The 104051-nt window shown below is 64.0% G+C and carries 92 protein-coding genes and 2 tRNA genes (1 of these 94 cut by a window edge); 29 read left to right on the top strand and 65 right to left on the bottom strand.

Going from position 1 to position 104051, the window contains the following annotated elements:
• Both B0G57_RS31890 and B0G57_RS23215 read left to right on the top strand, forming a co-directional pair.
• Positions 1–219 (top strand): hypothetical protein (locus B0G57_RS31890; protein WP_146098878.1); only part of this gene is annotated, 219 nt, incomplete at its 5' end.
• A 78-nt stretch (positions 220–297) separates the two neighbouring features.
• Positions 298–687, top strand: coding sequence for a carboxymuconolactone decarboxylase family protein (locus tag B0G57_RS23215; protein ID WP_020566130.1), 390 nt, complete (start codon positions 298–300; stop codon positions 685–687).
• Positions 688–704: 17 nt separating this feature from the next.
• Here B0G57_RS23215 and B0G57_RS23210 read toward each other — a convergent pair whose 3' ends face one another.
• Genes B0G57_RS23210 through B0G57_RS23200 form a run of 3 tightly spaced genes read right to left on the bottom strand, consistent with a single transcriptional unit; the run spans position 705 to position 4536 of the window.
• Positions 705–1640 carry an electron transfer flavoprotein subunit alpha/FixB family protein gene (locus B0G57_RS23210; protein ID WP_018440170.1) on the bottom strand — a complete coding sequence of 312 codons (936 nt, stop codon included), beginning with the start codon at positions 1638–1640 and terminating at the stop codon, positions 705–707.
• A 13-nt stretch (positions 1641–1653) separates the two neighbouring features.
• Positions 1654–2403: an electron transfer flavoprotein subunit beta/FixA family protein gene (locus B0G57_RS23205; protein ID WP_018440171.1), complete on the bottom strand. Its 750-nt coding sequence runs from the start codon at positions 2401–2403 to the stop codon at positions 1654–1656.
• A gap of 51 nt (positions 2404–2454) precedes the next feature.
• On the bottom strand, positions 2455–4536 hold the full coding sequence (locus B0G57_RS23200) for a 3-hydroxyacyl-CoA dehydrogenase NAD-binding domain-containing protein (RefSeq protein ID WP_083925582.1): 2082 nt from the start codon (positions 4534–4536) through the stop codon (positions 2455–2457).
• 662 nt (positions 4537–5198) lie between these two features.
• On the opposite strand from B0G57_RS23200, the gene B0G57_RS23195 reads away from it, so the two are divergent.
• Positions 5199–5435, top strand: a complete 237-nt coding sequence (locus tag B0G57_RS23195; protein WP_020566131.1) for a DUF4148 domain-containing protein — start codon at positions 5199–5201, stop codon at positions 5433–5435.
• A gap of 887 nt (positions 5436–6322) precedes the next feature.
• On the opposite strand, the gene B0G57_RS23190 is transcribed toward B0G57_RS23195, so the two are convergent.
• The 6 genes from B0G57_RS23190 to cysS form a co-directional block, all read right to left on the bottom strand.
• Positions 6323–6416 (bottom strand) — tRNA-Ser (locus B0G57_RS23190).
• Positions 6417–6600: 184 nt separating this feature from the next.
• Entirely contained in the window at positions 6601–7851 is a 1251-nt protein-coding gene (locus B0G57_RS23185) for an aspartate kinase (RefSeq protein ID WP_018440174.1), read from the bottom strand.
• A 364-nt stretch (positions 7852–8215) separates the two neighbouring features.
• Entirely contained in the window at positions 8216–9667 is a 1452-nt protein-coding gene (gene tilS / locus B0G57_RS23180) for a tRNA lysidine(34) synthetase TilS (RefSeq protein WP_018440175.1), read from the bottom strand.
• Between the two features lie 58 nt (positions 9668–9725).
• Positions 9726–10697 carry an acetyl-CoA carboxylase carboxyltransferase subunit alpha gene (locus tag B0G57_RS23175; RefSeq protein WP_018440176.1) on the bottom strand — a complete coding sequence of 324 codons (972 nt, stop codon included), beginning with the start codon at positions 10695–10697 and terminating at the stop codon, positions 9726–9728.
• 95 nt (positions 10698–10792) lie between these two features.
• Positions 10793–11731 carry a DNA-3-methyladenine glycosylase family protein gene (locus B0G57_RS23170; protein ID WP_026229577.1) on the bottom strand — a complete coding sequence of 313 codons (939 nt, stop codon included), beginning with the start codon at positions 11729–11731 and terminating at the stop codon, positions 10793–10795.
• Positions 11732–11768: 37 nt separating this feature from the next.
• Positions 11769–13163: a cysteine--tRNA ligase gene (gene cysS / locus B0G57_RS23165; protein WP_018440178.1), complete on the bottom strand. Its 1395-nt coding sequence runs from the start codon at positions 13161–13163 to the stop codon at positions 11769–11771.
• A 236-nt stretch (positions 13164–13399) separates the two neighbouring features.
• On the opposite strand from cysS, the gene B0G57_RS23160 reads away from it, so the two are divergent.
• The 4 genes from B0G57_RS23160 to B0G57_RS23145 all read left to right on the top strand — a co-directional run bounded on the left by B0G57_RS23160 (position 13400) and on the right by B0G57_RS23145 (position 16135).
• Positions 13400–14101: a tetratricopeptide repeat protein gene (locus tag B0G57_RS23160; RefSeq protein ID WP_018440179.1), complete on the top strand. Its 702-nt coding sequence runs from the start codon at positions 13400–13402 to the stop codon at positions 14099–14101.
• Between the two features lie 36 nt (positions 14102–14137).
• Positions 14138–14719: a peptidylprolyl isomerase gene (locus B0G57_RS23155; RefSeq protein WP_018440180.1), complete on the top strand. Its 582-nt coding sequence runs from the start codon at positions 14138–14140 to the stop codon at positions 14717–14719.
• Between the two features lie 82 nt (positions 14720–14801).
• Positions 14802–15296 carry a peptidylprolyl isomerase gene (locus B0G57_RS23150; protein WP_018440181.1) on the top strand — a complete coding sequence of 165 codons (495 nt, stop codon included), beginning with the start codon at positions 14802–14804 and terminating at the stop codon, positions 15294–15296.
• On the top strand, positions 15293–16135 hold the full coding sequence (locus tag B0G57_RS23145) for a UDP-2,3-diacylglucosamine diphosphatase (RefSeq protein WP_018440182.1): 843 nt from the start codon (positions 15293–15295) through the stop codon (positions 16133–16135). Before B0G57_RS23150 ends, B0G57_RS23145 begins: the two co-directional genes overlap by 4 nt.
• A gap of 97 nt (positions 16136–16232) precedes the next feature.
• Here B0G57_RS23145 and cysE read toward each other — a convergent pair whose 3' ends face one another.
• Complete coding sequence (gene cysE, locus B0G57_RS23140; protein ID WP_026229579.1) at positions 16233–17000, bottom strand: serine O-acetyltransferase; 768 nt, start codon at positions 16998–17000, stop codon at positions 16233–16235.
• A 281-nt stretch (positions 17001–17281) separates the two neighbouring features.
• The gene (locus B0G57_RS23135; RefSeq protein ID WP_018440184.1) at positions 17282–18112 is read right to left on the bottom strand and encodes an RNA methyltransferase; all 831 of its coding nucleotides are present in this window, start codon (positions 18110–18112) and stop codon (positions 17282–17284) included.
• Positions 18113–18492: 380 nt separating this feature from the next.
• Between B0G57_RS23135 and B0G57_RS23130 the strand changes: the two genes are divergently transcribed.
• The 3 genes from B0G57_RS23130 to B0G57_RS23120 all read left to right on the top strand — a co-directional run bounded on the left by B0G57_RS23130 (position 18493) and on the right by B0G57_RS23120 (position 23509).
• Positions 18493–19293 (top strand): inositol monophosphatase family protein, encoded by an 801-nt coding sequence (locus B0G57_RS23130; RefSeq protein WP_018440185.1) that lies wholly within the window; start codon positions 18493–18495, stop codon positions 19291–19293.
• Between the two features lie 270 nt (positions 19294–19563).
• Complete coding sequence (gene mutS / locus B0G57_RS23125; protein ID WP_018440187.1) at positions 19564–22242, top strand: DNA mismatch repair protein MutS; 2679 nt, start codon at positions 19564–19566, stop codon at positions 22240–22242.
• A 7-nt stretch (positions 22243–22249) separates the two neighbouring features.
• Positions 22250–23509, top strand: coding sequence for a hypothetical protein (locus tag B0G57_RS23120; RefSeq protein WP_018440188.1), 1260 nt, complete (start codon positions 22250–22252; stop codon positions 23507–23509).
• Here the strand turns inward: B0G57_RS23120 and B0G57_RS23115 are convergent.
• Positions 23489–24028 carry an FKBP-type peptidyl-prolyl cis-trans isomerase gene (locus B0G57_RS23115; protein WP_018440189.1) on the bottom strand — a complete coding sequence of 180 codons (540 nt, stop codon included), beginning with the start codon at positions 24026–24028 and terminating at the stop codon, positions 23489–23491. The two genes, B0G57_RS23120 and B0G57_RS23115, sit on opposite strands and share 21 nt — an antisense overlap.
• A 32-nt stretch (positions 24029–24060) precedes the next feature.
• On the opposite strand from B0G57_RS23115, the gene B0G57_RS23110 reads away from it, so the two are divergent.
• Positions 24061–25293 carry a cupin domain-containing protein gene (locus tag B0G57_RS23110; protein WP_083925584.1) on the top strand — a complete coding sequence of 411 codons (1233 nt, stop codon included), beginning with the start codon at positions 24061–24063 and terminating at the stop codon, positions 25291–25293.
• A 226-nt stretch (positions 25294–25519) separates the two neighbouring features.
• Positions 25520–25771, top strand: coding sequence for a hypothetical protein (locus B0G57_RS23100; RefSeq protein WP_035468533.1), 252 nt, complete (start codon positions 25520–25522; stop codon positions 25769–25771).
• Between the two features lie 78 nt (positions 25772–25849).
• Here B0G57_RS23100 and B0G57_RS23095 read toward each other — a convergent pair whose 3' ends face one another.
• From B0G57_RS23095 to B0G57_RS23055, 9 genes are all read right to left on the bottom strand, one after another.
• Positions 25850–26632 (bottom strand): MBL fold metallo-hydrolase, encoded by a 783-nt coding sequence (locus B0G57_RS23095; RefSeq protein WP_018440191.1) that lies wholly within the window; start codon positions 26630–26632, stop codon positions 25850–25852.
• A gap of 7 nt (positions 26633–26639) precedes the next feature.
• Positions 26640–27785: an outer membrane protein assembly factor BamC gene (gene bamC, locus B0G57_RS23090; protein WP_026229581.1), complete on the bottom strand. Its 1146-nt coding sequence runs from the start codon at positions 27783–27785 to the stop codon at positions 26640–26642.
• A 128-nt stretch (positions 27786–27913) separates the two neighbouring features.
• Positions 27914–28831 (bottom strand): 4-hydroxy-tetrahydrodipicolinate synthase, encoded by a 918-nt coding sequence (gene dapA / locus B0G57_RS23085; protein WP_018440193.1) that lies wholly within the window; start codon positions 28829–28831, stop codon positions 27914–27916.
• An 81-nt stretch (positions 28832–28912) separates the two neighbouring features.
• Positions 28913–30115: a tryptophan--tRNA ligase gene (locus B0G57_RS23080; RefSeq protein ID WP_018440194.1), complete on the bottom strand. Its 1203-nt coding sequence runs from the start codon at positions 30113–30115 to the stop codon at positions 28913–28915.
• Between the two features lie 4 nt (positions 30116–30119).
• Positions 30120–30788 carry a site-2 protease family protein gene (locus B0G57_RS23075; RefSeq protein WP_018440195.1) on the bottom strand — a complete coding sequence of 223 codons (669 nt, stop codon included), beginning with the start codon at positions 30786–30788 and terminating at the stop codon, positions 30120–30122.
• A gap of 125 nt (positions 30789–30913) precedes the next feature.
• The gene (locus B0G57_RS23070; protein WP_018440196.1) at positions 30914–31546 is read right to left on the bottom strand and encodes an L-threonylcarbamoyladenylate synthase; all 633 of its coding nucleotides are present in this window, start codon (positions 31544–31546) and stop codon (positions 30914–30916) included.
• Positions 31547–31705: 159 nt separating this feature from the next.
• Positions 31706–32536: a 3',5'-nucleoside bisphosphate phosphatase gene (locus tag B0G57_RS23065; RefSeq protein ID WP_018440197.1), complete on the bottom strand. Its 831-nt coding sequence runs from the start codon at positions 32534–32536 to the stop codon at positions 31706–31708.
• Between the two features lie 111 nt (positions 32537–32647).
• The gene (locus B0G57_RS23060; RefSeq protein ID WP_018440198.1) at positions 32648–33532 is read right to left on the bottom strand and encodes an alpha/beta fold hydrolase; all 885 of its coding nucleotides are present in this window, start codon (positions 33530–33532) and stop codon (positions 32648–32650) included.
• Positions 33533–33632: 100 nt separating this feature from the next.
• Positions 33633–34529 carry a ferritin-like domain-containing protein gene (locus B0G57_RS23055; protein WP_018440199.1) on the bottom strand — a complete coding sequence of 299 codons (897 nt, stop codon included), beginning with the start codon at positions 34527–34529 and terminating at the stop codon, positions 33633–33635.
• A 100-nt stretch (positions 34530–34629) separates the two neighbouring features.
• On the opposite strand from B0G57_RS23055, the gene B0G57_RS23050 reads away from it, so the two are divergent.
• The 3 genes from B0G57_RS23050 to B0G57_RS23040 all read left to right on the top strand — a co-directional run bounded on the left by B0G57_RS23050 (position 34630) and on the right by B0G57_RS23040 (position 36604).
• Positions 34630–35154, top strand: coding sequence for a gamma carbonic anhydrase family protein (locus tag B0G57_RS23050; protein ID WP_026229582.1), 525 nt, complete (start codon positions 34630–34632; stop codon positions 35152–35154).
• Positions 35155–35224: 70 nt separating this feature from the next.
• Positions 35225–36181 carry an Hsp33 family molecular chaperone HslO gene (gene hslO / locus B0G57_RS23045; protein ID WP_018440201.1) on the top strand — a complete coding sequence of 319 codons (957 nt, stop codon included), beginning with the start codon at positions 35225–35227 and terminating at the stop codon, positions 36179–36181.
• Positions 36182–36217: 36 nt separating this feature from the next.
• Positions 36218–36604 (top strand): hypothetical protein, encoded by a 387-nt coding sequence (locus B0G57_RS23040; RefSeq protein ID WP_018440202.1) that lies wholly within the window; start codon positions 36218–36220, stop codon positions 36602–36604.
• Positions 36605–36790: 186 nt separating this feature from the next.
• Here B0G57_RS23040 and ftsB read toward each other — a convergent pair whose 3' ends face one another.
• From ftsB to B0G57_RS22995, 9 genes are all read right to left on the bottom strand, one after another.
• Positions 36791–37237 carry a cell division protein FtsB gene (gene ftsB / locus B0G57_RS23035; RefSeq protein WP_018440203.1) on the bottom strand — a complete coding sequence of 149 codons (447 nt, stop codon included), beginning with the start codon at positions 37235–37237 and terminating at the stop codon, positions 36791–36793.
• A gap of 195 nt (positions 37238–37432) precedes the next feature.
• A complete protein-coding gene (eno, locus tag B0G57_RS23030) occupies positions 37433–38716 on the bottom strand; it encodes a phosphopyruvate hydratase (RefSeq protein WP_018440204.1) in 1284 nt (427 codons plus the stop codon).
• Between the two features lie 131 nt (positions 38717–38847).
• Complete coding sequence (gene kdsA, locus B0G57_RS23025; RefSeq protein WP_018440205.1) at positions 38848–39702, bottom strand: 3-deoxy-8-phosphooctulonate synthase; 855 nt, start codon at positions 39700–39702, stop codon at positions 38848–38850.
• Positions 39699–41366 carry a CTP synthase gene (locus tag B0G57_RS23020; RefSeq protein ID WP_018440206.1) on the bottom strand — a complete coding sequence of 556 codons (1668 nt, stop codon included), beginning with the start codon at positions 41364–41366 and terminating at the stop codon, positions 39699–39701. The genes kdsA and B0G57_RS23020 overlap by 4 nt, the downstream gene beginning before the upstream one ends.
• A gap of 158 nt (positions 41367–41524) precedes the next feature.
• Positions 41525–42334, bottom strand: a complete 810-nt coding sequence (locus B0G57_RS23015) for an alpha/beta fold hydrolase (protein ID WP_018440207.1) — start codon at positions 42332–42334, stop codon at positions 41525–41527.
• 62 nt (positions 42335–42396) lie between these two features.
• Complete coding sequence (locus B0G57_RS23010) at positions 42397–44994, bottom strand: DNA internalization-related competence protein ComEC/Rec2 (RefSeq protein ID WP_018440208.1); 2598 nt, start codon at positions 44992–44994, stop codon at positions 42397–42399.
• Positions 44995–45063: 69 nt separating this feature from the next.
• Positions 45064–45852, bottom strand: a complete 789-nt coding sequence (locus tag B0G57_RS23005; RefSeq protein WP_018440209.1) for a TatD family hydrolase — start codon at positions 45850–45852, stop codon at positions 45064–45066.
• 35 nt (positions 45853–45887) lie between these two features.
• Positions 45888–46628: a lipoprotein-releasing ABC transporter ATP-binding protein LolD gene (lolD, locus tag B0G57_RS23000; RefSeq protein WP_020566135.1), complete on the bottom strand. Its 741-nt coding sequence runs from the start codon at positions 46626–46628 to the stop codon at positions 45888–45890.
• A gap of 4 nt (positions 46629–46632) precedes the next feature.
• Positions 46633–47886 (bottom strand): lipoprotein-releasing ABC transporter permease subunit, encoded by a 1254-nt coding sequence (locus tag B0G57_RS22995; protein WP_018440211.1) that lies wholly within the window; start codon positions 47884–47886, stop codon positions 46633–46635.
• A gap of 96 nt (positions 47887–47982) precedes the next feature.
• On the opposite strand from B0G57_RS22995, the gene B0G57_RS22990 reads away from it, so the two are divergent.
• From B0G57_RS22990 to B0G57_RS22970, 5 genes are all read left to right on the top strand, one after another.
• Positions 47983–49065 (top strand): hypothetical protein, encoded by a 1083-nt coding sequence (locus tag B0G57_RS22990; RefSeq protein ID WP_051090002.1) that lies wholly within the window; start codon positions 47983–47985, stop codon positions 49063–49065.
• Between the two features lie 16 nt (positions 49066–49081).
• Positions 49082–50803: a single-stranded-DNA-specific exonuclease RecJ gene (recJ, locus tag B0G57_RS22985; protein ID WP_018440214.1), complete on the top strand. Its 1722-nt coding sequence runs from the start codon at positions 49082–49084 to the stop codon at positions 50801–50803.
• Between the two features lie 100 nt (positions 50804–50903).
• Positions 50904–52008 (top strand): peptide chain release factor 2 gene (prfB, locus tag B0G57_RS22980; protein WP_102607212.1). Its coding sequence is split into 2 segments (ribosomal slippage): positions 50904–50984 and positions 50986–52008, totalling 1104 coding nucleotides; the frame shifts between segments, so codons are not numbered across the junction.
• Positions 52009–52017: 9 nt separating this feature from the next.
• A complete protein-coding gene (gene lysS, locus B0G57_RS22975) occupies positions 52018–53550 on the top strand; it encodes a lysine--tRNA ligase (protein ID WP_018440215.1) in 1533 nt (510 codons plus the stop codon).
• A gap of 371 nt (positions 53551–53921) precedes the next feature.
• On the top strand, positions 53922–54701 hold the full coding sequence (locus tag B0G57_RS22970) for an outer membrane lipoprotein (RefSeq protein WP_018440216.1): 780 nt from the start codon (positions 53922–53924) through the stop codon (positions 54699–54701).
• A 146-nt stretch (positions 54702–54847) separates the two neighbouring features.
• Here B0G57_RS22970 and iscX read toward each other — a convergent pair whose 3' ends face one another.
• From iscX to B0G57_RS22910, 12 genes are all read right to left on the bottom strand, one after another.
• Positions 54848–55045: a Fe-S cluster assembly protein IscX gene (gene iscX / locus B0G57_RS22965; protein ID WP_018440217.1), complete on the bottom strand. Its 198-nt coding sequence runs from the start codon at positions 55043–55045 to the stop codon at positions 54848–54850.
• Between the two features lie 19 nt (positions 55046–55064).
• Positions 55065–55406: an ISC system 2Fe-2S type ferredoxin gene (gene fdx / locus B0G57_RS22960; RefSeq protein WP_018440218.1), complete on the bottom strand. Its 342-nt coding sequence runs from the start codon at positions 55404–55406 to the stop codon at positions 55065–55067.
• Positions 55407–55444: 38 nt separating this feature from the next.
• Positions 55445–57310, bottom strand: a complete 1866-nt coding sequence (gene hscA / locus B0G57_RS22955) for a Fe-S protein assembly chaperone HscA (protein WP_026229586.1) — start codon at positions 57308–57310, stop codon at positions 55445–55447.
• A gap of 78 nt (positions 57311–57388) precedes the next feature.
• Positions 57389–57916, bottom strand: a complete 528-nt coding sequence (hscB, locus tag B0G57_RS22950; protein WP_026229587.1) for a Fe-S protein assembly co-chaperone HscB — start codon at positions 57914–57916, stop codon at positions 57389–57391.
• Between the two features lie 191 nt (positions 57917–58107).
• Positions 58108–58431, bottom strand: coding sequence for an iron-sulfur cluster assembly protein IscA (iscA, locus tag B0G57_RS22945; protein WP_018440221.1), 324 nt, complete (start codon positions 58429–58431; stop codon positions 58108–58110).
• Between the two features lie 7 nt (positions 58432–58438).
• The gene (gene iscU / locus B0G57_RS22940; protein WP_018440222.1) at positions 58439–58876 is read right to left on the bottom strand and encodes a Fe-S cluster assembly scaffold IscU; all 438 of its coding nucleotides are present in this window, start codon (positions 58874–58876) and stop codon (positions 58439–58441) included.
• Positions 58877–58931: 55 nt separating this feature from the next.
• On the bottom strand, positions 58932–60155 hold the full coding sequence (locus B0G57_RS22935; RefSeq protein WP_018440223.1) for an IscS subfamily cysteine desulfurase: 1224 nt from the start codon (positions 60153–60155) through the stop codon (positions 58932–58934).
• Positions 60156–60265: 110 nt separating this feature from the next.
• Complete coding sequence (gene iscR / locus B0G57_RS22930) at positions 60266–60796, bottom strand: Fe-S cluster assembly transcriptional regulator IscR (RefSeq protein ID WP_018440224.1); 531 nt, start codon at positions 60794–60796, stop codon at positions 60266–60268.
• A 93-nt stretch (positions 60797–60889) separates the two neighbouring features.
• Positions 60890–61378 (bottom strand): low molecular weight protein-tyrosine-phosphatase, encoded by a 489-nt coding sequence (locus B0G57_RS22925; protein ID WP_026229588.1) that lies wholly within the window; start codon positions 61376–61378, stop codon positions 60890–60892.
• Between the two features lie 42 nt (positions 61379–61420).
• A complete protein-coding gene (locus B0G57_RS22920; RefSeq protein ID WP_020566136.1) occupies positions 61421–61654 on the bottom strand; it encodes a hypothetical protein in 234 nt (77 codons plus the stop codon).
• Between the two features lie 130 nt (positions 61655–61784).
• Positions 61785–63224: a lactate utilization protein B gene (locus tag B0G57_RS22915; RefSeq protein WP_018440227.1), complete on the bottom strand. Its 1440-nt coding sequence runs from the start codon at positions 63222–63224 to the stop codon at positions 61785–61787.
• Positions 63225–63263: 39 nt separating this feature from the next.
• On the bottom strand, positions 63264–63986 hold the full coding sequence (locus tag B0G57_RS22910) for a (Fe-S)-binding protein (protein ID WP_026229589.1): 723 nt from the start codon (positions 63984–63986) through the stop codon (positions 63264–63266).
• A 159-nt stretch (positions 63987–64145) separates the two neighbouring features.
• On the opposite strand from B0G57_RS22910, the gene B0G57_RS22905 reads away from it, so the two are divergent.
• Entirely contained in the window at positions 64146–64973 is an 828-nt protein-coding gene (locus B0G57_RS22905) for an IclR family transcriptional regulator (protein WP_018440229.1), read from the top strand.
• 88 nt (positions 64974–65061) lie between these two features.
• Here B0G57_RS22905 and pbpG read toward each other — a convergent pair whose 3' ends face one another.
• On the bottom strand, positions 65062–66219 hold the full coding sequence (gene pbpG, locus B0G57_RS22900; RefSeq protein WP_018440230.1) for a D-alanyl-D-alanine endopeptidase: 1158 nt from the start codon (positions 66217–66219) through the stop codon (positions 65062–65064).
• 686 nt (positions 66220–66905) lie between these two features.
• Here pbpG and B0G57_RS22895 point away from each other — a divergent pair.
• The gene (locus B0G57_RS22895) at positions 66906–67481 is read left to right on the top strand and encodes a phasin family protein (protein WP_018440232.1); all 576 of its coding nucleotides are present in this window, start codon (positions 66906–66908) and stop codon (positions 67479–67481) included.
• A 184-nt stretch (positions 67482–67665) separates the two neighbouring features.
• Here B0G57_RS22895 and lpdA read toward each other — a convergent pair whose 3' ends face one another.
• From lpdA to aceE, 3 genes are all read right to left on the bottom strand, one after another.
• On the bottom strand, positions 67666–69450 hold the full coding sequence (gene lpdA / locus B0G57_RS22890; protein WP_018440233.1) for a dihydrolipoyl dehydrogenase: 1785 nt from the start codon (positions 69448–69450) through the stop codon (positions 67666–67668).
• 29 nt (positions 69451–69479) lie between these two features.
• Entirely contained in the window at positions 69480–71153 is a 1674-nt protein-coding gene (gene aceF, locus B0G57_RS22885) for a dihydrolipoyllysine-residue acetyltransferase (RefSeq protein WP_018440234.1), read from the bottom strand.
• Positions 71154–71236: 83 nt separating this feature from the next.
• Positions 71237–73936: a pyruvate dehydrogenase (acetyl-transferring), homodimeric type gene (aceE, locus tag B0G57_RS22880; protein ID WP_018440235.1), complete on the bottom strand. Its 2700-nt coding sequence runs from the start codon at positions 73934–73936 to the stop codon at positions 71237–71239.
• Positions 73937–74230: 294 nt separating this feature from the next.
• On the opposite strand from aceE, the gene fixL reads away from it, so the two are divergent.
• The 4 genes from fixL (at position 74231) to B0G57_RS22860 (ending at position 80681) form a co-directional block, all read left to right on the top strand.
• Positions 74231–76747 carry an oxygen sensor histidine kinase FixL gene (gene fixL, locus B0G57_RS22875; protein WP_018440236.1) on the top strand — a complete coding sequence of 839 codons (2517 nt, stop codon included), beginning with the start codon at positions 74231–74233 and terminating at the stop codon, positions 76745–76747.
• Complete coding sequence (gene fixJ, locus B0G57_RS22870) at positions 76744–77385, top strand: oxygen response regulator transcription factor FixJ (RefSeq protein ID WP_018440237.1); 642 nt, start codon at positions 76744–76746, stop codon at positions 77383–77385. Before fixL ends, fixJ begins: the two co-directional genes overlap by 4 nt.
• Positions 77386–77521: 136 nt before the next feature.
• Positions 77522–78394 carry a bifunctional methylenetetrahydrofolate dehydrogenase/methenyltetrahydrofolate cyclohydrolase FolD gene (gene folD, locus B0G57_RS22865; RefSeq protein ID WP_018440238.1) on the top strand — a complete coding sequence of 291 codons (873 nt, stop codon included), beginning with the start codon at positions 77522–77524 and terminating at the stop codon, positions 78392–78394.
• A gap of 109 nt (positions 78395–78503) precedes the next feature.
• Positions 78504–80681: a M3 family metallopeptidase gene (locus B0G57_RS22860; RefSeq protein ID WP_018440239.1), complete on the top strand. Its 2178-nt coding sequence runs from the start codon at positions 78504–78506 to the stop codon at positions 80679–80681.
• A gap of 78 nt (positions 80682–80759) precedes the next feature.
• Here the strand turns inward: B0G57_RS22860 and B0G57_RS22855 are convergent, their stop codons facing one another.
• From B0G57_RS22855 to xylF, 8 genes are all read right to left on the bottom strand, one after another.
• Positions 80760–82046 (bottom strand): amidohydrolase family protein, encoded by a 1287-nt coding sequence (locus tag B0G57_RS22855; protein WP_026229591.1) that lies wholly within the window; start codon positions 82044–82046, stop codon positions 80760–80762.
• A gap of 64 nt (positions 82047–82110) precedes the next feature.
• Entirely contained in the window at positions 82111–83166 is a 1056-nt protein-coding gene (dinB, locus tag B0G57_RS22850) for a DNA polymerase IV (RefSeq protein ID WP_026229592.1), read from the bottom strand.
• A 255-nt stretch (positions 83167–83421) separates the two neighbouring features.
• Positions 83422–83498, bottom strand: a tRNA-Met gene (locus tag B0G57_RS22845).
• A 157-nt stretch (positions 83499–83655) separates the two neighbouring features.
• Positions 83656–85440: an IlvD/Edd family dehydratase gene (locus B0G57_RS22840; RefSeq protein ID WP_020566137.1), complete on the bottom strand. Its 1785-nt coding sequence runs from the start codon at positions 85438–85440 to the stop codon at positions 83656–83658.
• 117 nt (positions 85441–85557) lie between these two features.
• Positions 85558–86328, bottom strand: coding sequence for an SDR family NAD(P)-dependent oxidoreductase (locus B0G57_RS22835; RefSeq protein WP_018440243.1), 771 nt, complete (start codon positions 86326–86328; stop codon positions 85558–85560).
• Between the two features lie 240 nt (positions 86329–86568).
• A complete protein-coding gene (locus tag B0G57_RS22830; RefSeq protein ID WP_018440244.1) occupies positions 86569–87768 on the bottom strand; it encodes a sugar ABC transporter permease in 1200 nt (399 codons plus the stop codon).
• Entirely contained in the window at positions 87765–89321 is a 1557-nt protein-coding gene (gene xylG, locus B0G57_RS22825) for a D-xylose ABC transporter ATP-binding protein (RefSeq protein ID WP_018440245.1), read from the bottom strand. The genes B0G57_RS22830 and xylG overlap by 4 nt, the downstream gene beginning before the upstream one ends.
• A 107-nt stretch (positions 89322–89428) precedes the next feature.
• Positions 89429–90457, bottom strand: a complete 1029-nt coding sequence (gene xylF / locus B0G57_RS22820; protein WP_018440246.1) for a D-xylose ABC transporter substrate-binding protein — start codon at positions 90455–90457, stop codon at positions 89429–89431.
• Positions 90458–90828: 371 nt separating this feature from the next.
• Here xylF and B0G57_RS22815 point away from each other — a divergent pair, with 371 nt between their 5' ends.
• Entirely contained in the window at positions 90829–92049 is a 1221-nt protein-coding gene (locus B0G57_RS22815) for a XylR family transcriptional regulator (protein ID WP_018440247.1), read from the top strand.
• Positions 92050–92112: 63 nt separating this feature from the next.
• Positions 92113–93195 carry an aldose epimerase family protein gene (locus tag B0G57_RS22810; protein WP_018440248.1) on the top strand — a complete coding sequence of 361 codons (1083 nt, stop codon included), beginning with the start codon at positions 92113–92115 and terminating at the stop codon, positions 93193–93195.
• Positions 93196–93207: 12 nt separating this feature from the next.
• On the opposite strand, the gene B0G57_RS22805 is transcribed toward B0G57_RS22810, so the two are convergent.
• From B0G57_RS22805 to B0G57_RS22765, 9 genes are all read right to left on the bottom strand, one after another.
• A complete protein-coding gene (locus B0G57_RS22805) occupies positions 93208–93933 on the bottom strand; it encodes a ferredoxin--NADP reductase (protein ID WP_026229593.1) in 726 nt (241 codons plus the stop codon).
• A gap of 142 nt (positions 93934–94075) precedes the next feature.
• Positions 94076–94396, bottom strand: a complete 321-nt coding sequence (locus B0G57_RS22800) for a non-heme iron oxygenase ferredoxin subunit (RefSeq protein WP_018440250.1) — start codon at positions 94394–94396, stop codon at positions 94076–94078.
• A 10-nt stretch (positions 94397–94406) separates the two neighbouring features.
• On the bottom strand, positions 94407–94766 hold the full coding sequence (locus B0G57_RS22795) for an SUF system Fe-S cluster assembly protein (RefSeq protein WP_018440251.1): 360 nt from the start codon (positions 94764–94766) through the stop codon (positions 94407–94409).
• 12 nt (positions 94767–94778) lie between these two features.
• Positions 94779–95234: a Fe-S cluster assembly sulfur transfer protein SufU gene (gene sufU / locus B0G57_RS22790; protein ID WP_018440252.1), complete on the bottom strand. Its 456-nt coding sequence runs from the start codon at positions 95232–95234 to the stop codon at positions 94779–94781.
• Complete coding sequence (locus B0G57_RS22785) at positions 95231–96487, bottom strand: cysteine desulfurase (RefSeq protein ID WP_018440253.1); 1257 nt, start codon at positions 96485–96487, stop codon at positions 95231–95233. The genes sufU and B0G57_RS22785 overlap by 4 nt, the downstream gene beginning before the upstream one ends.
• Positions 96484–97809 (bottom strand): Fe-S cluster assembly protein SufD, encoded by a 1326-nt coding sequence (sufD, locus tag B0G57_RS22780; protein WP_018440254.1) that lies wholly within the window; start codon positions 97807–97809, stop codon positions 96484–96486. Before sufD ends, B0G57_RS22785 begins: the two co-directional genes overlap by 4 nt.
• Entirely contained in the window at positions 97806–98558 is a 753-nt protein-coding gene (gene sufC, locus B0G57_RS22775) for a Fe-S cluster assembly ATPase SufC (protein WP_026229594.1), read from the bottom strand. The genes sufD and sufC overlap by 4 nt, the downstream gene beginning before the upstream one ends.
• Positions 98559–98587: 29 nt before the next feature.
• On the bottom strand, positions 98588–100036 hold the full coding sequence (gene sufB / locus B0G57_RS22770) for a Fe-S cluster assembly protein SufB (RefSeq protein ID WP_018440256.1): 1449 nt from the start codon (positions 100034–100036) through the stop codon (positions 98588–98590).
• Positions 100037–100065: 29 nt separating this feature from the next.
• Positions 100066–100608 (bottom strand): SUF system Fe-S cluster assembly regulator, encoded by a 543-nt coding sequence (locus B0G57_RS22765; protein ID WP_018440257.1) that lies wholly within the window; start codon positions 100606–100608, stop codon positions 100066–100068.
• Between the two features lie 291 nt (positions 100609–100899).
• Between B0G57_RS22765 and xth the strand changes: the two genes are divergently transcribed.
• Positions 100900–101676, top strand: a complete 777-nt coding sequence (xth, locus tag B0G57_RS22760; RefSeq protein ID WP_026229595.1) for an exodeoxyribonuclease III — start codon at positions 100900–100902, stop codon at positions 101674–101676.
• Positions 101677–101756: 80 nt separating this feature from the next.
• Here xth and ntrC read toward each other — a convergent pair whose 3' ends face one another.
• A complete protein-coding gene (ntrC, locus tag B0G57_RS22755) occupies positions 101757–103286 on the bottom strand; it encodes a nitrogen regulation protein NR(I) (protein WP_018440259.1) in 1530 nt (509 codons plus the stop codon).
• A 14-nt stretch (positions 103287–103300) separates the two neighbouring features.
• Positions 103301–104051, bottom strand: the 3' portion of a protein-coding gene (gene glnL / locus B0G57_RS22750; RefSeq protein ID WP_018440260.1) for a nitrogen regulation protein NR(II). Its footprint extends 392 nt past the window's final position; 751 of the gene's 1143 nt are visible here — the last part of the coding sequence; its start codon lies beyond the right edge, outside the window; the stop codon is at positions 103301–103303.

The raw sequence follows: 104051 nt of genomic DNA, 5'->3' as shown, positions 1-104051 counted from the left end.
GAACTGCGCAACATGTGGACTCGCACCGATCAGCCCGGCCTGTGGTTCACCGGCGGCGCATTCTCTCAGTGCCGCATCTACTCCAAGTACCTCGCTCTGCAGATCAAGGCTACTGAACTCGGCTTGATGCCCCTCGCGGAAGTCGCCACTTCGGCCGACCTGGAGACGTGCGCGGCCGATGGCGAGCAAGAGGCAATCCAAGCCGCTAGACTTTCTTAGCTACGTGTAGTTCATCACAAGACACCCAGCAACGTCCCCTTGTAATGCAGCAACTTCCCTTGATAGGAACGGTTTCCCATGGACAATGAGCTTTTTGAAAAAGGATTGGCAATGCGCCGCGCAATGTTCGGCGACAAGGCGATCGAGCAGGTTTTTGAGAGTGCCGGCGACTTCGGTCGACCCATGCAAGAAATGGTCACTGGCTTCTGTTGGGGCGCCATCTGGACACGTCCTGGCTTGGATCACCGCAGCCGAAGCATCCTTAACCTGGGGATGCTGGCTGCGGCAAATCGTCCAGAAGAGTTAGCAAACCATGTCCGACTTGCACTGCGCAACGGGCTAACCAGAGATGAAATCCGCGAGTGCTTTCTCCAAGCCGCCATTTATCTCGGCATGCCCGTCGGCCTAGGCTGCTTCAAGATCGCAGCCCAGGTGTTCGGCCAACTCGATCAAGAGAAAGTCGAATAGCATCGGCAGTGGTCGCGTCAGGCAAGAAAAGACGTCAATTCGGGGATGATCGAAAACAGATCGCCGACAAGGCCGTAATCGGCCACGCTGAAGATAGGTGCTTCGGGATCCTTGTTGATCGCGACGATCACCTTCGAATCCTTCATGCCGGCCAAGTGCTGGATGGCACCCGATATGCCGACGGCTACGTAAAGCTGCGGCGCGACGATCTTGCCCGTCTGGCCCACTTGGTAGTCGTTCGGCACATAGCCCGCGTCCACTGCGGCGCGCGAAGCGCCCAACGCCGCGCCGAGCTGGTCGGCCAACGGCTCGAGCAACTTGGTGTAGTTCTCGCCGCTACCCAGGCCCCGGCCGCCCGAAACGATGACGTTCGCGCTCGTCAGCTCTGGACGATCGAGCTTCGTCACTTCGCGGTTCACGAACTGCGAAATGCCACTGTCAGCCGGTGCATCGATCTCCTCCACCGACGCGCTGCCGCCCTCGGCTGCGACCGCATCAAAGCCTGTCGCACGGACGGTAATCACTTTGATCGCGTCGTTCGATTGCACCGTCGCAATCGCGTTGCCAGCGTAGATCGGGCGCTCGAACGTATCAGCGGATTCGACCGCCGTGATGTCGCTGATCTGCGCGACGTCGAGCTTCGCGGCGATGCGCGGCGTGATGTTCTTGCCGTACGCCGTCGCAGGCGCGAGGATGTGCGAATAGTCCTTCGCGATGTTCAGCACCGTCGCCTCGACGTTTTCCGCGAGACCTTCGGCCAGCTGCGGTGCGTCGGCCAGCAGCACCTTCGAAACGCTGGGGATCTTCGCCGCGGCTTCGGCCGCGCCTTGCGCGTTGTGGCCCGCGACCAGCACGTGGATGTCGCCGCCGACCTGCTGTGCGGCAGCAACGGTGTTCAGCGTCGCGCCTTTAATCGACCTGTTGTCGTGTTCGGCAATAACCAGAATCGTCATCTTTCTAGCTCCCCTACAGCACCTTGGCTTCGGTCTTCAGCTTCTCGACCATCGTCTGCACGTCCGGCACCATCACGCCTGCGCCACGCTTCGGCGGCTCGGCTACCTTGAGCGTCTTCAGACGGGGAGCCACGTCCACGCCCAGGTCTTCGGGTTTGATCGTTTCAAGCGGCTTCTTCTTCGCCTTCATGATGTTGGGCAGCGTCACGTAGCGCGGCTCGTTCAGGCGCAAATCGGTCGTGACCACGGCCGGCAGCGTCAACGTCAACGTCTCGGCGCCGCCGTCGACTTCACGTGCCACGGTCGCCTTCCCATCCGCAATCGTCACCTTTGAAGCGAACGTCGCTTGCGGCATGCCCGCAAGCGACGCGAGCATTTGGCCCGTTTGGTTCGAATCGTCGTCGATCGCCTGCTTGCCGAGCATCACGAGCTGCGGCTGTTCTTTGTCGACGACCGCCTTCAGCAACTTGGCCACCGCCAGCGGCTGCAGATCTTCGATCGATTCGATGAGAATCGCGCGGTCCGCGCCGATCGCCAGCGCCGTTCGCAGCGTTTCCTGGCATTGCGTGAACCCAGCCGACACTGCCACCACTTCCGTCGCCACGCCTGCTTCCTTCAAACGCACGGCCTCTTCCACGGCAATCTCGTCGAACGGGTTCATCGACATCTTCACGTTTGCGATGTCGACGCCAGAGTGATCCGACTTCACCCCAACCTTGATGTTTGCATCGACAACACGCTTCACTGCAACGATCACCTTCACTTGTACGTCTCCGATAGCTGAACTACTAGGTCATTTCAGCGGCGATTCAACTCACGCTTGAGCGAAAATTTTCGTTATATCCCCAGCTACGAAATCGGCGCCCGAGGCGGTCTCCAGTCGCGTCATGATTTCCGACAGCTTATCCATGCCGAGCTGTTGCGCCCACCAGAGCGGCCCCCCGAGGTACCGAGGGAATCCGTATCCGTGGACGAGAACAATATCGATGTCACTTGCTCGTCGGGCGGTGCCCTCCTCCAGCACCCTCACAGCTTCATTGACAATCGCAGCCATCGCACGCTCAACTATTTCTTGCTTGCCGAGTTTGCGCGCTTTGATTCCTTTTTTTTCACGTTCGACCGCAATGATCGAATGAACGACTGGATCGGGGACGCCGCGGCGGGATTGCGGCTTATACATGTACCACCCCGCTCCCGTTTTCCGCCCGAACCTAGCAGCTTCGCACAAGGCGTCGGGTATAGTGACGTAACGCTGCGGTTTCGAAGCTGCGTTAAGCCGTTGACGCATCTTCCACGCAATGTCCAATCCCGAAAGGTCAGCGACGGCAAACGGTCCCATAGCAAACCCAAACTCTTCAAGGGCCGCATCGACCTGCTCTGGCAAGGCGCCCTCTTCGATCATGTATTCGCACTGCTTGCGGTAAGCTGCATAAATTCGGTTCCCGATGAAACCTTCAGCGACACGAGCAACGACCGGTACCTTGCCGAGCTTTCTAGCCAAGGTTACGGCCGCATCGACTATCTCTTGGCTGGTATGCTTGGTCTCCACGATTTCAAGCAGCCGCATTGTTTGAGCAGGGCTAAAAAAATGCAACCCAACGGTTCTCGCCGGGCGTCCCGCTCTGTGCGCGAGGGAATTTAGATCCAAGTACGACGTGTTCGACGCTAGGACTGCGTGGTCGGATAAGACCTCATTTAACCGCTGCATGACATCCAGCTTCACGTCGAAGTCTTCGAATACAGCCTCGATAGCTAGATCAACATCGCCGAGACCGGACAGATCTTCGACCAAGCGGACCCGAGAAATCCGATCATGCTTCTCGCCATCAGTGATCGCCTTTCTCAGAACTTGTGTAGCGTAGATATCCTCGAGCTTGCCAAGCGCTGCTTGCAACGCATCGCGGTTTGCATCGTAAAGCGAAACCTCGAAGCCCGCATCAGCAAAGCATCCAGCGATTCCCACACCCATCGTTCCTGCGCCGACAACGCCGATCTTACGGATGTTCGCGCCCACGGAGCGACCGCCGCTTCCCGAACGCAAACATGCCCTCTCCGAAAAAAACAGATGTCGGTACGCCCTCGCTTCAGAGCTTGTACGCAGTGCCTCGAAGACTGAGCGCTCACGGGACAGAGCTTCATCAAACGAGACCACTCCGGCCATGTTCACTGCATCAATCGCTTGCTGGACGTGAGGCAACGCCTTTCTCAGCCGCAGGGCGGTTTCGGTGGCCATTTCCAACTGCTTGTCGGTTGAATCGGGGACTTGCCTATCGCGGACCCGGCACTTCTTGCGTCGCAGGGATGTCAAGCAGGCTTCAGCTGCCTGCGGAAGATCGTCATCTACCATATGGTCGATCAAGCCAAGATGAAGAGCTTCGGCAGCCGAGAGTCGACGCGAGGATGTCACGACTTCGATTGCGGTCGCCTTTCCCGTGATGAAGGCCACACGTTGGGTACCGCCCGCCCCGGGAATCATTCCAAGACTGACCTCGGGTAGGCCCACCAACGCACTGCTCATTGCAACCCGTCCGTCGCAGGCTAAGGCCAACTCAAAACCTCCCCCGAGCGCCGTTCCATGAATAGCCGCAACGACCGGTAACGGCGAGGACTCGATGGCACGATTGACCTCCGGCAAGGAAGGGGCTTCGATCGGCGCATCAAATTCGCGGATGTCGGACCCAGCAATGAATGTGTTCCCCCCACCGATGATTACGACTCCCATCAGCGAAGCGTCGGCCTCGAATAGTTTGAGGCCTTCGAGAACACCTCTTCGTACATCGACTGAGCTCGCGTTCACGGGCGGATTGTCAATGACGAGGTATCCCACATTTCCTCGCTTTTCGATGCGAACAGATTCTGTCCTTTGTTTCGACGCGGCGTTAGTTAAGGTGTCCATTGTCGCTCCATCTTTATCCAGATCACCGACCGTTTACAACATCGATCTGGCGACTCAACATGACGGAGCGCATTATCTGCCTCGAACTATCGACACACCACTTCGCATACGTATTGCTTCTTTGAGTTTTTGGAATGCCTCAGCACGCCGCCCGGATTGCATGTCCGCGCCGAACTTGAAAGGTTCGACGCTACGTGCGACCGTTCAATGACGGGGACACGCGTCGGCCGCCGTTCGGCGGCAGTGCCTCATGCATCCCGTCTCCTTTGCGCGCGGAATGAAGCAGCTAGGCGAGACGTCACCGAATTTCGCCGGGTTGAAATCTGCTCTCACCTTGCCCTCTTCGGGACAGTTCCGACACCCATGCTGGGCGTCGAGCGGGTATTCCTGTCGTTGAACTCGAGATGCCTCGCCAATGCAGGCCGGCACTTTACGAACGAATGATTCCGCATAGTTCTTGATGCGGCCAAGGTCCTGCATCGATGGACTTCAACAGCCTGCTAAAACTGGCCCAGTTGCCCTGCCTCACGCGCTGAATTCAAAGCGTCAGGCCGCTTTTGCGATTGTCATCAACGCGCGAACAGTGAATTCATGTTTTAGGTGTTTACCCTAGATGACATGAGATCTAATATTCGAAGCACAAAGCGAAACTTGGAGGTCGTATGAAGCGAGTCGTTACCAACATTGCCATCGCATCGCTGTTACTAACGGCATCGGCGGCGTCATTTGCTCAGACGAATCAGCATGTAACCCGTGCCGAAGTTCGAGCCGAACTGGAACAAGCACATAAGGCCGGGTATGATCCAAACGACTGGGTTCATTATCCGGAAAACGTACTTGCCCAGCGGGCTAAGCTGCAAGCCGGCGCCAAGAATGATGATTCGCCTACGGCGAAGTAGGCTTACACGTCTTCTTTGCAAAAAGACAGTTTGGATGGCAGCCGCGACGAAAGCTCCCGAAGAAGCACCCCGATGAGCGCACCGAGCCTTCGGGGTGCAATTCATTGCCAGTCCAAGGCCCTGCCAACGCATTCCACATGCATCCGGTAGGGGCGTCCCAGAGTACTTGCGCGCTGCGCCCGCCCTGGGCGGGGGGCGTCGAGCACCAGCCGCCGCATGCCCAGAACAGCGTTAAGCGCGGCGGAATTGAGGTTGCTCTGGCTCAGCATCGCGCCGAGCGGCGTCAAGCGCACGACAGATTACGCGCCGGGACCTGGTTCAGTGAGGTGCGTGCTAAAGACCCACTTCGCAATCTCTAGGTTCGCGGCTTCGAACGCTCTCTTCTCTTGCCTGCGGCAGGTCCCGACCTCTAAGGCTGACCCAGTTTCGCCATGCGCCTAATGCTACGCTCGCAATCAGTGCAGAGAGTTTGATTCTGATCGAGGAGCACCGTGGCGGCACGGAGACTGGATGATGACGAATTCCATGCGCGAGCAAGTCGAGATGCATGTGAATACGTGCCGCTCGCCGTTAACGACGATTCGGCGTCGCAGTTCACGATGTGAGGGGTAGCGGGAAGTTGGACGTTCGGCGCCTGGCCGAACTTAGTGACCGAAATTCCTCGCAGAATCGGCTAGCGACCTGACGCACGGGCAGTTGTTCAGCGGCCGCATCGTGCGTCACGTTGCGGTGATGGCGTAAGGCCCTAACAGACAAAAGCCCCATCCACCGAAATGGACAGGGCTTTTTTGCTTTGCTGCACCACGCTTCGCCACATGGGTAGAAACGTGGGTACTTCATGTTCCGCCTCGATAAGCACTTTAAAATCAAGCACTTAAAGACCAATCTGGCGGAGACGGAGGGATTCGAACCCTCGATCCAGGTTTTGGCCCAGATGCTCCCTTAGCAGGGGAGTGCCTTCGACCTCTCGGCCACGTCTCCCAAAAACTTCGTCGGCGCCGGGAGGCAGCGCGACGAGTCCAAGATGATAACGGGAATGGTTACGCAGGTCAATTCGTGCGATGCAAATTTTCCCCACATCGCATCGCTCTGCAGCGCCTCTTTCGACTCGCCCCCGCCCCATCTTTCATGACGCCGCCGTGACGGCGACATGACAACCGCATACTCAAGCCTGTTCGAGCTCGAACGCCTTATGCAGCGCGCGCACGGCGAGCTCCATGTACTTCTCGTCGATGAGCACCGAAATCTTGATTTCGGAGGTCGAGATCATCTGGATGTTGATCCCCTCTTCCGACAACGTCCGGAACATCTTGCTCGCGATGCCCACATGGGAGCGCATCCCCACACCAACGACCGATACCTTCGACACCTTGGGATCGCCGACGACTTCCTCGGCGCTCACGTGGCCCTTGACCTGGTTGAGCAGAATGTCCATCGCGCGCTGATAGTCGCCGCGGCCGACCGTGAACGTGAAATCGGTCTTGCCTAGCACGCTGGTGTTCTGAATGATCATGTCGACGTCGATGTTCGCGTCGGCGACAGGGCCGAGAATCTGATAAGCGATGCCCGGCTTGTCGGGCACGCCCCTCACCGCGATACGGGCCTCGTCGCGCTGAAACGCGATGCCGGAGATGACTGCTTTTTCCATGGTCTCGTCTTCTTCAAAAGTGATCAGCGTGCCCGAGGTCATTTCCTGTTCGAGCGGGATCATCGGATCGGTCAGGCTCGACAGCACGCGTGTCTTCACGCGGTATTTGCCCGCGAATTCCACCGAGCGGATCTGCAGCACTTTCGAGCCGAGACTCGCCATCTCGAGCATCTCTTCGAACGTCACGCGATCGAGCCGGCGCGCCTCTTCTACGACACGCGGGTCGGTCGTATAAACGCCGTCCACGTCCGTGAAGATCAGACATTCGTCCGCTTCCAGCGCCGCGGCGACGGCCACGGCCGACGTATCGGAACCCCCGCGCCCGAGCGTGGTGATATGGCCCTCCGGATCGACGCCCTGAAAGCCCGTGATGACGACGACCTTACCTTCGTCGAGATCGCGCAAGATGCGCTCGCTTTCGATCTCGCTGATCCGTGCCTTCGTGAATGCGCTATCGGTCTTGATCGGCACTTGCCAACCGGCGTAGCTGACGGCTTCGACGCCCGCTTCCTGCAACGCGATCGATAGCAGGCCGACGCTCACCTGCTCGCCCGTCGATGCAATGACGTCGAGTTCGCGCGGATCGGGCTGGCTCGAGATTTCCTTCGCGAGGGCGAGCAGGCGATTCGTTTCGCCGGACATCGCCGATGGCACGACGACCAACTTATGGCCCGCCTTGTGCCACTTCGCGACACGCTTGGCGACGTTCTTGATGCGCTCCACCGAGCCCATCGAGGTGCCGCCGTATTTATGTACGATGAGTGCCATTGTGTCGTTTTGAACTTGAGGAATAACGGCGCCGACGCGCTAATGGCTCGAAGCTCGGGCATGCCGATCGGCCACGCGGCCTCGTGAGCGCAGGACGACGACGTAACGTGGCGGCGGGGGTAGACGTGAAGCGCACGGTTCGTTCGAATGCGCCACGGCTCAATGCCACATCTGCCGCACAAGCAAAATGCAGCCGACTGCGTCACTGCTGGGAAAAAAAGCGCGCAAACGGCCGCAAATGGGTGCTAAAGCGGGTCGGACAAGCGTTCGAGAGTACTCGATCGACGCTGAAAATACAAGCCGCACGGGCGGTCGGCGACGGGGTGCGACACTGCTCGGAGTCGCGCCACGCCGACGATCGACGCTAGGCGATAAGCATGTCGGCACGCCATTCCAGGCGGCGACGTGGTCCGCTCGCGGCCGCCCTCTCCTCGTCCGCCGCGGGCGCGGCGAACGCGCCGTTGATGCCTAGAAACGGCACGAACAGCAGCCGGTCGCCCAGATAAACGAGCGGCACGTCGCGCTGCCAGGCGGGCACCCCCGATTCCTGGAACAGATTTTTTAGCGTGCGAGCCGGCGCGCCCGGCGCCCGACGCATGCGTTCTCCCCCCATGCGTGGGCGCGCCGTGAGCGGCGAACTCTCGAGCAGCGTTTCCGCCACCGTATCGGCCGGCATCTCGCCGGGCGGCACCGGAACGAAAACGAGCGAGCCGCGCCATTGCGGGAGCCGCCATACTTCCTGGCCGCGCCAAGCGAGCGTCGTCGGCTCCTTGATCACATGCTCCACGGGTTTTTCGGCGGCGGCCCCAGGCGACGAAAGCCGATCGTCGCTCTCCCAATAGACCGAGTCGCGATAGAGGCGCAGGCAGCGCCCCGCGTGCTCGATTCGCAATGCATGCTCGGCGCGCGCCTCGCGCAATTGGCGCAGCATGTCAGTCAGTCGCGCGACGGACGGCACCGGGATCCCAGCCGCACGCATCCATCCGCGCATCGCGTTCATCGCGCGCGCGCCGTCGAGCGCGAGCAGCGCCTCGCGCGACAATGAGCGTCCATCGTCTCGCGCGATCGTGCCCAAATCGATCGCGGCGAGCTCATCGAGCAAGCGCTGAGCGGTCGCCGCATGGGCGGCCGTGCGCGCCAGCGCGTCGCGAAAGCCCGGAAAATGTATCGTCAGCGCCGGTATCACGTCGTGACGCAATGCGTTGCGCGCGTAACGCGTGTCGGCATTCGATTCGTCCTCGATCCAACGCAGGCCGCGCGAGCGTGCATAGCGTTCGAGCTGCGCTCGCAGCAAATGCAGCAACGGACGCACGCGAGGAATGGCGGCCACATTGTCGATGCGATGGGGAGCCATCGCCGCGAGCCCCGCCACGCCGGCGCCGCGCAGCAACTGCAACAGCACGGTTTCGGCCTGATCGTCGGCATGATGCGCCAGCCAGAGTGCGGCCACGCCGTGGCGCGCGCACATGGCGTCGAGTGCTCGATAGCGCGCCTCGCGCGCAACCGCTTCGATGCTCATTCCCATCTCGCGCCGCAAGTCGACGCGCTCGGCATCGAAGCCGGCGCCAAGCGCGCGAGCCGTGGCCTCGCAATGGACAAGCCATCGCTCGGCATTCGGGCTCAACCCGTGATGAATGTGCAAGGCGATGCAGCGGTGCGCTCCCGCCACGCGGACCGCCGCATCGAGCAGCACGCTCGAATCGAGGCCGCCGCTGAACGCGATGGCGATCCGTGCATCGGACGGCATCACGGAAAGCAAACCGCCGAGCGCGTCGAAAATGACGTGCTCGGCGGCGGAGTCGGTAGATGAAATCATGGCTTTCGTCGCTAGCGGAAGGATGCGACGAGACGCACTCGGGCGTGCGCGGCGCGTCTCATGCGCCGGGCATCGATTCCTTGAACTTGCCATAGGACATGAGCCGCTGGTAGCGGCGCTCGCGCAAATCCTGCACGCTCATGCCCTGGAACTGGCGCAGCGTATCCGAAAGCGCGCGGCGCAGCAGCGCAGCCATTCCCTTCACGTCGCGATGCGCGCCGCCGAGCGGCTCGTTGACGATCTTGTCGATGAGGCCGAGCGCCTTCAGGCGATGGGCCGTCAGCCCGAGCGCCTCGGCTGCTTCGGGCGCCTTCGCCGCGCTCTTCCACAGAATGGAGGCGCAGCCTTCGGGCGAAATCACCGAATACGTCGAGAACTGCAGCATCAGCAGGCTGTCGGCCACGGCAATCGCCAGTGCGCCGCCCGAGCCCCCTTCACCGATCACTGTCGCGATGATCGGCGTCTTCAGCTCAGCCATGACATACAGATTGTGGCCGATCGCCTCCGACTGTCCACGCTCCTCGGCGCCGACGCCCGGGTAGGCGCCCGGCGTGTCGACGAACGTAAAAATCGGCAGTCCGAATTTCTCCGCGAGGCGCATCAGCCGCTCGGCCTTGCGATAGCCCTCGGGACGCGGCATGCCGAAATTGCGCGCGGCACGCTCTTTCGTGTCGCGCCCCTTCTGGTGACCGATGATCATGCACGGGTGGCCGTTGAAGCGCGCCATGCCGCCGACGATCGACTGGTCATCGGCGAAAGCCCGATCGCCATGCAACTCGTGAAAGTCGGTGAAGATTTCGTTGACGTAATCGAGCGTGTACGGGCGTTGCGGATGCCGGGCGATCTGCGAAACCTGCCATGGCGTCAGGTTCGCGTACAGATCCTTGGTCAATTGCTGGCTCTTCTTCGAGAGCCGCTCGATTTCTTCCGAGATATCGACAGCCGAGTCGTCCTGCACGAAACGCAGTTCTTCGATTTTTGCCTCGAGTTCGGCAATTGGCTGTTCGAAATCCAGAAACGTCGTTTTCATATGTTCCAATCCTGGGGACTTTCGGCAGCGCGTATTCTAACCGCCGCCACGCGCCGCGGCATCGGTCGAAACTATCAGCCCGCAAACTTAATAGGTCACTGCTCGGGCGCTCCGTCGAGGCTGCGCCACATGTACCAGGTGGCTACCGTACGCCACGGCTCCCAATTCGCCGCCACCTCGCGTGCCTCGCTGCGCGTCACCGGCTCCCCGCTGAAGTAATTGACGCTGATCGCACGAATGAGGCCGAGGTCGTCGAGCGGAAGAACGTCGGGGCGAGACAGGTTGAAGATGAGGAACATTTCCGCCGTCCAGCGGCCGATGCCCCGAATCTGGGTGAGCTCGGCGATGACGGCTTCGTCTTCCATCGACATCCATTTGTCGACGTGCAGCGCGCCCGACACGAAGTGCTGCGCGAGATCGATCAGGTACTCGGACTTGCGCTTGGACAACCCGCAGCCGATGAGCCGCTCCTGCCCTAGCCTGATGAACTGTTGCGGCGCGAGCCTCGGGCACGCCTGCTCGATGCGTTCCCACATGGCCTGCGCCGACGGCACGGAGATCTGTTGACCGACAACCGAACGGGCAAGCGTGACGAATGGGTCGCCACCGTTGATCAAATGGACCGGGCCGAATTTCGGAATGAGGCGCTTGAGGATGCGATCGCGCTTTACGAGGTCGGCGCAGGCGCGATCCCAATAAGTCGGTCGCGCGATCTCCGGCTGCAAGCCGCCGATCTGTACCGGAACAGCGGCCTCGGCACTCGAACCGGCGCGCGTCTTGCGAACGATTTCGCCGTCGCGTGTTCCATCGCGCACGAGCGCCTGGACGCCGCTGCCCGAATCGGGCACCGCCAAACCGTTGCCCTTCGTCTTCGTCGCGCGCGCCGCCGACAGCTTCGGCTTCGGCTCAGCCGCGCCGTTCGGGCTCACCGACGCGCGCGTCTCTTTCGTCACGCGCTTTCTCGCTGCGTTTGTCGTCGCCGCGGCTCGCTGCGGCGCAGCGCGCTTGACTGGCGTCTTTCTGGCCGTTGCCATCATGCCTCCCGGCGGTAGCGCGTTTCGCGACGCACGTTCATACGCGGCGCCACTCCGTGAGCCCGCCCGGTTTGTCTTCGAGCGCAACGCCGGCTTCGAGCAACTCGGCCCGAATCCGGTCTGCCTCGGCATAGTTCTTCGCCCGCTTCGCGGCGGCGCGTTCGGCAATCTTCTGCTCGATCGCCGCCTCGTCGATCACGACCGCGATGTCGCCCGCCCCTTGCTGCAAGAATGCCCGCGGTTCACGGCCGAGCAGCCCGAGCGTCGCCGCCAATGCGCGAAGCTGCCGCGCGAGCAAGCGGTCCTGCGTACGATTCACGACGTTGGCAAGCTCGAACAGCACCGCTACCGCGACGGGCGTATTGAAGTCGTCGTTCATCGCCGCACGAAAACGCGCGGCATGGTCTTCGCTCCAATCGAGCGCGCCGTCGTCGGGGCTCACGTCCTTCAGCGCGGTATAAAGACGCGTGAGCGCCGCGCGCGCATCGTCGAGATGAACGTCGCTGTAGTTGAGCGGCGAACGGTAATGTGCGCGAGCGATGAAAAAGCGAACGACCTCGGGATCGTATTTCGCGATCACCTCACGAATCGTGAAGAAGTTGCCGAGCGACTTCGACATCTTCTCGTTGTCGATCTGCACGAACCCGTTGTGCATCCAGTAGTCGACGAACGTCTCTCCCGTCGCCCCTTCGGTTTGCGCGATCTCGTTTTCGTGGTGCGGAAACTGTAGATCCTGCCCGCCGCCGTGCAGATCGAAATGCTCGCCGAGCAGCACGCAGCTCATCGCTGAGCACTCGATGTGCCAACCGGGCCGTCCCGGTCCGTACTTCGACTCCCAGCTCGCACCCGCCGGCTCGTCGGCCTTCGCGCGCTTCCACAGCACGAAGTCGAGCGGATCTTCCTTCGCCTCGTTGGCGGCGACGCGCTCGCCGGCGCGCAGATCCTCGAGCGACTTGCCCGAAAGCGCGCCATAGCGGGCGAACTTGCGCACGGCATAGTTGACGTCGCCATCCGTCGCCTGATAGGCATAACCGTTCGCCTCGAGCTTCTCGATCATGCCGAGCATCTGCGGAATGTAGGCGGTCGCGCGCGGCTCGATGTCGGGGCGCGCGACGCCGAGCGCATCGGCATCCGCGTGCATCGCCGCGATGAAACGATCGGTCAGCGCCTTGATCGTTTCGCCGTTTTCGACGGCGCGGCGAATGATTTTGTCGTCGATATCGGTAATGTTGCGCACGTATGTCACTTGGTATCCAAGCGCACGCAACCAGCGCTGCACGACATCGAACACGATCAGCATGCGCGCATGGCCGATATGGCAGTAGTCGTATACGGTTATCCCGCAGACGTACATCCGCACTTCGCCTGCACGGCGCGGCTCGAACAATTGCTTTTCACGCGCGAGCGTGTTGTAGATGCGCAGTGATTCCATAGAGACGATGCGTGAGCCCCGAGCATTCCGCACTTGGCGACGTGCGAGGCGCCTCGCGAGAACGCTCGAGCGCCTCCGTTCGCAACGCGCCGGTGCGGGTTCGCACCGTCATGCGCCGCTTCGAGCTGCGATCGAGGCGAAAGACGACCACGACTAGGCGAGGAGTTCGCTCGTTCGAGGAAACGAGCAAACGTTTTGTTAGAATGGGCCGGAGTATAACATCCAGACCTGAGCCTATGAAACCTTACAGCGGCCGCATGCAACGGACAGCGGCCCTCGCCGCGACGGCCGTGCTCGGCTTCGCTCTCGCGGCGTCGCCGAGTGCGCCGGCGCATGCGCAAGCGGCGCAAGTGACGACCGACGACACACCGCAAATCGATGCGTCGATCGCGGCACGGAATTGGAATGCGGCCCTCGCCGATCTCGATGCGCGGATCAAGTCGAACCCGCGTGATGCGCAGGCGAAGTTCAAGCGCGGCACCGTGCTCGCGCACCTCGGCCGCGACGACGATGCGATCGAGCAATTCGTCGAATTGACTCAGGCGTATCCCGAGCTTCCCGAGCCTTACAACAATCTCGCCGCGCTCTATGCGAAGCACGGCCGCTATCAAGAAGCGCGCGCGGCGCTGGAGACGGCCGTGAAGGCGAACCCTTCCTTTGGCCTCGCCTACGAAAACCTCGGCGATCTCTATCTGCGGCTCGCCGCCGCGGCTTACAAGCGCGCGCAAAGCGTCGGCCATACGAGCGTCGCCACGAGCGAGCGTCTTGCCGCCGTCGAGAAGATCGTCGCGCAGCCATCCGCCATCACGACGCGGCCCGCTCAGACGACAGGCGCCTCGGCCGCGCAGCCAGCCGTTCCACCTCCGCCGACGCCTTCGTTCGGCGGCGGCGCGAATGGGGCATTTCCCGCTGCTCCCTACGTCGCCCCTTCGAACTGAGACGGGATTCACTTCTTCCCAACGATGAGGATGTCCATGAAACGCTTCTGGTTGGCGCTCGGCAGCGCCGCTCTGATCGCGAGCACGTCCGCGCTCGCGCAAACGGCCGCGACCGCCGCGCATCCGCAAGTGCTCTTGAAAACCAGCGACGGCGACATTCGCCTCGAGCTTTATCCGGACAAAGCGCCGAAGACGGTCGCCAACTTTCTCGACTACGTGAAGTCAGGTCAGTACAACGGCACGATCTTTCATCGCGTGATTCCCGGCTTCATGATTCAGGGCGGCGGGTACACGCAGGCCTTTCAGGAGAAGCCGACGCGCGCGCCGATCCCGATCGAGAGCCGCAACGGTCTGAAAAATGCAGTGGGTACCATAGCGATGGCGCGCACGAGCGACCCGAACTCGGCAACCGATCAGTTCTTCATCAATACCGTCGACAACGCGGGGCTCGATTATCCGAACCCGGACGGCAACGGTTATGCGGTGTTCGGCAAGGTCGTCTCGGGCATGGACGTCGTGAAGAAGATCGAGGGCACGCCCACTACGACGCGCGGCCCGATGGCCGATGTGCCGCAAAAGCCGATCGTGATCGAATCGGCGAGCGTCGTTTCCCAATAGCGGCCCCTACCCGGCCGGCGCAAGATGCCGGCCTGCTCAATGCCTCTTTTTAACGGCACTTTTCCAGGCAAGGAATTTCATCATGGTCGAACTGCATACGAACTACGGCGTCATCAAGCTCGAACTGAACGCGGACAAAGCACCGAAGACGGTGGAGAACTTTCTAAACTATGTGAGGAAAGGTCACTATGACAACACCGTGTTTCACCGCGTCATCGACGGCTTCATGATTCAGGGCGGCGGCTTCGAGGCCGGCATGAAGCAAAAGCCGACCGACGCCCCGATCGATAACGAAGCCAACAATGGCCTGAAGAACGTCAAGGGCTCGATCGCGATGGCGCGCACGAACGATCCTCATTCGGCCACGGCACAGTTCTTCATCAACGTGAACGACAACGACTTCCTCAACCACTCGGCGCCCACGCCGCAGGGCTGGGGCTATGCCGTGTTCGGGAAGGTCGTCGAAGGGCTCGACGTAGTCGAGAAGATCAAGAAGGTGAAGACGGGCTCGAAGGGCTTTCATCAGGATGTGCCCCTCGCCGATGTCATCATCGAAAAAGCGGTCGTCGTCGATTGAGCACAAGCATCTTCCGGGACGCGGGGATTACGGCGCGCCACGACGCGCCGCCCCGCAGCAACGAAGCGACCGTGCCGCACGAGCACGGCCGCACGCGCGGTCATGCGCCGCGCCCGCTGCTCTTCATCTCGGATTTGCACCTGAGTCCCGCCATTCCGCGCACGGTCGCCGCCTTCGAGCACTTTATGCTCGTCACGGCCGATAGCGCCGATTCCGTCTTCGTGCTCGGAGACCTCTTCGACTACTGGATTGGCGACGATACGCTGAAGGTGGACCCATTCGCCGCTCGCGTCGCGGCCGTCCTGCATACCCTTTCCGAGCGCGGCATCGCGCTTTATGTGATGCACGGCAACCGCGACTTTCTGCTCGGCAAACGGTTCATGCGCGCGGCCGGCGCGATCTGGCTGCCCGACCCATTCGTGATGACGGCATTCGGCTCGCGCATCGTGCTCGCGCATGGCGATGCGCTATGCACCGCCGACCACAAATACCAGACGTTTCGGCGATTCGCGCGCTGGCGCGCGGTTCAATTGCTCTTTCTCGCCTGGCCGCTCAGGTGGCGTCGAGCGCTCGCCGAACGGATGCGCACGACGGGCGACGCCGGCAGGAGCCGGCCGCCTTCCCCGCTTTACGACGTCACGAGCGAAAGCGTCGCCGCGTTGTTCAAGTCGAGCAAAACGACGACGATGATCCACGGGCATACGCATCGGCCCGCACGCCACGATGAACGAGGTGGCACACGCTGGGTGCTGCCCGACTGGGACCTCGATCACGGCACGCGGCGCGGCGGCTATTTGCGCATCGATGCCGAGGGCATCCACGTTCTCCCGCTCGACTGAGATGCGCCGACGGGCATCGACGCCCGATCGGGGATCACCGCTCCGAGTTCCCCCCCTGCTCCGATTGCTCAGCGGAAAGAAGACGCGGCGGCTTTTGTCAATGCTGAGCCACCTTCCCTTCGATCGCCGCCGACAAGCGCCGTAAATCCGACAGCGCGCCGTCGGCGCCATGTAGCGCCTCGAGGCGCTCGCCGAGTCGCTCGAGCGCCGCCACGATTTCATCGACGCGCTGACTCTCTTTGGCGGCGTGATCGATGAGCCCATGCAGCGCAAGTGAAACGGGATCTTCAGCATTCGGCGTGATGCCGTACGCGCAAAACGTCGAGCGATCGCTCTTGCGCTTCGAGTCGGCCGGCATGACGATGCGCGCGGGATTGCCGACCGCCGTGCCACCGGCCGGCACCGGCTTGACGACGACCGCGTTGGAACCGATCTTCGCTTCAGCGCCGACCGTGAAGCCCCCCAGAACCTTAGCCCCGGCGCCCACGACGACGCCGCGCTCCAGTGTCGGATGCCGCTTCGCGCCGCGCGTGAGCAACGTTCCGCCGAGCGTGACGCCCTGATAGATCGTGCAATCGTCGCCGACTTCGGCGGTCTCGCCGATGACAACGCCCATGCCATGATCGATGAAGACGCGGCGCCCGATCCGCGCGCCGGGGTGGATCTCGATGCCGGTCAAAAAACGGCCGAACTGCGAAATTGCTCGAGCGAGCCAGCGCCGTCCGGCGAGCCAGCAGGCGTGCGACATTCGATGAAGCACGATCGCGTGCAGCCCCGGATAACAGGTGAGCACTTCCCACGTGCTGCGCGCGGCGGGATCCCGCTCGCGGATCGAGGCAATGTCTTCGCGAAGTCTCGTGAACATGGTGTCGGCTCGCCTGATGAGCGCCACTGCGGCCCCTCCCGGAGCGGCAGCCTACGCATCGTTATGACTCGGTGTGATTTGCTTATGAGCGTCCGGCCGATTGTAATGGCAACCCGCGCCGGTTGCTTCGCGCGCTTTTTTCGCCCTGTGCTCGACAGGGGCATTCGCGCGGCGTCGATCGCCGGCCATCGGAATCGGCCCGCCGCGCTGAAAGCAGGCAGGACGACCGGAGGGGGCACCATTTGGGGCCCCCGAAGGAAGTCCCTTTAGGGACGAACGGGCTACGGACGGTCGTCGCGGCGGGACTTGAGCAGGATGTGCTTGGCGATGCCGCGCATGATGTTGACTTCCTCGTGCTCGAGCGCCGCGCGCGCGAATAGGCGTCTCAGCCGCGACATCAGCTTCTTCGGATTGGCTGGATCGAGAAAGTCGAGCGCAATGAGCGCGTTTTCCAGATGCACGAACATCCGCTCGATTTCGTCGCTCGACGCACGCTGGGCCAGCGCGTCGCCGGCGCCCGTTGCCGTGCGCTCTCCGAGATAGGCGATGCGCAGCTCGTAAGCCAGCACCTGCACCGCCTGAGCGAGGTTGAGCGAACTATAGGCGGGGTTCGCGGGAATATGCACAAGCGAGCTGCATCGCTCGACGTGCTCGTTGGAAAGACCCGTTCGCTCGTTGCCGAAGACGAACGCAATGTCGCCGCTCGCCGCTTGACGGCACGCCTCGCCTGCCGACTCGCGCGGCGCGAGTTGCGGCGGCCCATACTCGCGCGCCCGGGCCGTCAACGCGACCGACCACCGGACACCGGTCAATGCATCGGCGAGCGTCGGCACGGTGCTCGCCGCGGCCAGCACGTCGTCGGCCCCGCTCGCCATCGCGACGGCTTCCGGGTCCGTTTGCACGTGCGCAACGCGCGGCGCGACGAGCACGAGACGCGAAAACCCCATCGTCTTCAACGCACGGGCGGCGGCGCCGACGTTGCCCGGATGGCTCGGCTCGACGAGCACGAAGACGGTAGACGTGAAGCCGCCGCAAGGCCCGCCGGCTCCGCTGAGTGCGGCCGCTTCGGCGTCGAGCGGCGCGTGAGGGTGATTCGGATTCGATGAATTCAAGATGCTGCGGAACGAGATGCTGCGAGAGTGACGAAGGATGGGTACAGCCGCCTGGTTTGGGCTTGCTCGCGCCAATCGATGAACGGCACGCCCGTATGGTATCGCAACGGCCCGAGGCCGCCCCCGGACGACCGCCCGGATCGGCCCGGCGCGTGCGGGTCCGAAACGCTAAGCTCGCCTCGCTTCCTGGTAAAATCACGCCTTGTTCGCGCGTACGGCAGCGCTTGCCTCTCTGGCCATGTACGCGCATTGCTCTTCTTCAATTCGTCTTCGTCGACGGAATGCGTGCCTCTTCCCCGAGTGGGCCCGCAGTCCGGGCGGTCTGATTTGGCCCATTCCGTGGCGGCACTTGCTGTTGCCGCGGCACAAGGAATCTGCTCATGCATCCCATGCTCAACATCGCTGTCAAGGCGGCTCGCCGCGCCGGACAGATCATCAACCGCGCATCGCTCGACCTCGACTTGATCCAGGTCAGCCAGAAGCAGCACAACGATTTCGTCACCGAGGTCGATAAGGCTGCCGAAGCGGCGATCATCGACACTTTGAAGACGGCCTATCCCGATCACTCGATCCTCGCCGAGGAGTCGGGTCGCTCCGAGAACGAATCCGATTACCAGTGGATCATCGATCCACTCGACGGCACGACGAATTTCATCCACGGCTTTCCCTACTACTGCGTCTCGATCGGGCTCGCGCACAAGGGAATCGTGACGCAGGCCGTGGTCTACGACCCGACCCGCAACGATCTCTACACCGCATCGCGCGGGCGCGGCGCCTACCTGAACGATCGCCGCATCCGCGTCGGCCGGCGCGACCGTCTCGCCGATTCACTGATTGGCACGGGCTTTCCGTTCCGCGAGAACGACCGGCTCGATGCCTATTGCCGCCTCTTTGCCGAAATGACGCGCTCGTGCACGGGCCTGCGTCGTCCGGGCGCCGCCGCGCTCGATCTGGCGAACGTCGCGGCCGGTCGCCTCGACGGCTTCTTCGAGCAAGGCATCAGCGCCTGGGATATGGCCGCGGGCAGCCTGCTCATCACCGAAGCGGGCGGGCTCGTCGGCAACTACACCGGTGATTCGGACTTCCTGCATATCGGCGAGATCGTCGCCGGCAATCCGAAGGTCTACGCGCAGATGGTGCCGATACTCACTCCTTACAGCCGCTTGACGCAAAAAGCTTGATACGCCGAATACGGCAGTGGTGTCCGGGTCGGGCGCACGGTACTCGCTCGACAATTTTCGTCCGTGGCTGGATGAAGATGCCGCGGTCAACGCGGCCGAAAGCGTTCCGTCACGCGCGGCGAAAAATCGATCGAATACTGAGCGCGGGCGCGTGACGGCACGTCGCTGATTTGGGTGAGCGTCCCGGGTCTGCATTAGCCATTGGGACGACTGCACGGATTGCCTGCCGAGGTACACTCTCGCCCTATACTCGCAAGCACCAAGAACACGATGGGCAATCCAACTCCGCAGCAGGCATCCGGCGAAACCGATCAGACGCTCGCGAAGCATACGCCGTATATGCAGCAGTATTTGCGCATCAAGGCTGATCACCCCGGCACGTTGCTCTTTTTCAGGATGGGCGATTTTTACGAGCTCTTCTACGAAGACGCGGAAAAGGCCGCACGTTTGCTCGATCTCACCCTCACGCAACGCGGCGCATCGGCCGGCAATCCGATCAAGATGGCGGGCGTGCCACATCACGCGGTCGAGCAATATCTCGCGAAGCTCGTGAAGTTCGGCGAATCGGTCGCCATCTGCGAACAGATCGGCGATCCGGCCACGTCGAAAGGTCCTGTCGAGCGCAAAGTCGTCCGCGTAGTGACGCCCGGCACACTGACCGACGCGGCACTGCTCGCCGACAAAAGCGACGTCTATCTGCTTTCGATCTGCCCCGCGCATAACAAGCGCGGCGTCGTCAATGCGATCGGCCTCGCCTGGCTCAATCTCGCGAGCGGCGCGTTACGTCTCGCCGAAATCGCACCCGACCAGCTCGGCGCCTCGCTGGAACGCATTCGTCCTGCCGAAATCCTCGTGGCCGACGCTCCCGCGGACTTCCTCCCTGCGGGCCTCAACGGTGCGCTGACACGCGTGCCGTCGTGGCATTTCGACGTCACGTCGGGCAAGCAGCGGCTATGCGATCAGCTCGATGTGGCAAGCCTGGACGGTTTCAGCGCGGAGTCGCTCACGAGCGCATGCGGCGCGGCCGGCGCGCTGCTTCTCTACGCGGCTGCCACGCAGGGCCAGCAGCTTCGCCATGTGCGCAGCCTCAAGGTCGAGTATGAATCGGAGTACATCGGGCTGGATCCGGCAACGCGCCGCAACCTCGAGCTGACGGAAACGTTGCGCGGGGGCGAGTCGCCGACACTCTGTTCACTGCTCGACACCTGCTGCACGACGATGGGCAGCCGCCTCCTGCGCCACTGGTTGCATCACCCGCCGCGCGACAGCGGTCGCGCGCAAGCGCGTCAGCAAGCGATCGGCGCACTGCTCGACGCTTCACCGCAAGCGAGCCTCGATTCGCTGAGGGGGTCATTGCGGCGCGTTGCCGACGTCGAGCGAATTACCGGGCGCCTGGCTCTGCTGTCGGCTCGGCCGCGCGATCTGTCCAGCCTGCGCGATACCTTCGCGGCGCTGCCCTCGCTGCGCGCGCTGGCATCGGACGCCGCCGGCGGCGCCGCGGCGCTCGAACGAATCGCGGCGGCGCTCGAGCCGCCCCCCGAATGCGTCGATCTGCTCGCGCGCGCCATCGCCGAGGAGCCTTCCGCGATGGTACGCGACGGTGGCGTCATCGCACGCGGCTACGACAGCGAGCTCGACGAGCTCCGTGACATTTCCGAAAACTGCGGGCAGTTTCTGATTGATCTCGAAGCACGGGAGCGCGCGCGCACCGGCATCGCCAATTTGCGCGTCGAGTACAACAAGGTGCACGGCTTCTACATCGAAGTCACGCGCGGCCAGACCGACAAAGTCCCCGACGACTATCGCCGCCGCCAGACGCTGAAGAACGCCGAGCGCTACATCACCCCCGAACTCAAGACGTTCGAAGACAAGGCGCTGTCCGCTCAGGAGCGCGCACTCGCGCGCGAGCGCTCGCTCTATGACGCCGTGCTGCAGGCGCTGCTGCCGTTCATCGGCGATTGCCAGCGCGTCGCCGCCGCGCTCGCCGAGCTCGATCTGCTGGCCGCACTCGCCGAGCGCGCGCAAGCGCTCGACTGGGTCGCGCCGACGTTCGCGTCCGAAGCCGGCATCGAGATCGAACAAGGACGACACCCTGTCGTCGAAGCGCAGGTCGAGCAATTCGTCGCGAACGATTGCCGGCTCGACGCCGAGCGCAAGCTGTTGCTGATCACGGGCCCGAATATGGGCGGCAAGTCGACGTTCATGCGGCAAACGGCATTGATCGCGCTGCTTGCCTACGTCGGCAGCTACGTGCCGGCCCGCAGCGCGCGTTTCGGCCCGATCGATCGCATCTTCACGCGCATCGGCGCAGCCGACGACCTCGCAGGTGGACGTTCGACCTTCATGGTCGAAATGACGGAAGCCGCGGCGATCCTTAACGACGCCACGCCGCAAAGCCTCGTGCTGATGGACGAAATCGGCCGCGGTACGTCGACGTTCGACGGCCTCGCGCTCGCGTGGGCCATCGCACGCCACCTGCTTGCCCATAACGGCTGCTACACGCTCTTCGCGACGCACTACTTCGAGTTGACGCAACTGCCGGCCGAATTTCCGCACGCGGCCAACGTCCATCTTGCAGCCGTCGAGCACGGGCATGGCATCGTGTTTCTGCACGCCGTCAACGACGGTCCGGCGAGCCAGAGCTATGGGCTGCAAGTCGCGCAGTTGGCCGGCGTGCCGGCCGCTGTCATCCGCGCGGCGCGCAAGCATCTGGCCCATCTCGAGCAACAGTCCGTCACGCATGCGACGCCGCAACTCGACCTCTTCGCCGTGGCGCCCTGCGTCGAAGACGCGCCTGACGACGACACGGATGAGGCCAACGACGCGTCGCCACATCCCGCGCTCGAGCGTCTGCGAGCGCTCGACCCGAACGACTTGAAGCCTCGCGAAGCACTCGACCTGATCTACGAGTTGCACGAGATGGCGAGCGCCCAACATTCGCCGCGCTGAGGCATAGGTGATTCATCGCGTCACGCGGATCGTCGCACCCGCCCTCGCGGTTTGCCTGGCCTTGTCGTGCGCCGAAAAAACCGCTGCGGCCGAGCCTCGCTTCGAGTTCGGCGTCATCTCCGGCACCATGCGAAGCGCGGCGGACGAAGCGATGACGCAACAGCTTCTCAATGCCATCGGTCTCGAGCCGAATATCGCCTTCGTCGTCTATGACGGCAATCTCAAGAGCGCCTCTGAGCGATGCGACGATGCCGTTTACGAGCAGCGGCAGCAAGTGCTCGAAACGTCGCGCGTCCCACTTGTCGTCGTTCCCGGACAGCACGACTGGGCCGATTGCGACCGCGCGCAAGCAGGAAATTACGACCCAACCGAGCGTCTCGACTTCTTGCGGCAGACCGTGTTCGCCGATAACTCCGCGTCGCTCGGGCAATCGACGCTTGCGCTCACCCGTGAAAGCGAAGTCGCACGATTCCATGCCTATCGGGAAAACGTACGCTGGCAAGTCGACGACACCCTATTCGTCGGCCTCAACGTGGTCAGCGGAAACAATCATTACTCGAATGCCGGCGGCCGTAACGGCGAATACGACGACCGCGCCATCGCGACGGCGTTCTGGCTCGAGCATGCAGCCGAATACGCGCGGCGCCGCCGCGCGCATGCGCTCGTCGTCCTCATCGAGGGAGCGCCCGATTTCGAGCGCTACGAGCGTGCGGATCGATTCTCGTGGCTCAGATTCGACCGCAACAGGCCTCGCGATGGCTATCTGGAATTCAAGCGAAGCCTGGTGAAAGCGGCCCAGATTTTCCGCGGACCGGTAATCGTCATTCACGAAGGGTCGAAGCCCCTGCCCCACGGCTTTTCAATCGATCAACCACTCTTTGACGACAAGGGCGACCGTCTCGCGAACCTGACACGGATCGCAATCGGGCCGCACGAGCCGGTGACGCAGTGGATAAAAGTCGATGTGAATTTCGCGAAGGCGCCGCCACTATTGGTGTCGCTGAGACGGATGCCGAAGACCCCGCCTCAACCCGCTTCGCAACCGCCCGCGGCGCCGCTCGAACCGGCTCCGTGCGCTTCGGGCATCATGCCGGTTCCGCCGCCGATCCCACCGTCGACGCCGGCCGCCGAGCCCCCGCTGCTACCCAGGTCGGCAGAGAGAGAGCCGGCGACGACCCCGCCACTCATTGCGCCCACCATCGCGCCTGAGCTGAGTCAGCCGCCGGCCGGCATGCCGGGCCGCGGTTCAATGCAAGGTGGGAGCTGACGAGTCGTCCTCGTCCTCGTCTTCGTCGTCGAGAACTTCGATGCCTTCCGCGCCGTGGGCGTGCGCATGCTCTATCTCGTCCGCCGTGGCCGGCCGTACTTCCTTCACCGTCAGGGCGAAGCGCAGCGCCATGCCGGCAAGCGGATGATTTCCGTCGAGCACGACTTTATCTTCGGCCAGATCCGTCACCGTGTAGATCAGCGCGTCGATCTCGTCGTCGCTGTCCTCTGGCGTTCCTTCGAACTGCATGCCCACTTCCAGCGGCTCCGGAAACCGACTGCGCGGCTCGATCTTCACGAGTTCGGGATCGTACTCGCCGAACGCATCCTGCGGCTCGAGTTGGATCTGAGTCTGGAACCCCGGTTCGTGTCCATCGAGCTCTTCCTCGATCTTAGGGAACGTGCCATCATAGCCGCCGTGCAGATAGACCATCGGCTCTTCGCTTTCCTCGATCAGGTTGCCTTGCGCATCCGACAGCTTATAAGCGACCGACACAACGGTGTTCTTCGCGATTTTCATCAAACTCTCCCAAAATACGGTCTCATTATACGATGCCGAAGCGGCCCCTCGACCAACCGACCTCCCCCGCCGCTCCCTCCCGTTCCGCCGTTTCACCGCCCGTGCCTGACCAGCCGACGTCCCTTCTCGCCAACCTGTCGCCCTCGCAATTCATGCGGCGCCACTGGCAGAAAAAGCCACTGCTCGTGCGTCAGGCCCTGCCCGGGATCGTCCCGCCGTTGTCGCGCGACGAGTTGTTCGAGCTGGCCGCGAGCGACGACGTGGAAGCCCGACTGATTTCTCATTTTCGCGGCGCGTGGCGTCTGGAACACGGTCCTTTCGGCAGTGACGACCTGCCCGGCCTCAAGCGCCGCGAATGGACGCTGCTCGTGCAAGGTGTCGATCTGCATGACGATCGCGCCCGCACGATGTTGGACCGGTTCCGGTTCATTCCTGACGCGCGGCTCGACGACCTGATGATCTCGTATGCCACCGACGGTGGCGGCGTGGGACCTCATTTCGATTCGTATGATGTTTTTTTGCTGCAAGTGCACGGGAAACGGCGCTGGCGAATCTCCGCGCAAAAAGACCTGGCATTGAAAGATGGATTGCCATTGAAAGTTTTACAGCATTTCGAACCGGAAAACGAGTGGGTGCTCGAACCGGGCGATATGCTTTATTTGCCGCCGCACATTGCGCACGACGGGGTGGCAATCGGCGAGTGCATGACCTGCTCGATCGGCTTTCGTTCCCCGTCGGCCAGCGAACTCGTCGGCCAGTTCCTCTACCATCTTGCCGAGCGAGGCTCGGCGGCCCGGCTCGCTCATCCAGATGGGCGCTACCGCGACCCGGCGCAAGACGCCGCGACGCGCCCAGCGCAATTGCCGCAGGCCATGATCGATCAAATCGGCGCGATCCTTGCTCGCATCCGTTGGGATGAGGGCGACGTCGCATCGTTCATAGGCAGCTATCTCAGCGAACCGAAAGCGCACGTGGTTTTCGACCCGCCGGAAATCGGCGCCAGCATTGCGGCATTCACGCGCCAGGCAACGCGAGCGGGCGTCCGGCTTGATAGGAAGACATCGTTGCTCTATGGCAAGCGCAGCTACTTCATCAATGGCGAGGAACATCGGTTGCCGTCGCGCAAAAAGTGGCTCTTGGAGCTTGCCGACAGACGCCGCCTCGAAGGGAAACGCTTTGTAACACTCTCTGATGATTGGTCAATGACAGCGTTGCTGCACGAATGGTATCTTGCCGGCTGGGTTCGGATCGGCGCATTTGCGTGACAGGGTCCCCCACCCGGAGAAAACGTGAAATTTTGTATGTGAAAGGCAACGTATTGACCCCGGTTTGTCGACGGTCAGTACGAAAGTGCATATAATTTCCGCCCAAGCCGTGGGGAAGATTCACGCTCTGATGTGCGTCCCACCAGCGGCTCAAGGTTGGTGTTGAAGCACATTACCGGTAATATTTCGCGCTGTTGCTTACCTTTAACCATAAAAGGACGTGATCATGAAGAAATCCCTCCTCGTTGCATCCCTGTTGGCTGCCGTGGCCCTGGCTGCGTGCAACAAGAGCAGCGACCAGAACGCTGCCGCGCCGGCCAGCGATACGTCGGCCGCTTCTGCGCCGGCCGCCGCTGCTTCGGATACGGGTGCTGCTTCGAGCGCTGCTGCCGCAAGCGAGTCGGCTCCTGCTGCTGCTCCCGCTTCGGAAGCTCCGGCCGCGTCCGCTGCAGCTCCGGCCTCGGGTGCGAGCCAGTAAGCTCGCCGCCTTCATGGCAAGAAAAAACCGGCCTGTGGGCCGGTTTTTTCTTGGCCTTCACGCCTGATTCCGCTTGGGCTAACCGCCAACCAGTTCAAGCCAGGCGAATCCCTCCTCCTGCGACGCGACGACGACGTCGTCGGCCGGCGCGCCCAGCACCATGGCCAATGCCGAACGAGCCAACGCCGGAAGGTTGTTCTGTTGACTCAGATGCGCGGCGACGAGATGCTTCAAGCGCGTCCGGTCCAACGCCGCGAGAATCTCCGCGGCCGCATCGTTGCTCAAATGCCCATGTTTGCCGCCGATCCGCGCTTTCAACGATTGCGGATAACGGCTGGCGGCCAGCATGCCCAGGTCGTGATTGCATTCGAGCACGAGTCCGTCGCAACCGCTCAGCACCTGCGTGATATGCGGCGTGGAAACGCCGACGTCAGTGAGCACACCCAAGCGATTCACACCGTCCGAAAAGACAAATTGCAGCGGCTCGCGCGCATCGTGCGGAACCGTATAAGGACAGACCTGCAGATCGCCAATGCCGACGGTCTCATCGCCCCAGAGGACATGCAAATCGACGTTGGCTTCGTCCGCACCGACCGCACGCGCCGTTCCCCAACTCGTGTAGAGCGGTAGCGCCCATTTGCGCGCGACCGTCAGCGCGCTGCCAATGTGATCGCTATGTTCGTGGGTGATGACGATCGCATCCAGTTGCTCGATGCAGCGGTCTAGACGAGCAAGGCGCCGTTCGAGCTCTTTGGTCGAGAACCCGCAGTCCAGGAGCACGCGCGTCGTCGTCGCGCCGCTCTGGGCCTCGACGATGAGCGCATTGCCCTCGCTGCCGCTGCCTAAGCTGGCAAAGCGCATCGCACGTTCAGTTCAGCTGCGCGTGCAGCAGCGTCAAAATCCGCTGTGCCTCGGTGGACGTCACGACGTTGCCGCTGGTGTCGACGATCGAGACCTGCGTTTGCGTATCGCTCGTCGGCCGTACGTTGACGAGGAACTGAGGGCCCTGCTTATCGGCCGTCGGCTTGCGGTAGAACAGCTTGCCGAAAAGGCCATCGCGCTTGAGCTCCTCGGCCGAATCCGCGTAGCGGACGTAGTAGATCCCCTTCGCGCGATCGCGGTTGTCGACGGTGAAATTCGTCCGATCGAGCGCAAGCCCGACACGCAGCCACGCCCGGTCGAACGACTCCGGCAGATCGAGGCTCGTCTCGCCCCCGCTCATCTCGATCTTCGCGGGCGCCGCGGCAGGTCGCGCGTTGGCCAGCAGTTCCTTCGACTGCGCTTCGGTCAAACCGAACTTCTGCATCATCTTCGTCAGGAACACGGCTTCGAGCACGGGGTTGCGCGGCCGCTCGACCCAGCGCGAAGAGTCCTTGTCCTGCCCCGTCAGCACTTCCTCGAGCGCGCTATGCGTGATCGAAATGTCGGTCGCCCCATCGGGGCCGCGCGCGACGAGCGTGCGAAAACGATCACGCGTGCCGGACGAATAGGCGAAATCGATCAAACGCCCGACGGTGCGGCGGAACCAGTCGTCGGGAATGTTCGCGCGATTCTCCGCCCAGGCCGTTTCCATGATGCCGGTGGCTGGCGCGTCGGTTGCCAGTGCGAAGCCGTTCTCCTGCCAGAACGCCTGAAGCTGAGGCCAGAGCTGTTCCGGCGAGCGGCCGTCGACGACGAGCCAGCGGCGGTCGCCATCGCGCTCGATATGCATACCATAGGGATCTTGCGCGCTCGGCACGCCTTCCGTCGCATTGCCGGCGACAGTCTTATTGCGCTGCGGCGCACCGCCCAGCGCCGCGCCCACGGGCGGGGCCGTGTACTGCTGCGCCGGCGCGGCGGCAGTCGTCAGATCGCCCGGCACTTTCAGGGGCGGAGCGGACCCCGTCGCCTTGTAATCGACCTTATCGCCGGAGAACCAGTCGTTGAGAGTGTCGCACCCGGCAAGCGTGGTGCCGAACGCAAGCACGAGCGCCGCCGTGCAGATGGCGCGAGTGGAAAATGCGGAACGTTTCATGGAGCCCTTCGTGATTGCCAAGCGCATGCCAGCCGCGGCCAAGCGCGTCAGTCGAGAACGACGTCGGTTAGTTGAATTCAGTTGCGGTTGCCGGCTCGCCCCGAGCGGCCGGCATCGCACCCGACGCTTCAGCGCAGCGCGCCTGCCTCGCGCAATGCGGCACGCACGACTTCGTGGTAGCGCGCATCGAGCGGCGTCAAAGGCAAACGGATTCCCCCCTCGATTCGCCCCATTTCCTGAAGCGCCCATTTCGCCGGAATCGGATTCGATTCGACGAAGAGATTCTTGTGCAGCGACAGCAAGCGCAAATGAATTTCGCGCGCCGTCTTCGCATCGGCCGCGAGTGCCGCTTTGCAGAGCTCGCTCATCGCGCGCGGCGCAACGTTCGCCGTCACCGAAATATTGCCGTGCCCGCCGAGCAGCATCAGCGCGATCGCCGTCGGGTCGTCGCCGCTATAGATGGCGAAGTGGGCCGGTGCGGCCTTGATGAGATGCGCCGCACGATCGATATTGCCCGTAGCCTCCTTCACGCCGACGATGCCAGGAACCTGCGCGAGCCGAAGGATCGTCTCGTTGGACATGTCGGCCACCGTACGGCCCGGCACGTTGTAGAGGATCACGGGAAGATCGACGGCCTCGGCGATCTTCCGGAAATGGCGGTAAATGCCTTCCTGCGTCGGCTTGTTGTAATACGGCACGACTTGCAGCGTGGCGTCTGCGCCGACCGACTTGGCGCGCTCGGTCAACTCGATCGCCTCGGCCGTCGAGTTGCCGCCTGCGCCGGCGATTACGGGGATGCGGCCGGCCACCTGCTCGACGGCCGTCTTGATCATGAGAATGTGCTCTTCGACCGTCAGCGTGGCCGATTCGCCGCTCGTGCCGACGACGACGAGCGCATTCGTGCCCTCTTCGATCTGCCAGTCGACGAGCTTGCGAAATGCCGCCAGATCGAGTCCGCCGTCTTCGTGCATCGGCGTGACGATTGCAGGAATGCTGCCGCGAATCCGCACGCCGCCGGAGGTGCTGCCTGATGTGCCGTTAGCCATGAAACGCGATGAATTCGATTCTAAAAGCGCGATTGTAGCGGATTGGCCGGCCGAAATCGTAACGGTGCCGACCCTGAGTCCTTACGAGTATGCAAGCCCCATCGCCTCTCGCACGTCGCGCATCGTCTCGGTGGCGAATTTTCGCGCCTTGTCGCAGCCGTCGGCGACGATTGCCCGCACGAGCGAGGGATCGTCCATATATTTTTGCGCGCGCTCGAGCATCGGCTGCTGCTCGCGCAGAATGCCCTCGATGACGGGCTGCTTGCACTCGAGGCAGCCGATCCCGGCGGAACGGCAGCCCTTCTGGACCCACTGATGGGTCGCCTCGTCGCTATAAACCTGATGCAGTTGCCACACCGGGCACTTGTCGGGATCGCCCGGGTCAGTGCGCCGCACGCGCGCCGGGTCGGTCGGCATCGTGCGGACCTTCTTCGTGATCGACTCGGCATCCTCGCGCAGGCCGATCGTATTGCCGTAGGACTTCGACATCTTCTGACCGTCGAGGCCCGGCATCCGCGAAGCCTCCGTCAGCAACACCTGCGGCTCGACGAGAATGATCTTGCGTGCGCCTTCGAGGTAGCCAAAGAGGCGCTCGCGGTCGCCCATCGACAAGCTTTGCGATTCCTGCAGCAGCGCGCGGGCTCGCTCGAGCGCCTCGTCGTCGCCCTCCTGCTGATAAGCGTTGCGCAACTCCTGATAGAGCTTCGAGCGCTTGCCGCCGAGCTTTCTGACGGCTTCGATCGCCTTTTCCTCGAAGCCCGGCTCGCGCCCGTACAAATAGTTGAAACGCCGCGCGATCTCGCGCGTCATCTCGACATGCGGCACCTGATCTTCGCCGACCGGCACGAGCGATGCCCGGTAGAGCAGGATATCCGCGGCCATCAACACCGGATAGCCGAGAAAGCCGTAAGTCGACAGGTCCCTGTCCTTCAGCTTCTCCATCTGCTCTTTGTACGTCGGCACGCGCTCGAGCCAGCCGAGCGGCGTGCTCATGCCGAGCAGCAATGCAAGCTCCGCATGCTCGGGAACGCGGCTCTGGATCAGTAGCGTGGCCTGGCTCGGGTCGATGCCCGAAGCGAGCCAGTCGATCAGCACTTCCCAGACGTTGTTCTCGATGATGTCCGGTGTTTCGTAGTGCGTGGTCAGCGCATGCCAGTCGACAACGCAAAAAAAGCACGGGTACTCGGCCTGCAGGCGCACCCAGTTCTTCAACACGCCATGATAGTGGCCGAGGTGCAGCGACCCGGTGGGACGCATGCCCGAGAAAATGCGGTCAGGAAACATGGTGTCAGTTCAGGAACGAGGCGAAAGGGGCCAGGATGGCGGTCAAAGCGTCATAGCCCAGCGAGACGAGCGGCCTCAGCCAGATCTTCGTCAAGAGGCCGGATATGACGAGCACCATCACGATCGCGAAGCCCCAAGGCTCGAGCCGTGCCAAGCCGATCGCCTGGCGCGGCGGCAACAGTGCGACGAGAACGCGCCCACCGTCGAGCGGAGGGAGCGGAAACAGGTTCAACACGCCGAGCACGAGATTGACGCCGACGCCGCCTGCCGCCATTCGAGAGAAAAACGGCTCGTCGACCGAGAAATAAGCGAGCGCCACGCCGATCAGCGCCCAGAGCAGCGCCTGCACGAAATTGCAGGCCGGACCGGCGAGCGCGACCCAGAGGCTCCCCCAACGCGGGTTGCGCAGATTGCGGAATGCGACGGGCACCGGCTTCGCGTAGCCGAACATGAACGCGCCGCCCGTCATGAAATAGAGCAGCAGCGGAATCGCGATCGTCCCGAGCGGATCGATATGGCGCATCGGATTGAACGACACGCGCCCCATCATGTAGGCGGTGTTGTCGCCAAGCAGCCGCGCTGCATAGCCGTGAGCGGCCTCGTGCAGCGTGATCGCGAAGACCACCGGCAGCGCGTAGACCGCGATCGTCTGTATCAAAGAAGAGAAATCCATAGCGGGGCCTATTGTAACAAGGGGGCCAAGGCGTGACGCCTCTCGGCCGGACGGCCAGCGTGTGTGGCCGCGTTATTTCATCGTTTCCTGATCGAAGCCCCTAGCTGGCGCGACAATATCGCCATTCACGCCGCCGTCAGACCGAACGGCTCGAGCGAGCCGCACCCTGCGCGCACGAGCACGGGCTCGTCGCCGGTCAGATCGATGACCGTCGAGGGCGCGCGCAGACACGCCCCTGAGTCGATGACGAGATCGATCTGCTTTTCGAGCCGGGCCCGGATGTCCTCCGGCTCGTTGAGCGGCTCGTTGTCGGGGGGCAGGATCAGCGTCGTCGCGATGAGGGGCTCGCCGAGCGCCTCGAGCAAGGCGAGCGTGATCGCATGATCGGGCACGCGCAGGCCGATCGTTTTGCGCGACGGGTGCGACAAGCGTCGCGGCACTTCCTTCGTCGCCTGCAGCACGAACACATAGGGCCCCGGCGTCACCGACTTGATGAGCCGGAACTGGTGATTGTCGACCATCGCGAACGCCGCGAGCTCGGAAAGGTCGCGCACGAGCAGCGACAGATGCTGACGCTCGTCGAGCCCACGGATTCGGCGCAGACGCGTCACGGCTTCCTTGTCGTCGAGGCGGCACCCGAGCGCATAACTCGAATCGGTCGGAAGCGCGATCACGCCGCCTTCCTTGACGATCTGGACAGCCTGCGCGATGAGCCGCGGCTGCGGGTTGTCGGGATGGATCCGGAAGAATTGGGACATGGTCGAAGGTCGTCGGTAAGCCGGGCGTCGGCACGGGCCCGGGACTGCATTCGATGCCGCGGTGAACCGGCTGGCTCGCCGCTCAAGGGGCCGCGCCGAAATCGAGCATTCGACGGCCGACCCAGGCGTTTTTCCTTTCGTTCGAGGATTGAGCGGACGCTAGAACCAGCGCTCCCAGACAGGCTTGAGACCGGCCGGCAACGGCGGCAACTCGCCGAGCTCCACTCGGCCCTCGCCCGGCGCGTGAAAATCCGATCCGCGCGACGCCTCAAAGCCGAAACGGCGCGCGACGTCGGCGTACTCGCGGTACTGATCGGGCGTGTGGCTGCCCGTCACAACCTCGATGGCCTCGCCGCCCAGGTCGATGAACGTCGAGAAGAGTTCGTCGAAGGCTAGCGGCGTGTACTTGTAGCGGCCAGGATGGGCGATCACCGCGACGCCGCCCGCAGCCTTGATCCAGCGAAGCGCATCTTCCAGGCTCGCCCACCGATGCGGCACGTAACCCGGCTTGCCCTCGCCCAGGAAACGGTCGAAGACGTCGGCCGTCGATTCGGCGAAGCCCTTTTCGACGAGAAAGCGCGCGAAATGCGTGCGCGAAACGAGATCGGGGTTCGAGACGTAACGCAACGCGCCCTCGTAGGCCCCGGGAATGCCGACCGCGTCGAGCGCCGCCCCCATTGCTTCCGCGCGCGTGCTGCGGCCGTTGCGCGTGGCATGGAGCCCTTCGACGAGCGCCGGGCAGTCGGGATCGATGCCGAGCCCGACCACGTGCACCGTTTTCATCGCCCAAGTCACGGAAATCTCGACCCCGGCTAGGTACCGCATACCGAGCGCCTCAGCCGTCCTGCGCGCCTCGGCTTGGCCACGCACCTCGTCGTGATCGGTCAGCGACCAGATCGTCACTCCTCCCGCATGCGCGCGCCGCGCTACGTCGGCGGGCGCGAAAAACCCGTCGGACACGTTGGAATGGCAATGCAGGTCGGCGTTCATGTGGTTCGATGGGGCCCAAAAACCGTCTTCTCATTTTACTGCAATGCGGCGCGCAACTTGAACGCCGCGAAGTCCGGCACCCCGCGCCGACGCGTTTTCGCAGGCGTTCGATCAAGCGCAAAACGCCTCGATCAGCGCCGCGATCCGCTCCGGCTGATCGTGATGAAGCATGTGGCCCGTGTCCTCGATCAGCTTTTCGCGCCAATCGCGGAACGCCTGAAAGCGAGCTTTGAATTCGGCGAGCGGAATCGCGCCCGCCAGCCTCGCGAGGGTCGGCGAGGCAACCGCCTCGACGTGCAGCACCTTCGCGCTGACGTTGGCCCATATCGCCATCACTTCGTCGAGCCGATAAAGGAGCGGGCCGTGCAGCTTGTGCGCCGGATCCCCCAGCAGCATGTAGCGGCCGTCCTCGCCGCGCCGCGACCAGTGCTGCGCCAGAAAAAACGCGCGTTCGGGCGCGAGGCGCGGATTGGTCTTGATGAGCCGCGCCGCCACGTCGTCGAGCGTGCCGTAGGTCTTGAGCGACGGCGGCGCGCGCAGGTCGTCGAGCCATGCGGCAATGCGCCGCGGCGCACCCGCCGCTCGCGCCGGCGCAAGGCCGAAGCCCTCCAGATCGACGACGCGGCGCACGCGCTCCGGGCGTACGCCCGCATAAAGGCAAACGACGTTCGCGCCCATGCTGTGGCCGACCAGGTTCACCTGCCCCGTCGGCGCGTAGTGATCGAGCAGCGCTTCCAGATCGGCCAGGTATTCATGGAACCAGTAATGCCCGCCGCCGCGCGCCGCCACGGGCCAATCCGACAGCCCGAACCCACGCGCGTCGGGCGCGATCACCTGCCAGTCGCCGGCGAGCGCATCCGCGACGAACTGAAAAGACGCCGCCACGTCCATCCAGCCATGCAGCATGAATAACGCGGGGGCGCCGCGATCGCCCCAGCGCCGCACATGGAGTCTGACGCCGCGAACGTTGACGAAATCCGATTGGGAGAGGTTCATGGGAGAAGCGCCCGAAAAAAGAATGATCGTTCGATTATATCGGTGCCCCAATGACGTTGCTCGAGGAAGCGCTCGAGTCACGCGGCGATTCGGAGACCGGTTAGGTCGCGCCCGTTCCGTCGTCCGGATCCGCCTGCGCGGCCAAGGCGGCGAGCTCGGCCTCGTCGAAGCCGGCGTCGCGGCGCGCCTCGAAGTTGAACGGGCCGCGCAAGCGCGGCGCATGGTATTGGTCGGCGAGGCGCAGATAGGTCGGGTGCGGGTCGAGCGAGCGCGTCTCGCAGAGATAGCGGAACCAGCGATTGCCGATCCGCACGTGGCCGACCTCGTCGCGCAATATCACGTCGAGGATCGCGGTCGAGTCGAGATCTCCCGCCTGGACGAGCCGCGCGCGAATCGGCGGCGATGCGTCGAGACCGCGCGCCTCGAGCGTGCGCGGCACGAGGGCCATGCGCGCGAGCACGTCGCCGCGCGTGCGCTCGCACATCTCCCAAAGCCCGTCGTGCGCAGGCAGATCGCCGTAAGCGTGGCCGAACTCCGCAAGCCGCGCCGCAAGCAGCGTGAAGTGATGGGCCTCTTCGGCAGCAACACGCAACCAGTCGCCATAGAACGGTTCGGGCATGTCGGGAAACCGCCAGACGGCGTCGAGCGCGAGATTGATCGCGTTGAATTCGATGTGCGCCAGCGCATGAAGCAGCGCGGCGCGCCCCTCGCGCGACTGCATGCCGCGGTGCCGCAAAAGCCGCGGCGCAACGAGCGTCGGGCGCTCGGGGCGCCCGGGCAGGCCGTCCGGCTCCTCGATCCGCTCTTGCGGCAGACAGACGAGTTCGCCCGCCAACCAGCGCGCCCGCAACGACTGCACCGAGGCGGCTTTCGCGGCGGGGTCGCGGGCCAGGAGCGCCGCGAGCGACAAACGGCGCAGCGACTCGCCGCGACCGGTCCGGGCGTCGCGAAGGTCGGACGAAACGGCGACAGAAGTCGAAGAAGGCCAGTTACCCATTTACAATAGATGGTTCGACACCCGCGTCGCTGCCCGACGCGCACTGCCGATCGGCCAGACGATGTGCCGCGCGGCGCCGGCCCGACAGGAGAATTGAACTGTGGCGATGTACAAGCTGGGCGAACACGCCCCGACGATTCACGAGAGCGTTTTCGTTGCCGACACGGCAACCATTATCGGTCAAGTGACGCTCGACGAGAACGCGAGCGTCTGGTTCGGCGCTGCGATCCGCGGGGATAACGAGCCGATCGCAGTCGGTGCCGGCAGCAATATCCAGGAAGGCGCGGTGCTCCATACGGATCCCGGCTATCCACTCGTTATCGAGACCAACGTCACCGTCGGCCACCAGGCGATGCTCCACGGCTGCACGATCCGCGACGGCGCGCTCATCGGAATTCAGGCCATCGTCTTGAATGGAGCGGTGATCGGCCGCAACTGTCTGGTCGGCGCCGGTGCCGTCGTGACCGAGGGCAAGGTATTTCCGGATCGGTCGCTGATCCTCGGCGCGCCCGCGAAGGTCGTGCGCCAGTTGACGGACGAAGAAGTCGCGCGACTCGAAAGCAACGCCGCGGGGTATGTGCAACGCCGCGCGCTCTTCAAGGAGCAGCTCGTGCGTATCGGCTGAGCCGCGCCGCGCCAACGGCCGCCCGCTCAGGCGGCCGGAGAGCCCAGTATCGATGTTTCGAGGAAAAGCCGTGGAAGATCAGTTGCAGAAGTTCATGTTCAGCACCGCGCCCGTGCGCGGCGAAATCGTATCGCTGCGCAATACGTGGCGCGACGTGCTGACACGCCGCCGCTATCCGGCGCCGGTACGGGACATTCTCGGGGAAATGATGGCGGCTTGCGCGCTACTGTCGGCGAACCTGAAGTTCGACGGCACGCTCATCATGCAGATTTTCGGCGACGGCCCCATCAAGATGCTCGTGGTCCAATGCAGCTCGGCGCTGGCCATGCGGGCCACGGCGAAGTTTTCCGACGACCTCGCAATCGAGGGAATCGCCGCGGAGCCTCCCCCCTTTGCCGAGCTGCTCAACGCAAGCGGTCATGGCCGGTGCGTCATCACGCTCGATCCGCGCGAAAAGCGCCCCGGTCAGCAAGCCTATCAGGGCATCGTGCCGCTCAACGGCAGCGACGGGCCGCTGCAATCGATCGCCCAGGTGCTAGAACACTACATGCATCACTCGGAGCAGCTCGATACGCGACTCTGGCTTGCCTCCAACGACGAGCGGGCCGTCGGCATGCTGTTACAGAAGCTCCCCGGCGACGGTGGAATCGTGCCGCACGCGGGCGAACACGATGCCGACACGTGGGAGCGGGTCTGCGTGCTCGGTGGGACGCTTTCGCAAGACGAACTGCTCAAAGAAGAACCGCAGACGCTCTTCAAGCGGCTCTTCTGGCAAGAGAACGTTCAGCACTTCGCGCCCGTCGCCGCCCATTTCGAGTGCAGTTGCTCGCGAGAGAAAGTCGGCTCGATGCTGAAGATGCTTGGACGGGGCGAAGTCGAAAGTGTGCTCGACGAGCAAGGGCACGTCGAGATCCACTGCGAGTACTGCAATCAGCGATACGAGTTCGACCCCGTCGATGTAGCCCAGTTGTTCGCGGCAGGCGGCGTATCGACAGGTGTCACGCCCGCCACGACCCAGCGCCACTGAGCGGCGCCGTCGCGCTGCTTCTTAGGGAGGCTCAGCATGAACCCGTCGAAACCGGCACGCGCCCCATTCTCGCCGCGCGGCCCGTTAGCCGTTGCTATCATCGGCGCGCTGGTCGTCTCCGCGGCGCTCGCCGGCTGCGTCGTCGCCCCGCCGTCCGGACAGGTTTTGAGCCGGCTCCCGCCCGATCAAGGCGGCGCGTCGCCGTCCGCGCGTCCGCTTACCGACGCGGAAAAAAAGCGTTACGACGAAATCGACAAGCAAGTCCTCTCGGAGCAAAACGAAGCGATGGCGGCCGACGCATGGGCACGCTACTACGCGCCCTATTACGCGCCACCGGTCGTCTACGGCGGGTATGGCGGCTATTACGGCGGATGGGGGGCGGGATACTACAGCCCCGGCTATTATCCGGGCTGGTGGTGGTAAGGACGACCGGAGGGGGCACCCTTTGGGGGCCCCGGAGGAAGTCCCTTTAGGGACGACCGGAGGGGGCACCCTTTGGGGCCCCCGGAGGAAGTCCCTTTAGGGACGACCGGAGGAAGTCCCTTCAGGGACTCGCCGGCGTCCACTGACGCTCGAGCTTGGGCTTGTTCGCCCTCTTGAGCGCCCTGGCTAACGCTTCGGTTTCTCGCCCGCCTGCTTCTTGGCGCCTTTCTCGGCCTTCCCGTGAGCCGGCTTGACGCGAGAGACGGGATTCGGCACGACGGCGACGGGCGCCGCCGACACTTGCCCGCGCGTGGACGTTTCGGCGCTCACGGACGCCGCGGCAACCGTGCTCGCCGCCGAATTCGGCGAGACGAACTGAACGAATACCTCGCCGTCCTTGACCATCCCCATTTCATAGCGAGCGCGCTCTTCGACAGCTGCCGTGCCGGCTTGCAGGTCTTGGACCTCGCCTTCGATCCGCTGATTGCGCAGCTTCTCGTCGGCGTTTTTCTTTGCTTGCGCGTCGAGCGCCTCGCGTAATTCATGCACGCGCAGCCAGCCACCGTGCCCCCACCAAAGCGGAAACTGAATCAGCACGAGCAGGACGACAAGAACGACAGTGACGAGCCGCATGCGAAAAGGCGCCGTATAGTCAACGCCGCCGCGGATGCCCCGAAGGTAATCCCCTGTGGGGACGCCCCGAAGGTAGTCCCCTGTGGGGATGCCCCGAAGGTAGTCCCCTGTGGGGATGCCCCGAAGGTAATCCCCTTGGGGAACGAGTCGCGCGGCGGCGGGCGGAAAGACCGATAAAAAAAACGAGTCAGCTCGTCAACGCAGGTTATAGAACGTCGACTTGCCGGGGTAGCTTGCGATATCGCCGAGATCTTCCTCGATGCGCAGCAACTGGTTGTACTTCGCGATGCGGTCGCTGCGCGACAGCGAGCCCGTCTTGATCTGACCGGCGTTGAGGCCCACGGCGATATCGGCGATCGTCGAATCTTCCGTTTCGCCCGAGCGGTGCGAAATCACGGCCGTGTAGCCGGCCCGCTTGGCCATCTCGATCGCGGCGAACGTTTCCGTCAGCGTACCGATCTGATTGATCTTGATGAGGATCGAGTTGGCGATGCCCTTCTCGATGCCTTCCTTGAGGATCCGCGTGTTCGTGACGAAGAGATCGTCGCCGACGAGTTGGATCTTCTTGCCGAGCCGGTCGGTCAGGAGCTTCCAGCCGTTCCAGTCGCTCTCGTGCATGCCGTCTTCGATCGACACGATCGGGAATTTGTCCGCGAGCGTGGCGAGATAGTCGGTGAACTCGGCCGATGATAGTTGCAGCCCCTCGCCCGCAAGCTGGTACTTGCCGTCGTGGTAGAACTCGCTCGCCGCGCAATCGAGCGCCAGCAGCACGTCTTCGCCGGCGCGATAGCCGGCCTTCTCGATCGCCTGCAGAATCGTCGATAGGCATTCATCGTTGCTGCCGAAGTTCGGCGCGAAACCGCCTTCGTCGCCGACGGCCGTGCTCATGCCGCGGTCGCCGAGGATCTTCTTCAGCGCATGGAAAACTTCGGCACCGCAGCGCAACGCTTCACGAAACGTCGGCTGGCTCACCGGCACGATCATGAATTCCTGAATGTCGAGGCTGTTGTTCGCGTGCGCGCCCCCGTTGACGATGTTCATCATCGGCACCGGCAACTGCATGGCACCGGAGCCGCCGAAGTAACGGTAAAGCGGCAGCCCGGCTTCCTCGGCCGCGGCCTTCGCGACCGCGATCGACACGGCCAGCATCGCGTTGGCGCCGAGGCGCGACTTGTTGTCCGTGCCGTCGAGCTCGAGCAGCGTCTTGTCGAGGAACGCCTGCTCGGAAGCGTCGAGCCCCATGATGGCTTCGGAGATCTCCGTGTTGATATGCTCGACCGCCTTCAACACGCCCTTGCCGCCATAGCGACCGGCTTCGCCGTCGCGCAACTCGATTGCCTCGCGCGAGCCTGTCGACGCGCCAGACGGCACCGCCGCGCGACCCATCGTGCCCGACTCGAGCAGCACATCGCATTCGACGGTCGGGTTGCCGCGCGAATCCAGGATCTCACGGCCAATGATGTCTACGATTGCACTCATGTTTTCCTCTAAAGATGACGTTCAATTCCGCTTATGACGTGGAGCTGCGCTCGCTCTTGGTTGTTCTCGTTGGGTCGCTTGGTCTGCGTCGTCTTGTTCGTATGCGGTTGTTTCGATGAAAAGCGCGAGCATCAATCGAACTCGCGCTCGAGAAACGGCGTGCGCTTCACGACGGCGTCGAGCGCAACGAGCGTTTCGAGCAACTCGCTCATGCGCCGCAACGGCACGGCGTTGGGGCCATCGGACAGCGCGCAAGGCGGATTCGGATGCGTTTCCATGAACAATCCGGCGACACCGACGGCAACCGCCGCGCGCGAAAGCACGGGTACGAATTCGCGCTGCCCACCCGAGCTCGTGCCCTGGCCGCCCGGCAGCTGTACCGAGTGCGTAGCGTCGAAGACGACCGGCGCACCCGTTTCACGCATGATGGCGAGCGAGCGCATGTCCGAGACGAGGTTGTTGTAGCCGAACGAGGCACCGCGCTCGCAGGCAAGGAAACGATCATCGGAGAGCCCCGCTTCGCGGGCCGCGTCGCGTGCCTTGTCGATGACATTCTTCATGTCGTGCGGCGCGAGGAACTGGCCCTTCTTGATGTTGACGGGCTTGCCCGAGCGCGCGCAGGCGTGAATAAAGTCGGTCTGCCGGCAAAGGAATGCAGGTGTTTGCAAGACATCGACGACCTCGGCCGCCGGCGCGATCTCGTCGATCTCATGAACGTCGGTCAGCACCGGCACTTTCAGTTGGCGCTTGACCTCGCCGAGGATGCGCAGCCCTTCGTCCATGCCCAGCCCGCGAAACGATTTGCCCGAGCTGCGGTTCGCTTTATCGAACGAGGACTTGTAGATGAACGGGATGCCGAGCTTCGCGCAGATTTCCTTCAGCGTGCCGGCCGTATCGATCGACATCTGCTCCGATTCGACGACGCAGGTGCCCGCGATCAGGAAAAAACGCTTGTCGAGGCCGACCTCGAAGTCGCAAAGCTTCATGCCTTCACCTTTTCTTCGACGCTCGCTTTGGAATAGGCCAACGCGGCCTCGACGAACGACTTGAAGAGCGGATGCCCGTCACGCGGCGTCGACGTGAACTCGGGGTGGAACTGCACGCCGACGAACCACGGGTGAAGCCGCTGCGGCAACTCCATCATTTCGGGCAGATCTTCGCTCGGCGTGCGCGCGCTGATGACGAGCCCGCCCCCTTCGAGTTGAGGCACATAGCGGTTATTGACTTCGTAACGATGGCGATGGCGCTCGTTGACGTCCTTGCCGTAGATGCGGGCGGCGAGCGTGCCGGGCTTGATCGGGCAGCGCTGCGAGCCGAGGCGCATCGTGCCACCGAGATCGGAAGCCTCGTCGCGCTTCTCGACGCGGCCCTCGCGGTCGTACCACTCGGTGATGAGCGCGACGACGCGATGCGGCGTTTTCGGATCGAACTCGGTGCTGTTCGCACCCGCGAGCCCGACGACGTCGCGCGCGAATTCGATCACGGCAAGCTGCATGCCGAGGCAAATGCCGAGATACGGCACCTTCGCCTCGCGCGCATAACGGATCGCGGCGATCTTGCCTTCCGTGCCGCGCCGGCCGAAGCCGCCCGGCACGAGCACGGCATCGAGATGCGCGAGGCTCGCGACGCCTTCCTCCTCGATCTGCTCGGAATCGATGTACTCGATGTTGACCTTCGTCGACGTATGCACCGAGGCATGCCGCAGCGCCTCGATCAGCGACTTGTACGACTCGGTCAGCTCCACGTACTTGCCGACCATGCCGATCGTCACCTCGTGCAGCGGGCGCTCGAGCTTATCGACGATATCGGCCCACATCGACAGATCGGCCGGATTGGGAGCCAGCTTCAGTTCGTCGCAGATGATCTCGTCGAGCCCCTGGTCGTGCAGCATTTGCGGAATCTTGTAGATGCTGTCGACGTCCCACACCGAGATGACCGCGTCCTCGGGCACGTTGGAAAAAAGGGAGATCTTCTTGCTCTCGTCGTCCGGAATCGGGCGGTCCGCGCGGCAGAGCAGCACGTGCGGCGAAATACCGATCTCGCGCAGCTTCTGCACACTATGCTGCGTCGGCTTCGTCTTCAGTTCGCCGGCCGTCGCGATGAACGGCACGAGCGTCAAGTGAACGAAGCAGGCGCTGTTGCGCCCGAGGCGCAGGCTCATCTGGCGGGCGGCCTCGAGGAACGGCAACGATTCGATGTCGCCCACGGTGCCGCCGATCTCGACGATCGCCACGTCGGGCTCGCCGCAGGTCGCCGATGCGGCGCCGCGCTCGATGAACGCCTGAATCTCGTTTGTGATGTGCGGAATGACCTGCACCGTCTTGCCGAGATAGTCGCCTCGCCGCTCCTTGCGGATCACCGACTCGTAGATCTGCCCCGTCGTGAAATTGTTGGCGCGGCGCATCTTCGTGCTGATGAAGCGCTCGTAGTGCCCGAGGTCGAGATCCGTCTCGGCGCCGTCCTCCGTCACGAACACTTCGCCGTGCTGAAACGGACTCATCGTGCCGGGGTCGACGTTGATGTAGGGATCGAGTTTGAGGAGGGTGACTTTGAGACCGCGCGACTCGAGGATCGCGGCGAGAGAGGCGGCGGCAATGCCCTTGCCGAGGGACGAAACTACACCGCCGGTGACGAAAACATATTTGGTCATCGCTGGATGCTCGCGGGAAAAACGGATTATACCTTAAAGGTCCGCCCGGACCCCTTTCCGAAAGCGCCGGCACAGCCTTTCGAAGGCTCTTGCGAGTCATCCCGATGGAGGCTTCCGACGAGCGCGACGACACCTCGCCCGCTACCGCCGGCGGCCGCTCATGCGACCAATTCCGCGCTCAGCACGCGAAGCATCCGCTGCACGGCACGCGCCGTCTCGATCGGCTTTTCCATCGGAAAGAGATGGCTGCCCTCGAGCCATTCGATGCTGCCGCCCGTTGCCCGCTTCGTGGCCTCGAGCCCGACCTGGCGAATTTCTTTCGAGTGCGTCCCGGCCACGAAGCCTACCGGAACGGGCGCGCCATGCGCGAGCCGCGCGCCGAGCGTGCGCGGCAGCGTCCGATAGATCAGGTATTCGATCTGGCGGTCGAAGGCGAGCGTGCGCGTGCCGTCGGGCGCCGTCTGCGGTATGCCGAAATCGATGTAGTCGGACAACACGCGCTCGTCCCAGCGCGCGAACGCGGGCTTCGCGTGAAAATGCCGCCACGCTTCCTCGCGGCTCGGCCAATGCGTGCGGCGCGTGCGCGTCGCGGCGGCCGGCGAGAGCCGCTCGTCGAGCCCCGTCCATTGCGACACACGGAGCACGCCCGCGCGCCAACCCGCGACCACGGGCGAGTCCAGCATCACGACGCCGCGCACCCAATGCGGGCGCTTGAGCGCCGCCATCAGCGACAGGTAGCCGCCGAGCGAGTGGCCGACGAGCCAGACCGGCTCCTCGTAGCGAGCGCCGATGTCGTCGAGCAGTTCTTCGACGAGATGCGGCCAGTCGCTCGTCACCGGGTAGCGCGCATCGTGGCCGATGCGTTCGATGTACCGGAGCTCGTAATCGTCGGAGAGCTCGGCGAACATCGTCCGGTAAGTCGATGCCGGAAATCCGTTCGCGTGCGAAAAGTGAATGATCTCCTTCAAGCTTCGCTGCCTCCTCGTTTGAAAGCCCCACCAGCCCCGCGGCCCGGCGCTCGACACGCGGCTCACCGATCCATCCAATAGCGGCGATGCGTGTCGCGATAGCGCTCGAGCGTCAATACGCCGTTGCGGAGCGCGATGCGCGCCGCACCGTCGCGATCCGTCCGTGTCAGCTCGACGCCGCGCGCGACGAAGCGCGACCAGACGCCTGGATGAGGGTGACCGAAGCGGTTGCGATAGCCTACCTGAAATACCGCGATGCGCGGACGCACCGAGTCGAGGAAAGACTCGGTCGACGACGTCTTGCTGCCGTGATGCGCAACGAGGAGGACATCGGCTGCGAGCGCGTCGGACACGCCGGATACAGCGGTCGCCTCACGTTGCAGCGCACCTTCGACTGCCGCATCGATGTCGCCCGTCAACAGCGCGGCAAAGCCGTCCGCCTCCACCTTGAGGACGCAGGAGCCCGCGTTCGATGTCACCGGCAGCGGGCCGGGCCGCGGCCATAAGATGGTGAAATCGACGCCGTCCCATCGCCAGCGCTGCCCCGAAGCACAGCGCACCGTTTCGGCGCCCGCCGCGCGCGCCGCGCGCCAAAGCGTGTTCGCGGGCGGCAATCCACCGAGCAGCTGGCGCACGTGTACCGCTTCGAGCACGGCCGGGGCGCCGCCCGCATGGTCGGCATCGGCGTGACTGACCACCAGCGCATCGAGCTCGGGCAGGCCATTCGCCAGTAGATAGGGCGCGACGATACGTTCGCCGGCGTGCGTCGATTCGGGGCCCGGCCCGGCATCGAAAAGCAGGGCGTGGCGCGCCGTCTCGACGACGATGGCCGAGCCCTGCCCCACGTCGAGCGCGGTCAGTCGAAATTCGCCCGGCTCGGGCGATGCAGGCGGGGGGAACGCGAGCGGCAGCCAGGCGATCGGCGCTGCGAAGCGCAAGGGCCAGCCGCGCGGCATAAGGCACCAGACCACACCCGCGGCCGCGCACGCGAGCGCCACGGCAGACGGACGGAGCATGCGCCATTCGGCCCATTGTTCGTCGGAAAGTCGCTGCAAAATCCGCATGAGCGGCTCGAGCAACGCATGCGCGAGCTCGAAAGCGATCGAATCGAACGGTGCGGGCAATGCAACGCCGATGAGCACGACCGGCGTGACGAGCACGCTCACCCAGGGGACGGCCAATGCGTTGGCGAACGGTCCAGCCAGCGAGATTTGCGAAAACCAGAAGGCCGTCAGCGGCGCGAGCCCGATCGTCACCGCATATTGCGCGCGAAGCGCACCGGCAAGTTGCTCGCGCGCGCGAGCGATGCCGCGTCGCACGAAGTGCCATCGTGAGCGGCGCGGCGGGTCGGCAGCCCTCGGGGTCGCAGTGAACGGGTCGAGCAAGTCGTCCGCCATCTCGTCGCCATGGGGCGACCGTATCCGCAATCGCCCGTGCAGCGCCAACGAGATCGCCGCGACCGCGCCGAACGACAGCCAGAAGCCCGCCGCCACCACGGCCCACGGATCGACGATGACGACGAGGGCCGCGGCCCAGGCGAGCACGAGCGACGGCGCGACGCTGCGTCCGAACACGAACGCCAAGCTGACGACGATGAGCATCCACAACGCGCGCTGGGCGGGCACGTTGAAGCCGGCGAGGGCCGCATACGCGGCTGCGCAGAAGGTCCCGGCGACGGCGGCGACGATCGGTGTCGGGACGATGAGCGGCCATTCACGCGAGCCGTCTCGTGCCAGCTTCGCGCCGAAAAAGCACGAGCGCCGCCAGAGCCATGCGGCGAGCGCGGCGCCAAGGCCGGCGACGAAGCCGATGTGGAGCCCCGAAATCGCGACGAGATGGCTCGTCCCGGTGCGGCGCAGAACGGCGCGATCGGCCGAGTCGATCGCTTCTTGCGCGCCGATGGCGAGCGCGAGAACGATGCCACGATGCGGCGCGGCGGAAAGCGCCTCGCCGATGCGCGCGGCGAGCGCGAAGCGCCACCGATCGATCGCCGATGCGAGTCCGCCCGCGCTGCCGGGCAGGCGCCGGGCAGTCGCCGCGCCGGCAACGTAACCGGTCGCCCGTACGCCGCGCGCGAAAAGCGTCGCTTCGAGATTGTGTCCGCCGAAATTGGCATGGCCATGCGGCCGCTTCAAGCGGACCGTCAGCCGCCACCGCTCGCCGGGGACCAGCGTCGGCATGCGGTCGCCGCCGCGCTGAAGCCAGCTCAACTGAACGAGAGGCGGAAAGCGCTCGATGCCGTTATCGCGGCGTACCTCGTCCGTGTCGACGGAGAACAGAAAGCGCATGCTCCGCGCGTCGCGCACGGGCAGCCCGTGCACATGGCCCGACAGCACGAGATCGCGCCCCTCCCACTGCGCCGGCAGCGCGTCGCGCAGTCGCAGATCTGCGCGGCCCGCCGCGTAGCCGAAACCGGCGACCACCGCCGCGAAAAAGCACGCGCCAAGGCGCATTGCCCCTGCCATTCGCGCGATGGGTGCGCCCGCCCCGTTCCCCGGTTCCGCCGGGTTCGCCCGGCAACGAGCGGCAAGCACAGCCGCGAGCGCGATCGCCGCGACCCAGAGCGTCGCACCGAAGCCCCAGCCGAGCGGACCGGGCAAGGCCGGTTGCTGCTGCAATAGCACGACACCGAGCACGAACCCGCACAGGACGAGCCGCATCCATCCTCCATCGCCACCTCCGATTCGAACCCCGCATGCCGTCGATCGGGCGCGCAGTCGGTCCGGCGATTATGAAGAGGAAAGCGCGAGCCGCGGCAGTGCGGCGTGAGCGTTAGCCGTTGTGCCTAGGGCCAATTGGTCGACTTCGATGCCGCGCAATTCGGCCAGCACGGCGCCGATGCGCGCCGTCTGATCGGGCGTATTGCGCTCTTTATAGCGCCAGGACGGGGCAATATCGGGCGCGTCGGTCTCGACGACGATCGCCTCCAGCGGCAGGTCGACGGCGAGCCGCCGAATCTGCCGCGCGCGCTCGAACGTGACATTGCCGCCGAAGCCGAGCCGCAGGCCCTGCTCGATGAATGCATGGGCTTGCTGAAAGCTGCCGTTGAACGCATGCGCGATGCCCTTTTTCACGCCGATGCGGCGCAGGCCCTTGAGCACCTTGTCCTGAGATTTGCGCACATGGCAAATGACCGGTAAATCAAATTCGCGCGCGAGCTTCAGCTGTCCTTCGTAGAAGAACCATTGCCGTTCGTCGTCCAGGTTGGGCACGAAATAGTCGAGGCCGATTTCGCCGATGCCGACGAACCGCGGATCGTCGAGGCTCGCTTCGATCTCGGCGGAAAGCGCATCGAGATCGCATTCCTCGGCTTGCGGTGTAAAGAGCGGATGAATGCCGAGCGCGTACGCGCCACCGGCCACACGATGAGCGAGCGCGCGCACCGCCGCGAAGTTCGCCCGCCCGATGGCGGGAATGACGATCCGTCCGACGCCGGCTTGCTCGGCCGCCCGCGCGACGTCGTCGCGGTCGACGTCGAACTCGGCGGCGTCCAGGTGGCAGTGCGTATCGATCCACATGGCGAATGTCGCTCGATGGCCGCGTGCGCCCGGCCTCAGACCGGTATCGGCGGTTCCTCGCGCAGCACGCCGTCGCGCAGACGCAGGACGCGATCGCAGCGCGCGGCGAGATCGGCATCGTGCGTGACGATGACGAAACTCGTCTCGAGCCTCTCCGAGAGTTCGAGCATCAGGTTGAAAACCGTGTCCGCCGTGGCGCCGTCGAGATTGCCCGTAGGCTCGTCGGCGAGCACGCAGGCAGGCTTCGCGACCAGCGCGCGCGCAATGGCGACGCGCTGCCGTTCACCGCCCGACAATTCGCCGGGCCGATGTTTCGCGCGGTGCTCGAGGCCCACGCGCGCGAGCACCTCGAGCGCCTCACGGCGCGCCTCGTCGGTTGTGAGACGTCGGATGCGCAGGGGCATCGCGACGTTATCGAGTGCGCTGAATTCGGGCAACAGATGATGGAACTGGTAGACGAAGCCGAGCGCGCGATTGCGCAAGTCGTTGCGCTCGCGCTCGGCGAGTTCGGTAAAGGGCTTGCCGAGCAGCGACACGCGCCCGGCGCTCGGCTCGTCCAGCCCGCCCAGCACATGCAGCAGCGTGCTCTTGCCCGAGCCGGACGCGCCGACGACGGCGACTTTCTCGCCACGGCGCACGGCGAGATCCGCGCCGGACAGAACCGGAACGTTGAAGCCGCCCTGAACGAACGCCTTTGAAATACCCGTTGCTTCGAGCACGTACTCGTCGAGCGCCTGCCGCCCGGTGGCAGCGCTCGTCGTCGATAGACCAGTCATGAGCTCACTCATAGCGCAGCGCCTCCGCCGGACGAACCTTGGCCCCACGCCAGCTCGGATAGAGCGTGGCGAGCGTCGAGAGAACGAACGCGATCACACCGATTCTGATGACGTCGCCGGGCACGAGTTCGGATGGCAGCTCGCTGATGAAATACACCGAGGGCGGCAGGAATTGCACGCCGAGCAGATGTTCGATCATCGGCACGAGCCACGGAATGCTCCACGCGATGAGCGTGCCGAGTGCGACACCCGTGGCCGTGCCGACGAAACCGATCGTCATACCCTGTACGACGAAAATCTTCATGATCGATCCCGGCTGCGCGCCGAGCGTTCGCAGAATCGCGATGTCGGCTTGCTTGTTCGTCACCGTCATCACGAGCGAGGACACGAGATTGAACGCCGCCACGGCGATGATCAGCGTGAGGATGATGAACATCATCCGCTTTTCGATCTTGACGGCCGAGAACCAGGTCTTGTTCTGCTGCGTCCAATCGCGGATATAAAGGTCGCCCGACAGCGTTCGCGCCAGTTCGTGCGCCACGCGCGGCGCCTGCTGCATGTCCTTGAGCCGCAGCCTCACGCCGGTCGGCGCGGGTACGCGAAAGAGCGCCTCGGCGTCACGAATGTTCACGAGCGCAAGCGAGCTGTCGTACTCGTAGTGACCGGACTGAAACATGCCCGCGACCGTGAATTGCTTCAAGCGCGGCATCAAGCCCGCGGGCGTCATCGAGCCTTCCGGCGCGACGAGCGTGATCTTGTCGCCTACCGTCACGCCGAGGTTCTCCGCCAGATCGGCACCGAGCACGATATTGAACTGGCCCGGAACGAGGTCGGTCAGGCGCCCTGCTTTCATTTCCTTGCCGATGTCGGAGACCTGCGGCTCGAGCGCCGGGTCGACGCCGCGCAACGCCACGCCGCTCACGGCGTCTTGCCGCGTGAGCAGTGCCTGCGCGTCGACGTAGGGCGCCGCACCGATGACTTCCGGGTTGCGCCGCGCCTCGTTGGCCGTCAGCTGCCAGTCAGGCATGGCGCCGCTCGGCGAAAAGATCTCGACATGAGCGAGCACGGAAAGCATGCGGTCGCGCACTTCCTTCTGAAAACCGTTCATCACGGACAGCACGACGATGAGCGCCGCCACGCCGAGCGCGATCCCCGACATCGAAACGAGCGCGATGAACGAGATGAAACCGTTGCCGGTCGTGCGCTTGCCGGCGCGCGTATAGCGCCAGCCGATTTGCCATTCGTACGGAAGCTTCAAGCGAATCCTTCAATTTGTTACGCGACGGCCGCCGCCGCGGTCCAATTCGCGCCGCGGCCGGCTTTGCCGCCGATCAAGCGCGCAGTTTGCCATACAATGCGCAGCATCATGCACGCCCACCGTCTTCATCTGCTGCTTCCTTTCGCGCTCCCGACGGCCGCCGACGCCTCGACCGCGCTGCACAGTCTGCAAAGCCCCGCCCTCGACAAGCTTTTCGCCCGCGCCACGCTCGTCGAGCGCGTGGCCGGCGAAGACTTCCAGCGTACGCTGCCGCACGAGCGCTGGATCGCGCGTCAATTCGGCGCGGTTGCCTCGAACGCCGCCGACGAGGCGCCGCTTGCGCCGTACATGCTGCTGGCCGACGGCGGCACGCCCGGCAACACCGTCTGGGCCTGCGTCGAGCCGGTTCACGTGCGCATCGCCCACGATCATCTGGTGCTCGTCGACCCTGCCATGCTGGCGCTCGCCGCCGATGAGGCCGCAACGCTGCTTGCCGTCGCCAAGCCGCTCGTCGAAGAGCTGGGCGTACGAATCGAGGCGCCGACAGCTACGCGCTGGTATTTGAGCGGCGATGCGCTCGGCATGCTCGCGAGCGCGTCGCCGCTGCGCGCGAGCGGACGCAGCGTCGAAATCTGGCTGCCCCATGACGCGCATACCGGCCAGCGCTCGCGTGCCTGGATGAAGCTGCAAAACGAAGTCCAGATGGCCTGGTTCGAGCACCCTGTCAACGAGGCGCGCGAAGCGCGCGGGCTGCCGGCCGTGAACTCGGTCTGGTTGCATGCGCAGGGCGCCGCTCAGCCGGTCAAGAGCCCGTTCGCGCGCGTTTTCTCGAACGCTGCCGCTACGCGCGGGCTCGCACTGGCGGCAGGTATCGGGCCATCGGCCGCGCCGCCCGCTTTCGATGCGTTGCCGGCCGCGGAAGGAAACGGCACGACCCTCGTCGAGCTCGAGCCTTTCTCGACGCCGTTCGTGCAACAAGACTGGCCGGCCTGGAGCGGCGCGCTTGCCGCGCTCGAGCGCGACTGGTTCTCACCCGCGCTCGCCGCGCTCGAAGCCGGCCGCCTGAGCGCGCTGACGATGACACTTTGCGGCGATACCAGTTCCGCGACCCTCACCGCGACACGCGGCGACTTGCGCCGGTTCTGGCGCCGCCGCGTGCTGGCGTCGCTGTTCGAATGAAGCTCCCGGCGCTCCCATGATCCGAATCGCGACTCGCGCGCCGTCGCCCGCCGACGAAGCCGCGCTCATCCGCCACGGTCTTCATCCTGTCCTTGCCCGCCTGTATGCCGCACGCGGCGTGCGCTTGCCGGACGAAATCGAAACGGCGCTGACCCGACTCGCCTCGCCGCTCGAGCTGAAGGGCGCCGCCGAGGCCGGCGCGCTGCTCGCGCGGGCGCTCGAGTCGAAGCGGCGCATCCTCGTCGTCGCCGACTACGATTGCGACGGCGCGACCGCTTGCGCCGTCGCGGTCCGCGGACTGCGCATGTTCGGCGCGCAAGTCGACTATCTCGTCCCCAACCGGTTCGAGTACGGCTATGGCCTGACTCCCGAGATTGTCGAGCTGGCCGCGCGACACCCGGCGGGACCGCCCGACTTGCTGATTACGGTCGACAACGGCATCGCCAGCGTCGACGGCGTCGCCGCCGCGCGCTCGCACGGCATCGACGTCCTGGTCACCGATCATCATCTGCCCGGCGACGTGTTGCCGGACGCCCAGGCGATCGTGAATCCGAACCAGCCGGGATGCACGTTCCCGAGCAAGTGCATCGCGGGCGTCGGCGTGATGTTCTACGTGCTGCTCGCCTTGCGCGCGCAATTGCGCGAGCGCGGCGCGTTCGCCGAGGGGGGCATCGCGGAGCCGCGCCTGGACGGGCTGCTCGATCTCGTCGCGCTCGGCACCGTCGCGGACGTCGTCAAGCTCGATCACAACAATCGCGTCCTCGTCGCGCAAGGGGTCGCGCGCATTCGCCGCGGCCGCATGCAGCCAGGCGTCGCGGCCCTCTTCCGCGCCGCGGGCCGCGACGCGCGCACCGCCTCCGGTCTCGACTTGGGGTTTGCACTCGGGCCGCGTCTGAACGCCGCCGGACGGTTGTCGGACATGTCGCTCGGCATCGAGTGCCTGATCACGGACGATCCCGGTCGGGCCTGGGAGCTGGCGCAACAGCTCGATGCGATGAACCGTGAGCGCCGCGAGATCGAAGCCAGCATGCAGGAGCAGGCGCTCGTCGATCTGGCCGCGCTCGACCCGGCGGGCTCGGCCACGATCACGCTGTTCAATCCCGAGTGGCATCAGGGCGTGATCGGAATCGTCGCGAGCCGACTCAAGGAAAAGTTTCACCGCCCCGCATTCACATTGGCGCCTGCCGACGCAACGGGTACGGTCGTCAAGGGGTCGGGCCGCTCGATCGCCGGTTTCCATTTGCGCGACGCGCTCGACCTCGTCGCCAAGCGCGAGCCCGGCCTTCTGACGAAATTCGGCGGGCATGCGATGGCGGCCGGCGTCACGCTCGCCGCGGTGGACGTGCCCCGCTTTGCCGCCGCGTTCGAGGCCGTGGGCCGGGAGTGGCTGACGGAAGATGCGCTTGCGCGCGTAGTCATGACGGACGGCACGCTCGAAGACGCGTATTTCACGCCGCAAATCGTCGAGATGCTCGAAGCGGCCGTCTGGGGCCAGGGTTTTCCGGCGCCGACGTTTTCCGGCGAATTCGACGTGGTGTCACAGGCGCTCGTCAAAGACAAGCATCTCAGGCTTCAACTGATGCGCAGCCGTCAACGCTTCCAGGCGATCTGGTTCAATCGGACAGAGCCGCTTCCGGCGCGCGCGCATATCGCTTATCGGCTCGCCTGCGATTCGTGGAACGGCGTGTCCCGCGTGCAGTTGATCGTCGAGCATGCCGTAGCGGCGGACGGCGCCTAGTGCGTTCGCATTTCGCCAGTACCGGCAATCCATGGAAACCCCGGGCCAAGAGCCCCGATCGGCTATAATTTCTCCTTTTTACGAATCGAAGCTGATCGACATGGAAGCGGAACGTCTGAACGCGATCGAGGGCTCTCTCGCGGACCTGCGCCGGCGCGCGGGCGAGCTACGGGGGTATCTTTGACTACGACGCCAAAACGGCGCGTCTAGCCGAAGTCAACAAGGAACTCGAAGACCCGAACGTCTGGAACGACTCGAAGCACGCCCAGGCCCTCGGCCGGGAAAAAAAGTCGCTGGAGGCCGTAGTCCTCACCCTCGCCTCGCTCGATAACGATTTGCGCGACGCGCAGGATCTGTTCGAGATGGCGCGCGACGAAAACGACGACGACACGCTCGTCGCATGCGAAGCCGATGCCGCATCGCTCGAACACCGCGTCGCGGACATGGAATTTCGCCGGATGTTCGCGAATCCGGCCGATCCGAACAACGCATTCATCGACATTCAAGCCGGCGCCGGTGGCACCGAGGCGTGCGATTGGGCGTCGATGCTGTTGCGCCAGTATCTGCGCTACTGCGAGCGCAAGGGCTTCAAGGCCGAGGTGCTCGAAGAGTCCGAAGGCGACGTGGCCGGCATCAAGAGCGCGACGATCAAGGTCGAGGGCGAATATGCCTATGGCTTCCTGCGCACGGAAACGGGCATTCACCGGCTCGTGCGCAAATCGCCGTTCGACTCGTCGGGCGGCCGCCACACGTCGTTCTCGTCAGTGTTCGTCTACCCGGAAGTCGACGATTCGATCGAAGTCGACATCAACCCGGCCGATCTGCGCATCGATACGTTCCGCGCTTCGGGCGCGGGCGGCCAGCACATCAACAAAACCGATTCGGCCGTTCGCATCACGCACCTGCCCTCGGGCATCGTCGTGCAGTGCCAGAACGACCGCTCGCAGCACCGCAACCGCGCGGAAGCCATGGCGATGCTGAAGTCGCGCCTTTACGAAGCGGAACTGCGCAAGCGCCAGGCAGAACAAGACAAATTGGAATCGAGCAAGACCGACGTGGGCTGGGGCCATCAGATCCGCTCCTACGTGCTCGACCAGAGCCGCGTCAAGGACTTGCGGACGAATGTCGAAATCAGCAACACGAAAGCCGTGCTCGACGGGGACCTCGACGAATTCATCAGCGCGAGCCTCAAGCAAGGTGTGTAAGCCAAGACCATGACCGAACCGACCCTCACGAGTCCGACGTTGGACAACAGCGCCGACGAAAACAAGATCATCGCCGAGCGCCGCGAGAAATTGCGTGCGCTGCGCGAGTCGGGCGTCGCCTACCCGAACGACTTCCGCCCGACGCATCGCGCCGGCGAACTGCAGACGGCGTATGCCGATGCCGACAAGGACGCGCTCGAAGCCACGGCGCTTCCGGTTGCCATCGCCGGCCGGATGATGCTGAAGCGAATCATGGGGAAGGCCAGCTTCGCCACGGTGCAAGACGGCTCCGGCCAGATCCAGTTCTTCGTCACGCCGGCCGACGTCGGCGAGCAAGCGTACGAAGCATTCAAGAAGTGGGATCTCGGCGACATCGTCGCCGCGCGCGGCGTGCTGTTCCGCACGAACAAGGGCGAGCTGTCGGTTCGTTGCACCGAACTGCGGCTGCTGGCGAAGGCGCTGCGTCCCCTGCCCGATAAGTTCCACGGGCTCGCCGATCAGGAAATGCGTTACCGGCAGCGCTATGTCGACCTCATCGTCACGCCCGAAGCACGCAAGACGTTCGTCGCCCGCACGAAGGCCGTCGCTTCGATCCGCAAATTCATGGCCGATGCCGACTTCATGGAAGTCGAAACGCCGATGCTGCACCCCATTCCGGGCGGCGCGGCCGCAAAGCCTTTCGTCACGCACCATAACGCGCTCGACATGCAGATGTTCCTGCGCATTGCGCCGGAGCTCTACTTGAAGCGCCTGGTCGTGGGCGGCTTCGAGCGCGTCTTCGAAATCAACCGCAATTTCCGCAACGAGGGCGTGTCGCCGCGGCACAACCCCGAGTTCACGATGATGGAGTTCTATGCGGCCTATACGGACTACGTCTGGCTCATGGACTTCACCGAGCGTCTGATCCGCCAAGCCGCCATCGACGCGCTCGGCTCCGCGACGTTCACGTACCAGCAACGCGAGCTCGATTTTTCGAAGCCGTTTCATCGGCTGACGATCACGCAGGCGATCCGCAAGTACGCGCCCGACTACACCGATGCGCAGCTTGCCGATGCGGTGTTTTTGCGCGCCGAGCTGAAGCGGTTCGGCGTGGACACGGCGCAGCCCGCGTTCAAGAACGCCGGCATCGGCGCGTTGCAGCTGGCACTTTTCGAGGAAACGGCCGAGTCGCAACTGTGGGAGCCGACGTTCATCGTCGATTATCCGGTCGAAGTCTCGCCGCTCGCGCGCGCGTCGGATACGGTCGAAGGCATCACCGAGCGCTTTGAGCTCTTCATCACGGGCCGCGAGATCGCGAACGGCTTCTCTGAGCTCAACGACCCGGAAGATCAGGCGGCTCGCTTCAAGAAACAAGTCGAGCAGAAGGACGCCGGCGACGAAGAGGCGATGTATTACGATGCCGATTACATTCGTGCGCTGGAATATGCGATGCCGCCGACGGGCGGCTGCGGCATCGGCATCGACCGCCTCGTGATGCTATTGACCGACAGCCCGAGCATTCGCGACGTGATTCTCTTCCCTCACTTGCGCCGCGAGGACTGACCGTCGGACGGCGACTGTCGGGCGTTGCGCGAGCCCGACAGTTTGTAACCGCAGGTAAAAGCGATGCTGCTAGCTGCGACCCGGCGGCGGCGCAGCTCGCTCCGGACCCGATAAGCCGGTGTGCCGAAGGCTTTCTTCCAACGAAACAGATTGTGCGCGGTTCTCGCCGTCCGCAATCAGTTACAAATTGAAACGCAAGCCTGCAGCGTTTCGCAGACACTGGTGTCCAACTAAGTACGAACATTGTACGTCCCGATTATGCACGGGATCGGGCAAGCGCCTTGCACGACGCCCAAATGAGTGCTGAAGCACGAGCTCTGGCCGCCAGCCAAAGCGCAAACTCGGGATAGAACGCTGACACGAGGTCCGTCATGAATCAGCCTACCGCGTCGCCGCGCCGCATGCATCCGCTCGTCGCCACGGCGGCGGCCACAGTCATCGTCGCCAGCTTGGCCGCGACAGCCGCCATTACCGGTCTCTTTCCAAAGGCTTCGAGCACGGGCGCGCAAAACGATCAAACGCAGAGCGCGCAGATCGCGAATCAACCGGTCGTGGATTCGTCGGCTCGCGCGCCGGCCGCTGCGGCAGTCGCGCCCGCACCGCGATCGACGGCGCCTGACCCAACCACTGAAGCGCAACAATCGGCTCAACCGTCGCCCGAGCAAAACGCGGCGCCACCCGCCCAGCATGGGCAGTACGCCACTCAGCCCGCGCCGAATCTCTATGCGCAGCCGGGGCAGCAATACGCTCAGCAGCCCTATTCCGGGCAGCAACCCTACTCCACGCCGCAACAACAACCGCAGCCGCAGGCAGCCGCGTGCGCGAGCTGCGGCACCGTGGAATCGATCGTAACGGTGCGCCACCAGGGTCATGGCACGGGCATCGGCGCCGTGGGCGGCGCTGTGGCGGGTGGGCTGCTCGGCAATCAGTTCGGCGCCGGTACCGGTCGCGCCGCGATGACGGTTCTCGGCGCAGTGGGCGGCGGCTTTGCCGGCAATGCGGTCGAGCGACACCTGCGCAGCACGACGGATTACCAAGTCCGCGTGCGGATGGAGAACGGCCGGCTCCGTTATTTCACCTACCGTCAGGCACCGCCGTTCCAGCAAGGCGAGCCGGTCAGGATCGAGCGCGGTACGCTCGTCGCCCGCTGAGCCGCGCGCCGCGCCGCGCTCGGGAATACAAAAAAGGCGATTCGGCCGACGGATCGCCTTTTTTTGCGGCCGATGAGGCCCGCCCGACCCGGCGGCCTCAGCGGCCGCCCGTCCGTTTAGTCCATCCGGTCCGCTCCCGCCGCGGCTCATTCGGCCGCATCTTCGATCCAGGCTAGCTGGATGGCCTCGAGGATCTTTTCGCTCGACCGGTTCGGATCATCGTCGAACCCTTCGAGCTCCGTCACCCACCGATGCAAGTCCGTGAACCGCACGTATTGCGGATCGATGCCGCTGTGTTTATCGGTGAGGGCCATTGCGATTTCTTGTACGTCCGTCCACTTCATGGCTTGCTCCCTCCTCGGTTCAATGATTTTCCTTCGCATGGTTGATCGAGTAGCGCGGAATCTCGATGACGAGATCCTCGCCTGCGGGCACGACCGCCTGGCATGAAAGCCTCGAAGTGGGCTCGAGTCCCCATGCCTTGTCGAGCAGGTCGTCCTCGTTCTCCTCGGACGGCTCGAGCGCGTCGAAGCCCTCGCGTACGATCACATGGCAAGTGGTGCACGCGCAAGACATTTCGCAAGCATGCTCGATCTCGATCCCGTTCTCGAGCAGCGTCGCACAGACGCTCTTACCCGGCTCAGCCTCGATGACCGCCCCCTCGGGGCACAGTTCCACATGGGGCAGCACAACGATTTGCGACATACGGTTTCCGTTCAATCAGTGTAGTGTGGGCTTGCTTGTTAGACCTCGTCGAGCCGGCGACCCTTCAGTGCCTCGCGAATGCCCTTGTCCATGCGGCGCGCGGCAAACTCGTCCGTCGCCGAGGCGAGTGCTTTCGTGGCGGCTTCGATCGCATCCGCATCGCTGCCACGTGCCGCTTCGCGCAAATCGACGAGCGCGGCGTCGACGAGCGCGCGCTCGGCGGCGTCGAGCAATTCGCCATCGGCCGCGAGCGCCGCCTCGGTCGCTTCGATCAGCCGCTCGGCCTCGACCTGCGCTTCGCGCAGCGCGCGCGCTCGCATGTCCACCTCCGCCGACTTGAAACTATCTTCGAGCATGCGCGCGATGTCGTCGTCGGCGAGCCCGTACGAAGGCTTCACGACGACGGACGCCTCGACGCCCGAATGCTGTTCCCGTGCGACGACGGAAAGCAATCCGTCGGCATCGACTTGGTAGGTCACTCGAATGCGCGCGGCGCCGGCCGCCATCGGCGGAATCCCGCGCAGCTCGAAGCGCGCGAGCGAACGGCAGTCGGACACGAGCTCGCGCTCTCCCTGCACGACGTGGATCGCCATCGCGGTCTGGCCGTCCTTGAACGTCGTGAACTCCTGGGCACGCGCGACGGGAATCGTCGAGTTGCGCGGAATGATCTTTTCGACGAGCCCACCCATCGTCTCCACGCCGAGCGAGAGCGGAATCACGTCGAGCAGGAGCCAGTCGTCGCCGCCGCGGTTGCCGGCAAGCAAGTCGGCCTGAACGGCGGCTCCCAGCGCGACCACCTGATCGGGGTCGAGATTGGTGAGCGGGGGCTGGCCGAAGAACGCTTCGACGGCGCGGCGAATCACCGGCATGCGTGTCGCGCCCCCTACGAGCACGACACCCTTGACGTCGGCGGGCGCGATTTTCGCGTCGCGCAATGCCTTTTTTGTCGGCCCGAGGGTGCGCTGCACCAGATGCTCGACGAGCGTCGCGAATCGCGCTTCGCTGATCGGCTGAGCGATGCGCGTGCCATCGGACAGCGTCGCCTCGAGCAGCACTTCGTTGGCGCTCGACAACGCCTCTTTGGCCGCGCGCACGCGATCGAGCAGCAGCCGGACGTCCTCGGGCGCGAGGCTTTGCGGCGCGAGGCCGGCCTCGGACAAGACGTGGCGAAACAGCACGTGGTCGAAGTCGTCGCCGCCGAGCGCCGAATCGCCGCCCGCGGCCAACACCTCGAAGACCCCCTTCGTCAGCTTGAGGATTGACAGATCGAACGTCCCACCGCCGAGGTCGTAGACCGCGTAGAGCCCTTCCGCTCCGTTATCGAGGCCGTAGGCGATCGCCGCCGCCGTCGGTTCGTTGAGCAGGCGCAGCACATTCAGGCCGGCGAGACGGGCGGCATCCTTCGTCGCCTGCCGCTGCCCCTCGTCGAAATAGGCGGGCACGGTAATCACGGCGCCGACGAGCTCATCGCCGAGCGTATCTTCGGCGCGTTGACCCAGCGTGGCCAGGATTTCGGCGGACACCTCGACGGGGCTTTTGACCCCTGCGGCTGTGCGAATCTGCACCATGCCGGGCGCGTCGACAAAGTCGTACGGGGCATTCTCGGCGCCTTCGACCTCCGCCTTGCCGCGCCCCATGAAGCGCTTCACGGAGACGATGGTATTGCGCGGATCGATCGCGGCTTCTTCCTTTGCCGCATATCCGATCCGACGCCCGTCCTTCTCGAGATAGCGAACGACGGACGGCAGCAGTACGCGCCCGTGCTCATCGGGCAGCGCGTCGGGTACGCCGTTGCGCACGGCGGCGACCAGCGAATTCGTCGTACCGAGATCGATACCGACGGCGACACGCCGTTGGTGCGGCGCTGGCGCCATGCCGGGTTCGGAAATTTGCAATAAGGCCATCTGAGGTTTCTTCGGGGATCCGTGCCCCCGCTATTATGAGTCGGCTGCGCGATGGTCGCCGCGCAGCTTGGCGTCGTCCTAGTTCTCGAGCTTTTCGATCTGCGCGCCGATTTCGGTCGCGACGCGCTCGATGAACATCAATTGCCGCACCGCTTCGGCCGCCGGCTGATCAGCGCCGCCGTCCAGCAATGCGGCGAGTTTGGCGAAGCGCGCACGCTCCTCATCGCGCAGTTCATCGAGCAAGGCATTGAGCGCTTCGACATTCTTCGCGCCCGCGGCATCTTCCACGCGCTCGCGCCATTCCATTTGCTGCATCAAGAACGCCGATTCCATCGCGGTGTTGTTCTCGGCCTCGACGTCGGCCCCACGCAGCGAAAGCAGATAAGTGGCGCGCTTCAGCGGATCGCGAAGCGTGCTATATGCCTCGTTGGCGCGTGCGGCCCACTGCATCGCAATGCGCTTTTGCGCGTCTCCCGCGGCGGCGAAACGATCAGGGTGAACTTGCGCCTGCACCGTACGGTAGGCCGCATCGAGCGCATCGGTATCGAGCGCGAATCGTGCGGGGAGATGGAAAAGCTCAAAGTAATTTTGCTGGATCGAAGACATGAGGCGGTGGTCGTTGAAGGCCTCGGGGGCCGCGATGTTCACTTGTGCGCAACGGCGCGACGGCACGGGCGACTCGCGCATCCCTCGGCGACGCCGCGCCGTGCGAGCGAACAAAAGGCGGCTCGCGCCGCCCTTCTCTCCGGTCGATGCTTGCAGGAAGGAGAACCGCTACGAAACGCTCGCGAGCGTCGTCAGACGCGGAATGACTCGCCGCAGCCGCACTCGTCCTTCACGTTCGGGTTGTTGAACTTGAATCCCTCGTTCAATCCTTCGCGCGCGAAGTCGAGCTCCGTGCCATCGATATACGCGAGGCTCTTCGGGTCGACGATGACTTTGACGCCATTGGACTCGAAGATCTGGTCCTCGGGCTCGAGCTCATCGACGTATTCGAGCTTGTACGCGAGGCCCGAGCAGCCCGTCGTCCGGACGCCGAGCCGCAGACCGATTCCCTTGCCGCGCCGCACCAGATACTTCTGGACTTGCTGCGCGGCCTTGTCAGTCAATGTAATTGCCATGGCTCATTCAAGCAGCTTGCTGGTTTGCATCTACCACTGTCTTTCCAGCCGTGTCGCCCGCCACGCCCGTATGGCGTTGCTTGTAATCGGCCACCGCGGCCTTGATCGCGTCCTCGGCCAAGATCGAACAGTGAATCTTCACGGGCGGCAGCGCCAGCTCCTCGGCGATCTGCGTGTTCTTGATCGTGAGTGCCTCGTCGAGCGTCTTACCCTTCACCCATTCGGTGACGAGCGAGCTCGACGCGATAGCCGAACCGCAGCCGTACGTCTTGAACTTCGCATCTTCGATGACGCCGTCCGCACCCACGCGGATCTGCAGCTTCATCACATCGCCGCAAGCGGGCGCCCCGACCATGCCGGTGCCCACCGTGTCGTCGTCCTTGGCGAACGAGCCGACGTTGCGCGGATTCTCATAGTGATCCAACACTTTATTGCTGTAAGACATGGTCAAAACTCTCCTTGATTCCTGTGTCGTCCGGTGTTTGTCGTCCGATGCCGCTTCAGTGCGCGGCCCACTTGATCGTCGAAAGATCGATGCCGTCCTGGTGCATTTCCCAGAGCGGGGACAGGTCGCGCAGCTTAGCGATCTTCCTCTTCAACAGATCGACCACGAATTCGACCTCCTGTTCCGTCGTGAAGCGGCCCACGGTAAACCGGATCGAGCTATGCGCGAGCTCGTCGTTGCGGCCGAGCGCGCGCAGGACATACGACGGTTCGAGCGAGGCCGACGTGCACGCGGAGCCCGACGAAACGGCCACTTCCTTGATTGCCATGATCAGCGATTCGCCTTCGACGAAGTTGAAGCTCAGGTTCAGGTTGTGCGGAATGCGCCGTTCCATGTCGCCGTTGACATAGACCTCCTCGATTTCCGTGAGGCCGGCGAGCAACCGGTCGCGCAGCATGCGCACGCGCTCGTTTTCGGTCGCCATTTCCTCGCGGGCGATGCGAAACGCCTCGCCCATCCCGACGATCTGATGCGTCGGGAGCGTACCCGAGCGCATGCCGCGCTCATGGCCGCCGCCGTGCATCTGAGCCTCGATGCGCACACGCGGCTTGCGGCGCACATAGAGCGCACCGATGCCCTTCGGGCCGTAGGTCTTGTGCGCGGAAAACGACATCAGATCGACCTTCAGACGATTGAGGTCGATTTCGACCTTGCCCGTCGCCTGCGCGGCGTCGACATGGAAGATGATGTTCTTCGAGCGGCAGATTTCGCCGATCGCTTCGATGTCCTGAATCACGCCGATCTCGTTGTTCACGAACATCACGGAGACGAGAATCGTGTCGGGACGCAGGGCCGCCTTGAACGCCTCGATATCGACGAGGCCGTTCTCCTGAACGTCGAGGTACGTGACTTCGAAGCCTTCGCGCTCGAGCTCGCGGGCTGTATCGAGCACCGCCTTATGTTCGGTTTTCACCGTGACGACATGCTTGCCGCGGCTCTTGTAGAAGTGCGCGGCCCCCTTGATCGCGAGGTTGTCCGACTCCGTCGCGCCCGACGTCCAGATGATTTCGCGCGGATCGGCGTTGACCAGCGCGGCGACATGCTCGCGCGCCTCTTCGACGGCGCGCTCCGCTTCCCATCCATACGAATGGCTGCGCGACGCGGGGTTGCCGAACTGCTCGCGCAGAAACGGAATCATCTTGTCCACCACGCGCGGATCGACGGGCGTCGTCGCGCTGTAGTCCATATAGATGGGCAGATGGGGCATTTCGTTGATCATCAATCGCTCCGGGGGACTCGTTGTTTTGGGTACGGCGCTCGCCTCGCTCCGTTACGCTCGGCTCGATCGCTCGAGCCGGCTCGACGGGCAGCGCACTGAAATCAAATCAGCTAAGAACTCGCGATGTTGAATACCGAGTTCGGGCCTTTCGGTGTGGGACGCGGCGCCTCGGGCGCAGCCGGCTCGGTGCGCCGATCGTGCAGGACCGACGGCACGCCCTCGCGCGAGCGCTGTTGATCGACGAGATCTTGCAACGACACCGAATCGAGGTACTCGACCATCTTCTGGTTCAGCGTCGACCAGAGCTCGTGCGTCATGCAATGGCCGTCGCTTTGCTTCGTGCCCTCGCATGAGCCCTTGCCACCGCACTGAGTGGCATCGAGCGGCTCGTCGACGGCGATGATGATGTCCGCGACCGTCACTTCATTGGCCCTGCGGGCGAGGTTGTAACCGCCGCCCGGGCCGCGCACCGACTCGACGATCTCGTGACGACGCAGCTTGCCGAACAGCTGTTCGAGATAGGACAGCGAGATCCGCTGGCGCTGGCTGATTCCAGCGAGCGTCACCGGCCCCTGATCCTGCCGGAGCGCCAAGTCGATCATCGCCGTGACGGCGAAACGCCCTTTCGTGGTGAGTCTCATGGTATTGGGGGGAAACCGCAATTCTTGACAATTGCGGTCAAGTATAAATACATGACATTTTTAGTCAAGTATCCCCTGCCGCCGAACAGGTCATTAGGGTACGAAGAAGGTCCGAGCACGCAGGTGCGCGATCAATCCGCGGCACGCCTCCTCGCATTGATCGAGCACTTGCTCGAAGCCTTCCCCGCCGCCGAAGTACGGGTCGGCCACCTCGCTGACCGCCGGCTGAGCGGCGAATTCCATCAAGAGCCGCAATTTCGGCTGATGCCGCGGCGGGCAAAGCCGGCGCAACATACGCAGGTTCTCGCCGTCCATCGCGAGCAGCAGGTCGAACCGCTCGAAGTCTTCTTGGGCGACTTGCCTGGCCTTCAGCGCCGAGAGATCATAACCGCGTCGCAGCGCGGCCGCCTGCGCACGTTCATCGGGCGCTTCCCCGACATGCCAGTCGCCGGTGCCGGCGGAATCCACGACGATCCGATCCTGCAGCCCCGCCGCGTCGATTTGGGCGCGCATGACCGCTTCGGCCGTCGGCGAACGGCAGATGTTTCCAAGACAGACGAAACAGACGGAGACGGTGTTCATCATCGGCGGCGATAGAAAGGCGCCATTATAGAGGCGCCCCTCCTACGACGCTTGTGGCTTCCCGGCGCTCGAGGCGCGTTGCCCCACGGTGGCCGCGCTCTCGGTTTCAGTTCCGTCGATGAGCCCATAAGAGATCGTGCGAGCCAGCTCAGCGCTCACTTGCTCCGCCGCCAGCGGCTCATGCCGCGCCTTCTCGCCGTGCGCTTGCATCGCCGCAAGGGCGACCAGGGTCACCGCCACGGCCAGTGGCCAATAGACCGATATTCTCGTTTTCATCTTGCGCCCCTCGTTGATGTGGGCGCGCACACTGCGCGTCCGCGTTACATGAGAGGATTCTATAGATATCGTCTATTGAGACAAAGCCGGGAATAGCGAATTCAGCGTTGCGATACGATAAACAATCGTGCTACGACCCGGCGCTTCGGGGCGCGCGGTCGCCACCATGACTGCGTTGCGCGGCATAGAGCTCGCGGAACGTACGGCCGACGGGAGCCGGCATCTCGCGCGTCGCCGTCCACCCCTGCCCGAACGGCAGCCGCGAGATCGAGCGGCTGCGGCCTCCCATCGTTTCGAGCACGCGAACCGCAAGTTTGGTGACCAGCCCGTAAAGCGCCGGCCGCACGGCGACGAATCCCCAGACGGCAAGCCCGATGCGTTCCGCGAGCGGCCGCAAATGCCGGTCCATTTGCTTTTCGCGCAGCTTGCGCAAGAGGTCCGAAATCGGTATGCCGACCGGGCAGACACTGTTGCACTCGCCGCAAAGCGTGGCCGCCTGCGGCAGGTCGACCGCCTTGTCGAGCCCCACATAGCTCGGCGTGAGCACGGAGCCCATCGGGCCCGGGTAGACCCAACCATAAGCGTGGCCGCCCACCTTCTGATAGACGGGACAGTGGTTCATGCAGGCGCCGCAGCGTATGCAGCGCAGCATTTCCTGAAACTCGCCGCCGATGAGACCGGTGCGGCCGCCGTCGACGAGCACGACGTACATATCCTCGGGGCCGTCGCCATCGCCCTCGGCGCGATGCCCGGTCAGCAGGGAAAAGTAATTCGACATGGACTGCCCGGTCGCCGAGCGCGGCAGAAGCCGCATCGCGACCGCCAGGTCCTCGAGCGTCGGCAGCACTTTTTCGATGCCGGTCACGGCCACGTGCACGCGCGGCATGACCGTGCACATGCCCTCGTTGCCTTCGTTCGTGACGAGCACGACGGAGCCGGTTTCCGCGATCAGAAAGTTGCCCCCGGTCACGCCCATGTCGGCCGACATGAAGTGAGGTCGCAGGACGTCGCGCGCCTCGCGCGTCATCTGCGGAATTTCGGTGAGGCGCGCACGCGCGTGCGTTCGCGCGAACAGATCGGCGATCTCCTCCTTATCCTTGTGCACCACGGGCGCGATGATGTGGCTGGGAGGCTCGTTGTCGTTGATCTGCAGGATGTACTCGCCGAGGTCTGTCTCGATCGATTGCACGCCCATTTCGCCGAGAACCGCGTTCAGGCGCATCTCCTCCGAGACCATCGATTTGGTCTTGATGACCTTCTTGACGTCGTGACGACGCGCGATCTCGGCCACGAGCCGCGCCGCGTCGCGCGTCGTCTCGGCGTAGAGCACCGTCACCCCGCGACGCGTCGCCTCGCGCTCGAACGTCTCGAGCCAGACGTCGAGATCATCGAGCGCCCGGTTGCGGCGCACCTTGAGCTCCGCGCGCGTCGCCGGAAAATTAATCGACTCCATCGCCACCGCGCGCGCCGAAACGAACTTGGTCGACAGCTTCGTCAGGTTCTGCTGCAAACGCGCGTTGGCGAGACTCTCTTTCGCGCGCGCCTTGAAGTGCATCGATTGGACTTGCATGAAAGCACCGTATCGAAAAGACAAAAAGGCAGAGGCGCGTCAGATGTCTTCCGCAAGCACCTGGGCGATGTGAAGCACGCGCGTGACTGTATCGCCCGTGCGCCGCAGACGGCCTTCGATGTTGAGGATACAGCCGAGGTCCCCGAGCACGACCGTGTCCGCGCCGCTCGCACGGATGTTTTCGCACTTTTCGTCGACGATCGCCGTCGAGATATTGCCGTACTTGACCGCAAAGGTGCCGCCGAAGCCGCAGCAGTGCTCGCAGCCCTTCATCTCGTTGATCTCGACGCCCTTTTGCGCGAGCAAGGCCCGCGGCTCGAGCTTGACGCCAAGCTCGCGCAGCCCTGCGCAGGAGTCGTGATAGGTGACGGGGCCCACGAAATGGCCCGGCGACAGCTCGACCTTCGCCACGTTCACGAGAAAGTCCGTCAGTTCATGAACCTTGGCGCGAAGGCGTCCATAACGTCCCATAAGCTCGGGATCGTCGGCAAAAAGATCGGCGTAGTGGACAGCGATCATGCCGCCGCAGGACCCGGACGGAACAACGACATAGTCGAACTGCTCGAACTCGCGCAGCATCTTCTCGGCCAGATCGCGCGCGATGCGCCGCTCGCCCGAGTTGTAGGCGGGCTGCCCGCAGCAGGTCTGGGCGGGCGGCACAACCACCTCGAACCCCGCCTGCTCGATCAGCTTGACGGCCGAAAACCCGATTTCGGGGCGCATGAGGTCGATGAGGCAAGTGACGAACAATCCGACGCGCATGAGGGCTCCGTTGAGACGATCGCTGCCATTATCCGTCGATTGCGGCCGCTCGCGCGGGCAACCCGCCGAAAAACGGTGCCGAACCAGCGTTCGAACAGCGTTCGCTTTTTTCACAATACGAGATACAATGACTTTTTGCTTTGCGTCATTCGATCCACGATGAGCGATACGAACCAGGACACCAAGACGTCGATCCAGGTCATCGAACGCATGATGCGCCTGCTGGACGCCCTTGCCGGTCACACCGATCCGGTCAGCCTCAAGGAGCTCGCCCTGCGCACGGAGCTGCACCCGTCGACCGCGCACCGCATTCTCAACGACATGGTCACCTGCCGCCTGGTCGACCGTTCGGATCCGGGCACTTACCGGCTCGGCATGCGGTTGCTCGAGCTCGGCAATCTCGTCAAGGCCCGCCTCTCCGTGCGCGATGCGGCGCTCGCGCCGATGCGCGAGCTGCATCGTCTCACCGGGCAGACGGTCAACTTGTCAGTGCGCCAGGGCGACGAAATCGTCTACATCGAACGTGCCTACTCCGAGCGTTCGGGCATGCAGGTCGTGCGCGCGATCGGCGGCCGGGCCCCGCTGCACCTGACATCGGTCGGCAAGCTCTTCCTGGCGGCCGACGAGGCCCCGCGCGTGCGTGCCTATGCCACGCGCACGGGTCTCTCGGGGCACACTCAAAATAGCATCACGGACCTCGGACGGCTCGAGCGAGAGTTGCTGCAGGTGCGTCAGCAGGCTTGCGCCCGCGACAACGAAGAGCTCGAGCTCGGCGTGCGCTGCATCGCCGCCGGAATCTACGACGACACGGGCAAGCTCGTTGCCGGCCTCTCGCTGTCGGCTCCGGCAGACCGGCTGCAGGATGCGTGGCTCGGTCACCTGAGCCGCACCGCGCTCGTCATCTCCGAATCGCTCGGATACCACCCCGAAGCGGTGAGCGCGACGGCCGGCAACGGCCACGACACTAAAGCGGCGAAAACCGCTTGAGCCACCGCTTGAGCCACGTCAGCCGGCCGATAAAAAGCCCCGTCACGCGAACGGGGCTTTTTTCTGATCGCGACGGTGAAGCACCGCGTCACGTCCCTCCGCGCGGGCCTGCGTCGGCGCTCGTGATCCGCTGATCGCCGCCGTTGTCGAGCCAGGTGCGCAGGCGCGTGGCGTCGGCGAAGCGCGAGTACTTGCCCGACGAATCGAGCAGCACCATGATCAGCGGCCGGCCCTGGATCGTCGCCTGCATCACGAGGCACTCGCCCGCTTCGTTGATGAAACCGGTCTTTTGCAGGCCGATCTCCCACGACGGATTGCGCACGAGCGCGTTGGTGCTGTTGTAGGCGATCTCACGCCGGCCCGTATCGACCGTATAGCTGCGATCCGTGGAGAACTTGCGGATCAGCGGATACTGATAGGCCGCGTCGACCATCTTCACGAGATCGCGCGCCGTCGAGACGTTATGGCTCGTGAGGCCGGTCGGGTTCTCGAAACGCGTGTCCGTCATGCCGAGCGCCTTCGCCTTGGCGTTCATCGCGGCGATGAACGCCGCGCGGCCGCCCGGATAGTAGCGCGACAGCGCGGCCGCTGCGCGATTTTCCGACGCCATCAGCGCGATGTGCAGCATATCCTCGCGCGACAGCACCGAGCCGACGGCGAGCCGCGAGCCGGTATGCTTCTCGTAGTCGCGATCCTCGTCCGTCACCTCGATCTCGTCCGTCAGCGGCATCTTGGAATCGAGGACGACCATCGCCGTCATCAGCTTCGTGATCGAGGCGATGGGCACGACGGAGCGCGAGTTTTTGTCGAAGAGCGTTTCGGACGTGTTCTGGTCGATCACGTAAGCGACGTTCGAGCGCAGCGCGAGTCCTTCCGGCCCCTCTTGCAGCTTGAACGCCTGGCCGGTCGCCGGCAGGCGCGACTCGAAGGCGACCCGGCGCATCGCGCCGTGACGCCCGTGCGCCCTCAGGGTGTACGAAACGCGCTTCTTGCGTGTTTTCTCGTCCGCGAGGGCGGCGGGCTTTTCGGCACTCGCGGCTTCTTTGGCCGCGGCGTGTCGGATCTTGTGCGCTTTCTTCGCGAGGGAGGGCTTGGTCTGAGCGGCGTCGGTCGAGCTGGGCGCGGCAAGCGCGTCGGTCGGGGCCGCGAAGACCGCGGCGGCGAGCAGGGAAGCAGTCACCGAGACGACTCTGGTAAGCGCCACGTCTTGCATCACTTTGAGCGACGAAAACAGAGCGGTTTTCATTGGTGTTCTTAAAACGGGTGGCGAGAGACGGAAGGTTCCGGCAAGTGTAGTAAAGGTATTAAAAATAAGCAATCTGAAGCACTTACCGGCGGTCCTTGAAGCAAATTGTAGGTGCTGGCAGGCAGAATCGGCTGCCGCGCACGCGCGATTTCAGCATGCGACAAAACGCGGGTTCGCTATGGGGCGATAGCCACATAACGGCGCATTTGACGCAAACTTGAACGAAAAATGACAGCATTGGCCCGCCACGGACGGGCGCCGAGGGGCGGGCGCCACGACGGCGGCGATCGGCCGCGATGCGCCCTTCGAACTGCATTGCGCGTCGCGAGCCGACTCAACGCGCGGCGGCGACCTTGCGTTGACGTCGAGTCGACGCGCGCACAAAGTGCGGCGGGAGCGTGGGCGCGATCGTATCACGAGACTGGTGCACGAGGGCGAAGCACTGCCGCATTTTTTCCCGGAAAGCGAGCGTTTGCTCGGCCAAAATTACCGTCATGCCGTTGTTTTTACGTGGAAACCCTAACATTGTGCAATGCACAAAAATGCGCTTGACATTTGGTCAAGTGAGCCTAAAATAGGATCCGTTGTTGCGACGCACAAAACGCGTCGGCTAGACGACGCGATCAAAGTTTTGCCATTCCACCCCCCGGTCTGCGCCAGACAGGCCGACTATCAGGAGCGAAAACATGACTCTGCTGACACCTGAGCAATTCGCGGCAGCCCAGAAGGCCAACCTCGAAGCGCTGTTCGGCCTCACGAACAAGGCGTTCGAAGGCATCGAGAAGCTGGTCGAGTTGAACGTGCAAGTCGTCAAGTCGACGATCGCGGAAGGCCAGGAAAACGCGCAGCGTGCGCTGTCCGTGAAGGATGCGCAGGAATTCCTCGCGCTGCAAGCGAGCATCGCGCAGCCCGCGGCTGAGAAGGTCCTGTCGTACGGCCGTCATCTCTATGAGATCGCGTCGGCCACGCAAGCCGAATTCGCGCGCGTCGCGGAAGCGCAGTACGAAGAGCAGAACCGCAAGGTGCAGGCGCTCGTCGACAACATCGGCAAGAACGCTCCCGCCGGCTCGGAAACGGCTGTCGCCGTGATGAAGTCCGCGATCACGGCCGCCAACACCACGTACGAAACGGTCCACAAGGCGACGAAGCAAGCCGTCGAGATCGCCGAAAGCAACTTCAACGCGGCCGCCACGGCTGCGCAAAAGGCCGCTCAACAAGCCGCTTCGGCTTCGCGCGCGGCAGCGAAAAAGCCTGTTGCCTGAGAGTCGTGACGGGAACCGAGGGCTGAACTCCGGCCCTCCCCGCACGAAAAAACGGCGCGCTTCCCAACGGAAGCGCGCCGTTTTTGCTTTTATATGCGTTACGGCGGGCGCCGCGATCCACCGAGCGCCCGTCGCGCCGAAAACTTGACGACCCAGTCGGGCGGCCAAGCCTTCGCGCGCCGCTTCACTTCTTGCGCTGCGGCGGCAGGTCGGTGCAGACCCCTTCGTAAAGCTCGGCGGCCATGCCGATCGATTCGCCGAGCGTCGGGTGCGGATGGATCGTGCGGCCGATGTCGGTGGCATCCGCCCCCATCTCGATGGCAAGGCACACTTCGCTGATCAGATCGCCGGCGTTGAGGCCGACGATCCCGCCGCCGATGACGCGATGCGTCTCTTCGTCGAAGATCAGCTTCGTGAAGCCCTCGTCCCGGCCGTTCGCGATCGCCCGGCCCGAGGCGGCCCAGGGGAAGACGGCCTTGCCGAACTTGATGCCCTCGGCCTTGCACTGGTCCTCGGTCTTTCCGGCCCAAGCGACCTCCGGGTCGGTATAGGCCACGGACGGGATCTGCAGCGCGTCGAAATAAGCCTTTTCACCATGCGCAGCTTCCGCCGCGACGTGCCCTTCGTGCACCGCCTTGTGGGCGAGCATCGGCTGCCCGACGATGTCGCCGATCGCGAAGATGTGCGGCACGTTGGTACGCATCTGCTTGTCGACCTCAATGAAGCCGCGATCGGTCACCGCGATCCCCGCGTTGTCGGCACCGATTTTCTTGCCGTTCGGGCTGCGTCCGACCGCCACGAGTACGAGGTCGTAGCGCTGCGCCTGCGCTGGCGCGCTCTCGCCTTCGAACTTGACGTAGATGCCGTCGGACTTCGCTTCGGCCGACGTCGTCTTGGTCTTCAGCATGACGTTGGCGAAATGCCTGGCGCTGTACTTCTGCCAAACCTTCACGAGGTCGCGATCGGCGCCCAGCATAAGGCCGTCGAGCATCTCGACGACGTCGATCTTGGCGCCGAGCGTCGCATAGACCGTCGCCATTTCGAGTCCGATGATGCCGCCGCCGACGACAAGCATCCGCTGCGGAATCTGCGGCAGCTCGAGCGCGCCCGTCGAATCGATGACGCGCGGGTCGTCGGGCATGAACGGCAGCTTCACGGCTTGCGAGCCGGCCGCGACGATCGCCTGCTTGAAGCGGACGACCCTTTTGCCGCTTTCGCCCTGGACTTCCATATGGTGCGGGTCGAGGAACGAGCCGACACCGGTCACGACCTCGACCTTGCGCGCTTTCGCCATGCCTGCCAAGCCCGTCGTCAGCTTCTTGACGACGCCGGACTTGAATGAGCGCAGCTTCGGAAGGTCGATCTTCGCCTCCCCGAACATGATGCCGTGCTCGGCGAGCTCGCCGACTTCGTCCATGATCAGCGCCGTGTGCAGCAGCGCCTTCGACGGAATGCAGCCGACGTTCAGGCACACGCCGCCGAGCGTCGGATAGCGCTCGACGAGTACCGTCTTCATGCCGAGATCGGCCGAGCGGAAGGCCGCCGAGTAGCCACCGGGCCCCGCGCCGAGCACGACCATGTCGCACTCGATGTCGACGTTACCCGTGTAGCTGGCTGCGGCAGGCGCCGCAGCCGGCTGTGAGCGCGGCGGTTCTGCACGCGCGGGAGCCGGGGCCGCGGCCGGCGCGTGCGACTGGGCGGCGGGCGCCGGCTTCGCCGCACCGGCGCCAACGCTTACTTCGACGAGCGCGATGACGGTGCCCTGCGAGACCTTGTCGCCGGCCTTGATCCTCACTTCCTTGACCGTGCCGGCGGCATCGCTCGGCACCTCCATCGACGCCTTGTCGGACTCGAGCGTCAGCAGCGACTGTTCCTTCTCGATGACGTCGCCAGCCTTGATGTTGACCTCGATGACATCGACGTCCTTGAAATCGCCGATATCCGGCACTTTCACTTCGACGAGACTCATTCACGTCCCCTTCTTGTTAGCGCCGGCGATCAAAGGATCACGCGCCGGAAATCGGCGAGCAGCGAGGTGAGATAGGCGTTGAAGCGCGCGGCCTCGGCGCCGTCGATGACACGATGATCGTATGACAGCGAAAGCGGCAGCGTGAGCCGCGGGGCGAACTGCTTGCCGTCCCAGACGGGCTTCATCGCGCCGCGCGAAAGACCGAGGATCGCCACTTCGGGCGCATTGATGATCGGCGTGAAATGCGTGCCGCCGATGCCGCCCAGCGACGAAATCGAGAAGCAGCCGCCTTGCATCTGATCGGGCTTGAGCTTGCCTTCGCGCGCGAGCTTCGAGAGCTCGGCCATCTCCTTGGCGATCTCGATGAGTCCCTTCTTGTCCGCGTCGCGGATCACAGGAACGACGAGCCCGTTCGGCGTATCGGCCGCAAAGCCGACGTGGTAGTACTGCTTGTAGACGAGATTGTCGCCATCGAGGCTCGCGTTGAACGTCGGGAACTTCTTCAACGCGGCCACGACGGCCTTGATCACGAACGCGAGCATCGTGACCTTGACACCCGCCTTCTCGTTTTCCTTGTTGAGCTGAACGCGCAGCGCCTCGAGCTCGGTGATGTCGGCCTCGTCGTTGTTCGTGACGTGCGGAATCATCACCCAGTTGCGGTGCAGGTTCGCGCCCGAAATCTTCTTGATGCGCGAAAGCGGCTTGGCCTCGATCGGGCCGAACTTCGTGAAGTCGATCTTCGGCCAGGGCAGCAGGTTCAGCTCGCCGCCCGCGGACGGCGCGCCCGCGGGTACGCCGGCCGGCGCGCGCTGTCCGGTCATCACGCCCTTCACGAACGCTGTCACGTCTTCCTGAGTAATGCGGCCTTTCGGGCCCGTGCCCGGCACGAGCGCCACATCGACGCCGAGATCGCGCGCGAACTTGCGCACCGAGGGCGACGCATGGCTCGGCCGGCGCACGCCGCCCTCTCCCGCTGGAATCAGCGGAGCCTGTGCGAGCGCGGATGGCGGCGTGGGCGCCTTGTGCGCCAGGTCGGGACGCGGCGAATCGGAGGGCTCTTCCACCTTCCTCTGTGGCGCGGCGGCCGGGGCCGGCGCTGCTTCGGCACCCGCGCCTCCGGATTCGAGCAGCAGAATCACGGAACCTTCGGAGACGGTGTCGCCCACCTTTACCTTCAGATCCTTGACGACGCCGTCGGCCGGGCTTGGTACATCCATCGTCGCCTTGTCGGATTCGAGCGTGATGAGCGATTGCTCCTTCTGCACGCGATCGCCGACTTTTACGGCGATCTCGATGACGGGGATGTCCTTGAAGTCGCCGATGTCGGGCACTTTGACTTCCTGGACCGCGCCGCCGGCCGGCGCGGCGGCCGCCGGAGCCGGCGCGGCGGCCGGTGCCGCCGCCGGCGCGGGGGAAGGCGCGGCCGCGCCGTTGCCTTGCGCGGGCTTGGCGGCCCCTGCCGCGCCGCCTTCGAGCAGCACGATCAACGTGCCCTCGGAGACGGTGTCGCCCTGCTTCACTCGGATTTCCTTGACGGTGCCGGCCGCGGGGCTCGGCACGTCCATCGTCGCCTTGTCCGACTCGAGCGTGATGAGGGACTGCTCCGGCTCGACGGTATCGCCCGGTTTCACGAGGATGTCGATGACGGGTACGTCCTTGAAATCGCCGATGTCCGGCACCTTGACTTCGATCGCTTGACTCATTTGTTGGTGTCTCCAGGGCACACGCGCGTGAAGCCGCCTTTCGGGCGGCTCACGCACGCGTCGGATCGCGCGAAGGCGATGCCTTAAACGGTCATCGGGTTGGGTTTGTTGGGGTCGAGGCGGTACTTCGCGAGCGCGTCGGCCACGACCTTGCGCTCGATGGTACCTTCATCGGCCAGCGCGTTCAGCGCGGCGACGGTGACCCAGTAACGGTCGACTTCGAAGAAGTGACGCAGCTTCTCGCGCGTGTCGGAGCGGCCGAAGCCGTCGGTGCCGAGCACGACGAAGCGCCGCGGCACATAAGCGCGGATCTGATCGGCCAGCGCCCGCACGTAGTCCGTCGAAGCGACGATGGGGCCCTGCGTATCCTTCAGCAGCGTTTCAACGTGCGAAAGCTTGCGCGGCTCCGTCGGGTGCAGCAGGTTCCAGCGCGACACTTCCTGGCCCTCGCGCGCGAGCTCGGTGAAGCTCGGCACGCTCCAGAGGTCGGCGGCCACCCCCCAGTCGTTCTTCAGCAAATCGGCCGCGGCGATCACTTCGTTCAGGATCGTGCCCGCGCCCATGAGTTGCACGCGCGGCGCCTTGCCCGAGCCGTCGGCCTTCTTGAGCGAGTACATGCCTTTGATGATGTGAGCGGCCACGTCGTCACCCTCGGGAATCGCCGGGTGCTCGTAGTTCTCGTTCATCACCGTGACGTAGTAGAACACGTCCTCCTGCTCCTGAACCATCCGGCGCAGGCCGTCTTGCATGATGACCGCGAGCTCGAAGCCGAACGTCGGATCGTAGCTGACGCAGTTCGGCACCGACGACGCCCACAGCAGCGAATGGCCGTCCTCGTGCTGGAGGCCTTCGCCGTTCAGCGTCGTGCGGCCCGACGTGCCGCCGAGCAGGAAGCCGCGCGAACGCATGTCGCCGGCCGCCCAGATGAGATCGCCGATGCGCTGGAAGCCGAACATCGAGTAGAAGACGTAGAACGGCACCATGATCTCGCCGTGCGTCGAATACGACGTCGCCGCGGCGATCCAGTCGCACATCCCGCCCGCCTCGTTGATCCCTTCCTGCAGGATCTGGCCGGTCTCGGATTCCTTATAGAACATCAGCTGATCGGAATCCTCGGGCACATACTTCTGGCCGTCCTGGTTCCAGATGCCGATTTGCCGGAAGAGACCCTCCATGCCGAACGTGCGCGACTCGTCGGGCACGATCGGCACGACGCGCTTGCCGAGCGCTTTGTCCTTCAGCAGGATGTTGAGGATCCGCACGAACGCCATCGTCGTCGAGATCTCGCGGCCTTCGCCCGTGCCCTTCAGGAGCGGCTCGAACGCCGAGAGCGGCGGCACGGGCAGCGACTCGGCCGCCTTTTGACGACGTGCCGGCAGATAGCCGCCGAGCTCCTCGCGCCGGGCGCGCATGTACTCGAGTTCCTTCGACCCTTCCTCGAACTTGAGGTACGGCACGTCGACGATCTGCTCGTCGGAGATCGGGAGCCGGAACTGGTCTCGGAATGCCTTGAGCTGATCCACCTGCATCTTCTTCTGCTGGTGGGTGATGTTCATTGCCTGGCCGGCCTCGCCCATGCCGTAGCCCTTGATCGTCTTCGCGAGGATGACGGTCGGCTGGCCCTTGTGATGCGTGGCCGCGTGGAACGCCGCATAGATCTTGTGCGGATCGTGGCCGCCGCGGTTCAGGTTCCAGATGTCGTCGTCGGACCAATCGGCGACGAGCGCCTTCAATTCCGGCGTGTTGAAGAAGTGCTCGCGCACGAAGGCGCCCGACTCGGACTTGTACGTCTGATACTCGCCGTCGACGACTTCCATCATCCGGCGCATCAGGGCACCCGTCTTGTCACGCGCGAAGAGCGCGTCCCAGCGGCTGCCCCAGATGACCTTGACGACGTTCCAGCCCGCGCCGCGGAATTCCGACTCGAGCTCCTGAATGATCTTGCCGTTGCCGCGCACGGGGCCGTCGAGGCGCTGCAAGTTGCAGTTGACGACGAACACGAGATTGTCGAGCCGCTCACGGCCCGCCATGCCGATCGCGCCGAGCGATTCGGGCTCGTCGGTCTCGCCGTCGCCGAGGAACGCCCAGACCTTGCGGCCCTCCGCGTTGACGATGCCGCGCGCCTGCAGATACTTCATGAAGCGCGCCTGGTAGATCGCCATGATCGGGCCGAGGCCCATCGAGACGGTCGGGAACTGCCAGAAGTCGGGCATGAGCCACGGGTGCGGATACGACGAGATGCCCTCGCCGCCCACCTCCTGGCGGAAGTTGTCGAGCTGCGTTTCGGTCAGCCGGCCGAGCAGGAAGGCGCGCGCATAGATGCCGGGCGACGAGTGGCCTTGCGCGAATACGAGGTCGCCGCCGTGCTTGTCCGACGGCGCGTGCCAGAAATGATTGAAGCCGACGTCGTAGAGCGTCGCGGCCGAGGCGAACGAAGCGATGTGGCCGCCGACGTTCGTGTGCTTGCCCGCGCGCAGCACCATCGCGATCGCGTTCCAGCGCGTGTAGGAGCGGATGCGGTGCTCGATGTCCTGGTCGCCGGGAATCTTCGCCTGATTCGGGACCGGAATGGTGTTGATGTAGGGGGTGTTGGCCGAGAACGGCAGATGCTCGCCATGCACGCGGGCAAACTCGATCTGCTTTTCGATCAGGTAGTGCGCACGGTTCGGGCCGACGGCGGAGATCACGCCCTCCAGTGCCTCGAGCCATTCGCCGGTTTCCTGGGGATCGTCGTCTTTATCGGCGGCGACATACTTCATGACTTCGTCGGGCACAGCGGACATTCTCGTCTCCTGGTAGGAAATGCTCTTCGAACAGACGACGCGAGCCGGTTCGGCCGCGGCAGTTGTGGGCGATTGTAATGACCCCAGACGCCACCGCGCAACGAATTTTTCGAATTACGAGATCATTTCTCATAATGCGGAATATTGTTGCAACGCACATCGAACGGCACGCAGATGAACCGCAAATCGGACCTTTCCCGAGGTAGCCCCACGATCGGAAGACGCTCGAATTGACAGTCGTTGCTTGCTGTTTTACGCCAATTGGCCCTGCGGCGCTGCGCTACAATTCGAGCCATGTTGACCGATCGGCTTTTCGCACGCTCGGCGCGGCCGTCCGGTGCCCGGGCGGACTCGGCGCCGTCCCGCTGGCACCACGGACCGTGGTGGTCCAATTCCTATTTGCTGACGCCGCTCCTCTCGATCCTGGTGTTCCTCGTCGTGATGAGCCTCATCCTCTGGAGCTTGAACCGGCGCGAGCAGCAGCAGCAGGAGGACACGCTCTTTCGCAACGTGGCGTGGGCCCAGCAGCAGATCCGCCTGTCCATGACGGGCGCGCAGGAACAATTGCAGGGCGTGGCACGCGATCTCGCGGCCGGCCACGAGGAGGAACGCTCGTTTCAGACGTCGACGGCCGACATCATGCAGGCGCATCCCGAGATCGTCTATCTGAACTGGTACACGAGCGGAAAGACGCTGCACTGGCCGGACATGGCGCCGCCGCTCGCGGGGCAGCGTTTCGCGCGGCTCACGGACGCGCAGATGGACATGGCCGTCACCGCCGCTTTCGGCGAGGCCCGCAGCACACGGCGCCAGGTCTACTCGCCGCTCATCTACGACGATCTCGGCAACGGCTACCTGACGCTGCAAACGCCCGTTTATCGCGATCGCGAGTTTCTCGGCTCGATTGCCGCCGTGTTCTCGATCGAAGGGATTTTGAAGCACGACATTCCGCCCGAGCTTTCGGCGAAATACAAGATTTCGCTGCTCGACGCGGACAACCGGGAGCTCTCGACGACGTCGACGCGCCCGCGCCTGCCGCGCGACATTTTCTACGATCTGCCGCTCGACCCGCCGGGCCAAGGGCTCACCGTGCGCGTCTACGCGTTTCCGCAGATCACGAACTTCACGAACAACACGCTCGTGTGGCTCGTGGCGGGGCTGTCGTGCTTCGTGCTCTGGAGTCTCTGGAGCCTCTGGAAGCACACGCGCCAGCGCTTCGAGGCACAGCAGGCGCTGTATGCGGAGGCGTTCTTCAGGCGCGCGATGGAGAACTCGGTGCTGATCGGCATGCGCGTGCTCGACATGCACGGACGGATCACGCACGTGAACCCCGCGTTCTGCCGGATGACGGGCTGGGACGAGAGCGACCTCGTCGGCAAGACGCCGCCCTTTCCGTACTGGCCACGCGACTCCTATCCCGAAATGCAGCGTCAGATCGACATGACGCTGCGCGGCAAGGCGCCCTCCTCGGGTTTCGAATTGCGCGTGCGCCGCAAGGACGGGTCGATCTTCCATGCACGGCTTTACGTCTCGCCGCTCATCGACAGTTCCGGGCGGCAAACCGGCTGGATGTCGTCGATGACCGACATCACGGAGCCCAAGCGCGCGCGCGAAGAGCTCGCCGCGGCCCACGAGCGGTTCACGACCGTGCTCGAAAGCCTCGACGCCGCCGTTTCGGTGCTCGCCGCCGACGAAGCCGAGCTGCTGTTCGCGAACCGTTATTACCGGCACCTTTTCGGCATTCGGCCCGACGGGCACCTCGAGCTCGCGGGCGGCGGCGGCTTCGATTCGACGCAGGCGTCTTCGGACTCGATCGATATGGTGGATACCTATGCCGGGCTGCCGGCCGCCGCGCTGACCGAAGGCACGGCCGACGCGCAGGAAGTCTACGTCCAGAGCATTCAGAAGTGGTTCGAGGTGCGCCGCCAGTATATCCAGTGGGTCGACGGCCATCTCGCGCAGATGCAGATCGCCACTGACATCACGACGCGCAAGCAGGCGCAGGAGCTCGCGCGTCAACAGGAAGAGAAGCTGCAGTTCACGAGCCGCCTCATGACGATGGGCGAGATGGCTTCTTCGCTCGCGCACGAGCTCAATCAGCCGCTCGCCGCGATCAACAACTACTGCTCGGGCACGGTGGCGCTCGTCAAGGCGGGTCGCACGACGCCCGATACGCTCTTGCCCGTGCTCGAGAAGACGGCGCAGCAGGCCGTGCGCGCGGGCATGATCATCAAGCGAATCCGCGAGTTCGTGAAGCGCAGCGAGCCGAAGCGCCAGGCCGCTCGTGTCTCCGACATCGTCGCCGACGCGGTGGGTCTCGCCGAAATCGAGACCCGCAAGCGCCGGATTCGGATCGTGACGGAAATCCGCTCACGGCTGCCGGTCATCTATGTGGACCCGGTCCTCATCGAACAGGTGCTCGTCAACCTGCTCAAGAACGCCGCCGAAGCGATGCACGGCGCGCGGCCGAACGCCGTTGATCCGGCAATCCGAATCGTCGTCCGGCTGGATGCTGGGTTCGTCTGCATCAGCGTGATCGATCAGGGCCCGGGCGTGGACGAAGCGGCCATCGAGCGCCTCTTCGAGCCGTTTTTCAGCACGAAGTCGGACGGCATGGGCATGGGCCTCAACATCTGCCGATCGATCATCGAGTCGCATCGCGGACGCCTGTGGGTCGTCAACAACATCGATGCCGACGGAAAGGTTACAGGCGCCACGTTTCACGTTAGTCTGCCGATCGGCGAACCAGCCGATCATAACCAAGGCGGGTCCGAGGCACAGAGACCGCAAACTGTCACGGGAGAACTATGAGCAGCCCAGTCACCACTCAGGAAACCGTCTTTGTCGTCGACGACGACGAGGCCGTGCGCGATTCGCTGCGTTGGCTGCTGGAGGCGAACGGCTATCGGGTGCAGTGCTTCACGAGCGCCGAACAGTTCCTCGACGCCTATCAGCCCGCTCAGCACCCGGGGCAGATCGCCTGCCTGATTCTCGACGTGCGCATGTCCGGCATGAGCGGCCTCGAGCTGCAGGAACGGCTCATTGCCGAGAACGCCTCGCTGCCGATCATCTTCGTGACCGGACACGGCGATGTGCCGATGGCCGTCTCGACGATGAAAAAAGGCGCGATGGATTTCATCGAGAAGCCGTTCGACGAGGCCGAGCTCCGCAAGCTCGTCGAGCGAATGCTCGAGAAGGCGCGCAGCGAGAGCACCACGGTCCAGCAACAGCGGGCGGCCGCTGAGCGGCTCTCGAAGTTGACGGCGCGCGAGCACCAGGTGCTCGAGCGCATCATCGCCGGGCGCCTCAACAAGCAGATCGCCGATGACCTCGGGATCAGCATCAAGACCGTCGAGGCGCACCGGGCGAACATCATGGAAAAGCTCAACGTCAACACGGTCGCCGACCTGCTGCGACTCGCGCTGTCGAACAAGCCGCAGCAACAGTAGGCGCCGGGCGAAACGCCACGCGCGGCGTTTCGCTGCATCGTCTCGCCCCTCCAAGCTTCGCTGCCTCGCCGGTTGGACTGCCAGTCGGGCCAATAGCCCGGCGGTATAATTTTTCCTTTGTCCCGACCGACCATCCATGACAGCCCAATTGATCGACGGCATCGCCCTTTCCAAGACTCTGCGCGCTGAAGTCGCGACGCGCGCCGCGGCGCTCGCGGCGCGCGGACACAAGCCGGGCCTTGCCGTCGTACTCGTCGGGGACAACCCCGCGAGCGAAGTCTACGTGCGCAACAAGGTGAAGGCCTGTGAAGACAATGGCATTCACTCGTCGTACGACCGCTATCCGGCGACGCTTTCGGAGGCCGAGCTGCTTGCGCGCATCGACGAGCTCAATCGCGATCCGCAAATCCACGGGATCCTCGTTCAACTGCCGCTGCCGCCGCACATCGACAGCCATAAAGTCATCGAGGCGATCGCTCCCGAAAAGGACGTGGACGGCTTTCATATTGCGAACGCCGGCGCGCTGCTGACGGGCAAGCCCCTCTTTCGACCCTGCACGCCGTACGGCGTCATGAAGATGTTCGAAGCGCACGGCATCGAGCTGAAAGGCGCAAACGCCGTCGTGATCGGCCGCTCGAACATCGTCGGCAAACCGATGGCGCTGCTGCTGCTCGAGGCCGGCGCGACGGTCACCATCTGCCACAGCAAGACGCGCGATCTCGCGGCGCACACGCGGGCAGCTGATGTCATCGTCGCGGCAACGGGTCGGCGAAACATTGTGACGGCCGATATGGTGAAGCCCGGGGCCGTCGTCATCGACGTCGGGATGAACCGCGACGAGGCCGGCAAGCTATGCGGCGACGTCGATTTCGCGGCGGTACGCGATGTAGCCGGCTTCATCACGCCGGTGCCCGGCGGCGTCGGCCCGATGACGATCACGATGCTGCTCGTCAACACGATCGAAGCGGCCGAGCGCATGGCGGCGTCGGCCGAAGCGAAACGAGTCTAGGCTTTCGAGCGAAAACGGCGCGCGCCGCTGGAAATCTCGCGCGGCGTCCCAAACTGGTGATTCGGGTGCATGATGCCCGTTATCCCATCCACGACAGACAGGAAGCTCCATGGCCCAGCACACGTCTCATCCGACCGAAGCGCAGGAACCGTCGAACGCGTCGGGCAACCCGTTGCTCGACTTCTCGGGCCTGCCGCGCTTCGGAGAAATCCGCCCCGAACACGTCACGCCCGCGCTCGACGTACTGCTCGCCGATGCGAAAGCGGCCATCGAACATGCGGTCGACCCGCAAACGCCCGCCGGCTGGTCCGACGTCATCGACGCCACCGAGTGCGCGACCGAGCCGCTCTCGCGCGCCTGGAGTGTGGTCGGCCACCTCAATGCCGTCGCCGATACGCCCGAGCTGCGCGCAACCTACTCCGAAAACCTGCCGCGCGTGACCGAGTTCTGGTCGAGCGTCGGCCAAAACCTCGCGCTATTCGAGAAGTACAAGGCGATCGCGGCGAGCGCCGAGTACGCGACGCTCAACGTCGAGCGCAAGAAGATTCTCGAAAACGCGCTGCGCGATTTCCGGCTGTCGGGCGCCGAGCTGCCCGAGGAAAGCAAGCCGCGCTTCAGCGAGTTGCAGGAGCGGCAGGCCGCGCTCGCGAAGGCGTTCTCCGATCATGTGCTGGACTCGACGAACGCCTACGCCTATATCGCCAAGTCCGAGGCCGAGCTCGCCGGACTGCCCGAAGACGTCGTCGAAGCCGCGCGCCAGGCCGCGCAGGCGGCAGGCGCCGAGGGCTGGAAGTTCACGCTGCATTTCCCGTCGTACTTCCCCGTGATGCAGTACGCCGCTCACCGCCCGATGCGCGAGGCGATGTACCGGGCCTATGTCACGCGGGCGTCGGAGCTCGGCGGCGCATACGGCGCGGGCAAGTCCGAATGGGACAACACCGAGATCATGGCCGAGCTGCTGAAGCTGCGCCGCGAAGAGGCTCAGGTGCTCGGCTACCGCAACTTCGCCGAAGTCTCGCTCGTGCCGAAGATGGCCGATTCGCCCGATCAGGTGGTCGCATTCCTCGACGATCTCGCGCAACGCGCACGCCCGTACGCCGAAGAGGATTGGCGCGAGCTGCGCGAATTCGCCGCGAGCGAGCTGGGCTTCGCGCAGCTCGAACCGTGGGACGTCGCGTTCGCGAGCGAGCGCCTGCGCGAGAAGCGCTACGCGTTCTCCGAAAACGAGGTCAAGCAATACTTCCCCGAGCCTGTCGTGCTGAACGGTCTCTTCCGTGTGGCGGAGTCGCTCTTTGGCGTCTCGATCCGCCGTGACGAAGCTCCTGTCTGGCATCCCGACGTTCGCTTCTTCCGCGTCGAGAATCGCGACGGCTCGCTCGTCGCCCAGTTCTATCTCGATCTTTATGCGCGCGAAGGCAAGCGCGGCGGCGCCTGGATGGACGACGCGCGCTCGCGTCACAGGACCGAGCACGGCGTACAAACGCCCGTCGCCTATCTCACGTGCAATTTTTCGGCGCCCGTGGGCGGCAAGCCGGCGTGCTTCACGCACGATGAAGTCATCACGCTCTTCCATGAGTTCGGGCACGGGCTGCATCACATGCTGACGCGCGTCGAAGAACTCGCGGTGTCGGGCATCAACGGCGTCGAATGGGATGCGGTCGAACTGCCATCGCAATTCATGGAGAACTTCTGTTGGGAGTGGGATGTGCTCACCGGCATGACGTCTCACGTCGATTCCGGCGCCGCCCTGCCCCGCGAGCTTTTCGACAAAATGCTCGCAGCCAAGAACTTCCAGAGCGGGCTCGGCATGTTGCGGCAGATCGTGTTTTCGATCTTCGATATGCGCCTGCATACGGACTTCGATGCGACCGGCTCAGGTGCGGCCGGCCCAGGCGCGGCCGGCTCAGGTGCGACCGCCGCGCGCAGCGCGAACGATCTCGCACGCGAGATCAACGAACGCTACCACGTGATTCCGCAGGCACCGTTCTCGCGGTGGCCGAACACGTTCAGTCACATATTCGCGGGCGGCTACGCGGCCGGCTATTACAGCTACAAGTGGGCAGAAGTGCTTTCCGCCGATGCTTATGCCGCGTTCGAAGATGCCGCGCGCGCGGCGAACGGCAGCGTGCTCGACTCGGACACGGGCCGCCGCTATCGTCGCGAGATCCTCGAAGTAGGCGGTAGCCGGCCGGCCATGGAGTCGTTCAAGGCGTTCCGCGGCCGCGCGCCGACGATCGACGCGCTCTTACGGCACAACGGCATGGCCGGCGCGCCGTCGGCGCATTGATGGCGGCGCGGCGTAGGCGCACCGTGTCGGCGCACACGGCGGCGCCGGTGCGCGCCTCGCGGCAAGTTCGCGTGGCGCTCAGCGATGCAGCCTGAAGTCGACGTCGGCTGGCCGCCCTTCGATCGATAGCGCGGCACGCGCGGCAGGCGAGCGCGCGATCACGCGGCCACGCCGAATGACGGCGAGCCTCGCCGCGCGCAATCTGATCGCCTCGACCGGATCGCGAGCGTCGAGCAGCACGCAGTCGGCCCGACAACCCACCGCGATCCCATAGTCCTGCAAGCCGAGAATGCGCGCGGGGTTCACCGTGACCGCATCGAACGCGGCACGCATCGCCGCTTGTCCCGTCATCTGCGCGACATGCAAGCCCATGTGGGCCACTTCGAGCATGTCGCCCGACCCGAGGCTGTACCAAGGGTCCATCACGCAATCGTGGCCGAACGCCACGTCGATACCGGCCGCCATCATTTCCGGCACGCGTGTCATGCCGCGTCGCTTCGGATATGTATCGGCGCGGCCTTGAAGCGTAATGTTGATGAGCGGATTGGCAATGGCGGCCACGCCCGATTCGCGCATCAGCGGCAGCAGCTTGCTCACGTAGTAGTTGTCCATCGAATGCATCGACGTAAGATGCGAGCCGGTCACCCGTCCGTGAAGTCCAAGCCGGTGTGTCTCGGCGCATAGCGTCTCAATGTGGCGCGATAGCGGATCGTCCGATTCGTCGCAGTGCATGTCGACCGGCAGGCCTTTGTCGGCGGCGAACTCGCACAGCATGCGCACCGATTGCGCGCCATCGGCCATCGTGCGCTCGAAGTGCGGGATGCCGCCCACTACCTCCACACCCATGGCGATCGCACGCTTGAGGTTTTGAAAGGCGCCTGCGCTACGCAGCAGCCCATCTTGCGGGAATGCGACGAGCTGTAAGTCGAGGTAGGGCGCGATGCGGCGCTTGACTTCGAGCAACGCTTCGACTGCCAGGAGGCGCTCGTCGCAGACATCGACATGCGAGCGGATCGCGAGCAATCCTCGAGCGACGGCCCAATCGCAATACTCGAGCGCCCGTTCGATCAGTGCTTCCTGCGTCAGGTGCGGCTTCAGCTCACCCCACAACGCAATGCCTTCGAGCAAGGTTCCCGATTGATTCACGCGCGGCAGACCGTACGAGAGCGTCGCGTCCATGTGGAAATGCGCGTCGACGAACGGCGGCGTGACGAGCGAGCCCGCGGCATCGATCTCGTCACGGGCCGACACGGCGAGGTGGCGTTCGATAGCCGCGATGCCCCCGCCCGCTATGCCGATGTCGACGAGCGTGTCCCGCCCCGCGACATGTGAAGGTAATGCAGCGCGGCGAATGATCAGGTCCAGCATCGGCGACTCCTCGCTCGTTGATGGGGAATGGCTCGGCGTCGATTGTAGAGCCGCCGTAGGTTCAATCGACGTCGAACAGTGGAAACTGTCCGTTTTTCGCGGCATCGTCTTCCTCTTCCAAACGCACGCCGACACCAAGCAGCCGCACGGGCTTGTTGCGTCGTGCGAAGCCCTTCTCGAGCAGAGAGAGTATCGTCGGCAGGTCCGTCGCTCCGGCCACGCATTCGACCGTCGTCCGCTGAAAATCGGCGAAGCGGATCTTGACGAAGAGCTTGCGCACTCCGGCAGCGGCGCTCGCCCGGCCGATGCGCGTGTCGAGCTGCTCGGCAAGACGCCGGATTTCGCTCGCGCACTCTTCGAGCGTGCGCAAATCCGTCACGTAGGTCGTCTCGACGCTGATCGACTTACGCTCCTGATCGGCTTCGACGGGACGATGATCGATCCCGCGCGAGAGCTCGTAGAGGCGCCTGCCGAATTTCCCGAAGCGGCGATGCAAATCGACGACCGACCATTGCCGCAAATCGGCACATGTCACGATGCCGAGTTTTTCGAGCTTTGCCGCCGTCACCTTACCGACGCCAAAAATCTTGCGCACGGGCAACGCCGCGACGAATGCATCGACCTCCTCCGGCCGCACCACGAAAAGCCCATCGGGCTTGTTCCAGTCCGATGCGATCTTCGCGACGAACTTGTTCGGTCCAACACCGGCCGAGACAGTTACGCCGACAGTCTCGCGCACCCGTTCGCGGATCTCGGCCGCCATCAGCGTAGCGCTGCCTTTGCAGCGTGCGGAGTGCGTGACGTCGAGATAGGCTTCGTCGAGCGAAAGGGGCTCGACATCGGCCGTGTAATCGCGATAGATGGCCATGATCTGGCGCGAGGCCGTGCGGTATTTCTCCATCGCCGACGGCAGGATCAGCAGCTCGGGACACTTGCGCATGGCGAGCGCCGACGACATGGCCGAATGAATGCCGAAGCGGCGTGCCTCGTAGTTGCAAGTGGCGATGACGCCGCGCTGCTCGGGCCGGCCACCGACGGCAAGCGGCCGACCACGCAAGTTCGGGTCGTCGCGCATCTCGACGGACGCGTAGAAGCAGTCGCAATCGCAATGGATGATCTTGCGTGAAAAGTCTGCGCGAGCCGGTACCGCCTGCGCATTCGGTGGCGCCGGCTCAGGCTCGGGGGCAGATGTTGAGGGACGTTCACGCGTGCTCAAGATGAGCGACACTGTACAAAAACACAGTACGAGTTTCAAGCAGTATGGCGCCAGAAGCGGCTACGCATCGAATAACGCACAGTCTGTCTGGTGGGTCAGGCGGATCTACGGCGCGCGTAAACGACAAAACCCGCCACAGAGGACGGGTTTTTCGATTGGTTGCGGGGGTAGGATTTGAACCTACGACCTTCGGGTTATGAGCCCGACGAGCTGCCAGACTGCTCCACCCCGCGTCAGAGAAATGAAACTATAGCGCGAATTTCACATGCCGTCAAACACTCACTTTGCGCTCATCGGTGCATCGCGCCGCGCACCGTCATCCTCTCCGTCGCATGTAACGGACCCGGTCGCCCGCCCCTACGATCGGATGAAACGACTCTGGGAGACACCTCAATGCGAATGACGCGGATCGCCATGCGTTTCGACCACCTTCAGATAGAGCGTCGCAGGCTCCAGACATCCGCCTGTCGAAAGTTGCCCCACGAATTGCCGGTAGATTTCCTGCCACGGCGTCTGCGATGGCGGGACCTGCAGGGTCGCCTCACCGCGGCGGCGCGCTAACTCTGCCTCGTCGACCAGTACATCGACACGCCGCGCATTGAGGTCCACCCGCACGCGGTCGCCTGTGCGCAGCAACGCGAGGCCGCCGCCCACGGCCGCTTCCGGCGACATATTCAGTATCGACGGGCTCGCCGACGTACCGCTTTGCCGCCCATCGCCCATGCATGGCAGCGAGTCGATGCCGCGCTTCACGAGCGCCGCGGGCGGCGCCATGTTCACGACCTCGGCGCTGCCGGGATAGCCGACAGTGCCACAGCCGCGAATGACGAGTATGCAGTGCTCGTCGATTGCGAGCGACGGATCGTTGATCCGCGCGTGGTAGTCCTCGGGGCCGTCGAACACGATCGCACGGGCCTCGAACGCATTCTCCGCGCCGGGCTCGCTGAGATACGTCTTGCGGAACGCGTCGCCCACGACCGACATCTTCATGATCGCGCTGTCGAAGAAATTGCCCGTCAGCACGATGAAGCCGGCACGCTGCTTCAGCGGCTCGTCGAATCGGCGAATGACATCCCCGTCCGCATCAGGCGCCGCGCTGGCGATCTGAGCGATCGTACGCCCCGACACCGTGACGCACTCCCCATGCACCGAACCGGCCGCGTGCAATTGGCGCAGTACCGCGGGCACGCCGCCCGCACGATGGAAACCCTCGCCGAGATACTCGCCCGCGGGCATGCAGTTCGCGAGCAGCGGCACGTCCTCACCGAGGCGCTGCCAATCATCGAGGCTCAACTCGATTCCCATATGGCGCGCGATGGCAATCAAATGCGGCGGACAATTCGTCGAAGCGCCGAGCGCGGAGGCGACGACGATCGCGTTTTCGAATGCCTCTCGCGTCAGAATCTTCGATGGACGCACGTCCTCGCGCACGAGTTCGACGATACGCTTGCCCGTCGCATAGGCCATCTGCCCGCGCTCGCGATAAGCCGCCGGGATGGAAGCGCACCCGGGCAGCGACATGCCGAGCGCTTCGGCCAGGCTGTTCATCGAAAGCGCCGTGCCCATCGTATTGCAATGACCGATCGAAGGCGATGCCGCGACGGTCAGCTCCATGAAGCCTTCATAGTCGATCTCGCCGGCCGCGAGCAAGTTTCGCGCATGCCAGATGACGGTACCGGACCCCACGCGTTTGCCTTGGTACCAGCCATCGAGCATCGGCCCGCCCGAGAGCACGATCGCAGGCAGGTCGACCGTCGCGGCCGCCATCAGGCAGGCCGGTGTCGTCTTGTCGCAGCCCGTCGTCAGCACAACGCCGTCGAGCGGATAGCCGTGCAGCACCTCTACGAGGCCCAGATAGGCGAGATTGCGATCGAGCGCCGCGGTCGGCCGGCGGCTCTGCTCGGCAAGCGGATGGACGGGAAACTCCATCGGAATGCCGCCTGCGTCTCTAATCCCGGCCTTCGTGCGTTGCGCGAGTTCGATATGGTGCCGATTACAAGGCGTGAGGTCGTTGCCCGTCTGCGCGATGCCGATGATGGGGCGACCCGACTGCAATTCCTCGCGCGTCAGGCCGTAGTTCATGAAGCGTTCGACGTACAGCGCCGTCATGTCCGCGTGGGCCGGGTCGTCGAACCATTTCTGGCTTCTCAGTCTTCGTGTCGTCGTCGATGACATGTCATATTCCTTTGCCGAGCCTTTGCCGGGGAATCCAGGTTAAGCACTGTTGCGATTGTTTGCACGGAAATGCGATCGTCGCAACCCGGCTTTGATCGCAGACCAGCGCGTTCGGTGTCAGAGGCCGCCGTACCAACCCGCATCGACAAAGTACTCTCGTCCCGAGCAGCGCTCGGCATCGTCCGATGCGAGAAAGAGCGCCATGCGCGCGACATGGTGAGGCTCGATGCGCTGCGGCAAACACTGATCGGCGACGAGCTTTGCCTCGCTTTCGGGCGACTGCCAGAGCTTCATCTGCCTTGGGGTCTTCACGGCGCCGGGAATGATCGCGTTGACGCGGATGCCAAAGCCGCCGAGATCGCGGGCGAGCCCACGCGTCAGGCCTTCGATGCCTGCCTTCGCTGTCATGTAGATCGCCAAGCTGGGCAAAGCAAGGTGCCAAGAGATAGAGCCGAGATTCAGAATGGCGCCGTTGCCCGCCTTTTTCATGACGGCAGCCGCATGCTGCGCGCAAAAGAACTGATGCCGCAGGTTGACCGCGATGCGCTCGTCCCAGTACTCGGCCGTGACGGTCGCGAACTCGTGCCGATCGTCGTTCGCCGCGTTGTTGACGAGAACGTCGATCGTACCCGCGTGAGCCTCGACTTCGGAGAACAAGCGCGCTATCGCCGCCACATCGCGCAAATCGCAACGGTAAAAACGCGGCGGATGCGCGCAACCGGCAAGCTTTCGCTCGAGCGCGACGGAATCCGCTTCGGCGACGTCGGCGAAGAATACCCGGGCGCCCTGCTGCGCGAACGCTTCGACGATCGCCGCGCCGATACCGCTCCCTCCCCCGGTGACGACGACGGTCTTCCCGCTCAAGCTGGGGTAAATTGCATACGACATGCGAGTTCCGATCAGTTCGTTAGTAGTGCTTGATGTTACGCCGCACCGGGCGCCCTGCCTACGGCGCTATCGGCGCGCGGGGCGACCGGAGGGGCCACCCTTGGAGGCCCCCGAAGGAAGTCCCTTTAGGGACGACCGGGGGGGCACCCTTTGGGGCCCCCGAAGGAAGTCCCTTTAGGCGCGACCGGAGGGGGCACCCTTGGAGGCCCCCGAAGGAAGTCCCTTTAGGGACATCCCGCTTCAGCGCTTATTCGATCCAGATACGACATCGATCCAGACGGCGAGCACGAGGATCCCGCCCTTCACGATCATTTGCCAGTAAGCGTCGACATCGAGCATCGACATCCCGTTGTCGAGACTGGCCATGACGAGCGCGCCGATCAGCGCGCCGTAGACCGTGCCCGATCCGCCGCGCATCGACGTGCCGCCGATGAAGCACGCGGCGATCGCGTCGAGCTCGCCCATCGTGCCCGCCGACGGCGATCCCGCCGCGAGCCGTGCGGTATTGACGATGCCGGCGATCGCGCACATGAGGCCCATCAACGCAAAGACGGCCAGCTTGACCCGATTCGTATCGACGCCCGAAAGACGCGTGGCTTCCAGATTGGAGCCGACCGAATAGATGCGGCGCCCGAACACCGTCTGCGTCGCGATCCATGTGAAGATGCCGAGCAGTGCCAGCACGAGCAACACCGGCACCGGGATGCCGCCGTAGCTGTCGAGCACGGCCACGAAGACGGCCAAAATGACGCCCGCGCCCACGATCTTCATGCCGTCCTGCCACATCGGCAGCACCGGCAATTCGTAGCGGCGCCGGTTGCTACGCTGCCGGACCGTCAGAATCGCAAGGAGTACGAACAAAACGACGGCGAGGGCGTCGCCGGCGAAGCGGGGCAAGTAGCCCTGCCCGATGAAGACGAAACGGTCCGACACCGGTGCGATCGTCGAGCCGCCGGTCAGGCCGAGCAATACGCCGCGGTATGCGAGCATGCCGCCGAGCCCGACGATGAACGAAGGCACGCGCCGATACGTCGAGAGCCATCCGTTGAACATGCCCGCCAGCACGCCGAGCGCGAGCGCGATCGGCACCGTCAGCGCGATCGGCCATTGCCGGTTCACGTCCAGGATCGCCGCGATGCCGCCCGCCAGACCGAGCAGCGAGCCCACGGACAAATCGATCTCGCCCGCGATGATCACGAAGACCATGCCGCAGGCGAGCATGCCGCTGATCGACATTTGCCGCAGCAGATTGGAGAGATTGCGCGGTGTCGCGAACGCCCCATGCGTGAGGATGGAAAAGAAAAGCCAGATGGCCGCGACGGCAAAAAGCAGCGCGAGGATCTTGTAGCGTGCAAAAAGTTGCTGAACGCGCTGCGTGCCGGCGAGGCCCGCGGGCGATGCGCCGCCGCTTGAGCGCGAAGAAATCGTATCGGGTGTCATGCATGCGCCTCGTTCAAGTCCACGGCGTCCCCGACGGGCTGAATCGCGGCCGTGAGTATCTGTTCCTGCGTGAGACCGTCGTTGATGAAATCGCCACGCAGCTGGCCTTCGCCGATCACGAGCACGCGATCGCTGATGCCGAGCACTTCGGGGAGCTCCGACGACACCATCACGATCGCCATGCCGGCCTTGGCGAGTTGGAAAATCAATTTGTAGATCTCGTACTTCGCGCCGACATCGACGCCGCGCGTCGGCTCGTCCAGTATCAGCACCTTCGGCTCGGTCAGCAGCATGCGCGTGAGAACGGCCTTTTGCTGATTGCCGCCGGAAAGGCTCGCGATCGAGAGCATCGGGTGCGCCGCCCGAACCGATAGCCGCTGCATCTCCTTGCGGATCGTATCGAGCTCGGCGGCCGCGTCGATCGCGCCGCGCCTGGCGAACCGCTTCAGCACGGCGAGCGTGATGTTGTGCCCCACGCCCAGCTGGGGCACGATGCCGTGGCGCTTGCGATCCTCCGGCACCATCGCGATGCCCGCGCGTATGGCATCGGAGGGTGAGCGGATCGTCAGAGGCTTGCCCTCGAGCACGACGGCGGCGGAACTCGCCCCGGGACAGGCACCGAAGATCGCGGACATCAACTCGGTCCGCCCCGACCCGACGAGCCCGGCCACACCGACGATTTCGCCGCGGCGCACGCTGAACGACACGTCGTCGACGCGTTTGCGCCGCGGATTCGTCACGTCGAAGCAAGTGACGCTGCGCGCTTCGAAGACAACCTCGCCAATCTCATGCGGTTCGCGCGGAAAGAGATTCTTGATCTCGCGGCCCACCATCAACGAGATGATTCGATCCGTCGAAAGCGCGCGCATCGGCTCCGTCGCCACGTGCCGGCCGTCGCGGATGACGGTGATCGTGTCGCAGACGGCTTCCACTTCATCGAGCTTGTGCGAGATGTAAACGCACGCCACGCCGCGCCGCTTCAGGTCGCGGACGATGTCGAGAAGAATCTTCGTTTCGGAGGCCGTCAGCGACGACGACGGCTCGTCGAGGATCAAGAGGCGCGCTTTCTTGTTGAGCGCCTTGGCGATCTCGATCAACTGCTGATGGCCGCCGCCATAGTTCATCACAGGCTGCGCGGCATTGATGCCATGAATGCCGAGTCCGTGCAGCAGCTCGTCGGCACGCCGATACATCGCGGCATAGTTCATCCGCCCGCCGGGCAGCGTGATTTCGTTGCCGAGAAAAATGTTCTCCGCCACCGAAAGCTCGGGCACGAGCATCAATTCCTGATGGATGATGACGATGCCCGCCCGCTCGGTATCGCGCACGCTCGCCGCCTTCAGCTCCTCCCCTTCCCAGAGGATCGTGCCTTCCCACGTGCCATGCGGATAAACGCCCGAGAGCACTTTCATCAGCGTCGATTTGCCCGCGCCGTTCTCGCCGCACAGGCCGACGCATTCACCGGGGGAGACGCTCAGGTCGATGCCGTCGAGCGCCTTCACGCCGGAGAATGCTTTGACGATGCCCTTCATCGTCAGCAGAGGTTGCGTCATTCGATCTGTCTCGCTCCAATGCGCGGGGCGTGCGCGCGCCCCGATCCGTCAGGACCAGGACGCCGGGCGACGCCGCGCGCAGTATCAGCCTCCCGCGTTGCCGGGGCTCACTGGCTCGCGAGCTGAGCCTGCGTGTAGAAACCGTCCTTCACGACGACGTCGGCGTTTTTCTTGGTCAAGAGGATCGGCTGCAGCAAGATGGTGTCGACCTTCTTCTTGCCATTGTCGTACTGCGCGTTATAAGCCGGCTTCTCGCCCTTCGCGAGCTCGACGGCCAGCTTGGCCGCTTCGCTTGCGATGGTCTTGATCGGCTTGTACACCGTCATCGTCTGCGTGCCCGCCATCACACGCTTGACCGCCGCGAGATCGGCGTCCTGCCCGGAGATCGGCACCTTGCCCGCGAGATGCTGGGCCGCGAGCGCCTGGATCGCTCCGCCGGCCGTGCCGTCGTTCGACGCGACGATCGCGTCGATCTTGTTGCCATTGGCCGTCAATGCGTCCTCGACGATCCGCATCGCCGTCGAAGCGCTCCACTCGGGCACCCATTGCTGACCGACGACCTTGATCTCGCCGCGATCGATCGCGGGTTGGAGCACCTTCAGCTGACCTTCACGCAGCATTTTCGCGTTGTTGTCGGTAGGCGCGCCGCCCAGCAGGAAGTAGTTGCCTTTCGGCTTTGCATCGTAGACGCCCTTCGCCTGCAGCTCGCCGACCTTCTCGTTGTCGAAGGAGATATAAGCGTCGACATCGGCGTCCAGAATCAGCCGGTCATACGAGATGACCTTGATGCCAGCCTTCTTGGCCTCGGCAACGACATTGCCGAGCGTTTTCGAATTGAAAGGCACGATGACGATGACATCGACGCCGCGCGAAATCAGGTTTTCGATTTGCGATATCTGACGCTCCTCGCTCGCATCGGCCGATTGAACCGACACGGTCGCACCGAGCTGTTTCGCCGCGGCCACGAAATAATCGCGATCTTTCGACCAGCGCTCGACGCGCAGATCGTCGATGCAAAAGCCGATCTCGGGATGGTCCTTGCTCGCGTGCGCGAGCGGCGCGGCAAAGGTCAGGCCCGCGAGTATCGCTGCACTGACGAGCGAACCCAGGAACGAACGGCGTGCAGTCAATTTCATGTCTCACTCCTTGCTTGTTGGTATTGGCGGCCCCGAAGAAGCGGCTTGTTGGGGCTCCCGATCGAAGTCACCCGGGGGCGCCCTGGAGAGAGAGCCGTTCGGAGACTCCCGAAGGATGTCCCCTTGGGGGACGCCGGCCATACTGCCGCGCACACCGTCGAGCGACAATTGCGAAATTGCGCAGCACCGATAATGTTTCTTGCCGGTGCGCGCCACACGGCTCGCGTGCATCGGATTTCCCGCATAGAATCGCTACCAACGCCGAACGGGCCGCCGATCAAGCATCGGAGCGCGCCCGCGCCAGACAAGGAGACGAGCATGCATGACGCCGGACGTGCGCTGCCGCACATGGCCCTGGGACGAGGGCGCCGATGACGAAGCGCGACGCTCCGCAGCGCGCGCAAAAGGCCCACCGCATCGCTCTGCTTTTCAACGCAAACAAGGTCTACGACCGCGAGATCATTACGGGCGTCGGCCACTATCTGCTCTCCACCCGGATCGGCTGGGACGTCTTTCTCGAAGAGGACTTCCGCTGTCGTCTCGGGGGCATCGAGCGTTTCGACGGCGACGGCATCATCGCCGACTTCGATGATCCGGCCGTCTGCGAGGCGCTCAGCGACTGCCCGCTGCCCGTCGTCGCGGTCGGCTCTTCGTACGAAGACGCATCGGACTATCCAGCGGACGTCCCATATATTGCAACGGACAACACGAAGCTCGTCTCGCTTGCCTATACCCATCTGATCGGCGCCGGGCTCACGAACTTCGCGCTCTACAGCCTGCCGCTCTCACAGAACAACCGCTGGTCGCACCAGCGCGAGTTGGCGTTCGCTCGCTTGCGGGCCGCCGACGGCCGCGCGCCCGAAGCCATCGACGCCGAGATTTATCGCGGCCTTTCCACGAGCGCGCCGACCTGGAATCAGGCAATCGATCAGTTGACGCAGTGGCTCCATGCATTGCCGAAGCCCGTCGGTATCATCGCGGTGACGGACGCGCGTGCGCGGCATCTGTTGCAGGCCTGCCTGATCGCCGGCATTCCGGTGCCCGAGGATGTCGCGATCATCGGCATCGACAACGATCCGCTCGCGCGCACACTGACGCGCATCCCGCTTTCGTCCGTGGCGCAAGGCACCGAGGAAATGGGACGCACGGCCGCGCATGTGCTGCATCAGATGTTGCGCGGCGCACGCTTCCCCGGGCGGCGCATCCTCGTGCCGCCCGTCGGCATCAACGTGCTCGAATCGACCAAGCACAGGCCCGTTGCAAGCCCGTATGTCGCGCGTGCCCGGCATTTCATCCGGCAATACGCCTGCCGGGGGATCCGGACGGAGCAGGTCGCCGACTATGTCGGCGTGTCGCGCTCGTCGCTCGAAGAGCATTTCCGCAGGGAGCTCCAGTGCACGATCCACCAGGAAATCCTGCGGCAAAAGCTCGATGCGGCCAAGGCGCTGCTGGCGAAGGGCGATACGTCGAGCGCCGACGTCGCGATTCGCTGCGGCTTCACTTCGTTGCAATATATGTATGCTGTCTTTCGCCGCGAGCTGGGCTGCACGCCGCGCGAATTTCAGGATCGCGCGAAAATGGCGGTCCAATGATCCGCGCGCCGGCGGCTTTCTGTTTCGTGGCCTGACCTCCCGCCCTTTCTTTCGAATTCCTCGATGATGAGCACCGCAAGATTGTCTTCCGAGCCCTGGGGCACCCTTCCCGGCGGCGACCTCGCCCGCCTCTTCACGCTTCGTAATGCTCAGGGCATCAGAATTGCCATCAGCGACCTCGGCGCAACACTCGTCTCATGGCATGCGCCGGATCGCGCGGGCCGGCTCGGCGACGTGCTGCTCGGGCATGACTCGCCCGCCGACTACCTCGAATCGACGGCCTACATGGGCGCCATCGTCGGTCGCTGGGCGAACCGAATCGCCGGTGCGCGCTTCGAGCTCGACGGCATCGAATACACCCTCGATCGCAATGAGGGCGACAATTTGCTGCATGGCGGCGGCGCCGGTTTTCATCGAGCGCTCTGGGATGCCGAGGAAGATGACGGCGCGCTCGTTCTGCGCTTGAACTCGGACGAAGGAGAGGCCGGCTTTCCCGGCAACGTGACCGTGTCGGTCCGTTATGCGCTCGACGACGATGGGGAACTGACGATCGACTACGAGGCATACACGGATTCGCCGACACCGCTAAACCTGACGAACCATGCCTATTTCAATCTGACGGCCGAACCGAACGCCGATATTCGCGGGCATTTGATGACGATCGACGCCGACCGCTTTCTCGAAGTCGACGCCTCGCTGATTCCGTTGCGCGAAAGTCCCGTCGCGGGAAATGCTTTCGACTTCCGCCAGAGCGCGCCGATCGGCGCGCGGCTCGAATGGCCGCATGCGCAGCTTTCGCTTGCGGGCGGCTTCGACCATTGCTACGTGCTGTCGCTTGGGCAAAACAACGGCGAAACGAGTGGCACGGCAGGTACCGCTCGACCGGTCGCGCGGGCGTACGATCCCGGCAGCGGCCGGGAGCTGACGGTATCGACCGATCAGCGCGGCCTGCAGTTCTATACGGGCAATTATCTCGACGGCGTGCGCGGCCGCAACGGGCATCGCTACGCGCGTCACGCCGGGTTCTGCCTCGAAGCGGGGGCGTTTCCAAACGAAATCAATATGGCGAGCCGCGATCATCTGATCGTGCGTCCCGGCAAGCCATACCGGCAACTCACGAAGTACCGGCTCAGCGTGGCCGAGTAAGGGCTCGACGGCTCAGTATCCGAAGAAGTCCTCGCTGTGGATCGAGCTCTCGGCGATGCCCATGTCGGCAAGCGTCGCGCGCATCGCCTCGACGAACATCGGAGGGCCGGCGACATAGTAGACAGGCTCGGGGAAATGGCCCGCCGCCTGCTGCAAGAGATTTTCGTCGACGGGCCCCGTCTTGCCGTTCCAATGGATATTGGATTTGCTCGCTTGCGTCATCGTTGCGACGAGGCGGAAATTGACATTGAGCCGCTCCAGTTGCGTCAGTTCCGAAAGAAACGGTGCGTCTTCCGGCCGGCGGTTCGAATAAACGAGCATGAGGTACTGAGAGGATTGGTCGTTCGCGGCCTGGCGCGCCATGCTGAGGAATGGGGTGATGCCGATGCCGCCCGCGATGATCACGGCGGCGCGCCGCGAGTTGTCGCGCAGCGTCAGCGAGCCATATGGCCCTTCGATGCGCACCGGCGTGCCGACCATGAGCCGCTTGAGCGCCAGCTTGAACGTGCTCGCGGCACGCATGCGCGTGGCGATGGCGAGCTTATTTTCGAACGGCGCGCTGACGATCGAAAACGTATGACGGGCGCCTTTCGCCTCGGCAACCTCCGTCTCAACGAGAATCAAGTCGATCGCTTGCCCGGCTTTGAAATCGAAGCCCTGGGGCCGCTCGAACTCGAAGATCATCGTATCGGCGGCGACGATGTCGCGCGCGATCAGCTTGGTCTCATAGGTGCTCATGGCAACCCCCAGGCCAATAACGACAATCGCATCATCCTGCAATGTGGCGGATTCGTCCAGGGGGCGGTCAACGCCGCGCTCCTGCATCAATCATGCCGGCCGGCTTTCATCGGGCCTCGTCTCGCACCGCAGCCTTCGCCGCTCAATCCCAACGCGCATCGCGCACCTGCACGACGCCGGCCTCGAGGCGAACCGGAAAGACGGCAACGTCCTCATAGGCTGGCGGGCTGAGCGCTTTTCCGGTTTTCACGCAAAAGCGCGCGCCGTGTCTCGGGCAAACGACGACATCGCCGTCGAACGTCCCACCCGTCAGCACGCCGCCATCGTGCGTGCAGAGATCCTCAATCGCAAAATACTCGCCGCCGACATTGAACACGGCGACTTGCGTGCCGTCGATGTTGACGCTGCGCACGGATCCCGGCGCAAATTCATCGAGCTTCGCTACGTTGAACCAGTCAGACATGAGGTAGTTTTCAGACGAGCCCCAATTGCAGCCGAGCGGCTTCCGACATCCGCTCCCTGGACCAGGGCGGATCCCAAACGAGCTCGACCACCGCATCGTTGACGCCATCCACCGAGCGCACCGCGTCCTCGACGATCGAGGGAAACGTCTGCGCAACGGGGCAACCGGGCGCGGTCAGCGTCATGCGCACGCCGACGCGGCCCTCGTCTTCGTCGACGGCGAGCTCATAGACGAGCCCCAGATCGTAGATGTTGACGGGAATCTCGGGATCGAAAACGGTCCGCAACGCCTCGATCACACGCGTCTGCAGATCGCCATAACCGTCATCATCGGCCTTGTTGGAACGCCGCAACCAATCCATCGCCTTCATCGCATTCGCCCATCATTCCGTGGAGACTGTTCCTGTTTCGTCGCGCAACGCCGCATGCAGCGTATGCCAAGCCAGCGTCGCGCATTTCACGCGCGCCGGAAACTCACGGACGCCCGAGAGCGTCGCGAGCTTGCCGAGCGCCGCCTCGTCGGCGACAGGCTGGCCCGGAGGCGTCGTCACCATTTCGTGGAAACGCCCGAACAACGCTTCAGCCTCGGCCTCGGTCCGCCCCTTGAGCGCTTCTGTCATCAGCGACGCCGAGGCCGTCGCGATGGCACACCCGGCGCCTTCGAACCGCGCATCCTTCACGATGCCCTCTTCCACGAGCAGATAGAGCGTAATTCGGTCGCCGCAAAGCGGGTTATAGCCGTCCGCCTTGTGGTTCGCGTGAGCCAGCACGCCGCGATTCCTCGGCTGCCTGTAGTGGTCGAAGATCACTTCTTGATAAAGGTCGCGCAAATCGCTCATCGCCCGAAGACCTCCTCCACCTCCGTCATTGCCGCGACTAGCGCGTCGATGTCCTCGCGTTTGTTGTAAAGCGCGAACGAGGCACGCACCGTGGCCGGCACCCCGAAGCGCTGCATGACCGGCATCGCGCAATGATGCCCCGCGCGCGCCGCGACGCCGTGGTGATCGAGAATCGTCCCCACGTCGTGCGCGTGAACGTCCTCGTGAACGAACGACACAATCCCGGCCTTGTGGTCGGCCGTGCCGATCAGCCGAACGCGCGGCAACGCACGCATCGCGTCCGTCGCATAAGCGAGCAGCGCGGCCTCGTGCGCACCGATGACATCGACGCCGATCGCGTCGACATAATCGAGCGCCGCCGCGAGCGCGATCGCGCCGGCGATATTCGGCGTGCCCGCCTCGAATTTCCATGGGATCGCGTTGTATGTCGTCCGCTCGAACGTCACCGAGCGAATCATGTCGCCGCCGCCTTGCCACGGCGGCATCGCTTCAAGCCGGTCCGCTTTTGCGTACAGCACGCCGATGCCCGTGGGACCGTAAACCTTATGCCCCGAAAACGCGTAGAAATCGCAGTCCAGCGCCCTGACGTCCACCGGCAGATGCGCGATGGCCTGCGCGCCGTCGAGCAGCACCGGCACGCCGCGGGCGTGCGCGATTTCGATGAGCCGCGCGACTGGGTTGATCGTGCCGAGCGCGTTCGACACATGGGTCAGAGCGACGATACGCGTACGCTCCCCAATCATTCGCTCATATGCGGCGATGTCGAGCACGCCCCGGTCGTCGATCGGCACGACGACGAGCCGGGCACCGGTTTGCTCGCAGACGATCTGCCACGGCACGATGTTCGAATGATGCTCCATCGCGCTGATCAGGATCTCGTCGCCGGGTGCGACGCGCGGCCGAACGTCGCTTTGGGCGACGAGATTGATGGCCTCGGTGGTACCGCGCACGTAGACGATCTCTTCCGGCCGCGCCGCGTTGATGAAGCGCGCGATGCGCGCGCGTGCCGCCTCGTACGTTTCCGTTGCCCGCTGCGAGAGCAGGTGCACGCCGCGATGGACATTCGAATTCGTATGCTCGTAATAGCGGCGCTCCGCTTCGATGACGGTCGCGGGCTTTTGCGTCGTTGCACCGTTGTCGAGGTAGACGAGCGGCTTACCGTGCACGCGTTCGCTCAAGATCGGGAAATCTTCACGCCAGCGCGCCACCGCGTCGCGGTCTGGAATCGTCGTCACGGGTTCGATCAGCTTCATGTCAATTCGCGGATACGTTCGGCTTCAGGCGTGCGGGCCAGCAGCAGCTTCGCGAGCCGCGCGCGCACCGAATCGGCGCCGACGCGATCGATGACATCGCGTGCGAACGCCCAGACTAGCGTTGCGCGCGCGACAGGCTCGTCGATTCCGCGCGCCCGCAGATAAAAGAGCTGGTTGTCGTCGAGCCGGCCAACCGTCGCGCCGTGCGTGCACTTCACGTCGTCGGCATAGATTTCGAGCTGCGGCTTGGTGTCGATCTCGGCATCGCGCGAAAGCAGCAGGTTTTGATTCTCGAGATGCGCATCGGTCTGCTGGGCGCCCTGATGGACGATCACGCGTCCATCGAACACGCCGTGCGATGCGCCGTCGAGTACGCCCCGGTAGTGCTCGCGGCTCGTGCAGCGCGGCAACTCGTGGTCGATGCGCGTGTGATGATCGAGGTGCTGGCGCGAACCGGCGAAGTAGAGCCCCGTCAAGTCCGTGCGCGCGTCGGTTCCGCGAAAGCGGACATCGATCTCGATTCGAGAGAGCGTGCCGCCGAATGCGAAAGAATGCGATACGACGTGGCTTGCGCGCTCCTCGGCGATGTCGACGCGAGCGACGTGAAAGGCGCGGCGCGCCTCTTCCTGGACACGGCAGTGCTCGACGTCGGCGCCGGCGGCCGCCTCGATATGCGTCACCGCGTTCGTCAGATAGCTGTCGTCCGCGATGCCGACGAACTGCTCCACGATGGAACAGCGCGAGCCTCGCGCGGCGAGAACGACATTGAAGGGATGCGTGGCGAGGCCCGCTTCGTCCGCGATGAACAGCATCTGCATCGGTCGCTCGATCCGGCAGTCCGGCGGCAACACGACGACGTAGCCGTCGCTGAGAAAGGCGGTATTGAGCGCGGCAAATCCGTCATGCGGCATCACGCGCGCGATCAACGGCTCCATGCGCTCGGGGAATTCACGGAGCGCGCGCGTGAGGCTGCCGACGAAAGCGCCTTCGGGCAAGCCTTGCAATTGCGAAAGCTTGGGCGCGTGCCGTCCGTTGACGAACACAAGGCGTACCGCTGATTTATCCAAGACCAGATCGTCGACGATCGGCGATACGTCGACATTGTCGCCGCGCGGAGACGCGAAATGCCATGCGTGCTGCTCGATCGGCGCGACGTTCGTGTACTTCCATTCCTCGGCGTGCGTGGTCGGAAAGCGCAGCGCCTCGAACCGTTCGAACGCGTGGCGCCGCGCGCTGCGCAGCCACCCGAGTTCCGCGCCCGGGAGCGTCTTCGCGAGCGTGCGGAACGCGTGGCGATAGAGGTCGAGGGTCGAGTCGGTCATTGCGATGCCCCTTCTGTCACCCAGCCGTAACCCTTACTCTCCAACTCGAGCGCGAGCTCGCGCGTACCCGACTTGACGATGCGGCCCTGCGAAAGCACATGGACACGATCGGGCACGACATAGTCGAGCAGCCGCTGATAGTGCGTGACGATCACGATCGCGCGCTCCGGACTGCGCATCCGGTTCACGCCGTTCGCAACCGTCTGCAGCGCGTCGATATCGAGACCCGAGTCCGCTTCGTCGAGGATCGCAAGCTTCGGCTCGAGCACGGCCAGTTGAAGAATTTCGTTGCGCTTTTTCTCTCCGCCCGAGAATCCTTCGTTGACGGCACGATAGAGCAGACTCTCGTCCATCTGCATCAGCGCCACCTTCTCCTTGACGATCTGCAGGAATTCCATCGCGTCGAGCTCGGGCTCGCCGCGATGCCGGCGCTGCGCGTTGAGCGCGGCCTTCAGCAGATAGACGTTGCTGACACCCGGTATTTCGACGGGATACTGAAATGCGAGAAAGAGCCCCTCTTTTGCACGCTCTTCGGGCGCGAGCGCGAGCAAATCGCGCTCGCGATAACGAATCGTTCCGCCCGTCACGACATAGTGATCACGCCCCGCCAGCACATGCGCGAGCGTGCTCTTGCCCGACCCGTTCGGGCCCATGATCGCGTGCACTTCGCCTGCGCCGACGCTGAGGTCCAGGCCGCGCAGGATCGGTTTGCCTTCGACTTCGACGTTCAGGTTGCTGATCTCGAGCATCATTGTCGTCCTTTCAGCCACGTTCCATCTCACCCGACGCTGCCTTCGAGGCTCACGCCAAGCAGCTTCTGCGCCTCGACGGCGAATTCCATCGGCAACTCTTTGAACACTTGCTTGCAAAAGCCGTTGACGATCATCGACACGGCGTCTTCCTCGGAAAGGCCGCGCTGTCTGCAGTAGAACAGTTGGTCTTCGCCGATACGTGAAGTCGATGCTTCGTGCTCCACGTTGGCAGTCGGATTCTTGACCTCGATGTACGGAAACGTATGTGCGCTGCAACGCTCGCCCAGCAGGAGCGAATCGCACTGCGTATAGTTGCGCGCGCCCTCGGCCCCGCGTCCGATTCTGACGAGGCCCCGGTACGCATTCTTACCGCGCCCGGCCGAGATCCCCTTCGAGATGATCGTGCTGCGCGTATTGCGTCCGAGATGCACCATCTTCGTGCCGGTATCGGCCTGCTGATGATGGTTCGTCAGCGCGACGGAGTAGAACTCGCCAATCGAGTTGTCCCCGCGCAAGATGACGCTCGGGTACTTCCATGTGATGGCAGAACCAGTCTCGACCTGCGTCCAAGAGATCTTTGCGTTGGCCTCACGGCAGTCACCGCGCTTCGTCACGAAGTTGTAGATGCCGCCACGGCCCTCTTCGTCGCCCGGATACCAGTTCTGCACGGTCGAGTAACGGATCTGTGCGTCCTCGAGCGCGACGAGTTCCACCACCGCCGCGTGCAGCTGATTTTCGTCGCGCATCGGCGCCGTACAGCCTTCGAGGTAGCTGACATACGAACCTTTGTCCGCGATGATCAGCGTGCGCTCGAACTGGCCGGTGTTGCGCGCGTTGATGCGGAAGTACGTCGACAGCTCCATCGGGCAGCGCACGCCGGGCGGGATGTAGCAAAACGAGCCGTCGCTGAAGACGGCCGAATTCAGCGCGGCAAAGAAGTTGTCCGTGTGCGGAACGACAGAACCCAAATACTGGCGCACCAGATCGGGATGCCGCTCGACCGCTTCGGAAAACGAACAGAAAATAATGCCGAGCTCGCCGAGTTTTTCTCGAAATGTCGTCGCGACCGATACGCTGTCGAACACAGCGTCGACTGCCACGCCTGCAAGCATTTCGCGCTCCGCGAGCGGCACGCCGAGTTTTTCGTACGTGCGCAGCAACTCCGGATCGACTTCGTCGAGGCTCTTAGGGCGCTCTTTGCCCGAGAGCGGCGAAGAATAGTAGGCGATGTCCTGATAGTCGATCGGCGGGTGGCGAACGGTGGCCCAGCCGGGCTCCTTCATCGTGAGCCAGTGCCGGTAGGCCGCGAGCCGCCATTCGAGCATGAACTCGGGCTCGTTCTTCTTCGCCGAGATGAGCCGGACCACGTCTTCCGATAGTCCGCGCGGCAGCGTATCGGACAGGATGTCGCTGACGAACCCGTGCCGATATTCGCGACGAATCAATTGATCGATGCTGGTCGAGGGTGAAGTCATCGGTGAACTCATGCGTGACCTCCGCTATGTCAACGAGCGCGCGGCATCGCGCGCGACGTCGAGCGTGCGTCTCGTGTGGACTTCGGGTTGCGCGCGGGCTGCGCGACAACCTGAACGCCTTCGTTGCGAGGAGCCCGTGTACGAATGGCGCCGAGGTCGGCCTCTGACAGCACCGGGCCGGCCATGTCGGCAAGCGATACCTGCCTCAACGCTTCGAGCACGACACGATTGACCTTTTGCCAATTCGCGCGTGCACCGCACATCGCCTCCTGCATGCAGAGGCCCGGCGCCGCGCTGCATTCGGTCATGCCGAACGGCCCGTCCATCGCGGTGATGACGTCGGCGAGCGTAATGCTCCGCGGCGCGAGCTGAAGCAGATAGCCGCCGCTCGCGCCCCGCAGCGCTCTCGTCAGGCCGCCGCGCGTGAGAATCTTCATAACTTTGGCGACGGTCGGCAGCGGGATGCCCGTGGCGCCCGCGAGGCTGCCGGCGCTTTGCACGACCTCGGCGTCGCGCGCCATCGCGACCAGAACCACCGTGCCGTAATCGGCAAGCTTGCTCATTCGCAGCATTACGTAGTACTCCTAATCAGTACCCGCAGGGTCCTGATTGAGCTGCCGACGATCCGCACCCAAAAACAAAAACCGACAGGGGTCACACGCGGTGCAGACTTCCGCGTCTTTCGGGCGGCAATGCAGCCTTTGAATCTCGTGCTCGTCGCCCCGATTCGCGCAACATCGGCGTCACGAACCCATTGTAGTCCCGACTTCAAAACCTTGTTGGCTCAAGGGACTGTGATACGCTTCTCGCGAAAATACGACCCGTCGCGGCTCGCCGACAAGACCGACCGCATCACTCAAAACATGAAAATCGCAACTTGGAATGTCAATTCCTTGAAGGTGCGCCAGCAGCATGTCATCGATTGGCTCGAGTTGAGCCATACCGACGTGCTCTGTCTGCAAGAGCTGAAACTGCCCGACGACAAATTCCCGCACGCGGAATTCGCGGCGAAGGGATATCGCAGCTGGTGTGCCGGACAAAAGACTTATAACGGCGTAGGTATTCTCGTGCGCGAAGGAATCGAAGTCGACGAAACCGATATCGTGCGCAACATTCCGGGCTTCGATGATCCGCAGCAACGGGTCATCGCCGCCACCGTCGGCGGCAAGCGGATCGTGTCGGCCTATTTCCCGAACGGCCAGGCACCCGGCACCGAGAAATTCGCCTACAAATTGCGCTGGCTGGAGGCGCTGGCCGGCTGGCTCGCCGGCGAACTCACGCGTTACTCGTCGCTCGCGCTACTGGGCGACTACAACATCGCACCCGAAGATCGCGACGTCCACGATCCGCAAGCATGGCAGGGGCAGAATCTAGTCTCGCCGGACGAGCGCGCGGCATTCTCGAAGTTGATCGAGCTCGGCTTCGTCGACTCGTTTCGCCAATTCGAGCAACCCGAGAAGACGTTCACTTGGTGGGACTATCGAATGCTCGCGTTCAGACGCAACGCGGGCCTGCGCATCGATCATATCCTGCTGTCTCCAGCGCTCGCCGCCACCTGCACGCACTGCGAAGTCGACAAGACGCCGCGCAAGTGGGACCAGCCGTCGGACCACGCCCCCGTGATCGCGCAGATCGGCTAACTAACGCAGGGGAAATAACGAGCGGCTGGACCGGAGCAACGCGCGCGCAAACGCAGCTCCGGTAGCAAATCAACGATGCCTCACGGCTCGAGGTGCAGCTCCTGGATCTTGCGCGTGATCGTATTGCGCCCGATGCCGAGCCGCTCGGCCGCCTCGACCTTGCGGCCGCGTGTGAAATCGAGGGCTTCGCGAATGACCGCGGCTTCGAATCGCCGCGCCAGCTCGTCCATCACGTCTGCGGTGTTTTCGCGCAACATCCGCGCGACCTCGGCGCGCAAGCCGCTTTCCCAGACGCTCACGGGCACTGCAGTCGATACGCCGCCCAAGGCGCCGGCCGATGGAGGCGCCGCGATGGCGACACCGTTGCTCCCGCCGCCATCGAACGACATGACGCCCGCGGCAGCCTGCGGCACGGCGGCAGGTCCCGCGACGATCTCGCCGGCCCCCTCTCCCGCGGGCGGCACGAGGTCGGGCGGCAGGTCCTTGATCTCGATCGTCTGCGCGGGCGCCATCACGGTCAGCCAGTTCGCGAGGTTCTCGAGCTGACGCACGTTGCCCGGAAACGGCAGCGAAGCGAGGTAGGCGAGCGTCGCCTCTGAGACGCGCTTGGGCTCGACGCCGAGATCGCGCGCGCTCTTTTGCAGAAAGTGCCGCGCGAGCAGCGGAATGTCCTCTTTGCGCTCGCGCAGCGGCGGCAGGCGCAGGCGGATGACGTTGAGCCGGTGATAGAGGTCCTCGCGAAAGAGCCCTTGCCGGACGCGCGACTCGAGGTTCTGGTGCGTGGCCGCGATCACGCGCACGTTCGCGCGCAACGGGTTGTGTCCGCCGACGCGATAGAACTGCCCATCCGACAGCACGCGCAGCAGCCGCGTTTGCAGATCGAACGGCATGTCGCCGATTTCATCGAGAAAGAGCGTCCCGTTCTCGGCCTGCTCGAAGCGGCCCTGCCGCATCGCCTGCGCGCCCGTGAAGGCACCGCGCTCATGGCCGAATAGTTCGGACTCCAGAAGATCCTTCGGAATCGCGGCCGTATTGAGCGCGATGAACGGGCCGTTTGCGCGCGGGCTGTGTCGATGCAGCGCGCGGGCAACGAGTTCCTTGCCTGTTCCCGACTCGCCCGTGATGAGAACCGTCGCCGACGAATGCGAGAGACGGCCGATCGCGCGAAACATGTCCTGCATCGCCGGCGCCTGGCCGAGCATCTCGGGCGCATCGGCCAGCAATACCTCGGCCGCATGCGCGCCGCGCAGGCTTTCGTCGACGGCGCGATGAATGAGCTCGACGGCCCGATCGATATCGAAAGGCTTCGCGAGATATTCAAATGCGCCGCCCTGAAAGGCCGCGACAGCGCTGTCGAGATCGGAATAGGCGGTCATGATGATGACGGGCAACTCGGGCAACCGCTCGCGAATCGACTGCAGCAACTCGAGCCCGGAGGCGCCCGGCATGCGGATGTCCGACACGAGCACCTGAGGCGTCTCGTGTTCGAGTGCGCCAAGCGCCTCGCGCACATTGGCGAAACTGCGTGTAGCGAGACTCTCGCGCGCGAGGGCTTTCTCGAGCACCCAGCGGATCGATTGATCGTCGTCTACTATCCAGATCGGCTTCATAGAGTGGTCGTTAGTCAATTGTCGAGCGGCAATAAAATCTGAAACTCCGTGTGTCCGGGCCGGCTTTCCACCTCGATCATCCCATCGTGCTGCTGCACGAAAGTCTGCGCGAGCGTAAGACCCAATCCGCTGCCGTCCTCGCGCCCCGAGACGAGCGGATAGAAGATGCGATCGCGAATCTCTTCGGGAATCCCCGGACCGTTGTCGATCACACGCAAGTCCAATGCCAGTTTGCAAAGTCGTTTCGCGATGGTGACCTTGCGGGCCACGCGCGTACGCAGCGCGATGCGCGCATCGCCTTCGCTGATGCGTGCACGCAGGGCTTGCGCCGCGTTGCGCACGATGTTGAGCAGCGCCTGGATCAACTGCTCCTTGTCGCCGCGCAGCTCGGGCACGCTCACGTCATAGTCGCGCTCGATCGTGAGCCCGCGCGGAAACTCGGCCATGATGACGGCGCGCACGCGCTCGCAGACTTCATGAATGTTGACGTCGCCGACGATATGCGGATGCCGGTGCGGCTCGAGCAGACGATCGACGAGCGTTTGCAGGCGGTCCGATTCCTTCACGATGACCTGCGTGTACTCGCGCAGCTCATGACGCTCGCGCGCGCCGAGCTCGAGCTCGAGCAGTTGCGCGGCGCCGCGAATGCCGCCGAGCGGGTTCTTGATCTCGTGCGCGAGGTTGCGAATCAGTTGCTTGTTCGCGGTCGCCAGGTCGTGAATGCGCTCCTCGCGATCGGTGCGCAAGTGGCGCTCGTTCTCGAAC

The sequence above is a fragment of the Trinickia symbiotica genome (assembly GCF_002934455.1).
Lineage (GTDB): Bacteria > Pseudomonadota > Gammaproteobacteria > Burkholderiales > Burkholderiaceae > Trinickia > Trinickia symbiotica.
The sequence above is the reverse complement of the archived record's forward strand: the minus strand, read 5'-3'. Positions and strand labels throughout refer to the sequence as shown.

Coding starts and splice junctions, on each gene's coding strand:
- B0G57_RS23215 (WP_020566130.1), top strand. CDS start 298: ATGGACAATGAGCTTTTTGAAAAAGGATTGGCAATGCGCCGCGCAATG.
- B0G57_RS23210 (WP_018440170.1), bottom strand. CDS start 1,640: ATGACGATTCTGGTTATTGCCGAACACGACAACAGGTCGATTAAAGGC.
- B0G57_RS23200 (WP_083925582.1), bottom strand. CDS start 4,536: ATGGACACCTTAACTAACGCCGCGTCGAAACAAAGGACAGAATCTGTT.
- B0G57_RS23195 (WP_020566131.1), top strand. CDS start 5,199: ATGAAGCGAGTCGTTACCAACATTGCCATCGCATCGCTGTTACTAACG.
- B0G57_RS23185 (WP_018440174.1), bottom strand. CDS start 7,851: ATGGCACTCATCGTACATAAATACGGCGGCACCTCGATGGGCTCGGTG.
- tilS (WP_018440175.1), bottom strand. CDS start 9,667: ATGATTTCATCTACCGACTCCGCCGCCGAGCACGTCATTTTCGACGCG.
- B0G57_RS23175 (WP_018440176.1), bottom strand. CDS start 10,697: ATGAAAACGACGTTTCTGGATTTCGAACAGCCAATTGCCGAACTCGAG.
- B0G57_RS23170 (WP_026229577.1), bottom strand. CDS start 11,731: ATGGCAACGGCCAGAAAGACGCCAGTCAAGCGCGCTGCGCCGCAGCGA.
- cysS (WP_018440178.1), bottom strand. CDS start 13,163: ATGGAATCACTGCGCATCTACAACACGCTCGCGCGTGAAAAGCAATTG.
- B0G57_RS23160 (WP_018440179.1), top strand. CDS start 13,400: ATGAAACCTTACAGCGGCCGCATGCAACGGACAGCGGCCCTCGCCGCG.
- B0G57_RS23155 (WP_018440180.1), top strand. CDS start 14,138: ATGAAACGCTTCTGGTTGGCGCTCGGCAGCGCCGCTCTGATCGCGAGC.
- B0G57_RS23150 (WP_018440181.1), top strand. CDS start 14,802: ATGGTCGAACTGCATACGAACTACGGCGTCATCAAGCTCGAACTGAAC.
- cysE (WP_026229579.1), bottom strand. CDS start 17,000: ATGTTCACGAGACTTCGCGAAGACATTGCCTCGATCCGCGAGCGGGAT.
- B0G57_RS23130 (WP_018440185.1), top strand. CDS start 18,493: ATGCATCCCATGCTCAACATCGCTGTCAAGGCGGCTCGCCGCGCCGGA.
- mutS (WP_018440187.1), top strand. CDS start 19,564: ATGGGCAATCCAACTCCGCAGCAGGCATCCGGCGAAACCGATCAGACG.
- B0G57_RS23115 (WP_018440189.1), bottom strand. CDS start 24,028: ATGAAAATCGCGAAGAACACCGTTGTGTCGGTCGCTTATAAGCTGTCG.
- B0G57_RS23110 (WP_083925584.1), top strand. CDS start 24,061: ATGCCGAAGCGGCCCCTCGACCAACCGACCTCCCCCGCCGCTCCCTCC.
- B0G57_RS23100 (WP_035468533.1), top strand. CDS start 25,520: ATGAAGAAATCCCTCCTCGTTGCATCCCTGTTGGCTGCCGTGGCCCTG.
- B0G57_RS23095 (WP_018440191.1), bottom strand. CDS start 26,632: ATGCGCTTTGCCAGCTTAGGCAGCGGCAGCGAGGGCAATGCGCTCATC.
- bamC (WP_026229581.1), bottom strand. CDS start 27,785: ATGAAACGTTCCGCATTTTCCACTCGCGCCATCTGCACGGCGGCGCTC.
- dapA (WP_018440193.1), bottom strand. CDS start 28,831: ATGGCTAACGGCACATCAGGCAGCACCTCCGGCGGCGTGCGGATTCGC.
- B0G57_RS23080 (WP_018440194.1), bottom strand. CDS start 30,115: ATGTTTCCTGACCGCATTTTCTCGGGCATGCGTCCCACCGGGTCGCTG.
- B0G57_RS23075 (WP_018440195.1), bottom strand. CDS start 30,788: ATGGATTTCTCTTCTTTGATACAGACGATCGCGGTCTACGCGCTGCCG.
- B0G57_RS23070 (WP_018440196.1), bottom strand. CDS start 31,546: ATGTCCCAATTCTTCCGGATCCATCCCGACAACCCGCAGCCGCGGCTC.
- B0G57_RS23065 (WP_018440197.1), bottom strand. CDS start 32,536: ATGAACGCCGACCTGCATTGCCATTCCAACGTGTCCGACGGGTTTTTC.
- B0G57_RS23060 (WP_018440198.1), bottom strand. CDS start 33,532: ATGAACCTCTCCCAATCGGATTTCGTCAACGTTCGCGGCGTCAGACTC.
- B0G57_RS23055 (WP_018440199.1), bottom strand. CDS start 34,529: ATGGGTAACTGGCCTTCTTCGACTTCTGTCGCCGTTTCGTCCGACCTT.
- B0G57_RS23040 (WP_018440202.1), top strand. CDS start 36,218: ATGAACCCGTCGAAACCGGCACGCGCCCCATTCTCGCCGCGCGGCCCG.
- ftsB (WP_018440203.1), bottom strand. CDS start 37,237: ATGCGGCTCGTCACTGTCGTTCTTGTCGTCCTGCTCGTGCTGATTCAG.
- eno (WP_018440204.1), bottom strand. CDS start 38,716: ATGAGTGCAATCGTAGACATCATTGGCCGTGAGATCCTGGATTCGCGC.
- kdsA (WP_018440205.1), bottom strand. CDS start 39,702: ATGAAGCTTTGCGACTTCGAGGTCGGCCTCGACAAGCGTTTTTTCCTG.
- B0G57_RS23020 (WP_018440206.1), bottom strand. CDS start 41,366: ATGACCAAATATGTTTTCGTCACCGGCGGTGTAGTTTCGTCCCTCGGC.
- B0G57_RS23010 (WP_018440208.1), bottom strand. CDS start 44,994: ATGCGGCTCGTCCTGTGCGGGTTCGTGCTCGGTGTCGTGCTATTGCAG.
- B0G57_RS23005 (WP_018440209.1), bottom strand. CDS start 45,852: ATGTGGATCGATACGCACTGCCACCTGGACGCCGCCGAGTTCGACGTC.
- lolD (WP_020566135.1), bottom strand. CDS start 46,628: ATGACTGGTCTATCGACGACGAGCGCTGCCACCGGGCGGCAGGCGCTC.
- B0G57_RS22990 (WP_051090002.1), top strand. CDS start 47,983: ATGCGCAGCATCATGCACGCCCACCGTCTTCATCTGCTGCTTCCTTTC.
- recJ (WP_018440214.1), top strand. CDS start 49,082: ATGATCCGAATCGCGACTCGCGCGCCGTCGCCCGCCGACGAAGCCGCG.
- lysS (WP_018440215.1), top strand. CDS start 52,018: ATGACCGAACCGACCCTCACGAGTCCGACGTTGGACAACAGCGCCGAC.
- B0G57_RS22970 (WP_018440216.1), top strand. CDS start 53,922: ATGAATCAGCCTACCGCGTCGCCGCGCCGCATGCATCCGCTCGTCGCC.
- iscX (WP_018440217.1), bottom strand. CDS start 55,045: ATGAAGTGGACGGACGTACAAGAAATCGCAATGGCCCTCACCGATAAA.
- fdx (WP_018440218.1), bottom strand. CDS start 55,406: ATGTCGCAAATCGTTGTGCTGCCCCATGTGGAACTGTGCCCCGAGGGG.
- hscA (WP_026229586.1), bottom strand. CDS start 57,310: ATGGCCTTATTGCAAATTTCCGAACCCGGCATGGCGCCAGCGCCGCAC.
- hscB (WP_026229587.1), bottom strand. CDS start 57,916: ATGTCTTCGATCCAGCAAAATTACTTTGAGCTTTTCCATCTCCCCGCA.
- iscA (WP_018440221.1), bottom strand. CDS start 58,431: ATGGCAATTACATTGACTGACAAGGCCGCGCAGCAAGTCCAGAAGTAT.
- iscU (WP_018440222.1), bottom strand. CDS start 58,876: ATGTCTTACAGCAATAAAGTGTTGGATCACTATGAGAATCCGCGCAAC.
- B0G57_RS22935 (WP_018440223.1), bottom strand. CDS start 60,155: ATGATCAACGAAATGCCCCATCTGCCCATCTATATGGACTACAGCGCG.
- iscR (WP_018440224.1), bottom strand. CDS start 60,796: ATGAGACTCACCACGAAAGGGCGTTTCGCCGTCACGGCGATGATCGAC.
- B0G57_RS22925 (WP_026229588.1), bottom strand. CDS start 61,378: ATGAACACCGTCTCCGTCTGTTTCGTCTGTCTTGGAAACATCTGCCGT.
- B0G57_RS22920 (WP_020566136.1), bottom strand. CDS start 61,654: ATGAAAACGAGAATATCGGTCTATTGGCCACTGGCCGTGGCGGTGACC.
- B0G57_RS22915 (WP_018440227.1), bottom strand. CDS start 63,224: ATGCAAGTCCAATCGATGCACTTCAAGGCGCGCGCGAAAGAGAGTCTC.
- B0G57_RS22910 (WP_026229589.1), bottom strand. CDS start 63,986: ATGCGCGTCGGATTGTTCGTCACTTGCCTCATCGACCTCATGCGCCCC.
- B0G57_RS22905 (WP_018440229.1), top strand. CDS start 64,146: ATGAGCGATACGAACCAGGACACCAAGACGTCGATCCAGGTCATCGAA.
- pbpG (WP_018440230.1), bottom strand. CDS start 66,219: ATGAAAACCGCTCTGTTTTCGTCGCTCAAAGTGATGCAAGACGTGGCG.
- B0G57_RS22895 (WP_018440232.1), top strand. CDS start 66,906: ATGACTCTGCTGACACCTGAGCAATTCGCGGCAGCCCAGAAGGCCAAC.
- lpdA (WP_018440233.1), bottom strand. CDS start 69,450: ATGAGTCTCGTCGAAGTGAAAGTGCCGGATATCGGCGATTTCAAGGAC.
- aceF (WP_018440234.1), bottom strand. CDS start 71,153: ATGAGTCAAGCGATCGAAGTCAAGGTGCCGGACATCGGCGATTTCAAG.
- aceE (WP_018440235.1), bottom strand. CDS start 73,936: ATGTCCGCTGTGCCCGACGAAGTCATGAAGTATGTCGCCGCCGATAAA.
- fixL (WP_018440236.1), top strand. CDS start 74,231: ATGTTGACCGATCGGCTTTTCGCACGCTCGGCGCGGCCGTCCGGTGCC.
- fixJ (WP_018440237.1), top strand. CDS start 76,744: ATGAGCAGCCCAGTCACCACTCAGGAAACCGTCTTTGTCGTCGACGAC.
- folD (WP_018440238.1), top strand. CDS start 77,522: ATGACAGCCCAATTGATCGACGGCATCGCCCTTTCCAAGACTCTGCGC.
- B0G57_RS22860 (WP_018440239.1), top strand. CDS start 78,504: ATGGCCCAGCACACGTCTCATCCGACCGAAGCGCAGGAACCGTCGAAC.
- B0G57_RS22840 (WP_020566137.1), bottom strand. CDS start 85,440: ATGTCATCGACGACGACACGAAGACTGAGAAGCCAGAAATGGTTCGAC.
- B0G57_RS22835 (WP_018440243.1), bottom strand. CDS start 86,328: ATGTCGTATGCAATTTACCCCAGCTTGAGCGGGAAGACCGTCGTCGTC.
- B0G57_RS22830 (WP_018440244.1), bottom strand. CDS start 87,768: ATGACACCCGATACGATTTCTTCGCGCTCAAGCGGCGGCGCATCGCCC.
- xylG (WP_018440245.1), bottom strand. CDS start 89,321: ATGACGCAACCTCTGCTGACGATGAAGGGCATCGTCAAAGCATTCTCC.
- xylF (WP_018440246.1), bottom strand. CDS start 90,457: ATGAAATTGACTGCACGCCGTTCGTTCCTGGGTTCGCTCGTCAGTGCA.
- B0G57_RS22815 (WP_018440247.1), top strand. CDS start 90,829: ATGACGAAGCGCGACGCTCCGCAGCGCGCGCAAAAGGCCCACCGCATC.
- B0G57_RS22810 (WP_018440248.1), top strand. CDS start 92,113: ATGATGAGCACCGCAAGATTGTCTTCCGAGCCCTGGGGCACCCTTCCC.
- B0G57_RS22805 (WP_026229593.1), bottom strand. CDS start 93,933: ATGAGCACCTATGAGACCAAGCTGATCGCGCGCGACATCGTCGCCGCC.
- B0G57_RS22800 (WP_018440250.1), bottom strand. CDS start 94,396: ATGTCTGACTGGTTCAACGTAGCGAAGCTCGATGAATTTGCGCCGGGA.
- B0G57_RS22795 (WP_018440251.1), bottom strand. CDS start 94,766: ATGAAGGCGATGGATTGGTTGCGGCGTTCCAACAAGGCCGATGATGAC.
- sufU (WP_018440252.1), bottom strand. CDS start 95,234: ATGAGCGATTTGCGCGACCTTTATCAAGAAGTGATCTTCGACCACTAC.
- B0G57_RS22785 (WP_018440253.1), bottom strand. CDS start 96,487: ATGAAGCTGATCGAACCCGTGACGACGATTCCAGACCGCGACGCGGTG.
- sufD (WP_018440254.1), bottom strand. CDS start 97,809: ATGACCGACTCGACCCTCGACCTCTATCGCCACGCGTTCCGCACGCTC.
- sufC (WP_026229594.1), bottom strand. CDS start 98,558: ATGCTCGAGATCAGCAACCTGAACGTCGAAGTCGAAGGCAAACCGATC.
- sufB (WP_018440256.1), bottom strand. CDS start 100,036: ATGACTTCACCCTCGACCAGCATCGATCAATTGATTCGTCGCGAATAT.
- B0G57_RS22765 (WP_018440257.1), bottom strand. CDS start 100,608: ATGCTGCGAATGAGCAAGCTTGCCGATTACGGCACGGTGGTTCTGGTC.
- xth (WP_026229595.1), top strand. CDS start 100,900: ATGAAAATCGCAACTTGGAATGTCAATTCCTTGAAGGTGCGCCAGCAG.
- ntrC (WP_018440259.1), bottom strand. CDS start 103,286: ATGAAGCCGATCTGGATAGTAGACGACGATCAATCGATCCGCTGGGTG.